The organism is Bacillus sp. FSL K6-2865 (assembly GCF_040311405.1).
Lineage (GTDB): Bacteria > Bacillota > Bacilli > Bacillales > Bacillaceae > Bacillus > Bacillus velezensis.
Window position 1 is genome coordinate 949525 of sequence record NZ_CP152036.1, and the last position, 113719, is coordinate 1063243.

General features: G+C 47.5%; 114 protein-coding genes and 3 pseudogenes (2 of these 117 running past the window's edge). 62 read left to right on the forward strand and 55 right to left on the reverse strand.

Annotation, left to right across the window (positions count from 1 at the left end):
* From glpK to NYE42_RS04755, 6 genes and pseudogenes are all read left to right on the forward strand, one after another.
* Positions 1-915 carry the 3' portion of a glycerol kinase GlpK gene (gene glpK / locus NYE42_RS04730; protein ID WP_144664039.1) on the forward strand. It extends 576 nt beyond the left edge of the window, so 915 of the gene's 1491 nt are visible here — the last part of the coding sequence; its start codon lies beyond the left edge, outside the window; the stop codon is at positions 913-915.
* Positions 916-1052: 137 nt separating this feature from the next.
* Positions 1053-2720 (forward strand): glycerol-3-phosphate dehydrogenase, encoded by a 1668-nt coding sequence (gene glpD / locus NYE42_RS04735; RefSeq protein ID WP_003155341.1) that lies wholly within the window; start codon positions 1053-1055, stop codon positions 2718-2720.
* A gap of 139 nt (positions 2721-2859) precedes the next feature.
* Positions 2860-4602: a phospho-sugar mutase gene (locus NYE42_RS04740; RefSeq protein ID WP_007409283.1), complete on the forward strand. Its 1743-nt coding sequence runs from the start codon at positions 2860-2862 to the stop codon at positions 4600-4602.
* Positions 4603-4747: 145 nt separating this feature from the next.
* Positions 4748-5884: a GAF domain-containing sensor histidine kinase gene (locus NYE42_RS04745; RefSeq protein WP_251257049.1), complete on the forward strand. Its 1137-nt coding sequence runs from the start codon at positions 4748-4750 to the stop codon at positions 5882-5884.
* Positions 5884-6527, forward strand: a pseudogene (locus tag NYE42_RS04750) (response regulator transcription factor). Before NYE42_RS04745 ends, NYE42_RS04750 begins: the two are co-directional and overlap by 1 nt.
* Positions 6527-7051 (forward strand): NADPH-dependent FMN reductase, encoded by a 525-nt coding sequence (locus NYE42_RS04755; RefSeq protein WP_144664201.1) that lies wholly within the window; start codon positions 6527-6529, stop codon positions 7049-7051. The pseudogene NYE42_RS04750 and the gene NYE42_RS04755 overlap by 1 nt, the downstream one beginning before the upstream one ends.
* Before the next feature lie 13 nt (positions 7052-7064).
* On the opposite strand, the gene NYE42_RS04760 is transcribed toward NYE42_RS04755, so the two are convergent.
* Positions 7065-7307, reverse strand: coding sequence for a YhdB family protein (locus NYE42_RS04760; RefSeq protein ID WP_003155335.1), 243 nt, complete (start codon positions 7305-7307; stop codon positions 7065-7067).
* Between the two features lie 190 nt (positions 7308-7497).
* Here NYE42_RS04760 and NYE42_RS04765 point away from each other — a divergent pair, with 190 nt between their 5' ends.
* Complete coding sequence (locus tag NYE42_RS04765; protein ID WP_342497269.1) at positions 7498-7821, forward strand: DUF3889 domain-containing protein; 324 nt, start codon at positions 7498-7500, stop codon at positions 7819-7821.
* A 44-nt stretch (positions 7822-7865) separates the two neighbouring features.
* Here the strand turns inward: NYE42_RS04765 and NYE42_RS04770 are convergent, their stop codons facing one another.
* From NYE42_RS04770 to NYE42_RS04780, 3 genes and pseudogenes are all read right to left on the reverse strand, one after another.
* Positions 7866-9320, reverse strand: a complete 1455-nt coding sequence (locus NYE42_RS04770) for a peptidoglycan endopeptidase (RefSeq protein WP_256683748.1) — start codon at positions 9318-9320, stop codon at positions 7866-7868.
* A gap of 179 nt (positions 9321-9499) precedes the next feature.
* Positions 9500-9934 (reverse strand): nitric oxide-sensing transcriptional repressor NsrR, encoded by a 435-nt coding sequence (gene nsrR / locus NYE42_RS04775; protein WP_007610306.1) that lies wholly within the window; start codon positions 9932-9934, stop codon positions 9500-9502.
* A gap of 131 nt (positions 9935-10065) precedes the next feature.
* Positions 10066-11645 (reverse strand): annotated as a pseudogene (locus NYE42_RS04780) (mechanosensitive ion channel); the annotation flags it as partial.
* Positions 11646-11749: 104 nt separating this feature from the next.
* Here NYE42_RS04780 and NYE42_RS04785 point away from each other — a divergent pair.
* Entirely contained in the window at positions 11750-13156 is a 1407-nt protein-coding gene (locus NYE42_RS04785; RefSeq protein ID WP_033574462.1) for a SpoVR family protein, read from the forward strand.
* 38 nt (positions 13157-13194) lie between these two features.
* Here NYE42_RS04785 and NYE42_RS04790 read toward each other — a convergent pair whose 3' ends face one another.
* Complete coding sequence (locus NYE42_RS04790) at positions 13195-14574, reverse strand: alkaline phosphatase (RefSeq protein ID WP_144664043.1); 1380 nt, start codon at positions 14572-14574, stop codon at positions 13195-13197.
* 459 nt (positions 14575-15033) lie between these two features.
* On the opposite strand from NYE42_RS04790, the gene NYE42_RS04795 reads away from it, so the two are divergent.
* Positions 15034-15858, forward strand: a complete 825-nt coding sequence (locus NYE42_RS04795; RefSeq protein WP_199022444.1) for a C40 family peptidase — start codon at positions 15034-15036, stop codon at positions 15856-15858.
* A gap of 64 nt (positions 15859-15922) precedes the next feature.
* On the opposite strand, the gene NYE42_RS04800 is transcribed toward NYE42_RS04795, so the two are convergent.
* Positions 15923-16801 carry a LysR family transcriptional regulator gene (locus tag NYE42_RS04800; RefSeq protein WP_025649531.1) on the reverse strand — a complete coding sequence of 293 codons (879 nt, stop codon included), beginning with the start codon at positions 16799-16801 and terminating at the stop codon, positions 15923-15925.
* A gap of 109 nt (positions 16802-16910) precedes the next feature.
* On the opposite strand from NYE42_RS04800, the gene NYE42_RS04805 reads away from it, so the two are divergent.
* The 4 genes from NYE42_RS04805 to NYE42_RS04820 all read left to right on the forward strand — a co-directional run bounded on the left by NYE42_RS04805 (position 16911) and on the right by NYE42_RS04820 (position 22168).
* Positions 16911-18014: a citrate synthase/methylcitrate synthase gene (locus NYE42_RS04805; RefSeq protein ID WP_032866195.1), complete on the forward strand. Its 1104-nt coding sequence runs from the start codon at positions 16911-16913 to the stop codon at positions 18012-18014.
* A gap of 79 nt (positions 18015-18093) precedes the next feature.
* Positions 18094-18963, forward strand: coding sequence for an SDR family oxidoreductase (locus NYE42_RS04810; protein ID WP_199022445.1), 870 nt, complete (start codon positions 18094-18096; stop codon positions 18961-18963).
* 331 nt (positions 18964-19294) lie between these two features.
* Positions 19295-20698, forward strand: coding sequence for an amino acid permease (locus NYE42_RS04815; RefSeq protein ID WP_040238370.1), 1404 nt, complete (start codon positions 19295-19297; stop codon positions 20696-20698).
* 114 nt (positions 20699-20812) lie between these two features.
* Positions 20813-22168 (forward strand): sodium-dependent transporter, encoded by a 1356-nt coding sequence (locus tag NYE42_RS04820; RefSeq protein WP_040238367.1) that lies wholly within the window; start codon positions 20813-20815, stop codon positions 22166-22168.
* Positions 22169-22204: 36 nt separating this feature from the next.
* Here NYE42_RS04820 and NYE42_RS04825 read toward each other — a convergent pair whose 3' ends face one another.
* The 3 genes from NYE42_RS04825 to sigM are packed head-to-tail and all read right to left on the reverse strand — an operon-like array spanning position 22205 to position 24040.
* Positions 22205-22495, reverse strand: coding sequence for an anti-sigma-M factor (locus tag NYE42_RS04825; RefSeq protein ID WP_003155315.1), 291 nt, complete (start codon positions 22493-22495; stop codon positions 22205-22207).
* Positions 22483-23556, reverse strand: coding sequence for an anti-sigma factor (locus NYE42_RS04830; RefSeq protein WP_040238365.1), 1074 nt, complete (start codon positions 23554-23556; stop codon positions 22483-22485). Before NYE42_RS04830 ends, NYE42_RS04825 begins: the two co-directional genes overlap by 13 nt.
* Positions 23549-24040: an RNA polymerase sigma factor SigM gene (sigM, locus tag NYE42_RS04835; protein ID WP_003155312.1), complete on the reverse strand. Its 492-nt coding sequence runs from the start codon at positions 24038-24040 to the stop codon at positions 23549-23551. Before sigM ends, NYE42_RS04830 begins: the two co-directional genes overlap by 8 nt.
* Positions 24041-24280: 240 nt before the next feature.
* Here sigM and NYE42_RS04840 point away from each other — a divergent pair, with 240 nt between their 5' ends.
* Positions 24281-24880, forward strand: coding sequence for a 1-acylglycerol-3-phosphate O-acyltransferase (locus NYE42_RS04840; protein ID WP_007409265.1), 600 nt, complete (start codon positions 24281-24283; stop codon positions 24878-24880).
* 45 nt (positions 24881-24925) lie between these two features.
* Here NYE42_RS04840 and NYE42_RS04845 read toward each other — a convergent pair whose 3' ends face one another.
* Positions 24926-26260, reverse strand: coding sequence for a hemolysin family protein (locus NYE42_RS04845; protein WP_003155308.1), 1335 nt, complete (start codon positions 26258-26260; stop codon positions 24926-24928).
* 61 nt (positions 26261-26321) lie between these two features.
* Complete coding sequence (locus NYE42_RS04850; RefSeq protein ID WP_007409263.1) at positions 26322-26747, reverse strand: MerR family transcriptional regulator; 426 nt, start codon at positions 26745-26747, stop codon at positions 26322-26324.
* Positions 26748-26926: 179 nt separating this feature from the next.
* On the opposite strand from NYE42_RS04850, the gene NYE42_RS04855 reads away from it, so the two are divergent.
* The 3 genes from NYE42_RS04855 (at position 26927) to NYE42_RS04865 (ending at position 31006) form a co-directional block, all read left to right on the forward strand.
* A complete protein-coding gene (locus NYE42_RS04855) occupies positions 26927-28111 on the forward strand; it encodes a pyridoxal phosphate-dependent aminotransferase (protein WP_043021383.1) in 1185 nt (394 codons plus the stop codon).
* A gap of 32 nt (positions 28112-28143) precedes the next feature.
* Entirely contained in the window at positions 28144-29388 is a 1245-nt protein-coding gene (locus NYE42_RS04860; RefSeq protein ID WP_352426799.1) for a beta-ketoacyl synthase N-terminal-like domain-containing protein, read from the forward strand.
* Between the two features lie 229 nt (positions 29389-29617).
* Positions 29618-31006: a hemolysin family protein gene (locus NYE42_RS04865; RefSeq protein ID WP_352426800.1), complete on the forward strand. Its 1389-nt coding sequence runs from the start codon at positions 29618-29620 to the stop codon at positions 31004-31006.
* A gap of 13 nt (positions 31007-31019) precedes the next feature.
* Here NYE42_RS04865 and crcB read toward each other — a convergent pair whose 3' ends face one another.
* Genes crcB through NYE42_RS04880 form a run of 3 tightly spaced genes read right to left on the reverse strand, consistent with a single transcriptional unit; the run spans position 31020 to position 32489 of the window.
* The gene (gene crcB / locus NYE42_RS04870) at positions 31020-31379 is read right to left on the reverse strand and encodes a fluoride efflux transporter CrcB (protein ID WP_012117180.1); all 360 of its coding nucleotides are present in this window, start codon (positions 31377-31379) and stop codon (positions 31020-31022) included.
* Positions 31376-31771: a CrcB family protein gene (locus NYE42_RS04875; protein WP_014417303.1), complete on the reverse strand. Its 396-nt coding sequence runs from the start codon at positions 31769-31771 to the stop codon at positions 31376-31378. Before NYE42_RS04875 ends, crcB begins: the two co-directional genes overlap by 4 nt.
* A gap of 1 nt (position 31772) precedes the next feature.
* Positions 31773-32489 carry a glycerophosphodiester phosphodiesterase family protein gene (locus NYE42_RS04880; protein WP_015417128.1) on the reverse strand — a complete coding sequence of 239 codons (717 nt, stop codon included), beginning with the start codon at positions 32487-32489 and terminating at the stop codon, positions 31773-31775.
* 169 nt (positions 32490-32658) lie between these two features.
* Here NYE42_RS04880 and NYE42_RS04885 point away from each other — a divergent pair, with 169 nt between their 5' ends.
* From NYE42_RS04885 to NYE42_RS04895, 3 genes are all read left to right on the forward strand, one after another.
* Complete coding sequence (locus NYE42_RS04885; RefSeq protein ID WP_352426801.1) at positions 32659-32763, forward strand: YhdX family protein; 105 nt, start codon at positions 32659-32661, stop codon at positions 32761-32763.
* Between the two features lie 162 nt (positions 32764-32925).
* Positions 32926-34041, forward strand: coding sequence for a mechanosensitive ion channel family protein (locus tag NYE42_RS04890; RefSeq protein ID WP_015239489.1), 1116 nt, complete (start codon positions 32926-32928; stop codon positions 34039-34041).
* A gap of 51 nt (positions 34042-34092) precedes the next feature.
* On the forward strand, positions 34093-34836 hold the full coding sequence (locus NYE42_RS04895) for an NAD-dependent protein deacylase (protein ID WP_012117183.1): 744 nt from the start codon (positions 34093-34095) through the stop codon (positions 34834-34836).
* Positions 34837-34869: 33 nt separating this feature from the next.
* Here NYE42_RS04895 and NYE42_RS04900 read toward each other — a convergent pair whose 3' ends face one another.
* Positions 34870-35718: a polysaccharide deacetylase family protein gene (locus tag NYE42_RS04900; protein ID WP_007409254.1), complete on the reverse strand. Its 849-nt coding sequence runs from the start codon at positions 35716-35718 to the stop codon at positions 34870-34872.
* A gap of 256 nt (positions 35719-35974) precedes the next feature.
* Between NYE42_RS04900 and dat the strand changes: the two genes are divergently transcribed.
* On the forward strand, positions 35975-36826 hold the full coding sequence (gene dat / locus NYE42_RS04905) for a D-amino-acid transaminase (RefSeq protein ID WP_199022446.1): 852 nt from the start codon (positions 35975-35977) through the stop codon (positions 36824-36826).
* A 41-nt stretch (positions 36827-36867) separates the two neighbouring features.
* Here dat and NYE42_RS04910 read toward each other — a convergent pair whose 3' ends face one another.
* Positions 36868-37452, reverse strand: a complete 585-nt coding sequence (locus NYE42_RS04910; protein ID WP_012117186.1) for a TetR/AcrR family transcriptional regulator — start codon at positions 37450-37452, stop codon at positions 36868-36870.
* A gap of 108 nt (positions 37453-37560) precedes the next feature.
* Here NYE42_RS04910 and NYE42_RS04915 point away from each other — a divergent pair, with 108 nt between their 5' ends.
* A complete protein-coding gene (locus NYE42_RS04915) occupies positions 37561-38112 on the forward strand; it encodes a hypothetical protein (protein WP_352426802.1) in 552 nt (183 codons plus the stop codon).
* A gap of 38 nt (positions 38113-38150) precedes the next feature.
* Here NYE42_RS04915 and NYE42_RS04920 read toward each other — a convergent pair whose 3' ends face one another.
* Positions 38151-38651: a universal stress protein gene (locus NYE42_RS04920; protein ID WP_003155289.1), complete on the reverse strand. Its 501-nt coding sequence runs from the start codon at positions 38649-38651 to the stop codon at positions 38151-38153.
* A gap of 421 nt (positions 38652-39072) precedes the next feature.
* Here NYE42_RS04920 and NYE42_RS04925 point away from each other — a divergent pair, with 421 nt between their 5' ends.
* The gene (locus NYE42_RS04925) at positions 39073-40830 is read left to right on the forward strand and encodes an ABC transporter transmembrane domain-containing protein (protein WP_352426803.1); all 1758 of its coding nucleotides are present in this window, start codon (positions 39073-39075) and stop codon (positions 40828-40830) included.
* Positions 40827-42848 (forward strand): ABC transporter ATP-binding protein, encoded by a 2022-nt coding sequence (locus tag NYE42_RS04930; RefSeq protein WP_012117188.1) that lies wholly within the window; start codon positions 40827-40829, stop codon positions 42846-42848. The genes NYE42_RS04925 and NYE42_RS04930 overlap by 4 nt, the downstream gene beginning before the upstream one ends.
* Positions 42849-42887: 39 nt before the next feature.
* Here the strand turns inward: NYE42_RS04930 and NYE42_RS04935 are convergent, their stop codons facing one another.
* From NYE42_RS04935 to NYE42_RS04960, 6 genes are all read right to left on the reverse strand, one after another.
* Entirely contained in the window at positions 42888-43508 is a 621-nt protein-coding gene (locus NYE42_RS04935) for an SDR family oxidoreductase (RefSeq protein WP_015417136.1), read from the reverse strand.
* A gap of 29 nt (positions 43509-43537) precedes the next feature.
* A complete protein-coding gene (locus NYE42_RS04940; protein ID WP_007610363.1) occupies positions 43538-43663 on the reverse strand; it encodes a hypothetical protein in 126 nt (41 codons plus the stop codon).
* A gap of 101 nt (positions 43664-43764) precedes the next feature.
* Positions 43765-43971 (reverse strand): alpha/beta-type small acid-soluble spore protein, encoded by a 207-nt coding sequence (locus tag NYE42_RS04945; RefSeq protein ID WP_007409244.1) that lies wholly within the window; start codon positions 43969-43971, stop codon positions 43765-43767.
* A 224-nt stretch (positions 43972-44195) separates the two neighbouring features.
* Positions 44196-44411, reverse strand: a complete 216-nt coding sequence (locus NYE42_RS04950; protein ID WP_012117190.1) for a YheE family protein — start codon at positions 44409-44411, stop codon at positions 44196-44198.
* Between the two features lie 82 nt (positions 44412-44493).
* Entirely contained in the window at positions 44494-45852 is a 1359-nt protein-coding gene (locus NYE42_RS04955; RefSeq protein WP_007409242.1) for a YheC/YheD family protein, read from the reverse strand.
* Positions 45842-46933, reverse strand: coding sequence for a YheC/YheD family protein (locus NYE42_RS04960; protein ID WP_012117192.1), 1092 nt, complete (start codon positions 46931-46933; stop codon positions 45842-45844). Before NYE42_RS04960 ends, NYE42_RS04955 begins: the two co-directional genes overlap by 11 nt.
* A gap of 237 nt (positions 46934-47170) precedes the next feature.
* On the opposite strand from NYE42_RS04960, the gene NYE42_RS04965 reads away from it, so the two are divergent.
* On the forward strand, positions 47171-48304 hold the full coding sequence (locus NYE42_RS04965) for a DUF445 family protein (protein WP_015417139.1): 1134 nt from the start codon (positions 47171-47173) through the stop codon (positions 48302-48304).
* 85 nt (positions 48305-48389) lie between these two features.
* Entirely contained in the window at positions 48390-48740 is a 351-nt protein-coding gene (locus NYE42_RS04970) for a YlbF family regulator (RefSeq protein ID WP_014720937.1), read from the forward strand.
* Positions 48741-48778: 38 nt separating this feature from the next.
* Here NYE42_RS04970 and NYE42_RS04975 read toward each other — a convergent pair whose 3' ends face one another.
* Positions 48779-49918, reverse strand: coding sequence for a DNA alkylation repair protein (locus tag NYE42_RS04975; RefSeq protein ID WP_352426804.1), 1140 nt, complete (start codon positions 49916-49918; stop codon positions 48779-48781).
* A gap of 383 nt (positions 49919-50301) precedes the next feature.
* Between NYE42_RS04975 and NYE42_RS04980 the strand changes: the two genes are divergently transcribed.
* The 3 genes from NYE42_RS04980 (at position 50302) to NYE42_RS04990 (ending at position 54175) form a co-directional block, all read left to right on the forward strand.
* A complete protein-coding gene (locus tag NYE42_RS04980) occupies positions 50302-51168 on the forward strand; it encodes a Cof-type HAD-IIB family hydrolase (protein ID WP_007409237.1) in 867 nt (288 codons plus the stop codon).
* A 112-nt stretch (positions 51169-51280) separates the two neighbouring features.
* Positions 51281-52783, forward strand: coding sequence for a coproporphyrinogen III oxidase (locus NYE42_RS04985; RefSeq protein ID WP_007409236.1), 1503 nt, complete (start codon positions 51281-51283; stop codon positions 52781-52783).
* 102 nt (positions 52784-52885) lie between these two features.
* The gene (locus tag NYE42_RS04990) at positions 52886-54175 is read left to right on the forward strand and encodes a SidA/IucD/PvdA family monooxygenase (RefSeq protein WP_352426805.1); all 1290 of its coding nucleotides are present in this window, start codon (positions 52886-52888) and stop codon (positions 54173-54175) included.
* A gap of 25 nt (positions 54176-54200) precedes the next feature.
* Here the strand turns inward: NYE42_RS04990 and NYE42_RS04995 are convergent, their stop codons facing one another.
* Genes NYE42_RS04995 through NYE42_RS05005 form a run of 3 tightly spaced genes read right to left on the reverse strand, consistent with a single transcriptional unit; the run spans position 54201 to position 56301 of the window.
* Positions 54201-55415, reverse strand: a complete 1215-nt coding sequence (locus tag NYE42_RS04995; RefSeq protein WP_003155266.1) for a cation:proton antiporter — start codon at positions 55413-55415, stop codon at positions 54201-54203.
* A gap of 7 nt (positions 55416-55422) precedes the next feature.
* The gene (locus tag NYE42_RS05000; RefSeq protein ID WP_007409234.1) at positions 55423-55920 is read right to left on the reverse strand and encodes a cation:proton antiporter regulatory subunit; all 498 of its coding nucleotides are present in this window, start codon (positions 55918-55920) and stop codon (positions 55423-55425) included.
* 27 nt (positions 55921-55947) lie between these two features.
* Positions 55948-56301: a hypothetical protein gene (locus NYE42_RS05005; RefSeq protein WP_039062823.1), complete on the reverse strand. Its 354-nt coding sequence runs from the start codon at positions 56299-56301 to the stop codon at positions 55948-55950.
* A gap of 184 nt (positions 56302-56485) precedes the next feature.
* On the opposite strand from NYE42_RS05005, the gene NYE42_RS05010 reads away from it, so the two are divergent.
* Positions 56486-57253: an enoyl-CoA hydratase gene (locus NYE42_RS05010; protein WP_007409232.1), complete on the forward strand. Its 768-nt coding sequence runs from the start codon at positions 56486-56488 to the stop codon at positions 57251-57253.
* 24 nt (positions 57254-57277) lie between these two features.
* Here the strand turns inward: NYE42_RS05010 and NYE42_RS05015 are convergent, their stop codons facing one another.
* A complete protein-coding gene (locus NYE42_RS05015; protein WP_015239502.1) occupies positions 57278-57463 on the reverse strand; it encodes a YhzD family protein in 186 nt (61 codons plus the stop codon).
* Between the two features lie 105 nt (positions 57464-57568).
* Here NYE42_RS05015 and NYE42_RS05020 point away from each other — a divergent pair, with 105 nt between their 5' ends.
* The 6 genes from NYE42_RS05020 (at position 57569) to NYE42_RS05045 (ending at position 65290) form a co-directional block, all read left to right on the forward strand.
* A complete protein-coding gene (locus NYE42_RS05020) occupies positions 57569-58465 on the forward strand; it encodes an ABC transporter ATP-binding protein (RefSeq protein WP_094032912.1) in 897 nt (298 codons plus the stop codon).
* Positions 58458-59717 (forward strand): ABC transporter permease, encoded by a 1260-nt coding sequence (locus tag NYE42_RS05025; RefSeq protein ID WP_352426806.1) that lies wholly within the window; start codon positions 58458-58460, stop codon positions 59715-59717. The genes NYE42_RS05020 and NYE42_RS05025 overlap by 8 nt, the downstream gene beginning before the upstream one ends.
* 110 nt (positions 59718-59827) lie before the next feature.
* Complete coding sequence (locus NYE42_RS05030) at positions 59828-61051, forward strand: DNA repair exonuclease (RefSeq protein ID WP_094032913.1); 1224 nt, start codon at positions 59828-59830, stop codon at positions 61049-61051.
* Positions 61048-63930, forward strand: coding sequence for an AAA family ATPase (locus NYE42_RS05035; RefSeq protein ID WP_352426807.1), 2883 nt, complete (start codon positions 61048-61050; stop codon positions 63928-63930). Before NYE42_RS05030 ends, NYE42_RS05035 begins: the two co-directional genes overlap by 4 nt.
* Before the next feature lie 73 nt (positions 63931-64003).
* A complete protein-coding gene (yhaM, locus tag NYE42_RS05040; protein ID WP_003155251.1) occupies positions 64004-64948 on the forward strand; it encodes a 3'-5' exoribonuclease YhaM in 945 nt (314 codons plus the stop codon).
* A 114-nt stretch (positions 64949-65062) separates the two neighbouring features.
* Positions 65063-65290, forward strand: coding sequence for a sporulation YhaL family protein (locus NYE42_RS05045; protein ID WP_015417149.1), 228 nt, complete (start codon positions 65063-65065; stop codon positions 65288-65290).
* Between the two features lie 38 nt (positions 65291-65328).
* Here NYE42_RS05045 and NYE42_RS05050 read toward each other — a convergent pair whose 3' ends face one another.
* A complete protein-coding gene (locus tag NYE42_RS05050) occupies positions 65329-66186 on the reverse strand; it encodes a peptidylprolyl isomerase (RefSeq protein WP_094032916.1) in 858 nt (285 codons plus the stop codon).
* A 158-nt stretch (positions 66187-66344) separates the two neighbouring features.
* Between NYE42_RS05050 and yhzE1 the strand changes: the two genes are divergently transcribed.
* Entirely contained in the window at positions 66345-66431 is an 87-nt protein-coding gene (gene yhzE1, locus NYE42_RS05055; protein WP_017417375.1) for a sporulation protein YhzE1, read from the forward strand.
* 124 nt (positions 66432-66555) lie between these two features.
* Positions 66556-66642, forward strand: coding sequence for a sporulation protein YhzE2 (gene yhzE2 / locus NYE42_RS05060; RefSeq protein WP_003155248.1), 87 nt, complete (start codon positions 66556-66558; stop codon positions 66640-66642).
* Positions 66643-66698: 56 nt separating this feature from the next.
* Here the strand turns inward: yhzE2 and NYE42_RS05065 are convergent, their stop codons facing one another.
* Complete coding sequence (locus tag NYE42_RS05065; RefSeq protein WP_003155245.1) at positions 66699-66917, reverse strand: hypothetical protein; 219 nt, start codon at positions 66915-66917, stop codon at positions 66699-66701.
* A gap of 60 nt (positions 66918-66977) precedes the next feature.
* Positions 66978-67508, reverse strand: coding sequence for a DUF3267 domain-containing protein (locus tag NYE42_RS05070; RefSeq protein ID WP_007409225.1), 531 nt, complete (start codon positions 67506-67508; stop codon positions 66978-66980).
* Between the two features lie 210 nt (positions 67509-67718).
* On the opposite strand from NYE42_RS05070, the gene NYE42_RS05075 reads away from it, so the two are divergent.
* Positions 67719-68060 (forward strand): YhaI family protein, encoded by a 342-nt coding sequence (locus tag NYE42_RS05075; protein ID WP_003155243.1) that lies wholly within the window; start codon positions 67719-67721, stop codon positions 68058-68060.
* Here NYE42_RS05075 and NYE42_RS05080 read toward each other — a convergent pair.
* Together NYE42_RS05080 and NYE42_RS05085 are read right to left on the reverse strand one after the other, a co-directional pair.
* Entirely contained in the window at positions 68057-68668 is a 612-nt protein-coding gene (locus NYE42_RS05080; RefSeq protein WP_003155240.1) for an HTH-type transcriptional regulator Hpr, read from the reverse strand. The genes NYE42_RS05075 and NYE42_RS05080 overlap by 4 nt on opposite strands.
* Before the next feature lie 180 nt (positions 68669-68848).
* A complete protein-coding gene (locus NYE42_RS05085; protein ID WP_256683753.1) occupies positions 68849-69205 on the reverse strand; it encodes a YtxH domain-containing protein in 357 nt (118 codons plus the stop codon).
* A gap of 117 nt (positions 69206-69322) precedes the next feature.
* On the opposite strand from NYE42_RS05085, the gene NYE42_RS05090 reads away from it, so the two are divergent.
* Positions 69323-69514: a hypothetical protein gene (locus NYE42_RS05090; RefSeq protein ID WP_007409223.1), complete on the forward strand. Its 192-nt coding sequence runs from the start codon at positions 69323-69325 to the stop codon at positions 69512-69514.
* A gap of 57 nt (positions 69515-69571) precedes the next feature.
* Here NYE42_RS05090 and NYE42_RS05095 read toward each other — a convergent pair whose 3' ends face one another.
* The 3 genes from NYE42_RS05095 to NYE42_RS05105 all read right to left on the reverse strand — a co-directional run bounded on the left by NYE42_RS05095 (position 69572) and on the right by NYE42_RS05105 (position 71863).
* Positions 69572-70090, reverse strand: coding sequence for a tryptophan transporter (locus tag NYE42_RS05095; RefSeq protein ID WP_007409222.1), 519 nt, complete (start codon positions 70088-70090; stop codon positions 69572-69574).
* Between the two features lie 120 nt (positions 70091-70210).
* A complete protein-coding gene (gene serC / locus NYE42_RS05100; protein ID WP_144664057.1) occupies positions 70211-71290 on the reverse strand; it encodes a 3-phosphoserine/phosphohydroxythreonine transaminase in 1080 nt (359 codons plus the stop codon).
* Between the two features lie 135 nt (positions 71291-71425).
* Positions 71426-71863, reverse strand: a complete 438-nt coding sequence (locus NYE42_RS05105) for an HIT family protein (RefSeq protein ID WP_007409220.1) — start codon at positions 71861-71863, stop codon at positions 71426-71428.
* 490 nt (positions 71864-72353) lie between these two features.
* On the opposite strand from NYE42_RS05105, the gene ecsA reads away from it, so the two are divergent.
* From ecsA to NYE42_RS05120, 3 genes are read left to right on the forward strand one after another with little or no spacing between them, the layout of a single operon-like run.
* A complete protein-coding gene (gene ecsA / locus NYE42_RS05110) occupies positions 72354-73097 on the forward strand; it encodes an ABC transporter ATP-binding protein EcsA (RefSeq protein WP_003155231.1) in 744 nt (247 codons plus the stop codon).
* Positions 73090-74316, forward strand: coding sequence for an ABC transporter permease (locus NYE42_RS05115; RefSeq protein WP_040238339.1), 1227 nt, complete (start codon positions 73090-73092; stop codon positions 74314-74316). Before ecsA ends, NYE42_RS05115 begins: the two co-directional genes overlap by 8 nt.
* Positions 74317-74358: 42 nt before the next feature.
* Positions 74359-75063: an EcsC family protein gene (locus tag NYE42_RS05120; protein WP_032871112.1), complete on the forward strand. Its 705-nt coding sequence runs from the start codon at positions 74359-74361 to the stop codon at positions 75061-75063.
* A 22-nt stretch (positions 75064-75085) separates the two neighbouring features.
* On the opposite strand, the gene NYE42_RS05125 is transcribed toward NYE42_RS05120, so the two are convergent.
* The 3 genes from NYE42_RS05125 to hmoB form a co-directional block, all read right to left on the reverse strand.
* On the reverse strand, positions 75086-76273 hold the full coding sequence (locus NYE42_RS05125; protein ID WP_144464082.1) for a M20 family metallopeptidase: 1188 nt from the start codon (positions 76271-76273) through the stop codon (positions 75086-75088).
* 69 nt (positions 76274-76342) lie between these two features.
* On the reverse strand, positions 76343-77728 hold the full coding sequence (locus NYE42_RS05130) for a hypothetical protein (protein WP_352426808.1): 1386 nt from the start codon (positions 77726-77728) through the stop codon (positions 76343-76345).
* A gap of 117 nt (positions 77729-77845) precedes the next feature.
* Positions 77846-78346 (reverse strand): heme-degrading oxygenase HmoB, encoded by a 501-nt coding sequence (gene hmoB, locus NYE42_RS05135; protein WP_032871115.1) that lies wholly within the window; start codon positions 78344-78346, stop codon positions 77846-77848.
* Positions 78347-78468: 122 nt separating this feature from the next.
* On the opposite strand from hmoB, the gene NYE42_RS05140 reads away from it, so the two are divergent.
* The 6 genes from NYE42_RS05140 to NYE42_RS05165 all read left to right on the forward strand — a co-directional run bounded on the left by NYE42_RS05140 (position 78469) and on the right by NYE42_RS05165 (position 87396).
* Positions 78469-80610 (forward strand): PBP1A family penicillin-binding protein, encoded by a 2142-nt coding sequence (locus tag NYE42_RS05140; protein WP_039062815.1) that lies wholly within the window; start codon positions 78469-78471, stop codon positions 80608-80610.
* A 123-nt stretch (positions 80611-80733) separates the two neighbouring features.
* Positions 80734-81795, forward strand: coding sequence for a uroporphyrinogen decarboxylase (gene hemE, locus NYE42_RS05145; RefSeq protein WP_042635706.1), 1062 nt, complete (start codon positions 80734-80736; stop codon positions 81793-81795).
* Positions 81796-81870: 75 nt separating this feature from the next.
* Positions 81871-82806, forward strand: coding sequence for a ferrochelatase (gene hemH, locus NYE42_RS05150; protein ID WP_007409212.1), 936 nt, complete (start codon positions 81871-81873; stop codon positions 82804-82806).
* Between the two features lie 27 nt (positions 82807-82833).
* Positions 82834-84267, forward strand: coding sequence for a protoporphyrinogen oxidase (gene hemY / locus NYE42_RS05155; RefSeq protein WP_003155220.1), 1434 nt, complete (start codon positions 82834-82836; stop codon positions 84265-84267).
* A gap of 148 nt (positions 84268-84415) precedes the next feature.
* Positions 84416-84988, forward strand: coding sequence for a TetR/AcrR family transcriptional regulator (locus NYE42_RS05160; RefSeq protein WP_003155219.1), 573 nt, complete (start codon positions 84416-84418; stop codon positions 84986-84988).
* 74 nt (positions 84989-85062) lie between these two features.
* Positions 85063-87396, forward strand: a complete 2334-nt coding sequence (locus NYE42_RS05165; protein WP_144664060.1) for a YhgE/Pip domain-containing protein — start codon at positions 85063-85065, stop codon at positions 87394-87396.
* A gap of 61 nt (positions 87397-87457) precedes the next feature.
* Here the strand turns inward: NYE42_RS05165 and fabHB are convergent, their stop codons facing one another.
* The gene (gene fabHB / locus NYE42_RS05170) at positions 87458-88435 is read right to left on the reverse strand and encodes a beta-ketoacyl-ACP synthase III FabHB (RefSeq protein ID WP_352426809.1); all 978 of its coding nucleotides are present in this window, start codon (positions 88433-88435) and stop codon (positions 87458-87460) included.
* A 137-nt stretch (positions 88436-88572) separates the two neighbouring features.
* On the reverse strand, positions 88573-88794 hold the full coding sequence (locus NYE42_RS05175) for a hypothetical protein (RefSeq protein ID WP_007409207.1): 222 nt from the start codon (positions 88792-88794) through the stop codon (positions 88573-88575).
* Between the two features lie 122 nt (positions 88795-88916).
* Here NYE42_RS05175 and NYE42_RS05180 point away from each other — a divergent pair, with 122 nt between their 5' ends.
* On the forward strand, positions 88917-89957 hold the full coding sequence (locus NYE42_RS05180; RefSeq protein WP_144464078.1) for a M42 family metallopeptidase: 1041 nt from the start codon (positions 88917-88919) through the stop codon (positions 89955-89957).
* Positions 89958-89997: 40 nt separating this feature from the next.
* Here the strand turns inward: NYE42_RS05180 and NYE42_RS05185 are convergent, their stop codons facing one another.
* Both NYE42_RS05185 and yhfH read right to left on the reverse strand, forming a co-directional pair.
* Positions 89998-91287, reverse strand: a complete 1290-nt coding sequence (locus NYE42_RS05185; protein ID WP_007610442.1) for a cation:dicarboxylase symporter family transporter — start codon at positions 91285-91287, stop codon at positions 89998-90000.
* Between the two features lie 233 nt (positions 91288-91520).
* Positions 91521-91655: a protein YhfH gene (gene yhfH, locus NYE42_RS05190; protein WP_003155209.1), complete on the reverse strand. Its 135-nt coding sequence runs from the start codon at positions 91653-91655 to the stop codon at positions 91521-91523.
* A gap of 157 nt (positions 91656-91812) precedes the next feature.
* Here yhfH and NYE42_RS05195 point away from each other — a divergent pair, with 157 nt between their 5' ends.
* From NYE42_RS05195 to NYE42_RS05210, 4 genes are all read left to right on the forward strand, one after another.
* Positions 91813-92547 (forward strand): MBL fold metallo-hydrolase, encoded by a 735-nt coding sequence (locus NYE42_RS05195; RefSeq protein ID WP_039252112.1) that lies wholly within the window; start codon positions 91813-91815, stop codon positions 92545-92547.
* A gap of 12 nt (positions 92548-92559) precedes the next feature.
* On the forward strand, positions 92560-93555 hold the full coding sequence (gene lplJ, locus NYE42_RS05200) for a lipoate--protein ligase LplJ (protein WP_007409204.1): 996 nt from the start codon (positions 92560-92562) through the stop codon (positions 93553-93555).
* Between the two features lie 80 nt (positions 93556-93635).
* Positions 93636-94280: an SDR family oxidoreductase gene (locus tag NYE42_RS05205; RefSeq protein WP_039252110.1), complete on the forward strand. Its 645-nt coding sequence runs from the start codon at positions 93636-93638 to the stop codon at positions 94278-94280.
* 132 nt (positions 94281-94412) lie between these two features.
* Positions 94413-95954 carry a fatty acid--CoA ligase family protein gene (locus NYE42_RS05210; RefSeq protein WP_039252108.1) on the forward strand — a complete coding sequence of 514 codons (1542 nt, stop codon included), beginning with the start codon at positions 94413-94415 and terminating at the stop codon, positions 95952-95954.
* A gap of 47 nt (positions 95955-96001) precedes the next feature.
* Here the strand turns inward: NYE42_RS05210 and NYE42_RS05215 are convergent, their stop codons facing one another.
* Complete coding sequence (locus tag NYE42_RS05215) at positions 96002-96397, reverse strand: hypothetical protein (RefSeq protein WP_012117225.1); 396 nt, start codon at positions 96395-96397, stop codon at positions 96002-96004.
* A 154-nt stretch (positions 96398-96551) separates the two neighbouring features.
* Here NYE42_RS05215 and NYE42_RS05220 point away from each other — a divergent pair, with 154 nt between their 5' ends.
* Positions 96552-97802 (forward strand): M48 family metallopeptidase, encoded by a 1251-nt coding sequence (locus NYE42_RS05220; protein WP_053104193.1) that lies wholly within the window; start codon positions 96552-96554, stop codon positions 97800-97802.
* A 46-nt stretch (positions 97803-97848) separates the two neighbouring features.
* Here NYE42_RS05220 and NYE42_RS05225 read toward each other — a convergent pair whose 3' ends face one another.
* Positions 97849-98997, reverse strand: a complete 1149-nt coding sequence (locus NYE42_RS05225) for a S8 family peptidase (protein WP_007409199.1) — start codon at positions 98995-98997, stop codon at positions 97849-97851.
* Positions 98998-99486: 489 nt separating this feature from the next.
* Between NYE42_RS05225 and NYE42_RS05230 the strand changes: the two genes are divergently transcribed.
* On the forward strand, positions 99487-100365 hold the full coding sequence (locus NYE42_RS05230) for an ABC transporter substrate-binding protein (RefSeq protein WP_039252099.1): 879 nt from the start codon (positions 99487-99489) through the stop codon (positions 100363-100365).
* Positions 100366-100380: 15 nt separating this feature from the next.
* Here the strand turns inward: NYE42_RS05230 and NYE42_RS05235 are convergent, their stop codons facing one another.
* The 6 genes from NYE42_RS05235 to NYE42_RS05260 form a co-directional block, all read right to left on the reverse strand.
* A complete protein-coding gene (locus NYE42_RS05235) occupies positions 100381-100956 on the reverse strand; it encodes a histidine phosphatase family protein (RefSeq protein WP_039252097.1) in 576 nt (191 codons plus the stop codon).
* Positions 100957-101006: 50 nt separating this feature from the next.
* A complete protein-coding gene (locus NYE42_RS05240; RefSeq protein WP_032871120.1) occupies positions 101007-102098 on the reverse strand; it encodes an acetyl-CoA C-acyltransferase in 1092 nt (363 codons plus the stop codon).
* On the reverse strand, positions 102086-103522 hold the full coding sequence (locus NYE42_RS05245; protein ID WP_352426810.1) for an acyl-CoA synthetase: 1437 nt from the start codon (positions 103520-103522) through the stop codon (positions 102086-102088). The genes NYE42_RS05240 and NYE42_RS05245 overlap by 13 nt, the downstream gene beginning before the upstream one ends.
* Positions 103523-103533: 11 nt before the next feature.
* Positions 103534-104091, reverse strand: a complete 558-nt coding sequence (locus NYE42_RS05250; protein WP_332274689.1) for a biotin transporter BioY — start codon at positions 104089-104091, stop codon at positions 103534-103536.
* Between the two features lie 130 nt (positions 104092-104221).
* A complete protein-coding gene (locus NYE42_RS05255) occupies positions 104222-105514 on the reverse strand; it encodes a globin-coupled sensor protein (protein ID WP_007409192.1) in 1293 nt (430 codons plus the stop codon).
* A gap of 120 nt (positions 105515-105634) precedes the next feature.
* Complete coding sequence (locus tag NYE42_RS05260) at positions 105635-107158, reverse strand: FAD-dependent oxidoreductase (protein ID WP_039252087.1); 1524 nt, start codon at positions 107156-107158, stop codon at positions 105635-105637.
* 124 nt (positions 107159-107282) lie between these two features.
* Here NYE42_RS05260 and NYE42_RS05265 point away from each other — a divergent pair, with 124 nt between their 5' ends.
* Complete coding sequence (locus NYE42_RS05265) at positions 107283-108140, forward strand: SDR family oxidoreductase (RefSeq protein WP_007610477.1); 858 nt, start codon at positions 107283-107285, stop codon at positions 108138-108140.
* 30 nt (positions 108141-108170) lie between these two features.
* Here the strand turns inward: NYE42_RS05265 and NYE42_RS05270 are convergent, their stop codons facing one another.
* Positions 108171-108404, reverse strand: a complete 234-nt coding sequence (locus NYE42_RS05270; RefSeq protein ID WP_007610478.1) for an IDEAL domain-containing protein — start codon at positions 108402-108404, stop codon at positions 108171-108173.
* Between the two features lie 315 nt (positions 108405-108719).
* Between NYE42_RS05270 and NYE42_RS05275 the strand changes: the two genes are divergently transcribed.
* From NYE42_RS05275 to NYE42_RS05290, 4 genes and pseudogenes are all read left to right on the forward strand, one after another.
* Entirely contained in the window at positions 108720-109298 is a 579-nt protein-coding gene (locus tag NYE42_RS05275; protein WP_003155179.1) for a competence protein ComK, read from the forward strand.
* Between the two features lie 145 nt (positions 109299-109443).
* Complete coding sequence (locus NYE42_RS05280) at positions 109444-109812, forward strand: iron chaperone (protein WP_012117235.1); 369 nt, start codon at positions 109444-109446, stop codon at positions 109810-109812.
* A gap of 26 nt (positions 109813-109838) precedes the next feature.
* Entirely contained in the window at positions 109839-110210 is a 372-nt protein-coding gene (locus NYE42_RS05285; protein ID WP_144664069.1) for an iron chaperone, read from the forward strand.
* 122 nt (positions 110211-110332) lie between these two features.
* Positions 110333-110842: pseudogene (locus tag NYE42_RS05290) on the forward strand (MepB family protein).
* 228 nt (positions 110843-111070) lie between these two features.
* On the opposite strand, the gene NYE42_RS05295 reads toward NYE42_RS05290, so the two are convergent.
* Positions 111071-111781 (reverse strand): YrpD family protein, encoded by a 711-nt coding sequence (locus NYE42_RS05295; RefSeq protein WP_039252080.1) that lies wholly within the window; start codon positions 111779-111781, stop codon positions 111071-111073.
* Positions 111782-111976: 195 nt separating this feature from the next.
* Between NYE42_RS05295 and NYE42_RS05300 the strand changes: the two genes are divergently transcribed.
* Entirely contained in the window at positions 111977-112246 is a 270-nt protein-coding gene (locus NYE42_RS05300; protein WP_003155168.1) for an excalibur calcium-binding domain-containing protein, read from the forward strand.
* Between the two features lie 31 nt (positions 112247-112277).
* Here the strand turns inward: NYE42_RS05300 and NYE42_RS05305 are convergent, their stop codons facing one another.
* Positions 112278-112595, reverse strand: a complete 318-nt coding sequence (locus NYE42_RS05305; protein WP_003155166.1) for a YbjQ family protein — start codon at positions 112593-112595, stop codon at positions 112278-112280.
* A 41-nt stretch (positions 112596-112636) separates the two neighbouring features.
* Positions 112637-113719 carry the 3' portion of a sodium:solute symporter gene (locus tag NYE42_RS05310; RefSeq protein WP_039252077.1) on the reverse strand. 387 nt of this gene lie beyond the right edge of the window, so the window shows 1083 of its 1470 coding nt (coding positions 388-1470); its start codon lies off the right edge, out of view; it ends in the stop codon at positions 112637-112639.

The window sequence follows — 113719 nt, forward strand, 5'->3', positions numbered from 1 at the left end:
ATACATGAATTAAAATGGGATGACGAGCTGCTTGATATTTTAGGCGTGCCGAAATCAATGCTGCCGGAAGTGAAACCGTCTTCTCATGTGTACGCGAAAACGGTTGATTATCATTTCTTCGGTAAAAACATTCCGATTGCGGGAGCGGCCGGAGACCAGCAGTCTGCGCTGTTCGGTCAGGCGTGCTTTGAAGAAGGCATGGGGAAAAACACATACGGCACAGGCTGCTTTATGCTGATGAATACCGGAGAAAAAGCCATCACTTCTGATCACGGCCTTCTGACGACAATCGCCTGGGGATTAGACGGAAAAGTCGAGTATGCACTGGAAGGAAGCATCTTTGTCGCAGGTTCTGCCATCCAATGGCTGAGAGACGGCATGCGGATGTTCCAAGATTCAAAAGAAAGCGAGACATACGCAGAGCGTGTGGATTCCGCTGACGGTGTTTATGTCGTGCCCGCTTTCGTCGGATTAGGCACACCGTACTGGGACAGTGACGTGCGCGGCTCAGTTTTCGGCCTGACACGCGGAACGACGAAGGAGCATTTTATCCGGGCTACGCTTGAATCTCTCGCTTATCAGGCGAAAGATGTGCTTGATGCCATGGAGGCTGATTCAGGCATCTCTTTAAAAACATTGCGTGTAGACGGCGGAGCGGTAAAAAATAACTTCCTCATGCAGTTCCAGAGCGACTTGCTTGATGTGCCGGTCGAACGTCCGGAAATTAATGAAACGACGGCGCTCGGTGCCGCGTATTTGGCCGGAATCGCTGTCGGCTACTGGAAGGACAGCACTGAAATCGCTGATCAATGGAACCTTGATAAGCAATTCAAACCGGAAATGGAAGATGAAAAACGCGATGAATTGTACGGCGGATGGAAAAAAGCAGTAAATGCAGCTATGGCTTTTAAATAAGATAAAAATGTGGTATACTGAAAACAAGTTAATAGGAACGGTCCTGAGATGAGGAGAGACCACAGCACCAAAGTGATAACTGCGCTTTGGCTGTTGTGGTCTCTTTTTCTATACCGTGACAACAAGGAGGAAACGTAATGATGAATCACCAATTTTCAAGTTTGGAACGGGATCATATGCTGGAAGACATGACTAAAAAAACATACGATCTGTTTATTATAGGGGGAGGTATTACGGGTGCCGGTACGGCGCTTGACGCTGCTTCAAGGGGAATGAAAGTCGCTTTGAGCGAAATGCAGGATTTCGCGGCCGGCACATCAAGCAGATCCACAAAGCTTGTCCACGGCGGTTTGCGTTATCTGAAGCAATTTGAAGTCAAAATGGTTGCAGAAGTCGGTAAGGAACGTGCAATCGTGTACGAAAACGGCCCGCACGTCACGACGCCGGAATGGATGCTGCTGCCGTTTCATAAAGGCGGCACGTTCGGTTCATTCTCTACTTCCATCGGCCTGCGTGTGTATGACTATTTAGCGGGAGTAAAAAAATCAGAGCGCAGAAGCATGCTGTCTGCTAAAGAAACGCTGCAAAAAGAGCCGCTCGTCAAAAAAGACGGCTTAAAAGGCGGAGGCTATTATGTAGAGTACCGGACGGACGATGCGAGACTGACGATTGAAGTCATGAAAGAAGCCGTTAAATTCGGTGCGGAGCCTGTCAACTATTCTAAAGTGAAAGAACTGCTTTATGAAAAAGGAAAAGTTGTCGGCGTTTTAATTGAAGATCTGCTGTCAGGCAAGGAATACAAAGTTTACGCCAAAAAAATCGTCAATGCGACAGGTCCGTGGGTCGACGAGCTGAGAGAAAAAGACCACAGCAAAAGCGGAAAACATCTTCAGCACACAAAAGGGGTCCATCTCGTATTCGACCAATCCGTATTCCCGCTTAAACAGGCGGTGTACTTTGATACGCCGGACGGCCGGATGGTGTTCGCCATTCCGCGTGAAGGAAAAACATACGTGGGTACGACCGATACGGTTTACAAACAAAAACTTGAGCACCCGCGCATGACGGTGCAGGACCGCGATTATGTCGTCAGCTCCATCAATTATATGTTCCCGGAACTGAACATTACGGCGGACGATATTGAATCAAGCTGGGCCGGCCTCAGACCGCTTATTCACGAAGAAGGGAAAGACCCGTCTGAGATCTCCCGTAAAGATGAAATCTGGACATCTCAATCAGGCCTGATTACGATCGCCGGAGGAAAACTGACGGGCTACCGTAAAATGGCTGAGCACATTGTCGACCTTGTCCGCGACCGCTTGAAAGAAGAGGGCGGCCAAGACTTCGGCGGCTGCAAGACGAAGACGATGCCGATTTCCGGCGGACATGTCGGCGGCTCTAAAAACTTCGAGTCATTTGTGGAAGCAAAGACAAAAGACGGCTTGAAAATCGGTTTATCACAGGAAACCGCTAAGCAGTTAGCCATCAGATACGGCTCTAACGTTGAAAATGTATTCAGCCGGATTGAAGGTCTGAAAGACGAAGCGGAAAAACGCCAGATTCCGGTTCACATTCTGGCGGAAGCGGCTTACAGCATCGAAGAAGAAATGGCTGCGACACCTGCCGATTTCTTCGTCCGCAGAACGGGAAGACTGTTCTTCGACATCAAATGGGTGCAAACGTATAAAACGGCCGTGATTGATTACATGAGCGACCGATTCCAATGGAATGACGAAACGAAAGAAAAACACACTGAGTGGTTAAATACGCTGCTGCACGACGCGGTTGTTCCGCTCGAACAATAATAACCGGAGGGCTGTGCCGAAAAGGCATGAGCCCTTCTTTTATCTTTTTACATAAAGCATTTGGTTAAGTTATCAAGTGACACGGGCAGCCGCTTCATATTAAAATATGGTCATAAGCTGAAATTATAGGAGGACGAACATGAGTTGGAGTAAGAGTTACGAACGCTGGAATCAGGCCGAACAATTAGATTCAGAATTGAAAAAATTATTGGCGGACGCAGAAGGAAACGAGCAGCTGCTGGAAGATTTTTTCTACAAAAATCTTGAGTTCGGAACAGGAGGCATGAGAGGAGAAATCGGGCCGGGTACGAACAGGATGAACATTTACACGGTCCGCAAAGCATCCGCCGGACTTGCGGCGTATATCGCGAAACAGGGGGAAGACGCGAAAAAAAGAGGGGTTGCGATCGCATACGACTCCCGTCATAAATCTCCTGAGTTTGCGATGGAAGCTGCAAAAACCCTTGCTTCCCAAGGCATTCAAACATACGTATTTGATGAGCTCCGCCCGACGCCTGAGCTGTCTTTTGCGGTGAGAAAGCTGAACGCTTATGCCGGTATCGTCGTGACGGCCAGCCATAACCCGCCTGAATATAACGGATATAAAGTGTATGGCGATGACGGCGCACAGCTGCCGCCGAAAGAAGCGGACATCGTCATTGCGGAAGTGAATGCCATAGAAAATGAACTAACGATTCAAGTTGAAGATGAACAGTCGCTGAAAGAAAAAGGTTTGATTAAAATAATCGGTGAAGAAATTGATAAACCATATACTGAAGAACTGACTTCCATCTCCGTACATCCCGAGCTTTCGGATGAAGTGGATGTCAGCGTCGTGTTCACTCCGCTGCACGGCACGGCAAATAAACCGGTGCGCCGCGGTCTTGAAGCACTCGGTTACAAAAACGTCACCGTCGTGAAGGAGCAAGAGCTGCCGGACCCGGATTTTTCAACCGTCAAATCGCCGAATCCGGAAGAGCACGCGGCATTCGAATATGCCATTAAACTCGGAGAAGAACAAAACGCTGATATTCTCGTCGCTACGGACCCGGATGCCGACCGTCTCGGCATTGCCGTAAAAAACAGCGAAGGCAAGTACACAGTGCTGACGGGAAACCAGACAGGCGCGCTTTTATTGCATTACCTGCTTTCCGAGAAGAAAAAACAGGGCGCCCTTCCTGAAAACGGTGTCGTCATGAAAACGATTGTCACGAGCGAATTGGGCCGCGCCGTCGCTTCATCGTTCGGATTAGATACGGTTGACACACTGACAGGCTTCAAATTTATCGGTGAAAAGATCAAAGAATATGAAAAATCAGGCCAATACACGTTCCAGTTCGGGTATGAAGAAAGCTACGGCTACTTAATCGGCGATTTCGCGCGTGACAAAGACGCGATCCAGGCTGCGCTGTTAGCCGTCGAGGTATGCGCCTTTTATAAAAAGCAGGGCATGTCGCTTTATGACGCGCTGCTGTCCATTTTTAAAGAATACGGTTATTACCGTGAAGGCTTGAAGTCATTGACGTTAAAAGGAAAACAGGGTGCAGAGCAGATTTCCGCTATCCTGACTTCCTTCCGAAACGATCCGCCGAAGCAGATGGCCGGAAAACAAATCACGCAGGCTGAAGACTATTCAACGGGAAAACGGACTGTATTTGCCGATCATCATGAAGAAGATATTGATCTGCCGAAGTCAAATGTCCTGAAATATTTCCTTGAAGACGGCTCTTGGTTCTGCCTTCGTCCATCGGGAACGGAGCCGAAAGTGAAGTTCTATTTCGCCGTGAAGGGAACTTCTTTACAAGACAGCGAACAGCGTCTTGCCGCATTATCTGAAGCCGTCATGAAAACAGTGGATGGCATAGTGGAAAAAACGAAATAAACAACAAACCGCCGGAAGCGACATCCGGCGGTTTTTTTATGCGTCTCATCCGAAAGTATGAGGAAAATTCATGCTGAAAACAAAGGAATATACAGAAAAGAATTGATATAATATGGATAATTCTGATTGGCCGGAGTGAGGGAAATTGACGAAAACGACGGTAGAAACGTTAAAAACGTTAAAAGCGATTGCGGAAACCTTAAACCAAAGCCACGATTTAAAGGAAGCGCTTGATAAAGTGCTCCGCGAACTGCTCAGCCTGACCGGGCTGCAGACAGGGTGGATTTTTCTGATTGAGCCGGACGGGTCTTATACGCTCGCCGCATCCGCTTATTTACCGCCGGCTCTCGGTCAGCGGGAAAATGCACTGATTTGCAGCGGGGAATGCTATTGTCTGACCAAATTCAGCAATGGCGGATTGACAAAGGCCGTAAACATAATGAATTGTAAACGGATTGAATTTGCGGAACAGACGACGAACTGCCGCGATACGGAGGGCATTACCCATCATGCGACCGTACCGCTTGAGGACGGCGGCCGGAAGTTCGGTTTATTAAACGTCGCCGCAAGCGAAAAGACATTTTTCAACGAAGAAGAACTGCATCTGCTTGAAGCGGTTGCATTTCAAATCGGAACGGCGATTCAGCGGATGAAATTGGCCGAATTTGAGCAGCAGAACGCCCTGTTGATGGAACGAAGCAGACTTGCGCAAGAGCTGCATGATTCCGTCAATCAGATGCTGTTTTCTGTCAGCTTAACGGCAAAAGCCGCAAAGAGCTTTACAGATGATGATCGGCTCCGGCAGATGATTACGTTTATTCAAGAGCTGTCTCAGGATGCGCTAACAGAAATGAGGGCGCTTATTTGGCAGCTGAAGCCGGAAAGTTTGACGAAAGGGCTGTATGCGTCGATCAAAAGCTATGCCGCTCTTATCGGCCTGGAAGCCGTTTGTGAAATGGAGGATGAGCTGGAGCTTACGGATGAACAGGAACACGCGCTTTGGCGGATCGCCCAGGAAGCCTTGAATAACTGTAAAAAGCATGCGGGAACGGACCGGGTTATCATTTCCGCCGTTAAAAAGCCGGATTGCGCGGAGCTTCATATTAGCGACCGTGGAGCGGGCTTCAGCGCTGATGCGCATGCTGTGCTGCCGTCGCTCGGCGTGACCGGCATGAAAGCGCGCGCCGAAGCAATCGGAGGCCGCTTTACATTGCAATCCGAGATTGGCGCCGGAACGATTGTCTCCGTTCGGCTTCCATTTCGGGACAGGAGGTCTGATTGATGAAAATTGTGATTGCTGATGATCATCACGTTGTCCGCAAAGGACTGCGCTATTTCTTCGCCACTCAGGAAGACATTGAAGTTGTCGGTGAGGCGTCCACCGGTGCTGAAGCGCTTCAGCAAGCTGAAAAGACGGAGCCGGACATCATTCTGATGGATTTATCAATGCCTGATATGGACGGCATAGAAGCGGCAAAAATTGCGGCTGAACGATTTCCGGACATCAGTATCGTCGTTTTGACGAGCTATTCTGATCAGGAGCATGTCATTCCCGCCCTTAAAGCCGGCGCAAAAGCGTATCAGCTGAAAGACGCCCAGCCCGATGATTTAGTGAAAACGCTCTGGGAAGTGTATTCCGGACGTTACCGGCTGTCGGCGGATATTGTGCCTCACGTGCTGACCCATATGGTTCAGGATGATCAGGATAAGGAAAAATATGATCAGCTGACCCCCCGTGAAAAAGATGTTCTTCAAGAAATAGCCAAAGGGAAAAGCAATAAGGAAATTACGGCGGCACTGTTTATTTCAGAAAAAACAGTGAAGACCCACGTATCCAACCTGCTGTCAAAGCTGAATCTTTCGATCGGACGCAGGCGGCATTGTATGCGGTAAAATATAATGTTTTTGGAAAGGCGGTAAAATGATGAGCATATTAGTGATCAGCGGAACACCGAGAAAAAACGGGCGGACTAGAATTGCCGCTTCTTATATAAGAGATCGGTTTCATACCGATTTTATTGATTTGAGCGAAAGTGATCTGCCGCTTTATAACGGTGAAGAAGAACAGAACGAGCTGCCTGCAGTGCAAGAGTTAAGGCGGCAGGTGAAAAAGTCGGCGGCCGTCGTCTTATTATCTCCCGAGTATCACAGCGGCATGAGCGGCGCTTTAAAAAACGCCATCGATTTTTTAAGCAGCGATCACTGGGCATACAAACCGGTGGCAATCATTGCCGCGGCGGGCGGAGGAAAAGGAGGCATGAACGCGCTGGCGAATATGCGGACGGTCATGCGGGGCGTTTATGCAAATGTCATCCCGAAACAGCTGGTCTTAGATCCGATTCACATTGACATGGAGCGCCGGACCGTATCTGAGGATATGGCGGTCAGCCTGAAAGAGATGATCGAAGAGCTGAATATGTTCACAAATACAAGAAATCCCGGCGTCTGACGCCGGGATTGTTTTATGTCAGCATGGCTAATTGATCTTCATAAGCGAGTTCTGTCGCATGATCAATATACCCGAGAAGGGAATACAGCTCTTTTTCAAGCACCGCATGATCATATTCGAAATGATACGCGTGCAGAAAGTGCTCAATACGCTTTGATAATAAATCATCTTTTGTACGAACCATCAAAATTAACAAATTGTCCCATTGAGACCGGTGTGTGTAATACAAGGCTTTATCATAATCCGCATGATCCATCTTACGCTTCTCCTTTCAATGAGAAGTTCTCCGTTAGTTTATGCCGTCGAAGACCGATGCAACAGGGGAAAAGTTGGTGGCCTTATCACAGCGGCATAGCAATATGAGGGAGACATAAAATAAAACCGCATATCCGTTTCTTCTTTGGACACGCTAAGATTGACAAAAAACGACTCAGGAGAACATAAAGATGAAATCCCTTCCATTTGTGCTTGCCCTCTTGTTTTGCGGCATTCTCATTGCCTCGATCGCTGAAAAAGGGCATACAAAACACCTTGATCCGTCAGTTGAAAAATGGGAACAGCTCGCATGGAACCAGCTTGAACGTGAATACAAGGGGGCCGAGCTTACCGATTATTCGTACATGGGCCGTACAAAAGTGAACCGGGAACAGACGAAAGATGTGTTTCGCGTAACGGTGCAAACAGCAAAAGAAACGTTTTCATCCCGTGCTGAAGTGTATTTCCATCCCGTGACAAAACACGTGATCAGCATTAATATTTTCAGACTGTAAAAAAAGCTGCACAGCCTTATTGAGGCCGTACAGCTTATCAGATATCAGAAGAAACGTTTTGCGCCGAGGTAGCGCTGTTTCCAATAGGAGTTGTTCATGCTGGAAATAACGACACCCGAATCGTTGGCATTAATAAACTGGCCGTTCCCGAGATAAATACCGACGTGGGAAGGTCCGGCTTTATAAGTTGAGAAAAAGACAAAGTCACCGACCGCCGGCTGGCTGACTGATGTCATCGTATTCCAGTAGCCTGCGGCTGAAAGTCTGGATACAGAAGTGACCTTATTGAGAACGTAATAAATGAAACCGCTGCAGTCAAAGCCTCTCGGCGTCGTCCCGCCCCATACATACGGTACGCCCAGCTGAGCTTTTGCGGCATCGATCATTACATTAATCTTCGCGCTTGTTGAACCTGTGCCGCCTGTGTTGCCGGACTGATTTGGTGTCGTGTTTGTCTGCTGCCCGGTAATCGTCAGCTTTTGTCCGATTTGAAGAACATCTGTTTTCAGATTGTTTTTCTCGCGGATCTGCTGGGCGGTCACATTGAACTTTTGGGCGATCACCCATAAAGAATCCCCGCTTTTCACGGTATATGTAGTGGTTTTCCCTGTATTTCCGGACTGGTTCGGAGTTGACGGTGAAGTCGAAGAGCCGGAAGATGACGTTTTGGTCAGCTTAAGCACTTGTCCGACCCGCAGCATGTCTGACGTCAGTTTGTTGATGCTTCTGATTTGCTGAACCGTCATATTGTATGCGTTTGCGATTTTCCAGAGTGAGTCTCCGCTTTTTACTGTATAGGAGGACGTTTGCGTCTGGTTTTTATTTTGGTCTGAATTGTCTTTTGACGGCGTGTTTCCCGAAGAAGACGTTCCTTTTGTTTTCAGGACTTGGTTTACGTAGATCGTATCCGTTTTTAAGTTGTTTAATACTTTGAGTTCCGCAATGGTCATATTGACGCTGTTTGCGATCTTCCATAGTGAATCGCCGAGTTTGACTTTATACGTCCCGGAAGATGATGACTGCTTTTTGCTGCTGTTTGAGCTGCTGCCCGGCGTGGTTTTTTTCTGATCGGTGCTTGAGGAAACTTTCCCCGTCACTTGCAGCTTCTGTCCCGCGCGGATTAAGTCGCTTGTCAGACCGTTCAATTTTTTCAGTTCCTGTACGGACATTTTAAAATCAGATGCGATCAGCCACAGCGAGTCGCCGCTTTTCACTGTATAAACGCTTTTAGTCGTGCCGCTGTTCTTTGAAGATGGATTTTTGCTGCCGGAATCTGATTTGCCGTTAGGAATGTTGAGCGTCTGCCCGATAGAAATAACGGTGGATTTTAGATGATTGGCTGATGTAATGGCATCCACGCTCGTATTGTAGTTTTGGGCAAGCTTCCATAATGAATCTCCGCTTTTAACCTTAATCGTTTGTGCTTCTGCCGGTGTTACAGCTAACGCAGACCCGACGATCGCAGATGCAGTCAAACCGACCGCTACCTTTTTTCTCATAATGAATCTCCCTTTTCCTGCGATGATTTTACTATCCCCATTCGTTGCAGCCGCAAGGTGAGGATATCAGTAATGATAATCTTTATATCGGCACTTGTCTGCAATCGTTTATCATATTAATAGAAATAGTCCTTTTTTCTTATGCCGGCATAAAAAAAAGAAGGAATGCGGACATTCCTTCAGCTTCTGAGCAGTCTCATAATCTCCTCTTTGTTTTTGACCAGATCCCTTAACGTATATTTGTCTAAAACGGCCAGGTAAGCTTGCAGGGCTTCATTCAGAAGGTTCTTTAAGTTGCAGGCGGGAGATATGATACAGAGATTTTTTTTGGAGTCAAAGCATTCTACGATGTTAAAGTCGTCTTCTGTATTTCGAACGACTTCTCCAATGTTTATGTCTTCCGGTGTCATTCCTAAACGGATTCCGCCTCCCCGGCCCCGGATCGTTTCGACATATCCGAGCTGGCCGAGGCGGTAAATGACTTTCATGAGGTGGTTTTTAGAGATGGAATAAGTATCTGCGATTTCTTTTATGTTGGAAAGTTCATCGGAATGTCTGGAAGCCAAAAAAATCAAAACGCGTAAAGAATAATCGGTATAGTTCGTTAATTTCATAGAATGACCTCGAAAAAAGAGATTTTGCTTCTGTTACAGTCTATCATATATGAATCTAAAATGAAAAAAAAGGAATTTGCCCCCTTAACTCAAAAAAAACGTGCGCTCCTTCTGAGCACACGTTTTTTTCGTTAAGACATCGGCGGCTTCCGATCGTCAGCCGATTGATGTTTTTCAATTTTGCGATCCAATTTTGCGAGATAACGGGAGGCGAAATCTTTTCCGCCAAGACCGAATGAAAGTCCGAAGGCAAGCACGAAACCGCCCAGAATCAGAATAAACGCGGCATTTACGATCGTGTCGGCGACACCGAGCTGATCCAGCGCCATAAAGATTGAAAGAGTGATAATGGTATATTTCGCAAGCGGCGCCAGGAATCTGAATTCCTTTCCGCTCAGCATGCCGGCAAGCAGTCTGCTGACGAGCTGTCCGGCCAAAAGTCCGATTCCGAGAATAAATACAGCGGCCAGAACATTAGGCAGGTAAGCGATAATACCTGTTGCGATAACGACGAGAAATTCGAGATGAACAAGCTGCAGCGCCTCTGCCGTAAACAGCAGGACGATGATAATCTGAACAATCATGCCGACCGTCTGAGAAAGCGTCAGCTTCGGGGTACCCGTCTGTTCAAAACCCATTTTACCGAGAAGAGAGTCGAAACCGGCCCGGTGCAAGAGCCCGGATACAATGCTGTTGACCCATTTTCCGATCCAGATGCCGGCGATGATCAGCACGATACCGATGATGATATTAGGGAGCATTGTGAAGACCGTGTGCAGCATGGCTGACGCCGGTTCAGAAATACCCGCCACATCAAGCCGGTCAAGCGCAGAAATGATCACCGGAATGAAAATCAGCACGTAGACAATCGTTCCGATGATTGCCGACAGGCTTGTATCCTTCAGGTATATAGAAAGCCCCATACGTGCGGCGAGCCTTTCCGTGCCGATACTCGCCAGAAAGTTTGTGACGATATCACGGACGAGACGGGCAACAAGCCAGCCGATTAAAACAATCAGCGCCGCGGCGAATAATTTCGGTATAAAGGACAAAACGCTTTGGATCATATTTGTAAACGGCCCTGATACTCCGCTGATTTGGAGAGCGGCCAAGACGCCGGGCAGGAACAAGAGCAAGACGAAGTAAAAAACGATTCGTGAAGCGGCCGTAACGGATCTGCTCATCTCCGCTTCTTCAGACACCATTGTCCATTTTCTGAGCCGGCCGTTTTCAGCGAGTTTCATGCCCGCTTTTTTGACGAGATAGCTGAAAAGCGAAGCGGCCGCCCAGCCCAACAGCAGAATCAGGCCGGCTTTTAAAATGCTCGGCACAGCCGCCGTTATCGCTGACAGCATGCTGACAAAAGGCGAAGCCACGGTTGTCAGATGCAGAATGTTAAAGAATAGAATAAAAACGATGATTAATGCGATAAAATAAATGACTTTACTGATGACTTTTTCTGAGGAATAGCGCGCCGGCTTTGTTTCGGCGAACAGTCTGTCGTCGATTTTTGTTTTTTGCAGGCCTTTGTATACAGCTTTTTCAATGATTTTGGCAATGCCCCAGCCGATAAGCAGGACGAGCAGTGCAATGACCAGATTCGGGAGTTTGCTGAGATACGTCGTAAGCATGTCTGCTGTATTCAAGTAGAATCGCTCCTTTTCTTTTTGGGGTATGGTGTGTGTTTTACCCACTTACATATAAAGCAAACGGGGCGGGTGTGCCGAAAGTTTTCAGACGGAAACCGGTCTGTTATTTCATCTTTTGAGAGGAGGGGTCATACATTATAAATAAGTCCAAGTAGGGGGGATTCGGTTGAACGCGGAGGAGACAAAAGGTTTACAGCGGGCAATTGAGGAAATAACCGACATTGCGAAGGGTTTCGGCCTTGATTTCTACCCGATGAGATATGAAATTTGTCCGGCTGAGATTATTTATACATTCGGCGCGTACGGCATGCCGACGAGATTCAGCCATTGGAGTTTCGGCAAACAATTTCACAAGATGAAACTCCATTATGATCTCGGTTTGAGCAAAATTTATGAACTTGTCATTAATTCCAACCCTTGCTACGCTTTTTTGCTGGACAGCAATTCGCTGATCCAAAATAAATTAATTGTAGCCCATGTTCTTGCCCATTGTGATTTTTTCAAACATAACTGCCGCTTTCAAAATACGAACCGGGACATGGTTGAGAGTATGGCGGCTGCGGCGGAGCGGATTAAGCATTATGAAAGAATTCACGGGATAAAAGAGGTGGAGTCCTTTTTAGATGCCATTCTGGCGGTTCAGGAGCATATCGATCCGTCGCTCGTCAGGCCGAAGCTGCTGTGGAGCGTCGATGACGAAGAGGAGGACGAAGAAGAAACCGCGCCATCGCCTTACGATGATTTATGGGGAATGGATAAGCCGAAGCAGCTGAAAAAGAAAAAAGGGAAAAAACCGTTTCCGCCCCGGCCGGAAAAAGATATTCTGCTGTTTATCGAGGAACATTCGCGGGAGCTTGAACCGTGGCAGCGTGACATTTTAACCATGATGAGAGAAGAAATGCTGTATTTCTGGCCTCAGCTGGAAACGAAAATCATGAACGAAGGCTGGGCATCCTATTGGCATCAGCGGATTATCCGCGAGCTTGACCTGACTTCAGATGAAGCTATCGAATTTGCGAAGCTGAACGCAGGCGTCGTTCAGCCGTCAAAAACGGGAATCAACCCGTATTATTTAGGGCTGAAAATTTTTGAAGACATCGAAGAGCGTTATGACAACCCGACAGATGAAATGAAAAAAACAGGGGTAAAGCCCGGTTCCGGACGCGAAAAAATGTTTGAGGTCAGGGAAATTGAATCGGATATATCATTTATCCGCAATTATTTGACGAAAGATCTCGTAATGCGTGAGGATTTGTATTTATTCCAAAAGCAGGGCAGGGACTATAAAGTGATCGACAAAGAATGGAAGGCCGTGCGCGACCAGCTCGTGAACATGCGGGTCAACGGGGGATTTCCTTATCTGACCGTCAATGACGGGGATTACCTGAAGAATAATGAGCTTTATATTAAACATTGGTATGAGGGAATTGAGCTTGATCTGAAATATTTGGAGAAAGTGCTGCCGTATCTGTACCAGCTGTGGGGCAGGAGCGTGCACATCGAATCTGTTCTTGAAGACAGAGAAGTGATGTTTTCGTATGACGGCAAAGGAGTGCACCGGAGATATCTGTAAAAGAAGAAAGGATGCGGGGAAACCCCCGCATCCTTTTTTTATTTTCCGTGTTTCAGGATGTGAAAGATCTTTTTGGCCTGGTCCGTGTTGTTTAAAAGCCCCGTAAATGACTCTCTTCCCGGACCGTATGCGTAAACGGGAACTTCTTCGCCCGTATGATCGCCGGTTGTCCAGCCGCTGTTGGTTTTCGCATTAAAGAGCTTAATGATCGCTTTGTAGACGCTCTTGTCAGCATCCTGTTTTGCGGCCGTTTCGATCTGTTTGATTTCAGCTTTTGACCATTTCAGGTCTGTATAACGCGCAAGCACGGAAGATACGGATTTGCCCGCTTTGATTTGGTCAGCCATAAATGCCGGGGTTTTTTTGGCGGCAAGAATCGGTTCAACATGCCAGTTTTTATCGTCATTCGCGCCGATCGTCAATCCGCCGGTGGTATGGTCAGCCGTGGCAACGACAAGCGTATGTTTGTCCTTTTTGGCAAATGCGATCGCTGCTTTATACGCTTTTTCAAAATCCTTCATTTCACTCATTGCACCGACTATATCATTGTCATGTCCCGCCCAGTCAATTTGGCTGCCTTCGACCATTAAGAAAAACCCTTTTTTATTCTTGTTCAGCCTGTCGATCGCCGCCGTTGTCATGTCTTCTAATGAAGGGACGGCGTTTGAGCGGTCGATTGCTTTGTCGAGTCCGCCATCGGCAAACAGGCCGAGAATCTTCTTGTTACGATCCTTTTTGAGCTCCTGTTTTGATGTCACGTAGCTGTATCCCGCTTTTTTGAAATCCTTTGTTACATTGCGGTCTTTACGGATAAAGTTTGACTTGCCGCCTCCAAGGAGCACATCGACTTTTTGTTTTCCGTTGATGCGGTCATCAAAGTAGCTGCTTGCGATATCATCCATGTTCTTTCGGGATTTGTTATGGGCTCCGAATGCCGCAGGGGTGGCGTGGGCAATCTCCGAAGTTGCGACAAGTCCGGTGGATTTCCCTCTTTGTTTCGCTTCTTCGAGGACGGATTTTACCCGCTTTCCTTTTTTATCGACTCCGATCGCCGCGTTATACGTTTTCACGCCCGTGGCCATTGCCGTGCCAGCCGCCGCGGAATCGGTAATATTGGAATCAGGATCGTCAGGATAAGTCATCATCATACCGGCGAGATTGGGGTCGAATGCCGTCAGTTTCATACCATCCGAAGGCTTTCCTTTGTTAATGACCGAACGATAGGCGTTTATATAGGGAGCGCCCATTCCGTCGCCGACCATGAAGATGACGTTTCTGATTTCGTTTTTGTCAGGCTGTTTTTTTGCCGCAGCCTGTTCGGAGTGCTGAAGCCCCGCGCCCGCAATCAGACCGGCTGTCAGCACGGATACGGCTGCCGCCGGCAGAAGTTTTGATCGAACCTGTTTAAATAGACTCATTCTCACTCGTCCTCCTTTAATCGTGTCTGCATGTCTAATGGTAGGGGATGTTTGTAAAGAGTGCCTGTTCCTCCTGTAAATTTCAGGTGAAACATTGTTAGAAATGTAAATTCCGGTGTGAAGTTATGTTTTCAAGAAAGAGTGAAAACCATTCACTTTTTTGAAAAAGCCGAGGATTTTTTTAACAAGGGGTTATTTGGAAAATAAACTGCTTTGTTTTTCCAAAATACGAGGATCACAGGAAAAAAACATGACAAATTGACTTGTTTTTCGTCACGTTTGAAATCAAATTGAAATATTTAATACCCTTAAAAACTTTTTTCTAAAACGAATTAGTAAGAAATTTGTCACGGGAAGTCAAGTCTATTTCTAGTGGAAATTGAACCTTATAATAGGAAACAGATAAAAACTTTAAAAAAGAGACACATAAAATAGATAGAATCAGTCAGGGAGGAAAATATGAAAAAGCAACTTGTTACAGCAACAACGGCAGTGGTTTTGGGGACGACTTTGTTTGCGGGCGCGGCATCTGCGCAAACGATTAAGGTAAAAAAAGGCGATACATTATGGGGACTTTCAAATCGGTACGGAACGTCAATTAATTCCATTAAATCTGAGAATAAATTAAAATCGGATATCATTTACATCGGCCAGACGCTTTCGATCAACGGTAAATCATCCTCAGGTTCAAATTCCGGCAGCAAGTCATCATCGTCTACATATAAAGTCGTAAAAGGCGACAGCCTTTGGAAAATTGCGAATAAATATAAAATGACGGTAAACCAATTAAAAAGTTTAAACGGTTTAAAAACGGACCTGATCCGCATCGGACAAGTTCTTAAAGTAAAGGGATCAACTTCCGGTTCAACGTCTTCAGGATCTTCGTCATCAAAGCAGCCTTCATCCAGCCATAATGCTGCACAGACGAGCCTGAATGTAAACAAGCTGATTTCTGATGCGCAATCTTTAATCGGCACGCCGTATGTATGGGGCGGAACAACGACTTCCGGCTTTGACTGCAGCGGATTTATCTGGTACCTATTAAACAAACAGACGAGTGTCGGCAGAACAAGCACTGCGGGATACTGGAGCTCAATGAAGAGCGTGTCCAGTCCGTCAAGAGGAGACTTCGTCTTCTTTACAACATATCAGGCCGGCCCTTCACACATGGGTGTGTACATCGGAAACAACAAGTTCATCCATGCCGGTTCTGACGGCGTCGCAACAAGTGATCTGAATAACAGCTACTGGAAACCTCGCTACCTTGGCGCGAAAAGATTCTAGCAGCGATAGAAACCCGTTCATCAGAACGGGTTTTTTATTTAGACGGGACAGAGCTCCATTTGTTTCACCTAAAATGAAAATGTGATAAAAAATCTAAAAAGGTTTTCTTTTTTTCATTTTCATAGAGGGCGATGGCGTACGCGCCCGCGCTCGGCATCTGGGCGAATTCGCACGGAATTTCAATCATGCTGCCTGCGGCGAGTTCGGCCCGTACCGCTGACAGCGGCAGAAATGAGACACCCAGCCCCTCTTTAATAAATCTTTTCGTAATATGCGTCTGTGTCACCTTCATCGTCCTGACGAAAGGAAACTGTATTCTGACCTGGCGGAGCAAATCATCCCAATAGTCAGGATGGTTATGGGTCAAAAGCAGATATTGTCCGAACAGGTCTTTTACTTCATCCGCCTTCCCTGTTCCGGGTTTTCGGCCGGGCGGCGCGACGAGGACAACGGGGTCATTGTACAGGGGGCGGCAAGTGAGGGAAGATGATTGCACCTTTAAGCAGCTCAGTCCGATATCGGCTGAGCCGTTTCTGATTTGAGAGGCGATTTCTTCCGATTCGAAAATGGTGACCGTCATTTCGGTTTCTTTATTGTCCTCTGTATAACGCTTCATGACAGACGGGAGAACGGTGTCGGCGATAAGCGGCGAAACAGCGAGTGTCAGCGTGTGCGAGTAGCCCTGGCGCACTCTGTGCAGCTCCGCCATGCTGTTTTCATAGTCTTCCAAAAGCCTCATGGCAAACGGCACGTATGCTTTTCCTTCTTCCGTCAATTGTATTTTCCGGCCGCTTCGCTGAAACAGCTTGCAGCTGATTTCTTTCTCTAATAATTTTATATGAACGGTGACGGTCGGCTGAGATAAAAAAAGCGTTTCCGCCGTTTTTCTGAAATTCTCATATTTTGCCGCGGTGACGAAGGTGTGAAGCCATTTAAAATCCATAGATGCACTCCTCTGATTAAAAGTTTTAATTAATTCCCTTAAAAATATTCATTATTTTTTAAATATTATATTTACTATAATAACAGAAAGAGGATAAGGGGGAATGAAATTGATTTATCGTGGATTGAAAGGGATTACTTGTGCAGAAACGGCGATCAGCCACATTGACGGAGAAAAGGGGCATTTAATATATCGCGGCTATGACGCGAAGGATATCGCGCTGCAATCCAGTTTTGAAGAAGCAGCGTATCTCATTTTGAACGGGGCGCTTCCTGATGAGCGGCAATTGCTTGCGTTTCAGGAAGAACTTGCAGCCGAGCGCGGGCTTCCGAAACATTTGATCGACTTACTGGAAACGCTTCCGGATGAAATGGACGACATGGCGGTGCTGAGAACGGCTGTTTCAGGTTTGGGCACAGATTCATTTACATATCCGCCCAAGCCGGAAGAAGCGATTAAACTGATTGCCGTCACACCGACGATTATTGCGTACAGATACCGCCGTAAACAAGGGCAGGAAGCGTTGTCACCTGAGGCGCGATACGGACACGTTGAAAACTATTTGTATATGCTGACAGGCAGGCAGCCGTCCGCAGCCCAAAAGAAAGCGCTTGAAACGTATATGATTCTGGCGATGGAGCACGGGATGAATGCATCGACTTTTTCAGCGAGAGTCACCGTTTCGACTGAATCGGACTTAGTGTCTGCCGTCACTGCCGCACTGGGTACGATGAAAGGGCCGCTGCACGGAGGCGCGCCTTCAGGCGTCACGAAAATGCTTGAAGACATCGGGACAAAAGAAAATGCAGAAGCGTATTTGGCAGCGAAGCTTATGAGGGGAGAACGCCTGATGGGCTTCGGGCACAGGGTGTACAAAACAAAAGACCCGCGGGCGGAAGCGCTGCGCATAAAAGCTGAAGAAGTGGCGGGAAATGATCCGTCGCTTGACTTGGCGCTTTATGTAGAGAAGGAAGCCATCCGCTTGTTAGAGCAATATAAGCCCGGACGGAAGCTGTATACGAATGTGGAGTTTTACGCAGCGGCTGTGATGCAGGCCATTGATGTCGACAATGATTTATTTACGCCGACCTTTTCAGCAAGCAGAATGGCAGGCTGGTGCGCACACGTGCTTGAACAGTCCGCTGACAACATGATTTACAGACCGTCTGCGAAATACACCGGCGCTTTTCCCGAAACGGCTCAGCAGCTTTAATTACCGGCATATTTGTCCGTTTAACTCCCCGCACTGCGTGGTATCGTCTCAGTAATACCAATTGCAGGAGTGTGAGAATATGAATCCGATGGACAGACAGACGGAAGGACAAAAGCCGCAGGTGCAAAACCGCCAGCCCGGCATTGAGTCAGACATGGAGCCGAAACCGCTCTTGGAGGACCCGGATGTAAAAGGGTCGGGCAGATTAAAAGGAAAAGTCGCCGTCATCACGGGCGGAGACAGCGGCATCGGCGCAGCGGCTGCGATCGCTTACGCGAAGGAAGGAGCGGATCTTGCCATCCTGTACCTAGACGAACATGCCGATGCTGAGAGAACGAAAAAGCGTGCGGAAGAATACCAGGCCGAATGCCTGTTAATCCCGGGCGACGTCGGTGATGAGGCGCATTGTCAGAAGGCGGTCCGGCAAGTCTTAGATCGCTACGGAAAAATAGATATTCTCGTTAATAATGCGGCTGAGCAGCATCCGCAAAACGGGATTCTTGATATTACATCTGAACAGCTGGAGAAGACATTCCGTACAAACATGTTTTCCATGTTTCATATGACAAAAGCCGTGCTGCCCCACCTGCAAAGAGGGAGCGCCATCATTAATACAACGTCTATTACCGCTTATCAGGGAGACACATCATTGATCGACTATTCGTGCACGAAAGGCGGCATCGTTTCCTTTACGCGTTCAATGGCGATGTCATTGGCCGATCAGGGGATCAGAGTAAATGCGGTGGCCCCTGGCCCGATCTGGACCGCCCTGATTCCGGCAACGTTTACTGAAGAAAAGGTGGAAAAGCATGGTCTGGACACTCCGATGGGAAGACCGGGACAGCCTGCGGAACACGCCGGAGCTTACGTGCTTCTGGCTTCAGATGAATCTTCCTATATGACGGGGCAAACCATTCACGTAAATGGCGGCAGATTTATTTCAACATAATACGCAAGTCTTATCCCGCGCTTTTAAAAAGGGCGGGATTTTTATTTGAACGTACATATGAATACGATTTTGAAAAATGGAAGTCGCCAGCTGAATCACTAATGTTAATATTTCACAGTGGAGAATCCGCTGAGTTCTGTTTTATGAAAACTAAAAATAATATATAGAATTTTCAAAAAGTTATTTTCATTTTTATATTTTTCGCTATAATATGATGTAGGAGAAAGGAATGATGTGCTGAAACATTTCATGCGAAAAATAAGAATTTAGTCATTATTGCTATTGTTATCTGAATATTCTAACATATATTGGTTTACAAGGAGTGAAGCAGATGAAGGGGAGCGTATTCAGAAAGAAAAGCATTCAGGACCTGCTTGCCGCAACGAGCGGGGAAAAGTCGCTGAAAAGAGAGTTAGGGGCCTTTGATTTGACCCTTCTGGGGATAGGGGCCATCATCGGAACGGGGATTTTTGTATTAACCGGAACAGGCGCTGTCACGGCGGGGCCGGGGCTGACCGTTTCATTTGTCATCGCCGCTCTTGCGTGTTTATTTGCGGCTCTGTCATATGCTGAATTTGCTTCAAGCGTCCCGGTTTCAGGTTCCGTCTACACGTTTACTTATGCGACACTGGGTGAACTTCTAGCGTTTATCATCGGTTGGGATTTAATCTTGGAATATATGCTCGCCGTCAGCGCGGTTTCGGTCGGCTGGTCCGGCTATTTTCAATCATTCTTGGCGGGCTTCGGCATTCATCTTCCGACCGCATTAACGGCCGCGCCAGGATCCATTAAAGGCACGGTCACATTCTTTAATCTCCCCGCATTTGTTATCGTGCTTGCGATTACATTCCTCCTCTACTTAGGCATTAGGGAATCGAAGCGGGTCAATAATATTATGGTCATTTTGAAGGTTCTGGTTGTTCTATTGTTTATCGCCGTTGCGGCCGTATATGTCAAACCTCACAACTGGCAGCCGTTTATACCGATGGGTTTCGGCGGTGTTTTCAGTGCCGCGGCGCTCGTTTTCTTCTCTTTTATCGGTTTTGACGCCGTCTCTTCCGCCGCTGAAGAAACGAAAAATCCGGCGAAGGATCTGCCGAAAGGAATTATCTTTTCATTAATCGTCTGCACCGTGCTGTATGTGACCGTATCGGCGATTATGACGGGCGTCGTTCCGTTTGCCCGCTTTGAAGGCGTTGACCATCCCGTGTCTCTCGTTCTGCAGATGGCCGGACAGAATTGGGTGGCCGGGATTATTGATATCGGCGCAGTGTTGGGGATGACAACGGTGATGCTCGTCATGCTGTACGGGCAGACGAGGGTGATGTTTGCCATGTCCCGTGACGGTTTGGTGCCGGGGGCGCTTTCAAAAGTTCATCCGAAGCATAAAACGCCGCACGTGGTGACATGGGTGTTCGGCATCCTGTCAGCATTACTCGGCTCGCTCGTCCCGCTTGATGAACTGGCGAAGCTGGTGAACATAGGCACGCTTGCCGCGTTTGTCCTGATTTCCGTGGCGGTTATCGTATTGAGAAAGAAACAGCCTGATCTGCCGAGGGCTTTTAAATGTCCGGGGGTTCCCTTTATTCCGATATTGTCCATTCTGTTCTGCGTGTTTTTGATTATTAACCTCGGCGCCACGACCATATTCCGTTTCTTTATCTGGCTGATCATCGGTCTGGTGATTTATTTCTTATATTCGAGAAAGCATTCGAAATTAAACGGGGATTTGTAAGGAGCGGCACCCGCCGCTCCCTTTTATTTTTCGGAATAATGAAACATATTGAAATGGGCTTAAGTTATCGCAGTGAATAAGGGATAATATAGGGCGGAAGGGAAGTGGAAAGTCGTGTCTGACCAAAAAAGGGTTCAATGGGCCTCAAAAATAGGATTTATTATGGCCGCTGCCGGTTCGGCGATCGGCCTGGGAGCCATTTGGAAGTTCCCTTACGTAGCGGGTACGAACGGAGGAGGCGCTTTTTTTCTTGTATTCGTCCTCTTTACCGTGCTTTTAGGCTATCCGCTTTTGCTCGGTGAATTTATTTTCGGAAGACGGAGCCAGACAAATGCGATTGATGCCTACAAACAAGCCGCGCCGAAGTCGGTATGGCACCTCACGGGTTATGTGGGTGTGGCGGCCTGTTTTTTAGTTTTGTCTTTTTACAGTGTTGTCGGCGGGTGGATTTTGCTTTATGTGTTAAAAGCCGTTACGGGTTCTTTATCCGGGCTCACTCAGGAGCAGTACGGAACGGTGTTCGGGACGGTCATTGAAAATCCGATCCAGACTCTCGTTGCGCAGCTTGTATTTATGATCATGACGGTGGCGGTCGTCGCAAAAGGCGTGCAGAAAGGGATTGAACGTGTCAGTGCAGTGCTGATGCCGATTTTATTCGTGCTGTTTCTATTGCTTGTGCTGCGATCAGTCACGCTCGATCATGCCGTTGAGGGGATTAGATTTTTATTGGTTCCGCACTTTGAAGATTTGACGCCGGAATCCATCCTATATGCTTTAGGACAGGCGTTTTTCACATTAACGCTCGGCGTTTCGGTCATGGTGACATACAGTTCGTATCTGCCGAAAACCCAAAACCTTCCGGGATCGGCGGGTTCCATTGTTATGATGAATGTGCTCGTCACGCTGTTTGCGGGACTGGCCATTTTTCCGGCGGTTTTTTCGTTCGGCTTTAAACCGGATGAAGGGCCTACACTGCTGTTTACCGTACTGCCGGCTGTGTTTGACCGGCTGCCGTTCGGCTCGCTGTTTTTTATCAGCTTTTTGGCGGTCTTTTTCTTCGCCGCGCTGACTTCGGCCTTTTCGATGGTGGAAATTATCGTGGCGACTGTCGGGAAAGGTGATGAAACGAAAAGAAAGAAGCTGTCGTGGACAAGCGGTCTGCTCATTTTCTTAGTCGGAATTCCGTCCTGTTTATCATACGGTGTTCTCGGTGATGTTCATTTGTTCGGAAAAACGTTTTTTGATCTTGCGGATTTCACCGTCAGCAATGTGCTGATTCCGCTCGGCGCTTTATTAATATCAATCTTCGTCCCGCTGAAAATACCGAAGCAGGAGCTGTTTGCCGAGATGAAAAGCGGTTCCGCCATCGGCTATCGTTTCTTTCAGGTGTGGTATTTCCTTCTGAAATATCTCGTGCCGCTGGCTATCATCGTCGTATTGCTGCATTTAATCGGCGTTCTTTCATTTTAAAAAAACAGGCCCCCGTAAAAGGGCCTGTTTTTACGTTTAAAAACCGAATTGCAGATTCGTATCAACCGCAACGATCGTATATACACAGACAATGACGAACAGATTGAGAATGACACCGAGCAGTCCCGGGCCCGTCCGTCCTTTTTTAATAAACAGCTCAATGATGCCGAACGGCACGGCGGCCATCGCAAACGGCAGCATCTGATAAGAATAGAAAGTCACATTGCTGATGATTGCCACGTTCAAAAGCAGCAGCGACAAAATCGCGGTACCGACTGATATCCAGCCGAAAACATTATGCTCTTTAAAAATTCTTACCAATTCCATAATTCCACCTCACCGATGTTTGCTGCTTTTACTGTTTTGTTTTTCAGCAGACGTTCGATTTCTTTTGTCGGCCCCGTCACGACAGAGCCGTATACGTTCATTCCGTGATGTTCAACATAGTCGATTCGGCTGCCAAGATTCATGTCTTTTCGTTTCGATATTGCATGCGCCCATTTTTTATGGCTGGACATAAATTCAAGGGCATTGATAAATTGTTCACGGTCTGTCTGTCCTTGCGTTTCGAAAGAGGACACCATCTTGGAATCTTTCCCGGGAAATCCTAACGGCTCGGCATAAGGACTGTCTTTCAGATTTTTCTCCGTTTCGACCGCGTTCCATAAAAACTTCACATCGTATTTTTTAAAAGTCGAATATACTTGAGAAGAAGGGTAGGCCCTGTCATAAGAAAGATAGACCTCCGCCACGCTTCCTTCAGGCAATTTTTTTAATGTCTGTCCGGCTTTTTCAATCGTGCGTCCCTTTAAGCCGGAAGGATGGGCGAAATAATGCTTTGCCTGTGCCGCGTCTAGATCATAGTAGTTAACGGCAGGCGATTTGACCGTATCTAAAAACATTTCAATCCGTTCTCCGCCGACGGATTTCGTTTTTGTGCCGATCTGCTTTTGCAGCGGAAATTCCGTATTCATTCCAAACAGCTTCACCTGGCTTTTCAGTCCGGAGGTATCGACGAGGACGTTCGGCATTGTGGTCGCCACCGTCACTGCCGCGGTCTCCATTAATTGATTGCCGGTGCTTTCTTTTCCTCCCAGACCGTAATAGAGGTAGCTTCCTAATGTGCAAAGCGGCAAAATCATCAAAGTGGAGATGACGGCGAGAACTGAAATCCGCAAATACGATTTGCGTTTTCCGTATGATAAAATGGCCTTCTGTTTTTCCGGGCTGATGCCGACGTCCCATTCCCGGTCGTCCTGCATTTCGCTTTCAATCAACTCCTGATAGACTTCCAGCTTTTCCAGCTCTTCTTCAAAGGCGGCCATTTCCCGGTCGCTCATTTCTCCATTTTTGTATTGGTAAAAACGCTTTTTAAATTCTTCATTCATCATTAACACCTCTATTATAAAGTGCTTTCAGCCGCTGTCTGGCACGAAATAAAACACTTTTAAAATTAGCCTCTGAAATATTCATAATATGGGATGCTTCTTTGTAATTCAGTTCTTTTAAATAATACAGTGTTAAGGCCTCCCGATAATTGTCGGGAAGTTCGGACATATACCCTGTCAGCACTTCCTTGATTTCAATCTGATGAGCCGGGCTTTGAACAGCCGTCTGAAAAAGGCTCCCAATTAAGTCATCGGAAATGGTCACTTCCTTTTTATGTTTTCTGACATAATCTATAAACGCATTTCTCGCCACTTGAAAAAGCCATGGCTTTACTTTGCTGTGGTCGTAGGAGTGAATGTGTATGTATGCCCTCATAAAGGTTTCCTGCAGCAAATCTTCAGCGAGATGCTTGTCTTTTGTCATGGAGAGCAGGAACCGGTAAACATCATTCATATACATTTGGTAAATTTCATCGATCGTCACTGCCTTTTCTCCCCTCTATGTTATACACGCATAAGAAAGGTTTAAAGTTGCACGTTCCATGCAAACGGCTTAAATTCATTTTCACCTCATCAAACACCATTTCTCTATAGTACCCAAAATCCGTCATAAAAGATAGAGATCGGCGGAGGAAAAATATAATTATTAGTACCAGGTAATAAAAAATATTGTTATAATAGAGAGAGAGAACACTTTTGATCATTACAACAAAGGAAGTGCGTTATGTATAAGTTTTGTGCAAATGCCATCAAATGCATTCTATCCCTGCGCGGAGGAGTGAAAGTGTACAATAAAGAGAATCTTCCGTCTGATAAAGGATTCGTTATCGCGTGCACGCATGCGGGCTGGGTGGACGTCCTCACGCTCGGTGTCGGGATATTGCCCCATCAGATTCATTATATGGCGAAAAAAGAGCTGTTTCAGAAAAAGTGGATCGGACGTTTTTTGAAGAAGATTCACGCATTCCCGGTTGACCGTGAAAATCCGGGCCCGAGCAGCATTAAAACGCCGATTAAGCTTCTGAAGGAAGGAAAGATTGTCGGGATTTTTCCGAGCGGTACGAGAACATCAGAAGACGTCCCGCTGAAAAGAGGGGCCGTGACCATCGCCCAAATGGGAAAAGCGCCGCTCGTTCCGGCCGCATATAAAGGGCCGTCTACGGGAAAAGCGCTGTTTAAAAAGGGAAAAATGCGGCTTATCATCGGCGAGCCGATTTTTTTGGAGGACTTTTCCGATCTTGCGCCGAAGGAGAGGCTTGCGGCCATGACAGAAGAGCTGAATGCCAGAATTAAAGAGCTTGAGAAAAAACTTGAACAACTGTAAATGAAAAAAAGCTTGCCGTCTGTATCAGACGCGCAAGCTTTTTTGTTATGCTTCTTTTTGTTCGGCGGTTTCCAGCAGTTCATCAAACGCCAGTTTTTTCACTTCAATATATGCGACGTGGTGGCCGTCAATTTCATTAATGATAAATTCACAGCCTTCTTCGATAATCGAGTCGTATTGTTCGACGTCGTATTTCTGGGTAAGGAACCAGCCGCCGATGGTGTCGACCTCGTCATTTTCCAAATGGATGCCGAGGAGTTCGTTCACTTGATCAATCAGGACCTTGCCGTCAAGCATGTAATGGCCGTCGCCGAGTTTACGGATTTCGTTGATTTCATCGATATCAAATTCATCACGGATTTCCCCGACGATTTCTTCAATAATGTCTTCAACGGTGACAAGCCCCGCGGTTCCGCCGTATTCATCCGACAGAATCGCCATATGAACCCGTTCCTTCTGCATTTTTACAAGCAGATCGTGAATCGGTGCCGACTCAATCACATGGATGATCGGATTGACAAAATCGGTAATCGGCGAGTCGACTGATACTTCGCCGCTGATGCAGGCGGTCAGCACTTCTTTAATGTTAATAACGCCGATAATATTATCTTTGTCACCCTCTTCGACAGGGTACCGGGTATATTTTTCAATCTGAATGATGTCCATCATTTCAGAAATTTTGATATCATGCGGCAGACTGACGATTTCCGTACGCGGAATCATGATTTCTTTTGCAAGTCTGTCGTCAAATTCAAAGATTTTGTTCACGTATTTAAATTCAGACTGGTTGATTTCACCGCTTTTATAGCTTTCCGATAAAATGATGCGCAGCTCTTCTTCAGAGTGGGCAAGCTCATTTTCAGATACCGTCTCCAGACCGAACGTCTTCGTTAAAAGACGGGCGGAGTTGTTCAGAAGCCAGATAAACGGGAACATGATGCGGTAAAACCAAATGAGCGGTTTCGAAAACAGCATTGAAACGGCTTCCGCTTTCTGGATGGCGACTGTTTTCGGCGCCAACTCTCCCACGACCACGTGTAAGAATGTAATGATCGCATAGGCGAGAATAAATGAAATAATATGCGATAATGAGCTTGGTACGTTTATCTTTGTGAAAAGCGGATGAAGCAAGCGTTCAATCGTTGATTCGCCTAAGACACCAAGACCGATGGAAGTCAATGTTATGCCGAGCTGGCACGCCGATAAATACTCATCTAAATGCGTGGTCACTTTTTTGACACCGATTGCGGCTTTATTTCCTTCTGCTATAAGCTGGTCAACCCGTGAGCCTCTGATTCTGATTATCGCAAACTCAGATGCTACGAAAAATGCCGTCAGCGCGATTAAAACCGCGACTAAAATCAAATTCACAATGTCCAATTAGAACCTTCACTTCTTTTGGGAAGATGAAGGTAACACCTCCTGTTAGTAAGATAATGGTTTAACTTAACAGCAGCATAAATGATTGAAGCACTGCAAGCTTTTCAGGAGCCAGCCTTTTTTTCAGCTGGGCGCGCTCCTCTGGTTCAAGCTTTTCAAACCGATTCAAGATCACGGAGATGTTTTGATTCATGTGATCAATTTCCGATGCCAGATTTCCAATATCGTCAGGCAGGGCTGAAGAGGGAAACTGGTTCTCCAGTCGATCTTTTATATCAGACAGGGCCAATCGCTGCTTTTTACAAGCGACTATAAACTTTAACCGATTAAGTGCAAGTGTATCGTAGTAACGATAGTTCGAACAAGACCTGTCAGGCTTTAAAAGCCCGAGGTTTGTGTAGTAATCCACCGTGCGTTTCGTTACACCGGCAAGCTCTGCTAATTCACTGATGCGATAAGTCTCAGCCCCATCTAAATCCCTCCCCAACCATCACGTTATAGTTATGAGAATAGTTTAATATATGAAGGGGAGTTTGCACAAGTTTATTGTTTTCCGTCTTTCTCCTGAAACGGCGCGGCGGGCTGTCTGAAAAAGCGTTGACTGCGCCATGTAAATCTTTCATAATCATTGTAAATAGAAACGGAAGAAAAAGACAGAAGGGACAGATGACAGTGGCCGGTTTATCACGGGAAGTGACACAGAATCTGGAGAAAGGTTCATGGATACGCAAACTATTTGATGAAGGCGCTCGGCTGAAAAAAGAGTTCGGCGCCGATAAGGTGTTTGACTTTTCAATAGGAAATCCGGTTGCGGAGCCGCCTGAAACATTTAAAAAGGCGCTTTGCGAAGCGGCTGAAACAGGGCGGCACGGATACATACAAAACCAGGGGCTTCCGGAGGCGAGAGAAAAGGTTGCGCGCTTTTTGTCAGAGCGGTTTCAGACAGAAATTTCCGCCAGGCATACAGTCATGACGGTCGGAGCCGGCGGGGCGCTGAATGTCGCGCTGAAAAGCATTTTAAACCCCGAGGAAGAAGTCATCCTTCTTGCGCCTTATTTTGCGGAATATAAAGCGTATGTTGAAAATTACCGCGGCAGACCCGTCATCTGCCCGCTGACTGACTCATTTGAGATTGATATTGAAGCGGTTAAAGGTGCGATCACCCCCCGTACGAAAGGACTGATCGTTAATACGCCGCATAATCCGACGGGGACTGTGCTCAGCCAGAAAAACCTTAACGAATTGGGCGCCTTATTAAAAGAAGCCGAAGAGCGGAACGGCCAAAGCATATTTATTTTATTTGATGAACCGTACAGCCAGCTGATCTACGGAGAAGAGCAGGCGAATCCGTTTCAGGCGTATCACCGCGTGATTTTAGTCAGTTCGTTCAGTAAAGATCTCGGCATTGCGGGGGAAAGGCTCGGGTATATCGCGGCAGACGCCCAAATGCCTGAGGGCGATCTTCTGACGGATGCGTTCGTTTTCTGCAACCGGACGCTCGGCTTTGTGAACGCTCCGGTCATGATGCAGCGTGCCGTGGCGAAAATGGATGATCTTTCGATTGACGCTGAACCTTACAGAAAGCGGAGAGACCTTATGGTGGACATCCTCACAGAAGCCGGTTTCGAATTTGAAATGCCGAAAGGAGGCTTTTTCGTCTTTCCGAAATCACCGATTGAAGACGAGGTGGCATTCTGCATGCATGCCGCACAGAAATACAAACTATTGATCGTACCCGGCAGCGGATTTGGAAAAAGCGGCTATTTCCGATTATCTTTCAGCGTGCCTTCAGAACAGATCAGACAGTCGCGCGATATTTTCAAAGCACTGTATCAAGATTTTTCTTCATAGCTTCCAATACATAAAGATGGGAGAACGGACAAATGTCGAGGAGTAATAATGGCACGTCAGACATCAGCATTACAGGAATCGGAGTCTTAACCGCGGTCGGACAAGGCAAGGAGGCGTTTCTCGATGCGCTTATGGAGGGGCGGCACGCCTTTGATGTGATGAAACGGCCCGGCCGGCAGAAAGGCAGTTCGTTTATCGGCGCGGAGCTTAGCGAATTAACGCCGCCGGACGCGCTGTCGAAGCGCTTGTACCGAAGGGCCGCATTATCGGGAAAGACGGCGCTTATCGCTTTATATGAAGCGTGGCATGACGCTCAATTAGACGGCGCTGATCACAGCCGCACCGGTCTGATTATCGGCGGCTCGAATATGACGCAGCGCGAATTGCTGCAGGCCTTTGAGAAAAACGGTGAAACGCCGCAATTTGTAAATCCGACATACGGGCTTTCTTTTATGGATAGTGATTTGTCGGGGCTTTGTACGGAGCAATTCGGGATAAAAGGGCCGGCCTTTACGGTCGGCGGCGCGTCGGCAAGCGGCCAGGCGGCGGTTATTCAGGCTGCTCAAGGAATCAAAGGCGGCCTGTTTGACCGGTGCATCGTGATCGGGGCGCTGGCCGATCTGTCGTACATGGAGTGTCATGCTCTCCGTTCTTTGGGAGCGATGGGCACTGATACATACGCTGAACGGCCTGAAGCCGCCTGCCGCCCGTTTGACCGGCATACGGACGGGTTTATATTCGGAGAGGCGTGCGGGGCGATTGTGCTGGAACGCGCTGAATCTGCCGAACAGAGGGGCGCGCGTTCGTGGGCCGGCTTAAAGGGCTGGGGGATGGCTTCCGATGCGAACCGCAACCCGAATCCTTCAGCAGAGGGCGAAATGACGGTGATCCGCCAGGCGCTGGAGCGGGCCGGTCTTTCAGCAAAAGAGATCGATTACATCAACCCGCACGGCACCGGTTCGCCGATCGGTGATAAGACTGAATGCCGGGCGCTTTCTGAAAGCGGCCTGTCGCACGCGCGGATTAATGCGACAAAATCGATTACCGGACACGGTCTGAGTGCGGCCGGAACGGTGGAAATCATTGCTGCTCTCTTGCAAATGCGGGAAAACAAGCTTCATCCGATCCGAAACTTAACGGAGCCGATTGACGATTCATTTCAGTGGGTGACCGACGGGCCGAGCGCCCATACCGTACACCATGCGTTAAGCTTAAGCATGGGATTCGGGGGGATTAATACGGCGCTTTGTTTAGAAAATCATTTCCGAGGCAGATAACGGCAGCCTTCTTTTTGAAGGCTGTTTTTTATATCATAAAAATCTGAAAATGATGAAAGAATGGAGTTGTGATACAATAAACTATACAAATGACAATCATGCTTTGACTTAGGAGGTGGCAGGATGGGGCCCTCTGTGTAGTCAATCACCCATTTCGTTCCTCTCGCTTAAGAAAAAACGATGAAATCAGGAGGTGACGTCCTTATCCTTTAATTCGGGATAAGGTGAAATGGACGATATTGACAGTTTGATTTTAATCGGTGTGCTCATTGCGTTAACGGCATTTTTCGTGGCGAGTGAATTTGCGATCGTCAGAGTGAGAAGATCCAGAATCGATCAGCTCATTTCAGAAGGGAACAGACGGGCGGTGCTCGCAAAGCGTATCATTACGGATCTTGATGAGTATTTATCCGCCTCGCAGCTTGGCATTACACTCACATCCATCGGGCTCGGCGTACTGGGAGAGCCTGCATTTGAGCGGATGCTTCATCCTGTGTTTCAGGGCATGGGGCTGCCGGATTCTGCTGAGCATGTGATTGCTTTTGCTGCGGCGTACGGGCTGATTACGTTTCTGCATGTCGTCGTCGGTGAGCTTGCGCCTAAAACGGTTGCGATTCAAAAAGCTGAAAAGCTGACGTTATGGATTGCCGGACCGCTTCGGTTATTTTACGTGTTCATGTTCCCGTTTATTTGGGTGCTGAACGGCTCCGCGAGAATTCTGACCGGTTTGGCCGGATTAAAGCCGGCATCTGAGCATGAAGGCTCCCACTCTGAAGAAGAGCTGCGGATCCTGCTGTCAGAAAGTTTAAAAAACGGAGAAATCAATCCGTCTGAATATACATTTGTGAATAAAATTTTTGATTTTGATAATCGGATCGCCAAGGAAATCATGATCCCGAGAAAAGAAATCGCGGCTGTTTCCACTGATATGGACGTGCCGGAAATGCTTGATATGATGCTGAAAGACAAATATACGCGCTGGCCCGTAACGGACGGGGACAAAGACAATGTCATCGGCATGATCAATACGAAGCATCTCTTTTCAGATCTGCTGTTTATGACAGAAGATGAAAAAGCGGAAGTATCCATCACGTCTTACATCCGCCCGGTGATTGAAGTCATCGAGACGATCCCGATACACGACCTGCTGATAAAAATGCAGAGAGAACGGATTCATTTGGCGATATTGTCTGATGAATACGGCGGAACGTCCGGTCTTGTGACGACCGAAGACATACTTGAAGAAATCGTCGGCGATATCAGAGACGAATTTGATGAGGACGAACAGCCGCAGATTCAAAAGCTGTCCGAACGCCATTATGTGCTGGACGGAAAGGTTCGGATCGATCAGGTGAATCATCTTCTCGGCGCAGGGATTGAAGAGGAAGTCGACACGATCGGCGGTCTTGTGCTGAAACGGAATATTGACATCTGTGCGGGTGAGTCGATACAAATCGGGGGATACACTGCCCTCATAGTAGAAATGGACGGCCGGTTTATTAAACAGCTTGAACTCAAAGAAGAACAGGGCCGCCCGGGCGGTCAGGGAACAATAAACCGCCAGCTTCCCGTGCCTGAAACGGTCATGCTTCATAACGCAACCTTGAGCGAAAAATAAGCTCAAGGTTTTTTTAAATGGATATCATAACAAAGCCGCACCAGAACGCCAAAAGGCTTCCGGCTGCTGAAACAGCGATGTAGAGCAGGCTTTCCTTAATGCGGTTGTTCATCATCAGCTGCACGGCTTCAATACTGAACGTGGAAAAGGTCGTAAACGCACCGAAAAAGCCCGTCGCGATGATGATGCCGGCAGAAGGATTATCCAGACCCAGGCCGGTGAACATGCCGAGGCCGAAGGAGCCGAGCAGGTTGACCGCAGCCATTCCAAGCGGCATCGGAAAACCTTTTGTTCTTTCTGAAATTGTTTTACCCAAAAGAGAACGTAATACCGCTCCGATACCCGCTGCGATAAGCATCAGGACAATCGTCATGGTGTATCATGCCCCCTTCCCGCTGCGTGAAGGGCAATACGCCGTCCCCAGAAAATGCCGGCGTATGCAAGGGCAATGCCAGAGATTAATGTCGCGGCAGCATAACAAAAAGCCGCTGCGGGAGACGATTGCAGCAGAAAAATGGTTTCTTTTGCGAAGGTTGACATCGTCGTGAAACCTCCGCAAAAACCGGTTCCTAAAAAGGCGGTCAAAAGAGGGCGTTTAGCCCGAATGATGAAATAACCCGTAATAAGACCGAGTAAAAGGCTTCCCGCCGCGTTTTCGAGGAAAGTGGCCGCCGGGAAAGAACCGCTGTGAATGTGCGCGCTCATTTCAAAGCGGAGCAATGCGCCAAGCGCGCCTCCGATAAAAATTGCGATGTATTGTTTCATATCAGCCATCCTTAGAAATAAAATCCGGAAAATCAGTTACAATGCCGTCAACTGCCATCATTTGCAGTTTTTCGGCCGTCTTTTGATTTCTGACCGTCCAGGCAAATACTTTCAGGCCGTGTCTGTGAGCGGTGGAAATCAAGAACCGATTCAGGCGGGTATATTTAATATTGACATAATTTACGGCTGATTTGTAGGCGGCCAGCTGGCTTTTGGAAAACATCCCGAAGCTGGGTCTTGCAATTATTGCAGTCGGAACGGACGGATACATGTCGTGAAAGGTCTGAATTGACTTGAGGCTGAATGATTGAACGATAGGGCGGATGGAAAAGGAAAACCTGCTTAACAGCTGGCCGACTGCTTTTTCAAGACCGACTTGAGAAACGTGCCCTTTCAGTTCAATTAAAAAACCGATTTCAGAATGATAACGCTTCAAGACCTCTTCGAGCAGGGGAATCCGCTCCCCTTTAAACTCAGCCCCATACCAGCTGCCGGCATCCAGAGACTGCAGCTTCTTCAGCGTAAAATCTTTTACAAAACCGGAGCCGTCCGTCGTCCGGTCGACTTTGTCATCATGGATGACGACAATCTGGCCGTCTTTTGTGAGCTGGACGTCAAGCTCAATGAAATCAGCGTTCATTTCGGCAGCGATATCAAATGCCGCAAATGTATTTTCGGGCGCGTAACCGGATGCGCCGCGATGAGCGATGGTATACAAGCTTGTCAGCTCCCCTCATGGGCATTTCTGTTATTATATCAGATTCGTATATGCACAGCGATTCAAACTGGTGAATGTGCGAAACAGTATTTTTTTGGAATAAAGATAGTGCTTTTTTCGGTTTACAATCCGCAGTGATGATTTATAATGGCAAAAAGGAGGCGAGATCATGGAAAAAGGGAGATTGAAAGTGGAAGAAAGAATTAAGGCCGAAACCGATGCTGAAATCCAAAAAGCGACTCTCCTGAAACAGACACAATCAAAGAAGAAATAGTGCCTGACCCTGTTGTATCTGGCTGAAAGATGAACGAATGTGTGAAAACCCCGGCTGTGCTCTGAGGCCGGGGTTTTTCAGGCTGCCTAAAGACATTAAAAGAAGCTGATGTCCGAATGTTTTAGTATAATAGATTTTCGACAAGACAAAGGAGCATATGCCATGATGACACAATTTCAGAGCTTTTTTACGCTTGACCATATTTCGCAGATCAGTATCAGCATCGGAATTTTAGCGGCTTTTCTCGTTTTGAGAAAACTGTTTGTCAAATACTTTTTTCAGCTCATTTACAAATTGGCAAACAAGCCGAAAACCGACATATTCAAACAGATTGCCGTAGCGTTTGACAAGCCGGCCAGATGGTTTTTCGTGGCGCTGGGTCTGTTTTTGGCGATTGAGTATTCGCCGTTTTTAGACGGGCAGATGGACATTGTCAAAAAATTGTACCGCTCTCTGATCGTTGCGCTGATCGCCTGGGGGCTTTGCAATCTGACATCGGCGTCTTCGTTTTTATTTCATAAAGTCAATCAGCGCTTTGAGCTTGATATGGATGACATTTTGGCGCCGTTTTTATCCAAGGTGCTGCGCTTTGTCATTCTCGCGCTCAGCGTCAGTGTGATCGCGCAGGAATTCAATTATGATGTAAACGGGTTCGTGGCCGGACTCGGACTTGGCGGATTGGCCTTCGCGCTCGCGGCTAAAGATACGATCAGCAATTTTTTCGGCGGCATTATCATCATTACGGAAAAGCCGTTTACGATCGGCGACTGGGTCGAGACGTCATCTGTGACGGGAGGCGTTGAAGATATCACTTTCCGAAGCACAAGGTTCCGCACGGCGCAGGGGGCGCTTGTTACCGTGCCCAATTCAACGCTGTCCATGGAAGCCATCACAAACTGGACGAGGATGACGAAGCGCCAGGTCACGTTTTCCGTTCGTGTTTCTTATGCGACGCCGATTGATCGTTTAGAGCGGTGCATCACAAGGCTCAGAGAAATGCTTCGTGAACATGAAGGCGTGCATGATGATACGATTATGGTTAACTTTGACGTGTTTGCGGACAGCTATTACAATCTGTTTTTCAACTTTTACACAAAGACCATCGTCTGGGCGGAAAGCTTGGACGTGCGGCAGGATATCAACCGCCGGATTATTGATATTTTTGCTGAGGAAGGCGTGGAATTCGCCTATCCGGGCCAGAATGTATTCGTAAAACAGAAAAGCCACGATGATCCGGTTCATGTGAAGGATCATTCCGGAGAAAAAGAACGGGCATAACAGGCGCCGTTCTTTTTTCATGATATGATAAAAAGAAAAGGCGGTGGAAGAGTGGAAGCGTTTATGACATTGATCAATCAGGCGGAACGTATCGTGGTGCTGACGGGAGCGGGAATGAGCACGGAATCCGGCATTCCCGATTTTCGTTCGGCGGGCGGTATATGGACCGAAGACACCTCCAGAATGGAAGCGATGAGCAGGGAATACTTTGAACGCCGTCCGCGTGAATTCTGGCCTAAATTCAAACAGCTCTTTCAGATGAAAATGAGCGGAAGCTATGAGCCGAATGCCGGCCATACGTATTTGGCGGATCTTGAAAAGCGGGGAAAGCAGGTAGACATTTTCACGCAGAATATTGACGGGCTGCATAAGAAAGCGGGAAGCAGCAGTGTCTATGAGCTTCACGGTTCAATTCAGACCGCCGCATGCCCCCGCTGCGGAGCGCGCTACGGGCTTTCTCATCTGCTGAAGGACGAAGTGCCGGAATGTACGGCGGAAATCGGTGATCATGCGGTATGCGGCACCGTATTAAAAACGGATGTCGTGCTGTTCGGCGATCTCGTTCAGCATTTTGAAACCCTTTATGAAAAGCTAGATAAAGCTGATCTTCTTCTTGTGATCGGCACTTCGCTTGAAGTGGCGCCGGCAAGGTTTGTCCCTGAGGATGCGGGACGGATTCCCGGTTTGAAGCAGGTGATCATTAACCTTGAGCCGACATATTGCGACCATTTATTTGATCTTGTCATCCATGAGAAGATCGGTGAATTTGCAAAACGGATCAGCGCCGCGACATAAAAAAAGCCGGATCATATACAGATCCGGCTTTTCTTATTCATGGACGGGAATCATTTGATCCGTCAGAACATCAAAGGAGTAGCCCTGGGCTTTCAGTTTTTGGATCAGGCTCGGCAAAGCGTGCACCGTCGCAGGCAGATCGTGCATTAAAATGACATGCGGCCTGCTCGTATGAACGCTTTCCAAATATGCGAGCTGATTCAATACTTCCGGCACGTACCGTGCGTTTTTGTACTTCCAGTCTTCACTGTCTATCGTCCAGTCCCAGTACACGAATCCGCCTTTTTCGAGATTCTTAATCTGGGCATCCGTCAATGACGGTTTACTGCCGTAAGGCGTGCGGACAAGATCCGTTTTTACTCCGGTGATTGCCTCGAGTGTATCGCGTCCCTGCTGCATTTCGTTCAGCGGTGATGTCGGTGTTTGATAAAACAGGTGATTATCGTGCGTCACGCCGTGCAGGCCGAGCGCGATTCCTTCCTGCTTCGCTCTTTGCACGGAATGCTTATAGGCTTTCATCCGCGGTTCAAGCATAAAAAAAGTGGCCTTTGCGCCATTTGCCTTCAATACATTCAACAGCTGTTCAGTATATGGAGACGGCCCGTCGTCGAAGGTTAAATATACCGTTTTTTTCCCTGGGTCACGCTCTCTCTGCAAATGTTTCATTAAGACGTCGGGAGAATCATTTTTCAGCCGCAGGCTTTCTGCTTCATCCCGAAGCTGCCCGTTTGCGGTCACGGTGACCTGTTTGTTTTTTGCGGCGGAAGCGGAATATCCCATTATGACGATTACCAGAAGCAGTCCGCACAAAACTGCTAAACTCGTAAGTTTAAAAGCCAATGAAAACAGAGAAGGGGAAGCACCTTCTTTTGTGTTGCGCATAACAATCTCTCCAGTAGCATAAGTTTCTGCATAATGCCGATAACAGCGGAGGCTTGCGAAGTGCCATAAGTTAACAGCATATGTATGTCGAATCAAGTATACAGGAACAAAACTGGAAAAGACATAGAAAAGATGTCGAATAATAAGATTTTAAGAAAAAAATAAACTCCGCAGCCGGCTCGTTCAGTATGATAGAATAGTTGACAATAACAGCTGAGAATGCACATCACGGCAGATAACGATGAGGAGGGTTTACATGAAGACATTAGTAAACGGCCAGTTGATTGATCGTGAAGAAGCGGCAGTTGATATTGAGGACCGCGGATATCAATTCGGTGACGGTGTGTATGAGGTCATCAGAGTGTATAACGGTGCCTTATTCGGTCTGCGTGAGCATATCGTCCGTCTTTTCAGAAGCGCCGCAGAAATCGGCATCACCCTGCCGTTCTCCGCAGAGGACATAGAATGGGATCTGCAAAAGCTCGTACAGGAAAACAAACTCATTGACGGCGGGGTCTATATACAGACGACGAGAGGGAAGGCGCCGCGGAAGCACCAGTATGACGAAGGATTGGAACCGCAGACGACGGCATACACCTTTTCAGTGAAAAAACCGGAAAATGAACAAAAAGCCGGAGCGCAGGCCATAACGGCGGAAGACAAACGCTGGCTGAGGTGTGACATTAAGAGTCTGAATTTACTGTATAATGTGATGATTAAACAAAAAGCCTATGAAGCAGGCGCTTATGAAGCGGTGCTGATAAGGGACGGAGCGGTCACGGAAGGAACCTCTTCCAATGTATACGCCGTCATAAACGGCACTGTCCGGACGCATCCTGCAAATGAGCTGATTTTAAACGGCATTACGCGGATGAAACTGTTAGAGCTGATGAAAGAAAACGGGATTGAGGTGCGGGAGAAGGCTCTTACCGAAGACGAACTCAGGGATGCGGATGAAATTTTCATCTCGTCAACGACGGCTGAATTAATCCCGATCGTAACCCTTGACGGAAAACCGGTCGGAAGCGGAACGCCGGGACCTGTAGCCAAAACGATTCAGGAGGCTTTTCAGTCGCACATTCAGCAGGAGCTCGGGGTTCAGTCATAAGCTGAAAAAAGGCCGGAACACATCCGGCCTTTTTACTTCAGTCAGATAAAAAGAGATTCGATATGCTGAACGAGCACACGGGAGATCTTCTCTTTTGAAAGACGCTCAGGTTCAAGCATGGCATGCAGCGCCAATCCGTCGGCGATGGCGTACATTTTCTCCGCTTCAATCTCTTTATCAAGATTCGGTTTCAGAAGCTTATTTTCATCCAGCCAGTCAATCAGACCGCGGATATATGCTAAGATCCCGTCCTGCTGGGGTTGAAACTCTTCTCCCTTATGTCTGGCATAAGCTGTGAAAGCGAACCATACCTCCATTTCAGCCATCGTTTCTTCATCTGTCGGGATGATTTCAAGCATCAGACGCACCGCTTTTTCTTTCGGCGGCAGATCTTTCATGGCAACTTCGTTAATTCTGGCGGCCGCTTTTTCTTTTACGAGTGTCATCGCATACCCTAAAAGCTCATCCTGGGTGGTGAAATAGTGCCTCAGCGCGCCTAAAGAAAGACCCGCTTCCTGGGCGATGTTTCTCACTGTCGCTCCTTCCATTCCCCGCTCCAAAATCGTCCGCCAAGTGGCTTCGGCTATTTGTTTTCTTCTTTTTTCATGATCGATTATTTTAGGCATGGTTCCAGTGTAACAGGAAATATTTTTTCTTGCAATTTTGTAATACAGTTGTATTAAATAAAAAGCAGTGATACAATGCATTTTAGAAAACGATAAGGGGGAACCGGATTGAACGCGATTGCTTGGTTGATTGTCATTTGTGAGGCTGCTTTTTGGGCGGCTGTCATCTTCGGATTGGCGGCGCGCTATATATTCAGGCGGCAAAAGCTCGGAATGTTTTTTTTCGCTCTCATTCCTTTATTGGATGCCGTACTGTTTCTGGCGGCCGCAGCTGATTTATACAGAGGGGCGGCGGCGACTATGGCGCATGCGGTGGCGGCCATTTATATCGGAGTGTCTGTCGCCTTCGGGAAAAGCATGATTCAATGGGCGGATGAGCGGTTCCGCTATTATGTGGTCAAGGAAGGGGCAAGACCGGTCAAGCAGTACGGGCTGGATTATGCCAAACATTATGCAAAAGGGTGGGGGAGACATGTATTAGCGTTTGCCATCGGCGGCGTTCTTTTAGCCGGAACGGTATTTCTCATTCAGGACGCTTCCCGCACCGAAGCGCTCAGCAAGCTGTTAAAGGGCTGGTCTGTCGTATTGTGCATCGATTTTTTGATCATGGCGAGTTTTTTTGTGATGCCGAAAAAAAGAAGAAACAGCCGGGAGCTGTAAAAAAAGCAGCTTTTGATTAAGCTGCTTTACAGAAAGAATTATTTTACGATCAGCACGGGAATATCGGATTTCGATGACAGTTTTTCACTGACGCTTCCGAATAAAAGTTTTTTCAGCCTGTTCTGGTCCCGGCTCCCCATGACGATCAAATCCGCCGATATACGGTCGGCATGCTCGATAATGGCATCAGCGGGATCACCTTCTAAAATGTCGATATCCCCGTCAATCTGGCTGTCGTTCATCAGCATTCTCGCTTCCGCAACGATTTCTTCCGTACGGTCTTCATAAATCATCGGATCAGGGGAGATTCTTTCCGCCTGGAGCGGATCAGGAACGCTTGCAATCCCGCCGCCGATATACGTTGCCCCGGCTCCCGGCCTCGGGGGATCAACAATCGTCTGGGTATCTTTTGCATTGTGGGAATGTACGACCGTTAAATCCGCGTGAAACGTTTTTGAAAGGTCTATGGCTTTTTGGAGCGCTTTTTTACTATCATCACTTCCGTCAAAAGCTGCTATCAACCGGTCCGCGTGAAACATCGGCCTCATCCTTTCAGTAAAAAAGGTTTGTTTTACAATACCCGAATGGCAGAAATGTAAAACCTGCATTGACAAAAAAAGGATTTGTTTATATGATGAAGGAACAATATAGGGAAAAAGGAGGTATGGATCATGTCAAAACTAAAGCTTGTCAACTCATCTTCAGCTGAATACCGGCGTGACTCCCATACAGCTTCCGTTTTCTGAACATTTGCTTAAAAACGAGGCAGTCGCGCATAAACGGCGGGTCTGTACCTTATTTATAATAATAAGAGGCATGGAGCTGAGGCTTCATGTCTTTTTTTATACAAAAAAATGAAAGAAAGACAGGTGTGATGCATGTGGCGGTATTAGCGAAAACAATGAAAAACAATCCGGAAAAGCTTGAGGGCGGCTGATTGATGAAAGGGGATGACGGTATTTGTTTACTGTATTAAAAAAGCTCGCGTGGTTTTTTAAAGCCTATTGGCTGCGCTATACGACAGCGATTGTTCTGTTATTGATTGTGAATGTCATTGAAATGTTTCCGCCTAAACTTCTCGGTAACGCGATAGACGATATGAAGGCGGGCGTGTTTACAAAAAGCGGGATGCTGTTTTACATATGTGTTTTTCTCGCATTAACGGCAGCCGTCTATTTACTGTCTTATTTTTGGATGTATCAGCTTTTCGGCGGGGCGAATGTCATGGAGAAGATTCTCCGTTCAAAGCTGATGGGAAGGCTTCTTCAAATGTCACCGCCGTTTTACGAGAAATACAGAACGGGCGATTTAATGGCGCGGGGGACAAATGACTTGCAGGCCGTCAGTATGACGACGGGCTTCGGGGTCTTAACGCTCGTTGATTCAACGATGTATATGCTGACGATATTTTTGACAATGGGGCTTCTCATCAGCTGGAAGCTGACATTTGCCGCGATTATTCCGCTGCCGATAATGGCGGCTGCGGTCAGCCTGTACGGAAAAAAGATCCATGAGCGGTTTACGGAAGCGCAGGATGCTTTCGGATCATTAAATGACAAGGTGCTGGAGTCGGTATCCGGCGTCCGGGTCATCCGGGCATTCGTGCAGGAAAAAAATGATGTCAGCCGGTTCGGTGATATGACGGCGGATGTATATGAGAAAAATATGAAAGTGGCGTTTATCGATTCACTTTTTGAACCGACTGTGAAACTTCTCGTCGGCCTCAGCTATCTTATCGGTCTCGGCTACGGCGCTTATCTCGTTTTTCAAAACCGGCTGACGCTGGGAGAGCTGGTATCGTTTAACGTGTACCTCGGAATGATGATCTGGCCGATGTTTGCGATCGGAGAATTAATCAATATCATGCAGCGCGGAAATGCCTCCTTGGATCGTGTCAATGAGACGCTTTCCTATGAGCCAGACGTGACAGGACCCAAGCACCCCGCCGGCATCAAGGAGCCCGGGCGTCTTGTTTTTGAACAAGTGACTTTCACGTATCCGAGCGGAGCGGGACCGGCGGTTTCTGATGTATCTTTTTCCGTAGAAAAAGGGCAGACGCTCGGCATCGTCGGGAAGACGGGAAGCGGAAAGACGACGATCATTAAGCAGCTGTTGCGTGAATATCCGCCCGGTGCGGGAGCAATCACGTTTACAGGCGTTCCGATTCAGGAGATTCCGCTTGAGGAGCTCCGCGGGTGGATCGGCTATGTGCCGCAGGATCATTTTTTATTTTCAAAGACTGTAAAAGAGAATCTGCTTTACGGCCGGCAGGATGCAAACGAAGAGGAAATCGGCAGCGCGCTGAAAGATGCGCATTTTGAAAACGATATCGGCATGCTTTCCGACGGGCTTGAGACGCTTGTCGGCGAGAAGGGCGTAGCGCTCTCTGGCGGACAAAAGCAGCGCATCTCAATTGCGAGAGCGCTTTTGACCGATCCTGACATTCTCATATTAGATGATTCGCTTTCTGCCGTAGACGCGAAAACGGAAGCCGCCATCATTGACAGCATCCGTAAAAAACGGCGGCATAAAACAACGATTATCACCACCCATCGGCTCTCGGCAGTTGAACACGCAGATCTCATTCTCGTCATGGATGAAGGCCGGGTGTCTGAAAGAGGCACGCACCGGGAGCTGTTGGCGCAGAACGGCTGGTATCGAAAACAATATGAGAGGCAGCGGCTGTCCTCTCTTGAAGAAGGGGGGACGGGCGCATGAAGACCGGGAGAAGATTATGGAATTACGCGCTTCAATATAAGAAGCTGCTGATATGGGCGGTCGTCCTGCTCATTATTGCGGTCGGCACTGAGCTGACCGGCCCGTTTATCGGAAAAAAAATGATTGACGACCACATTCTCGGCATTGAAAAAACATGGGTTAAAGCCTCTGCGGACGATCCGGGCGCCGTCAGGTTCCGGGGGCATGATTATGTCAGGGAGGACCGGCTCAAACCGGGGGCGGACAAAACCGGAGAGGCGCACATTTATCAAGTCGGTGCGGGCTACTATTTTGTTGACCGTCCCGTCAGTTTTGACGGAAACCGTTCGGTGTCTGACGGCCGGCTGACAATATCAAACGGTAAAGAAAGCAGGTCATATCCCGCCATTACGTTATCAAGACAGGAGATTTTTCAATTTTACCGTCCCGAAATAAAAGGATTGCTGACGCTGACCGCCATTTACGCGGGACTGCTCATGTTTTCCGTATGTTTTCATTACGGCCAGCATTATCTGCTGCAGATGGGAGCGAACCGGATCATACAGCGCATGAGGCAGGATGTATTTTCACACATTCAGAAAATGCCGATCCGCTACTTTGATAATCTGCCTGCCGGAAAAGTCGTGGCCCGCATTACGAATGACACAGAAGCGGTCAGGGATTTATATGTAACGGTGCTGTCGACATTTATCACAAGCGGCGTTTATATGCTCGGCATTTTTACGGCGCTGTTTATGCTTGACGTCAGGCTGGCCGCCGTTTGCCTGCTGATTATTCCGATTTTAATGATCTGGTCGGTTGTGTACCGCAAATACGCATCCGTCTTCAACCAAAAAATCCGTTCCATTAACAGTAACATCAATGCGAAAATGAACGAATCCATTCAAGGAATGCCGATTATTCAGGCGTTCCGCCGCGAGAAGGAAACGATGAAGGAATTTGAAGAATTGAATGAAGCTCATTTTCGCTACAAAAACAAAATGCTGTCCTTAAATTCCCTCATGTCCCACAGTCTTGTCAATGTGTTGCGCAATCTGGCGTTTGTCGGGCTGATATGGTATTTCGGAGGCGCGAGTCTGAGTGCGGCCGGAATTGTTTCGATCGGCGTTTTATACGCGTTTGTTGATTATTTAAACCGTTTGTTCCAGCCGGTTACGGGGATTGTCAACCAATTTTCGAAGCTTGAATTGGCCCGTGTCTCTGCCGCCAGGGTATTCGAGCTTTTACAGGAGGAGGAAACGGAAGAAGAAGGCGCTCCCGCAGACAGAAAGGCGGAAGGGACAGTGGAATTCCGCGATGTTTCTTTTGGATATCGAAAGGGGGAAGAGGTGCTGAAACACATCAGCTTTACAGCTGAAAAAGGGGAGACGGTCGCCCTCGTCGGCCATACGGGGTCCGGCAAAAGCTCCATCCTGAATCTTCTGTTCCGTTTTTATGATGCCCAAAAAGGAGATATCCTGCTGGACGATAAAAGCATATACGGCATGTCAAGGCAGGAGCTGAGGTCGCATATGGGCATTGTGCTGCAAGACCCGTATCTTTTCTCGGGCACGATCGGCTCCAATGTGACACTCGATGATCAGCGTATTTCTTTGGAGCAGGCGGAAGAAGCGCTTCGCCAAGTCGGCGCCGCAAGTCTTCTGCAATCCCTGCCGAAGGGTATCAGAGAGCCCGTCACCGAAAAAGGCGGCACACTGTCCTCAGGCCAGCGTCAGCTGATTTCTTTTGCAAGAGCGCTTGTGTTCGATCCGGCCATATTAATTTTGGATGAGGCGACGGCGCACATTGACACCGAAACAGAAGCAGTCATTCAAAAAGCGCTGCAAGTCGTTCAAGAAGGGCGCACGACATTTATTATCGCCCATCGGCTTTCCACGATCAGACACGCAGACCAGATTCTCGTGCTGGAAAAGGGCCGCATTATTGAAAAGGGAAGCCATGACGAATTAATGGCGCAAAAGGGGCAGTACCATCAAATGTATGAATTGCAGAAAGGAACGGCGAAGTCCGCGGTGTAATCGGAAAGGGTGAATCTAAAGATTCGCCCTTTTTTTCATTCAGTAAGCCAGTCCCACCCGTTTTCTGACAAACTGCGGGCTGATCAGCTCACGGTACAGAAAGTGCGCCGTGTCTCCGACGGTGATTTCAGCGCCGTCTTCAGGAAGGCGATCCTGTTCGAACCGGTAAACTCCGGCAGCGTCTCCGTCAGGAAGGTAGGTGGGACAGATGATCGTCCAGTCAAGATCCTCTGCCAGCAGCATTTCGTATACGCGGGCGTGTTCCTTTGCGGCTCTTGTTGATTTTCGTTTTGATTCTGCCGATTCAAACCGGTATTGATCAGGCATAAGCCGTGATTGAAGGATACCCGCGGTGCCGATCGTAATCAGACGCTGAACATGATGCCGTTTCATGCTGTCTATTATATGGGTCATAGCGGCTGAAAGGGTATCGTCACCGTCCGTGCCGAGACAGCTCACGACTGTGTCCGCTTTGGAAATCAATCGGCTTACATCTTCCCGCCGCCTCGCATTCCCTGTTATGATTTGTTTTTCAGGAATGGGAAGGACTGTTCCGGCTGATCTGACAAGAGCGAATATCTCCATGTGTCCATGTTTCTGCGCTTCTTTTATAAAAGCCTGTCCGACTCTTCCTGTTGCTCCGAGTAAAGCGATGTTCATGTAAAAAAACCTCCTCGCCGCTCATTATATCATTCAAAGCAGCGGGGAAAAGAATACCTGTGAATAAACGGGAAATGGTGGGCAACATATTCATTGACCAAAGAGACACTTACGAACTGAAACAGCTCCCAATTGACTGAGGCAATGAATGACATGTTTTCCCTCCTTTTTTCCTAGGGTATGTGGAATAGGAAAAAAGGGTGACGGCATAAAAGAAGACGCGGTATCCCGCGCCTTCTGTAAGCCATTTATTGAGTTATTGTACGCCTTGGCCGCCCATGTTCTGCTGTGCGAAAGATACTAAACGTTTCGTGATTTCTCCTCCGACAGAACCGTTTGCACGAGAAGTTGTTTCTCCGCCAAGGTTTACGCCGAACTCAGAAGCAATTTCGTATTTCATTTGGTCGATTGCTTGAGCAGCGCCGGGTACTACTAGGTTGTTTGAAGAGTTGTTGTTTGCCATTTGTATGATCTCCTTTATAAAGTAGTATGGTTGGGTTTGCTGGAATTGCACCAGCCGATGGTTTTCGGAATGAAAACCATTGCCAGCTCGGCTTCACCCAATGCTGTTTGCCGCTTTGTACTACGTATTATGGTGAATCAAACGGCATCTCATTCGGAAAACGGTGTGGTAAATAGCGGAAGGAAAAAGAAAAGCCCAGCCTGGTGCGGCTGAGCTTTTAGCTTTCAGTCATATATGTGATAAAGCATTAATTCATGCAGCTCTTTTACGAGAGCCGGCTCTTCTTTTCCCGGATGTGTGTGTCCCCATTCAATGTCTCCGGACTTATGGTAAATCCCTTCGTAATGCGTACCCTGCCAGTAAAATGAAATCCGCCATCCGGGCAGTTTCTCTTTTTTGAATAACGGTTTCCAGCTGAAGTGCGAAATCATGACGTTCACGCTCCTTATGGGAAATGTTGATCTTGTTCATTGTAGCTCATCGTTCAATGCCTGTCCCGGGTAAACCTAAAAAAAGACAGCCTCACCGCCAAAGTTTTTCCGGGGCGGTGATGGACCGTTCTGATAAATACGACGCGTATTCAAAATTTCTCCGTTTTGTCAGGTAATCGACCGATCTCAGCTTCGGATGGGAAAAAATGCTGCGCCCGGGGCGGGAATTGGCTTCAAACATCCAAACTTTCCCTGAATGATCGACGCCGAGGTCAAAACCGATTTCGCCGATAAAACCTTCAATGTGCTCATTTAACACGCGGCTGACCGCCAAGGCGGCTTTTGAAAGTTTCCGCATCATGCCGACTCTCTCTCGCGGATCGCCGTATAATTCAGCTAACGTCCTGACTTCTCCGCCGGTTGCCAGATGCGTCGTGATGCTGTTTTCACCGGAAATTTTTGCCGCAATGGCCGTCACTGTCCATTTCCCCTCGGCGTTTTTATTCGTGTGCACCCTGAAATCGACGGGGCGCCCATCCAGCCGGATCAGATCAATGCCTTGCTGAATTAAAAATGCGGACGGGTCATTGTTTTCTTTAAATGATGTCATGAAGGATGCCGCATCTGAATACTCTGCCGTCACCACCGTTTTTTCCTCATTCGTGTGTTTGACAGATAAGCCGGCATCTGTTTTTTCCACCTTATAAATCCCCGTGCCGAGTGCGCCGTCTGCAGGTTTGATATAGACGGTGCCAAACGTGCTGCATAACGTTTCTAACGCTTCCGCATTCGGGTGCAGGACAGATTTTGGCAGAAGTGAAGCGGTGAGACTGTTTTTTTCCAGAAGCTTATGAATGTCCCATTTATTAAAGAATTGCGGATTAAACCACGGAATCTGATAGTCATTCATCAGCCTTTGTTTTGTCTGCTGTAAAAGCGGAACTTCTTCCGTTTTTCGGCTCGGGAGCCTGTCATATACGACATTCGGAAGCGGGACGGCCGTCCGTTTCCAGCTGTTTTCTTTATAAATCAGCGCTTGGACGGTGCCTTCTTCCCAGTTGATCTGATGAGCCCCGAAAACGAAACAATATCCGTTCGCCTGTTCATGAAGAGAGAGCATCTTGGAAAAGAAGGCTGTACGGTCTCTTAACGGGCGGGACGGCGATGATGTGAACCCGGCTGTGAAAACGCCGATCAGCGGTCCGATGTGCACCGTCTGGCCGTGTATGAGAAAGTCAGCCCGGCTTTTATGCGGTATCAACAGCTCCTCAAACAAATCTTCAGAAAGGAGCGCGCTTTTTTCAAGTGATTGAGAAAAGGCTACACGGCATTTGACAACCTTGGTCCCGAAGGCAGCGGATAAAAGCCCTTCCCGTTTCATGGAGGAGGGGAGAAACAGCGTATTTTTGCTTTTTTTATCGATGCCGACAATCATCCCTTTATGATTCACGCGGTAATACTCCTTTCCGGCTTTCCTGTGACTGAAGTTCGCGGAAGCGTCTCAGCGGACTCGTATACAAATCCTCTTTCGCCTCCGGAGCCACGCTTAAAATAGCTTTCCGTCCCGGCTTTGAGTTGACATCCAAAAGCCAGATGCGTCCGTCTTTGGCATAACAAATATCGAGCCCCAGCTCAAACAGCGGCCCGAACCGTTCATCAAGGAAATAAGGGACGGATTGGGTGATCGAAAAGACATCATCCAATAAAACGGCCTGCTGCTTTCTCGGAATTTCCTCAAACCATGTGTCAAACTTAATCGGTTCAGATCCTCCTGGCAAATGAGATAAAAGACCGTTCTGATAACCCCTTCTGACCGCTTTTCCGACCGTTTCCCAAACGCCTGACTCAGTTTTGCGCATGAAAATGCGGATGTCGCACGGATGCCGCTCTTTATCCTGGATATTTAAGTAGGATTGAAGCAAATAGCGGTGCTGCAGCACTTTTTTGCACCAAGACTTAAAAGACACGTGATTGGAAAATGATTTTGTTTGTTTGTTTTTTCCGATATAGTAAGTGGCCGTAATTGATTTTTTGCCTGTTTCAAGCAGGATGATGCCTCTGCCTCCCGCGCCGAAAGCGGGCTTAAGTATACATGCTTTTTCCTTGGCTAAGTATGATTGCACCTGTTCATAGCGGCTGACTTCGGCCGTTTCAGGAATATAGGGACTGATCAGATGATGCTTTTGGAGCGCATCCGTGACCGTCCATTTATCAGGAAGCCCCCGGCCGATAAATTCCGTTTTCCGATATTTTTTCAGCCATTCGACGATCGGTTTGGCTTTTTGCGCTTCAGCGGATTTTCCGTAAAAACAGCGGTCGTAAATATATTCGGGAATATCGATTTCCGTTTCGTTCCACTTTCCGCTTTGCGGGTGATAGACGAGCGCTTTCACGCGCAAAGAATCCGGAAATATATCAAACGGTGTAAAGCGGGCTAAGCGCACATTATATTGAGGCGCTCTTTCAGCCAATTCCCCGGCGTAATCTTCTTCGTGCCGGCGGGATACAGACATAAAACCGAGTGTTGTCATATTATTACTCCCCCTTTATTCAAAAAGCCGCTGATGGAACGGCCCTTCCATCCAATAAATATGCTAAGCGCATCATAAAAGATGATCTACTGTAAAGAGTACGAAACAGCATCTTGCCTTATTCCTCACAAACAACAATTCAGGTTCTTCATTTGCCCGCATGCCCGCCAGCCTCTATAATACGAATAGATATATCATCAAGAAAATAGAACATAAGATGGAGGCAGAAGAAAAGGAATGGGCATAGCAGGAACGTTTCTATTTATGATTGTGATCGGAGCCGCGATCGGCGCGGTGACGAATCATCTTGCCATTCAGATGTTATTTCGTCCGTACCGGCCGTATTACCTGTTCGGAAAACGGGTTCCGTTTACGCCGGGGCTGATCCCGAAAAGGCGGGATGAATTGGCAAAACAAATGGGGCTCATGGTGACGAACCACCTTTTAACCCCGGAAGGAATAAAAAAGCGGCTTTTATCAGATACCGTTAAAAACCAGGCGCTTCTTTTCGCCGAACAATTCACACAAAAAATGGCCGCTTCCGAGATGACGGTGCACGAAGCTTTGGCCGCCGCGGGCATCCGGAATCCGCAGGAAAAGACGGATGCCTGGATTGACCGTTTTACCGATGAAAAGCTTTCGGACCTGTACCGGAAATATGAGCACCGCGCCATAAAAGACTGGCTTCCTGATGAGCTTCAGGAAAAGCTGGATGAAAAAGTCCCGATGGCCGCAGATTATATTCTAAAGCGGAGCATTGATTATTTTGAGAGCGAAGAAGGGAAAGACAGGCTCGGAAATATGATTGACGACTTTTTGAATTCCCGGGGGATGCTCGGCAGCATGGTGCAGATGTTCCTCGGCAATTCAAGCTTGGCAGACCGTGTGCTGCCTGAGCTGTTAAAGTTTTTGCGCAATGAGGAAACGAAAAAGCTTCTGGCTGATCTGCTTTCTCAAGAATGGGGCAAGCTCAAATCTTATACACTTTATGAGGCCGATGAAAAGTGGAATGCGAAAGATCTGCTGTTCAGCATGAAAAAGCGGGCTTTGGCCGCACTTCAAACCGCGCCCTTTTTCGAATGCCGGCTCGGTGACATCATCTCCCGTTATGAAGGGGAGATTACGGGAACGTACGCGCCGAAGCTGCTTGATGCGGCGCTCGGCAGTATTGCCGCTCATTTGGAGGATGTGCTGAAACGGCTGCGTCTTGAGGAAGTGGTCAAAGAGCAGGTTGATCAGTTTCCCGTTGAACGGCTGGAGGAAATGGTGCTGTCGATTTCCAAGAGAGAATTTAAGATGATAACGTATTTAGGCGGTCTGCTCGGCGGGATAATCGGAGCAATTCAGGCTTTGTTTGTCATTCTTTTCTAAGGAAAACATACGCCGATGATGAAAGTCGCTCCGCAGTCTGTTATAGTGGAGTGGTATGTCCGAAAGGAAGAAAGGAGCGGTTACTATGGCAGTTCATTTTTATGATGCAGCATATGATCTTGAAAAAGCTTTGCGAAACAGTGATGAATACAGCCGTCTGAGAGGGCTTTATGATCAAGTAAACGCAGATGAATCCGCAAAACGCATGTTTGATAACTTCCGCAATGTACAGCTGCAGCTGCAGCAGAAACAGATGTCAGGTGAAGAAATCACTCAGGAAGAAGTAGAGCAGGCACAAAAAACGGTTGCTCTCGTACAGCAGCATGAATTGATTTCTCAGCTGATGGAAGCGGAACAGCGCATGAGCATGCTGATCGGCGAGTTAAACAAAATCATTATGAAACCTCTTGAAGAGCTTTACGGCAGCCCGGAATAAGCTCCACACCCCTCCATCTATGAAATGGAGGGGTTTTTTTATTCAACAGAAAAATCAAGCGAACCTTTTACCGTACCGTTAATGATGACAGACAGAGTGTGAATTCCCCGATAATGCTTGCGGGTGGTTAAATCTTTAAGGGAATGATGTTTGCTGAAGGTTTTTACGTCTCCGTTATCCATGGCGGACTCCGACATCTTAAACACCTTGCGGCTGCGGTGCCCCCTTTTCTTTACAAAATCAATCGCGTATTCAACCCTGACTTTTTGCCGGGCGGATGAGCGGATCTGAAAAGAAAAATGTATGCTTGTTCCGATGGCGGCCGTTTCCGAATTCAGTGTAAAACGTTCCAATGAAATCCGGGAGGCGTCTTCAAACCCGAAAACCGCAAGCGCCTGTTTGTCTCCTCTTTTTAACAGTGTCCTGCAGGCGTGCTTCAAAATCCAGTCCGTGTGCGGACAGCTGCCGAACCGCTCGGCTGCGATCTCTGCCAGAAGATCCGGATGTGTTTTGGAGATGTCATTCAGGTTATTCGCCACGCTTTTTCTGACATATAACGAGTCATCCTTCATCAAGCGGTCCAGAACAGGGAGAATCGGAGAAGGATCTTCAAGAAGAGCCGGAATGGAGATTCCCCATGGCAGGCGCGGTCTTGAGCCTTCGCTGGCAAGCCTTCTGACATGTTCGTCCGGATGCTCCGTCCAGGAACGGAACTCTTTGAACATCCGCACCCGGTCAAGCCTGATAAACGGGCGGACCGCAAATTCGGAAGTGGAAAAACGAGTGAAATACTGAAGCGCCTTCATTGATTCGTCCCAGTGATCCGTTCCGTACTGTTGGACATAATCGGGAAAAATAATCCCGGCGAGCCCTGAGAAGCGGGGAGCTGTCTCATATAAGACGTCAAGCGCCCGTATGTAATCCTTCGGCAGTGTTTCATATAAAGAGTCTGTGATCCGGCGCATCCGCTGTTTTAACGTCAGTCCGGGCCAATCTTCCTGAAACATCAGCGCCCGGCACTTGTCCCGCTCAAAAGCCGGATATGCCGATTTGATTCTGTTCAGAAGTGCTTCTGCAAATTCTTCGTTATAAATATCTTTTAATAGAGACATGACAGTCACCGCTTTTTTTCTTTTATTATATGAGAATGTATGTTCCCTTGCAACTTTATCATACATTCAGCATAGATATTTCCTCTGATTTTTTTAGTTAAAAAAACCCTTGTTTTTTAACAATATAATTGAGATAATAACTCTGAAAGCGCCTACACTTACAGATGATCTAAGGATACGGTCGCCTATACTGCCTGGTATGTTAAGGGGTAGCAACAGAGAGTAAGTGAAACGAGCGCATCAACGGTCAAATAAGGGGTTCCTGATATATTTCGTAAATAGAAATACACATTGGGGAGAAGGCAGCAAATCGATCGTATCCCAACAAAACGACAGTTCAAAGTCTGCTTGAGGCAGGCTTTTTTGCTGCGGAGAAAAGGTTGTTCTAAACAAAGAGACAGGGTCATATCCTAATGACAAGTACAGTCATCAAGGAGGGGGACTTCTCTGTGTCAAAACAAATGCTGGCGTTAAATATAGACGGAGCGCTTCTTCGCTCCAACGGCAAACTTCATCAGACGACAAAGGATGCCATCGAATACGTCAAGAAAAAAGGAATTTACGTCACACTGGTCACAAACCGCCATTTTCGCTCCGCTCAAAAAGTGGCGAAAATATTAAAGCTGAATGCGAAATTGATTACCCACAGCGGCGCATACATTTCTGAAAAAATAGATGAGCCGTTTTTTGAGAAGAAAATATCAGAAGATCACACGTTTAATATCGTTCAAGTGCTGGAAAGCTATCCATGTAATATCCGGCTTCTTCACGAAAAATATTCGATCGGAAACAAGAAGAAAGTGAACTCCAATCTGGTCGGGAAAACGATGATTCATCCGTCCGACCCGATTTTTTATCCGGTGCAGTTTGTCGAATCATTAAGTGACCTGCTCCTTGATGAGCCGGTTTCAGCGCCCGTCATTGAAGTGCATGCCGAAGATGGCCTGCAGGCTGATATAACGGATACGATAATGAAAGCATTCCCGGCCGTCGATGTGATCCGCGTCAACGGAGAAAAACTGAACATCGTGCCTAAAGGGGTTTCAAAAGAAAGCGGACTTTCGATGGTCGCCGCTGATCTCGGGCTTTCAATGGAAGAGGTTGTGGCTATCGGCCATCAGGAAGATGATCTGCCGATGATCGAGCTGGCCGGTCTCGGCGTCGCGATGGGGAATGCCTCAAATGAATTAAAAAGAAAAGCGGATTGGGTGACAAGGTCAAATGATGAACAGGGAGTCGCCTATATGATTAAGGAATATTTCCGCATGCAGCACCGCAAAGGCTTTCTCGATAAGTTCCATATGAAACGGCCGTAATCAAGAGCCGCAGACGCGAAACGCCGGTCTGCGGCTTTTTCGCGGATTGATTTTAGCCTGTTCTTTCTGTACACTAAAGAAAGTTTTGAATCTGAAAAATAAGGTGATCACATTGCAAATAAAAATAGACGGCATCACGGATGACAGGCTGCATCGTCCGCTGCAAAACATCGCGAATTTATTTTTTGAAGAGTGTGTTCTTGCATACGGCGAAACGGAGGAACCCTCTGATCTCGTCATCTCACTTGCCATTTCTCAAGATGCAGACAGCGTGTCGGTATCCGGAGAAATCAAAGGAACCGGCGAAAAGGAACATCATACGAAACCGCTTCTTGCCGGATGGAGCGAAAAAGAAGTATTTAAACAGGTGAAAAATACGCTGTCATATGTCTACTTAAATCTTCTTCAATCGCATACGGGCATGACACAAAAATGGGGAATCTTAACCGGCATCAGGCCTACTAAACTTCTTCATAAAAAGCTGCAGAGCGGCCTGACAAAAGAAGAGGCGCATGCCGATCTGAAAAAAGATTATCTGATCCATGATGAAAAAATCAATCTGATGCAGGAGATTGTCGACCGTCAGCTCGCTGCGGTTCCCGATCTGTACCGGGTCAAAGATGAAGTCAGCATATATATCGGCATCCCGTTCTGCCCGACAAAATGCGCCTACTGCACGTTTCCGGCTTATGCCATTCAAGGACAGGCGGGAAGAGTCGGCTCCTTTTTATGGGGGCTTCACTATGAAATGCAGAAAATCGGAGAATGGCTGAAGCGGCATGATATCAAAGTGACGACCATTTATTTCGGCGGCGGCACGCCGACAAGCATTACCGCTGAGGAAATGGATCTTTTATATGAAGAAATGGTCCGCTCTTTCCCGGATGTCGCGAATATCAGGGAGATTACCGTTGAAGCGGGCCGACCCGACACGATTACGGAGGAAAAGCTGGCCGTTTTAAATAAGTATAAGATTGACAGAATCAGCATCAACCCGCAATCTTATGAAAACGAAACGCTTAAGGCCATCGGCAGACATCATACAGTTGAAGAAACCATCGAAAAATACCATCTTTCCCGCAAACACGGCATGAACAACATCAACATGGACCTGATCATCGGCCTGCCGGGAGAAGGGACGGCTGAGTTCAGGCACAGTCTTGAGGAAACGGAAAAGCTGATGCCTGAATCTTTGACCGTTCATACGCTTTCTTTTAAACGGGCGTCAGAAATGACGAGAAACAAGCATAAGTATAAAGTTGCCGACAGACAGGAAGTGTCCCGCATGATGGATGACGCCGTCCGCTGGACAAAAGAGCACGGCTATACGCCGTACTACTTGTACCGGCAGAAAAACATTCTCGGAAACCTTGAAAATGTCGGATACTCCTTCCCTGGTCAGGAAAGCATCTACAACATTATGATTATGGAAGAAGTGCAGACGATTATCGGTATCGGCTGCGGCGCGGCAAGCAAATTCATTCATCCGGAAACCGGAAAAATCACGCACTTCGCCAATCCGAAAGATCCGAAATCATATAATGACCGATTCGAGCATTATACAGAAGAGAAAATCAAATACTTAGATGAGATGTTCGTCAAATCTGCATTATAATATCAAAAACGGCACGGAATCAGCGTGCCGTTTTTTTTATGTTTAACCGTCTGTAAAAACGGGAAAAGACTATCAGACTGTTATTCGCAAGAGGTGCATAATATGTATGATGTCATAGGAGCGGGAATCGGGCCGTTTAATTTAGGGATTGCCGCATTGTTAGAGGATATACCCGGAACAGACGCTCTTTTTTTCGATAAAAAGAAAGAATTTGCGTGGCATCCGGGCCTGTTAATTAAAGGAACGGATTTACAGGTGGCGTTTCTGGCGGACCTGGTCACGCTCGCCGATCCGAAAAGCCGCTACACGTTTTTAAACTTTCTCCATGAACATGACCGGCTGTACCGGTTTTATACGTTTAATGAATTTGATATTCCGAGACGGGAATTTAACGACTATTTGAGCTGGACGGCTTCAGAAATCAAATCATGCCGTTTCGGCTCAGAGGTAATCGGCGTGAAAAATGCCGGCGGACATTATGACGTCAGCGTCAAGAACATTGAGGACGGAAGCATCAGTGTCTATCAAACGAAGCATTTCGTCATGGGGACGGGGTCTGAACCGCTTATTCCCGCAGAGATTGCTGCCGAAGCGCGTCAGGACACGATGGTCAGCACGGAATATTTGTTTCGGAAAGACGAGCTCGCCGGCGCCGAATCAATTACAGTGGTCGGCTCCGGACAGAGCGCCGCGGAGATCTTTTCTGACTTATTGCACGATGAAAAATACCGCCGCAGCCGGCTGCAATGGGTGACACGCTCCGCCGGATTCCGAGAATTAGAAACCGCCAAGCTCGGGCAGGAAATGTTTACACCTGATTATGTGGAATATTTTAACCGCCTGCCTTTTAAAGAACGGCTGAACACACTTCCTGAGCTGGACGGACTGCGCCACGGCATTGATTCTGACACACTTGCCGCCATTTACGATGCCCTGTATCACAGATCGATCAGCGGAGGTTCGCCTGACGTGTATATTCAGCCGATGGCGGAGCTTGAAAAAATTGAAAAGCAAAACGGGCGCTGCGTACTGAGCTTTCATCAATGGCAGATGGATGAAACCTTTACGGCCGATTCAGAAAAAGTGATATTGGCGACCGGTTTTAAACCTCATATTCCGGAATGGTTTACGGCAATTGCCCCTGATATCGAATGGGAGGATGAGAAACGGTTTAAAGTGACGGCAGATTCCCGTCTTGTCTTTAAGGACGACAGGCGGCATCATTTTTTCACATTAACGAATCTTGATCATGCTCACGGAACGGGCGCTACGAATTTGAAGCTGTCTGTTTACAGAAACCAAAAAATCATCAATACCATTCTGGGAAAAGAGCATTTCTCCATTAATAAAAAAACGGCTTTTCAGCAATTTCTTCCCGCTCAAAAAAACTGACCCCTTATGAAGAGGTCAGTTTTTTTTATGATTTCTGCGGCTTCTTTTCAGGCGTCTTCCATTTGAACACGCTGTTCAACAGGAGATATATCCGCTTCGATTCTTTCGTGAGCAAAGGGCCGAAGATGGCCAGTATCAAAACATATAAGGCGGCGAAAGGTTTAAGTGAAGCGGACAGGCCGCCGGCGATGCCGAGATTTGCGACGATAATGGAGAATTCGCCGCGTGACACAATGGTCAGCCCGATATTAGACGATGCTTTATGAGAAAGCCCCGCCCGGCGCCCGGCGATCATGCCGGCGATAAAGTTTCCGGCAATCGTCAGCAGAACGGCGCCAAGGGCAAGCCATACCGCATCTCCGAGTGAAAACGGATCAATGCTGAGACCGAAGCTGAAGAAAAACATGGCCCCGAAAAAGTCACGGAACGGCACGACAAGATGCTCAATCCTGTCAGAATGGGCCGTCTCCGAAAACACGAGTCCGAGCAAGAGCGCGCCGATCGCTTCAGCGACATGAATCGTTTCGGAAAAGCCGGCAATGAAAAAGAGCGCGGCGAAAATGACGATGACAAATACCTCGTTTGAACGGATATCAAGCAGCTTGTTCAGCAGAGGCGGCAATTTTCGGGCGGCAATGAAAAACAGCAGCATATATCCGAAAGCGATCACGATTGACATCAGCGCGCCTCCGACAGACGTCGCGTCTCCCAGAACAAGCCCGGAAACGACCGATAAGTAAACCGCCAGAAAGATATCCTCAAACATAATGATGCCGAGAATCAGCTCCGTTTCCGGATTGGCCGTGCGCTTTAAGTCAACAAGCACCTTTGCGACAATGGCGCTTGATGATATCGTGATGACGCCTGCCAATACAAGCACTTCCAAAAAGGAAAAGCCCGTGATAAAGCCGTATATCAGCCCTAAACTGAAATTAATCAGAATATAAATCGTTCCGCCGGCGGCGATTGAACGTCCGGATTTGACTAATTTTCCGACCGAGAATTCAAGCCCGAGGTAAAAGAGGAGGAACAGGACGCCCATCCGTCCGAAAAATTCAATCACTTCCCGGCTTTCGATAAACGTCAGGTCAATGATGCCCGCTTGGGGTGCGTGCGGCCCGACAAGCATTCCTAAAATGATCAGGAAGGGGATGATCGAGAATTTAATTTTATTGGCTATGACACTCGCAATGGCTACAAGAACTAACGCCGTACCGACTTCAAATACGAGATGGTCCATAAACAGATCACACTCCGTCTCTGGAGAGGAAGTCTTGGATCAGCTTTTTCAGATGCTTTCTTTCACCTGAGAGGACGAGTGTATCGTTTGCTTCAAGGAGCGAATCAGCGCCCGGGTTTAAAAGCTTTTTCCGGTTATGCTTAATGATGGCGATGACCGTCACGTCATAGTTCTGCCGCACATCCAGTTCGCCGAGCGTCCGCCCTGCCGCTTTTGCCCCTTTTTCAACTTTAAACCATTCGATAATCAGATCGTTGAACGCCATTTCAATCGATTCAAGCGCCTGCGGTTTATACACCATACCGCCGATAATCGCGGCAATCTGTCTTGCTTCCGCATCATCAAGTGAAATGCTTGCCAGAAGCTCATCAGGGTCGCGGTCATCAAATCTGTAAATTTCCCGCCTGCCGTCATCATGAATGATGATCGTCATTTTTTCATGATTTCTCGTTTCGATTTCGAATTTTTTCCCGATACCGGGCAGATCGTTTTCTTTAATATTCATAAAAAATCCCTCCGGAATATACTGTTTTTACATCGTAAATACAGATTGGCAATGAGAAATTTTCTGATGCCGGAGGTAATTTGACTGGTATTGTATCGGAATGGCGCATGTCCTTTCCATTGTGGAATCAATGAATTGATCAAGAGGTTTGACAGATAACAGGGAGATCATCCGGGATAACGCACCGTATCCTTTTGACAGGCCTTGCGGAGCGGTTTTGGTGTGAACCGGCGTCTTTGCCGAATCCGTTTCCTGCGGGTAAACCGAAATTTGTACATGGCTGTCTGTTTCTGTCACCAATTGGGAAGGAAGAGCGACATCCGAAGGGGGGAACAGCACCATAAAAAAGCTCAGTAACAAGCTGAGTATCACATATTTCATTATCGGCGTTTTTCCCCCCTTTTGTTTTGTATATCAATTTCACTATATAAAAATGTATGTTCAGTTTCAAATGATATGCATTTTTCGGTATCTGTTGACCTTGAAAAATAAAGGAATTTCGCTTCGGCGGAAGGAATATATCATTTGAACAAAATATGTAAGCGGATTCAAGGAGGATGTAAACATGCAGTATATTCGCTATGAAGAAAAGGGAAAGATTGCGGAGATTGTGCTGAACCGGCCTGACAGTTACAACGCGCTGAATGAACAAATGCTCCGGGAATTGGAAAACGCATGCGTGATGGCAGCCGACAGTGAGGCGCTTATCGTGCTTTTACGGGGGGAAGGCCGGGGATTTTCCGCGGGCGGTGATATTCAGATGATGACGTCGGATCATGATTCAGGAGAATATGAACGGCTCATGAAAATGATCGAATCCATTACGCTGACGCTCTATGATATGAAAAAAATTGTGATAGCCGCCATCCACGGAGCTGCGGCGGGGCTCGGGCTGAGTTTCGCGCTGTGCGCCGATGTGGTGCTCGCCGAAGAAAACGCCCGACTCGCGATGAATTTCATCGGCATCGGATTGGTTCCCGACGGAGGAGGCCATTATTTATTAATGAGACGCGTCGGTGAGATCGAAGCGAAAAAACTGATTTGGAGCGGTGAAAAATTGCCTGCTGAAAAAGCGGTGCGGCTCAAGCTTGCCGACGGGCTGTTCAGCGGCGGCCCTGCGGAGGGGGCACAACCGTATATCGACCGATTGCTGCATGCGCCGCTGTCAGCGATGATTGAAACGAAGGCTATTTATCAGAGCCTCCATATCAGCCGGTTAAAAGATGTTTTGTCTCTTGAACGAAAGGCCCAGGAAAATATGAGAAAAACGGATGATCATAAAGAGGGCATCCGCGCCTTTTTAGAAAAACGGACGCCGCAATTTAACCGGTAACATACAGAAGCCGGAAAGCTTCTGTTATCTGTGGAATAAAATCAGCTTTCCGGCTTCATTTACCAAGCGATGAGTACTGTTCTCAAGCTTTTTTTCCTTCAATAAAGCCTCTCCGGCGGCCTTCGCCTCCGCCTCATTATCCGCTTCGATCCGTTCATTCAGCAGCGTTTCTCCCGACGCATGGAAGGCGGTCAATACATATTGTCCCATCATGTCACCCCCTTTATAGAATGATATTCTGATAAAGAATTTAAAATCCTCCATTAATTTTTACCCATTATTAGTATATAATGGGTCAAGGGAGGAGTTGGATTCGTGCTTACAATTGAAAACGTAACGAAAACATTCGGCAGCTTTACCGCTGTTGACAATTTGAACCTGCAAATACCTGAAAGGGAAATGTTCGGGCTGCTCGGCGCAAACGGCGCGGGAAAAACGACGACCTTTCGGATGATTTTAGGTCTTTTAAGCCTGACTGACGGGCATATCACCTGGAAAGGGCAGCCGGTCAATTATTCCATCAGTGAAAAAATCGGCTATCTCCCGGAAGAGCGGGGGCTGTATCCGAAAGTGAAGGTGAGTGACCAGCTTGTCTATTTGGCGAGATTAAAAGGAATGGGCAAAAAAGAGGCGGAAAAAGAGCTCATGACATGGCTCGAGCGGTTCGGCATTACAGATTACAAGAATAAGAAAGTCGAAGAGCTGTCGAAAGGAAACCAGCAGAAAATCCAGTTCATTTCGGCCGTCCTGCATAAGCCTGAACTGCTGATTCTCGATGAACCTTTCAGCGGTCTTGATCCGGTGAATGTCGAGCTGCTGAAAGAAGCGGTCATTTCTTTGAAAAACAGCGGCGTTTCCATCGTTTTTTCAAGCCACCGAATGGAGCATGTGGAAGAACTTTGCGAGAATTTGTGCATTCTCCAGAAGGGAAAACCCGTCGTTCAAGGCAATCTGAAAGACATTAAGCGGTCTTTCGGCAAAAAAAATGTCACCGTTCATTCAGATGATGACCTCAGCTTTTTAAAAACGCATGAAGGCGTCGTGAAATGGAAGGAAACAAATGACGGGATCAGACTGCAGGTCGCGAATGAACCGGTTTCTCAGGATATTTTCCAGGCGCTGCAAGGGAAAGGTTTTATACGGAAGTTCGAATTGGAAGAGCCGTCACTGCATGATATTTTTATAGAAAAGGTGGGGGCCGTATATGAATAAATTTTGGATTATGCTGTTTCATACATATAAAAACAAAATCGCGACAAAGTCATTCATTATTTCGACGGCCATTACCGTTTTATTAGTATTAGCGGTGACCAACCTGCAATCGATTATATCCGTGTTTCAATCGGATGACGGCAAGCAGCAAATTGCGGTGATTGATGAAACGGGCGGGCTGTACCCGGCGTTTGCAAAACAGCTTAAAGCGGCGGATACAGACAATGATCTGCAGGCAATGGAGACGAAGGAGTCCGAAAAAGATGCCGTAAAGCGTGTCAAAGACGGTGAATGGGACGGACTGTTTATCATCAGACAAGATCAAAAAGGAACGATAACAGGAGCATACAAGGCGCTGACCATTTCCGATGAATCAGCATATAAACTGCTCAAGCAGGCTTTAACCCAGACAAAAACCGCTGTTGAAACCGCCAAGCTCGGCATTTCGGCAGAAAAAGTCAGCAGCCTCTACACTCCGCCGGAAGTCAGCAAAGACGCGCTGGAAAAAGGGGCGAAATCTGAGGAAGAGCTCGGTCAGGTAATGGGGCTTGTATACATCATGCTGTTTGTCATCTACTTCTCAGTTATCATGTACGCAAGCATGATTGCGATGGAAGTGGCGACGGAAAAATCGTCCCGCGTCATGGAAATTTTAATTTCAAGCATGCCGCCGATTCAGCAGATGTTTGCCAAACTGTTCGGTATCGCGCTCGTGGGGATCACACAGTTTGCGGTGCTGATTGCGGCTGGTTATCTCTCACTGAAGCTGAACCCTCAAAATGATGCGTCGTCGCCGATCAGTGCATTTCTCAATTTTACGGATGTTCCCGTCTCGACGATAGTCTATGCTGTCATTTTCTATTTGCTCGGCTATTTTCTTTACGCGACGCTTGCCGCGTTTCTCGGCAGTGTTGTCAGCCGGATAGAGGACGTACAGCAGACGATTCAGCCGATGGTTTTTTTAGTCGTGGCAGGTTTTATGATCGCCATGTTCGGCATCGGCAATCCTGACGCCGGTTTTATTACCGTTACATCTTACATTCCGTTTTTCACGCCGATGATTATGTTTTTACGCGTCGGGATGCTCGATATCCCGTTTTGGCAGGCTGCGGCCGGAATCGCCCTGGCACTGGTCACTATCGTGATCTTTGCAGCGGTCGGCGCGAAAATTTACAAAGGCGGCGTTTTGATTTACGGAAACGCCAGCGGATTCAAAGCGATCAAACAAGCGCTGCGCATCTCCAAAAAATAAGTGAAACAGCCCGGAACAGCCGGGCTGTTTTTTTATTTTACAGAACGTGCATTCGTATAAAAACGGTGCTAAAATAAGGGTAATTCAATTTGCAGAAAGGGGAGGGCGAGATGGCTGATCTGACGTTTATTCATGCCGCTGACCTGCATCTGGACAGCCCGTTTTACGGCATTTCGAATCTGCCTGAACCGGTATATGCGCGTATTAAAGAAAGCACATTTCACAGCGTCCGCCGACTGACGGACGGGGCACTCCGGGAGCAGGCAGATTTCGTGCTGCTTTCGGGGGATCTGTTTGACGAAGCCAACAGAAGTTTAAAAGCCCAGCTGTTTTTGAGAAAACAGTTTACGAGATTACAGGAAGCGGATATCCAAGTGTTCGTCATATTCGGCAACCATGATCATTTGGGCGGTAAGTGGACGCCGATTGAATGGCCTGAAAATGTACATACATTCACCTCGGATACACCGGAGGAAAAATCTTTCTTTAAAAACGGAGAGCTTGCGGCAAGCATATACGGATGCAGCTATCAGGAAAGAAGCGTAACGGTCAATCAGGCGGCCCGTTACCGGAAAATGACCGGCGCGCCTTATCATATCGGCATGCTCCACGGCATGTTATCAGGAGCGGAAGGGCATGACCCGTACAGCCCGTTTACGAAAGAAGACCTTGAAAAAAGCGGCATGGATTACTGGGCGCTCGGACACATTCATAAACGGCAGGTTCTGTCCGCCCAGCATCCCGCCGCCATTTACCCGGGGAATATTCAAGCCCGGCATTTAAAAGAAACCGGGCCTAAGGGATATTATCTCGTCCGGGCGGCAAACGGTGAGATGTCTTGGGAATTCAAAGAAGCGCATGATGTGTTATGGGAGGAAATTGATCTTGATATCTCCGGAGCTGAACATATGACTTCACTTCTGAAAGCCGCATCGGATACATTCTCCGGCTTGCGCGCGGCGGGCCGCCCGGCATGTGTCAGGCTGGTGCTTCGCGGCGCGGCGCCCCGCTTTTGGACGGAGGCGCCCGCAGGCATCGCGGAGGAGCTTCTTTCCGCTTTACAGGAGGAAGAGGCCGAAGAGGAATGTTTCGTCTGGCCGCTTGCGCTTGAGGATCGGACGGATGAAACAGACACCGTGCCGCCCGATCCGTTTTTTAAAGGGCTCCTTCAGGACATAGAACAATGCGCGGACATGAGCGGTGTGTTTGAAGCCCTTGAGCGTCATCCCGTATACCGGCGTCAGATGGCTTCATTTACAGATGAAGAGATACTGGATATTAAGCGGCAGGCTCAAGCCGTTTTAAGACGCCAGATGAAGGAGCTTCAGCGATGAAAATAACGGCGATGCATATTTACCAATACGGAAAATTTTCAGACCGAAGTTTTCAGCTGTCAGATTCTCCCGTGCAAGTGATCTACGGGTTAAATGAAGCGGGCAAAACGACATTGATGTCCTTTATCAAAAGCGTACTGTTCGGTTTTCCGAAATCAAAAAAATACGAACCGAAAAACGGCGGGGTTTACGGCGGCACTGTGGAATTGAAGCATGGCGATCACGGCGCTGTCAAAATCGAACGGACAAAAGGCGCTGCCGAAAAAGTCAGAGTGTATACGGCTTCAGGCGAAATCAAGGACGGAGAATGGCTCAAACAGCTTCTTTCCGATACAGATCGGGCGCTGTACGAAGCGATCTATTCGTTCGATGTATTCGGACTGCAGGAGATTCAAGCTTTTAACCGGGACAAAATCGGCGAGTTTCTCCTGTATTCGAGCTTATTCGGGTCGGAAGCGGCGGCAAAGCTTGACGGGCGGCTGGCAAAAGAACTTGACAGGATGTATAAGCCGAACGGGCGGAACCCCCGCTTAAATCAGGAGTTGGATACATTAAAGCGGCTCAGCGCCCAGCTGAAACAGGCGGAAGCTGCGGAAGCGGGCTATCACAGCCTTCTGGAAGAGAAAAAAAGCGCCGGCGGCCGTTTGCAGGATGCCGAAGCACGATTGAAAGACATAACTGAAGAAATCAAAACAGTAAAATCGGCGATAGAAGCAAAGCCGCTCGCAGACAAAAAAACAGCCTTGGAAAGCGAACTTTCTTCTTATCCGGAAGCATTGAAGCAATTCCCGAAGGATGGAATGCATCAGCTTGAAAAATACGAATCGCATCTCCATCCGAAAGCGGCCCGTCTTGAGGGGCTTCGGGCAAAAGCGGCTGAACTCAGGCGGCAGGCTGATCTGCTCGCTCCAAATGAGGACTTGCTGCAAAAAGAGCGGCAGCTGCAGGAGCTTTCCGGCGAGCAGCATATGTATGAATCGCGCGGCGAACAGCTTGCAGCCATCCAATCACAGATCCGGCAGACATCTGCCCGCGTTTTGTCAGAATTGCAGCAGCTCGGAAGACATGAGGAAGACGGCATTCTTTCACTGAACACCGATTATGAATATGAATGGCGGCTGCAGGAAGCCGTGCAGAGCGCCGGACAGGCAAGAGAAAGAAAGACACAGCTTGATGCGATTTTCGAACAAGCGCGGCTGGAGCTGGAAGAAGCCGAACGAAAACATGCCTTGACGGCGGAAAACATTTTGGACCCCGCTGTCAGGAAAGAAAAAGAAGCCGCTTTACAATCATATAAGCAAACGGCTGATACAGAAGGAAACGAATGGCAGGCACATGTTCAGCAGCTGGAAAAACAGCGCGCCAAACAAAAAAAGCTCTTTCTCGGTGCGGGCATTCTGTTCATTGCGATTTTCGCTATGTTAAAGGAATGGCTGCCCGCCGCCCTTTTTACCGGTGCTCTGCTGCTGTATATGCTGTCCGGCATGCAAAAACCGCTGCCGTCAGAAAGAGGAGGGCCCGGACACAAGAAAAAGAAGCCGGCGATCTCTAAAGAAGCGGCTGATCTTCTGCAGGAAGAGCTTTGGCGTGACGGCCGGCACCGGCAGCAGCTGATTGCGGATCAAGCCGTGCTTGAACAGAAAGAAGCGGCATATGAAAGAGTCATCCGCCAATATGAAGAATGGGAGGCGGAAATGGCGCCGTCTGAAAAACAGGCGGAACTTTTTATGAAGGAACTGGGGTTTTCAGGAAGTCCTTCCCATCTTCTTGACGCATATCATGTAATGAAAGATGTCAAAAAAGAAATCCTTAACAAGCATGAGCTGACCATTGAAGCGGGCCGGCTGCAAAAGCTGCAAAGAGCATTTGAGGACCGGGTCAAAAAGCTGAGTCCTTCAGACGGAAGGGAGCTGTCCGTAAGAGAAAGACTGCACGTTTTGCTGGCGCAGGCGGAACGGGCCCGTGAGGAAGCAAAACGAAAGCAGGCGCTCGAAACGGATCTGCTGCATGCACAAGAGCAAATGCGTGAATTAAACGAAGAAGTTCATTACTACGAACAGCAGGTCAAACAGCTTTTCATGGCGGCAGGCGCAAAAAACCGCGAACACTTTTGTGAACTCGCCAGGCTGAATGAAAGCCGCCGGGAAACAGAGCGGCAGCTGCGCGAAATCAAAACGCACTTGTCCGGCATAGGCGGAAAACAGCTGGAGCCGTACATGAGCCGCACAGTGTCCGAACTTGAACATACAGTCGTTCAGAAGGAAACAGAGAAAAAAACGCTTGAGGAAAAAAGCGCCCAGCTCCGTGAGCAAACCGCTTTATTAACGGTGAAGCAAGAGCAGCTGGAGTCCTCGGGGCTTGTATCCGATTTAAAACAGCAGACAGAAATGCAGAAGGAGCGCGTGAAAAAAACCGCTAAAGAGTGGGCCGCATTACAGACGGTCAGACACATTATCAGGGAAAAAATGGAGCGGCATAAAAAAGTGACGCTTCCCCGTCTGTTAGAAACCGCCGGTGCATTATACGGACCGCTTACGGACGGACGCTATCACAAATTGTATTTTTCCGAGGCTGATGATTCCATTATGGTCATGCGGAAAGACGGAACGGTGTTTTCTGCAGGCGAACTCTCACAGGCGGCATGCGAGCAGCTTTATGCGGCGATTCGTTTTGCCCTTGCGTCAGAGAGGGAATCTGCGGTATCACTGCCGTTTTTACTTGATGACAGTTTTGTCCATTTTGACAGGCAGCGGCTGCAGCGGCTGTTTGATGTGCTGAATCAGCTTTCAGAAGGCGGGCGGCAGATACTTTATTTTACCTGCCATGAGCATGTCAGCCGGTCTTTTCACAGCGGACAAGTCATGCGGCTCCTGTCATAAAAGAGTTTATTTTCAAAAAAGAGGTATGTGCTATACTGGTATTATGTAAGATATGGAGGGAGCTTTTAATAGAATGGCAAAAGGTATTATGCTGCACGAGGTCGGCGAGCAGGTCGATCAATACTTTCTGATTAAATCTTCGACTAAGGGAATCGCAAGCAACGGAAAACCATTCCTGACGTTAATGCTGCAGGACCAATCGGGAGATATCGAAGCGAAGCTGTGGGATGCCAAGCCGACTGATGAAGTAACGTACGCGGCGCAGACGATCGTGAAGGTGATTGGAGATGTCCATCACTATCGCGGACGAAACCAGCTTAAGCTGAGAAACATCCGGCCGGCCGGCGAGAACGAAAATGTCAGCATTGATGATTTTCTGGAAACGGCGCCGATTCCGAAAAACGAAATGATGGAAACCGTCACTCAATACATTTTTGAAATGAAAAATCCAAACATCCAGCGGATCACGAGACATCTGGTCAAAAAATATGCGGCTGAGTTTATGGATTATCCGGCGGCGGCTAAAAACCACCATGAGTTCGTTTCAGGGCTTGCGTATCATGTAGTGTCCATGCTGAACCTGGCAAAAGCGATAGCCGATCTGTATCCGTCTCTTGACCGGGATTTACTGTATGCCGGAGTCATTCTGCATGATCTCGGCAAAGTAAAAGAGCTTTCAGGCCCCGTCTCCACAACGTACACCGTGGAAGGGAATCTGCTCGGACACATTTCGATCATGGTGACAGAGCTTTCAAAAGCAGCCGAAGAGCTTCAGATTGACGCTGAAGAAGTGCTGATTCTGAAGCATTTGATTTTAAGCCATCACGGAAAAGCGGAATGGGGAAGCCCGAAACCGCCGATGGTGAAGGAAGCGGAAATTCTTCACTACATTGACAATCTGGATGCAAAAATGATCATGATGGACAGAGCGCTGGAACGGGTGAAGCCGGGCGAATACACAGAGCGTGTATTTGCGCTTGAAAACCGTTCTTTCTACAAACCGACTTTCCATCAATAAGATAAAAAGGCCGATTCTCTATGATCGGTCTTTTTTACGTTCAGCTCTCATAACTTGTCTTTATCAAGCATAGCTTAGAATAAAGACTCTGGGTGAAAAAGGGAGGAAACCGACGTGCTATTTTTTCCTTGGTGGGTATACCTTTGCATTATCGGAATTATTTTCAGCGCCTATAAGCTTTTCACAACAGCTAAAGAAGAGGAAAAGCTTGACCAGTCGTTTATTGAAAAAGAAGGAAGGGTGTATATTGAACGGATGGAACAGGAACGCGAGCGCCGTATGGCGGCGCCCCCAAGTGAAAACGCGGATGCGGAAGAAAACTCCAATCATTCCATCGCATAAAAAAACTGTGCGGCTCACCGAGAGCCCGCACAGTTTTTTTATTTAGATTGAGAAGATGATGATGTTGAAGTGTTAAACGTGTCTTTTAAGTCTTTGTCTTCCACTTTTACGTCAGCTTTTTTCATGACTTTTTGAATTGCCGCTTGTACAGCTGAGTTGTCGTTTAATTTCTGTTTAAGAACTTCTTCTTTCAGTTCTTTTTTCATGTCATCATATTTGCCGCGTTCTTCTGTCTTTTTGATGATATGATAACCGAATTTGGTTTTGACCGGATCGCTGACTTGTCCGACTTTCAGGCCAAATGCAGCTTTGCTGAATGTTTCATCCATTGACTTTTTATCGAACCAGCCAAGGTCGCCGCCGCTGTCTTTTGATGTGTCAGTTGAGTATTCTTTCGCAAGCGTTTCAAACTTCTCGCCTTTTTTCAGCTTTTTCTCCACTTCGTCAGCTGTCTTTTTGTCAGCGACAAGGATGTGGCTCGCGCGGATTTTACCTTTTAAGCCGTCGTAATATTCTTTCGTATCGGAGTCAGATACTTTAATGTTGTCTTTCGCCGCTTTTTGTGCAAGCAGTTCGTACTTTACCTGATCTTTCAGGTAATCTTCGCCGTACTGCTGTTTAAGGGCGCTGTACTGATCACCGAGCTGCGTTTTGTACTCTTTCAGCTTGGTATCGATTTCTTTATCCGATACTTTGTATTTTTTTGCTAATACTTTTTCTTGTACGAGCTGTGTCAGCACACTTGCGCCCGCGGTTTTTTTCATGTTCGTGTAGAGCTCGCCTTTTGTTACATTTCCGGCATCCGTCTTGGCAATCACGTCGTTGTCGCCGCTGCTGCAAGCGCTGAGAGCCAGGACGCTCGTTGCCGTAATAGCTGCTATCGCGATTTTCTTCATTCCATTAAACACTCCTAATCATCCAAATTAAATTGCATATGCGTATCATAACATATTGTGGCTTTCTGTAAAAAGATTTTAAATAAAGGGCATTCGTCTAGTCAAACTTTTTCCTGATACATACAAATATATTGATCATGAAAAGGAGGTAATGAACCATGGGCGGAGGATATTCAAACGGTTTCGCACTGCTCGTAGTACTGTTCATATTGCTTATCATCGTAGGTGCAGCTTACATTTGTTAAGCGAAACGGATCGCTTTTTCCAAAAGCGGTCCGTTTTCTTACCCGGGCGCCTAATCGTTTCAGAAGTAAATTGCATATGATGTAATTGGAAAAATAAAACGTTTTGTAGGAGGTGCTTTTGGAGATGGGTGAAGTATTTGCAGGCGGTTTTGCATTATTGGTTGTTCTGTTCATCTTATTGATCATCATCGGCGCTTCTTGGCTTTATTAAGAAAAAAATATGGCTGTCGGGGGTCAGACCTCCGTCAGCCATATTTTTTTGCCTGTTTACACAGTAAAGGAGATCTCGACGAATGAAGAGATCAGTAAAATTAAAATAGATACATTAATAAAACGGAATACCTTATCCTGCCGGTCTTCAGGAATCTCTCTGACAAGGCATAATGTATTTGTGAGCCTGTTTATGAAATAAAGAATAAACAGGGCAGCCACGATAAAATAGAATAAAATGATGGGAGATTCCCCCTCTCTCTGAACTGCTCCCATATTACATTACCAAATATTTATTAAAAAAGATAGAATGTAACCTGAAAAATCAGCGGGACATCAAGACTCCGGCACTTTTTTTACTAAAATATCAAAACCGTCGGATTCCTGGTCAATCAGACATGATTTGGGCGCTTTGACCAGATGGAGCGCAAACAGAAGATCAGGCAGGCAGTACCCCGCATGGATGCTCGAAATCATATAAAAGTAATGAGCGTGTCTCGGAAATGCCAGTCCGGCATAAAACAATAACGGCGTAATGAATAAAAACGGGCTGATCGTTGAAATCAGCATCGTCGTTTTCGGTATGCCTTTCCATGTCGGCATCCGCAAGAAGTACATTTTCATTTCCTTTTTTCTTTTTTTACAGATCATCGGCAGGACATGTATGACTTTATGTACAAATAAAGTAACAACGAGCAGCACACAAAAAGCAAACACGTGCCCGTCACTTAAACTGATATTCGGACGCAGCAGCCCGAATGCCAAGAAGTTGCATATAAAAAACAGGATCATAAAACCTACAGCAGTCAATAATAAACGAACCGCACCATAATCTTTGATCAGATTAATGGTTTTCCAGCAATTCATCAGAGTCATCCTTCCGTACAAAGATGGAATACAATCTCAAAATAATTTACTCTCTTCAGGAGAAAAAATCAATCCTTTTTTAAAGAAAAAAATAAACCTGGAAAGAGAAGAACAGAAGAGCTCGGTGAAACATGGAAATGTACGGTTTAACCTTTCTTCTCCATTCATTATCAGCTAAAATAAGATTAAAGATAGAAAGAAGTGAAACGGATGGATTCAATGGATCAGCGTATCGGGCGTTTAGAATATTACATACAATTGCTGGTGAAAACGGTGGATATGGATAAGTACCCTTTTTATGCGATGATGATTGAAAAAGGGCTGACCGAAGAAGAAGGAGAAGAGGTCGGGCGGATCTGCCGCGAATTGGAGGACGAGCTGGAGTCGCAAAAAGCGCAAGGCTTTGTGACGTTTGACAAGCTCCTTGCGCTTTTTGCGGGACAGCTGAACGAAAAATTAGATGTTCATGAAACGATTTTTGCTCTGTATGAGCAGGGGCTTTATACAGCGCTGATGGAAGAATTTATTGAGATTATGAAGCACTTTGATTAACTGTTGATCGGTTCCAGCTCTTCAGCCGTTTCATGGACAGCCGATTCGTCCGTTTTTTTCTTCAGCCTTCCGTCTTCACTATCAAAATCATTGTTTATGTTTGTCAATGATTTCTCGAATATCTCCATAAAATCTTCGCCGTAAATGTGGCGGATGACACAGGTTAATTCTTCAACCTCAGGAAACTTCCCGAATAAGTGGTAGATCGGCTGTGAGCCTTTAAACACAGCGTTTCTCGACGGATCAAACTCCTCAAGCAGGCTTTCGAATACATTTTCCCCTTCTTCTGTTAACTGAATGTACGTGTTCCGTTTATCATTCAGCCGCTTGGAAAATTTCAGATATCCCCGTTCTTCAAGCTTTTTTGAAAAGTTAAATGCAGTTGATACGTGCATAACGCCGAATTTGGCGATTTCTGAAATAGAAGCTCCTTTAAGCTGATAGGCAATCCATAATATATGATGCTCATTAATATTAAGGTCGTACGGCTTCAGCCAATTCTGCCAGTCTTTCTCGATAGATTTCCAGAGCGCTTTGGACAGCTGCGCCATTTTTTGGGTATAGATTAAAGCTTCTTTTAGATCGTAAGGCGGTTCAACACGATTCAATACAGATCACCTGCTTCACATTTTCTTTTCCTCTATTATGCCAATAAAATAAAGATTAATAAAGATGAAAATTTAAGAATTTTATAATAAATTCTTGATCCGTTGCTGGGAAAGGCTTTAAACCGCAAAAAAAAGTGCGGAACGCAATATGTCCGCACTTTTTTTTGGTTGTATAGGATATTAGTTTTGTAAGGTTTTCTCCAGCTGTCTGATTTTCTCTTCGATATCAGCGATTTCCTTTTGGAGATCCTGTTGGTGCGGCTTGATTTCCTCCTGCCACCTTTTAATGTTGGTCTGAAGCTCTCCGCCTACGTCTTTAATGACTTCTGCGCTTTCTTTCGCCGTTTGGACAAGCTGGTCCTTAAGCGCCATTCCGTCTTTTTTTAACCGTTTGATTGTGTCCTCAATTGAATTGCAATTCGCTTTGATTTTGCCCCGCAGCTCTTTTCCGGATGAAGGAGCCGAGAGTAACACCGCTGCGCCTCCGATCAATCCGCCTACGAAAAGGCCTGTTAAAAGGGAACGTCCGTCAGCCATTTGAAATCACCCCGTTTTTTTTCTCATAACTTTTATCATTTTTGTTCAGAAGAATAAACTTCTATACATAGCTTGCTTTATTTTAGCATATTTTTTAAGGGAAAAGGAGGGAGAAGGTTGTCTGTCTTTATGATTGTTTTATCTTGTATGGCTCTTGTCTTTGCGGCGGGCGCCGTTTATTACCTGAAACTGCTCGGCCAGGCCGCTTCTTATCCGCCGAAGCGGGTCGTCCGCCAAAAGGCCATCGTCTGCTCAGCAGGAACCGCCCTCGCATTGTTCCTTATTTTTTTCACAAAACTTCTCGTATAAAACATGCTGAAACACATTAAAAAACCTCTTCCGGCCGGAAGAGGTTTCGGTATGCGGTTATTTCACCGTTTCAATCATATTGGACCGTTTTAAGATCGTCTGCACAATCGGATGCATAATGATAATGGCGATCGTATTCAGCGCAGCCGCCGGAAGGACGACCGCGAGCACCAATGCGGTGAATCCGCCCGGCAGGCCGACAATCAGAAGGGCCAGCGCCAAAAAGAGCAAACCGGAGATGAAGGTGCCGGCTATCGTAATGACGGCGGCGGGCGCTGTTTTCACGCTCTTTTTCACCAAAAGCGCCAGCGCGAGAAACAGAAACGCCGTTACCGGTTTTTCAATGATATTCGGAAGCTGTCCGCCCGGAAAAGATGTCGTAAGTGCGGAAATGATTCCTGTTACAATCCCGATCATCAGCACGTTCTGCACACGGGGGAATAACAGAATACCCATAAACATCATCACAAGCATCATATCGGGTTTCATTCCGAATAATACCGGCGGCATAATGGAATGAAGCACCGCTCCGATTGCCGCAAACAGGGCCATAATGACTAATTCTTTTGTTTTCATACTAAGCTCTCCTCTGCTAAGCTTTTTCGCCATCCAATAATATGCTCGTCATTTATTGCGATGGCCGGAAAAATTGATATGCAAACAGTATATCAAAGGAACCGTTATGTTAGAAGAAATTTATTCGTTTTCCTGCTGGAACTTTCTCATAAACTGAGCCAGTTTTTCACAATCAGCCAGGCTGACGGCGTTGTAGATAGACGCCCTGCAGCCTCCGACTGAGCGGTGGCCTCCGAGTCCGGTCATTTTAGCCGCTTTCGCTTCTTCAACGAATTTTTTCGTGAGACTGCTGTCGCGGAGGGTGAACGTGACGTTCATGTGAGAACGGCTGTCTTTTGCGGCATGCCCCGCGTAAAACCCGCCGCTTGTGTCGATTGTGCCGTACAGGACGTCGGCCTTTTCCTGATTGCGCCGTTCAGCCGCTTCGACACCGCCGTTTTCAGCCAGCCATTCAAGGACGAGGCTCAGCATATAAATCGCAAATGTAGGCGGCGTATTATACAGTGAATCGGCTTTTGTGTGAGTGGAGTATTTCAACATTTTAGGGACGTTGGCGTTTTCGTTTTCAAGCCATGATTTTTTCATGATGACGACCGTGACGCCGGACGGCCCGAGGTTTTTCTGGGCTCCGCCATAGATGACATCAAACGTTTTGACATCAATTTTTCTGCTCAGGATGTCGCTTGACATGTCGGCTACGAGCGGGATCGGTGAATTCGGGAACTCTTTCCACTGCGTTCCGAAAATCGTGTTGTTTGACGTAATATGCAGGTAGGCGCCGTCTTTGATTCCTGAGAGGTCCGCTTCCGGTATGTGGTTGTGGTTTGAATCTGCGCTTGTTGCCGTGACGGATGTGTTTCCGAACAGTTTCGCCTCGGCGAGTGCTTTTTCAGACCATGCGCCCGTTACGATGAAGTGCGCCGTTTTTTCCGGCGTTAAAAAGTTCATCGGCAGCATGGAGAATTGAAGGCTTGCGCCGCCTTGAAGAAATAAAATATCATAATCGTCGGGAATATCCATCAGTTCTTTCAGAAGGCTTTTTGCTTTTTGGTGCACCGCATCATATTCCGTGCTCCGGTGGGACAGCTCCATGACGGACATGCCGGTATCATTGAAGTTGACAAATTCTTTTTGTGCTTTTTGCAGCACATCCAGTGGAAGGGCTGCGGGTCCTGCATTGAAATTCGTTGTACGTTCCATGTTTACGATCTCTCCCTGTTTTCCGCTTTAGTGTAAGAAATAATACAATTATCCTATCACAATTTTTTGATTTTTTTGATATAAAAAAATATAATTTATGTTTTTTGTGTTTCCGGACGCAAAAAAACCTCATCTTTAAGATGAGGCAAGCCGTTTTCTGACGGTTGAAGCGATCTCCTGAAGATCGTCAGGCGTATAGTCTTCGGCGTGGGTCTTCCAGACAGCCCCGAAACCGTCGCCTTTTCCGTAACGCGGAATGATATGCATGTGAAAATGGAACACCGATTGGCCCGCTTTTTCACCGTTGTTATTGAGAATATTCAGCCCGATCGGCTCGAATTCATCGCGGATGGCGCGTGCGATTTTCGGCACCGCTTCAAAATATTCTTTAGAAAGCTCAGGCGTAAACTCGTACACGTTTTCGATATGTGTTTTCGGAATCACGAGCGTATGGCCTTTTGTGACCTGGCTGATATCAAGAAACGCCACGACGTGTTCATTTTCGTATACTTTTGAAGACGGAATGTCACCGGCAATGATTTTGCAGAAAATACAATCGTCCGCTTTGTGCATAGATGGGTTTCCTCCCTGAAAAGAAATATATGTATATTCTCATCGTACCACAAAAACGGCCAAAACAAAAAACAGGATGAACGGCTGCGCGTTCACCCTGATGCAGAAGTACGAGCTTTATCACAGAAAATTGAATATGCCTTTTGTAAGCACCTCATTTGTTTTTAAAATGAAGACTTATGGGTCTGCTTAATCATTCCTGGGACAAACACCTCATTTGATTATTTCATCATGAATGAAGAACATCATCAAAGCAGTGTGTGAAGAAATTGTAAGCACAGGACATGTTGATTTTCATCCAACTGTTCTAAGACGTCTTTTATAAACACCTCATTTTCAGTTGATTAAAGCTGTTTCCTTCTACATACATTATGATGTCCGCCAAAACGATAACTATGCACACTTTTCACGTGAGAAAAAAAGGGAATCGTTTCAAATCAGACTTTATTTTTGGTACTATGAAGAAAAACGAATCAGAAGGGGAGAAATTATGTCTCTGCTATCGGTAAAAGACTTAACCGGCGGTTATACGAGAAACCCGGTCTTAAAAAATGTTTCATTCACCCTTGAGCCGAACCAGATTGTCGGACTCATCGGATTAAACGGCGCGGGCAAAAGCACGACGATCCGGCATATTATCGGATTAATGGACCCGCATAAAGGCTCGATCGAGCTGAACGGCAAGACGTTTTCGGAGGATAAGGAAAGCTACCGCTCGCAATTTACGTACATCCCCGAAACGCCGGTGCTGTATGAAGAACTGACGCTCAAAGAGCATCTGGAGCTGACGGCCATGGCGTACGGCCTTTCCAAAGAAACGCTTGAAAAAAGGCTTCCTCCGCTTCTGAAAGAATTCAGAATGGAAAAAAGGCTGAAATGGTTTCCCGCTCACTTTTCCAAAGGGATGAAGCAGAAAGTCATGATCATGTGCGCGTTTCTCGCGGAGCCTTCGCTTTATATCATTGACGAGCCGTTTCTCGGCCTTGACCCGCTTGCGATCAATGCATTGCTGGAGCGGATGGACGCCGCGAAAAAAGCCGGATCAAGCGTGCTGATGTCAACGCATATCCTGGCTACGGCAGAGCGCTACTGTGACGCTTTCATTATTTTACATAACGGCGAAGTGCGGGCAAGCGGCACACTGGAAGAACTGAGAGAGCAGTTCGGCATGAAAGACGCAGCTCTTGATGACTTGTATATTGAACTGACGAAGGAAGACGCCGGCCATGAATAATATGTCTACGATTTGGCAGTCCCGGCTTGAAGAGCATATAAAGGAAACCAGAATGTATATGAAATATATGCTCAATGATCATCTCGTCATTGTGCTGATCTTTTTTATTGCCGGCGCGGCAAGCTGGTACAGCAAGTGGGTCAAAGACATTCCTGTTCATTTTCCGTCATTTTGGGTGATGGCGGTGCTCTTTTCATTTGTGCTGACCGGTTCATACGTCCGGACGCTGTTAAAGGAAGCGGACCTCGTGTTTCTGCTGCCGCTTGAACCGAAAATGGGGACATACTTTAAGCATGCATTTAAGTACAGCTATCTGTCACAGCTGTTTCCGCTTATTGCTCTGTCGCTTGTATGCATGCCTCTGTTTTTCGCTGTAAGTCCGGGGGCGTCGCTTGCGTCGTATGCCGCCGTATTTATTCAGATGCTGGCGGTAAAAGCGTGGAATCAGGCCATGGAGTGGCGGATGACGTTTATGAATGACAGAAGCATGAAAATGATGGATGCGGTCATACGCTTTATCTGCAATATGCTGCTTTTATACTTCGTCTTACAGTCGTTTTATGTGTACGCTGCCGCCGTCTACATTGTGATGGCCGGCCTTTATGTGTATTTCACATCGGCCGCAAAACATAAATCATTAAAATGGGAAGCCCATATTGAATATGAATTAAGAAGGAAGCAGCGGTTTTACAGAATCGCCAATCTGTTTACCGATGTGCCTCACCTGAAAAAACAGGCAAAACGGCGGGCGTATCTCGACTTTTTGCTCAGAATGATTCCGTTCGAACAGCGGAAAACGTTCTCCTATATGTATGCGCGGGCCTTTCTGCGTTCAAATGATTATCTCGGCATTCAGGTCAGGCTCACGATTATTTTTATCCTGATTATTATGCTCGTTTCCGCCAATCCGTGGATAACGGCGGCTTTAACCGTATTTACCGTCTTTATTACGGGAATACAGCTTCTCCCGCTGTTCGGGCATTTTCATCATCTTTCTCTGCAGGAGCTTTACCCGGTCAATCAGAAAGCGAAGCTGCAAAGTTTCTTTTCGCTGATGAAATCGGCATTAACCGTGCAGGCGCTGCTGTTCTGTGCAGCGTCAGCCTATGCCGCGGGAGTCAGCGGGGCGCTGTATGCGGCTGTTGCTTCAGCCGTTCTGATTTTTGTGATCATGCCTTCGTATATGGGCGGAAGATTGAAAAAGTACGGCAAGCTGTAATCAATCGGGTTTTTGAAACCTCAATGAAAGAAGGAGACACAGATGACCGACGATCAGCAGCTGATACAGGAAGCACTGCAATGGAAAGCGCGTTTTTTACGCAAAGATTCTATGCTTGAACGTTTTTCTAAAGGAATGCAGGCGAAAATAAATGAGCGGATTCCTGATAAAATTCATGCCGTCATCACAGAAAGCATTAAAAAAATGACCGAAGCAACAATGGCGGGTTCAAATCTGGTGAAAGGCAAGCGGGATACAAACGGTATGACGCTTGCTGAAAAAGATGCCCTCGCCAGACAAACCATCGCATCGTACCAAAAGGTCGCGGCAGCCGAAGGTATCGGTACGGGGGCCGGCGGAATTTTTTTAGGGATGGCTGATTTTCCTTTGCTGTTATCCATTAAAATGAAATGTCTGTTCGATCTTGCCTCTATTTACGGCTATGATGTGAAAGACAGGGATGAACGATTGTTTTTGCTGTTTATTTTTCAGCTGGCTTTCTCAAGCGGTGAACAGCGGAAACGCATATACTCAATGATTGAACAGTGGGATTCGAAAAAGCATGATGTCGATTGGAGAGTTTTTCAGCAGGAATACCGCGATTATCTGGACGTGGTGAAATTGTTTCAGCTTTTGCCGGTCGTCGGAGCCGCCGTGGGCGGAGCGGCCAATTATAAACTGCTGTCACAGCTCGGTGAGACGGCAAGGCACGTTTTTCATTTAAGAATCACAGCAGCCGGTACGTAATGTGCCGGCTGTTTTTTATGCCCTATCGGGGGTAGCTTACCGCGGCGCCGATAAGCACCTTGGCGGCCGTCAGCATCGCTTTCTCATTAAAATCAAATTTCGGGTGGTGATGAGGATAAATGGTTTCCGCATTTTCTAAAGCGGCCCCCGTAAAGAAAAAAGCGCCTTTTGTATGCTGCAAATAATAAGAAAAATCTTCTCCGGCCATCTGCGGCTCTCCTTCAACGACCTTCGTGACGCCCTCTGTTTCCGCTGCGGCTGCCGCCGCGTGCGCTGCTTCCTCGGGATGATTAACGACGGCGGGATAACCGCGCTTGAAACGATATTCATAGGAAGCGGAGTGCATGGAACAGATTCCTTTTACGACGGCTTCTATTTCTGCTTCGAGCAGGCTGCGCACACTTTCGTCAAACGAGCGGACGGTGCCTGATATGACTGCCTGATCGGCAATCGCATTAAACGGATTTTCAGCGGTGAACGAGCCGGCTGAGATGACGGCCGGCTGCACCGGATTTACCCGCCGGCTGACGATATGCTGAAGAGCCGTGACGATTTGTGAGCCGATTAAAACGGCGTCCTTCGTATCGTGAGGAATCGCGCCGTGGCCGCCTTTCCCGATGACTTTAATCGTAAAGCCGTCAGCGGCGGCCATCACTGCGCCCGGGCGGCATAAGACCGTCCCGACGGGTTCAGTCGCCCAAAGGTGAGTGCCGAAAATGGCATCGACATGCTCGAGGCAACCATCCTCAATCATTGCTTTTGCTCCGCCGGGAGATAATTCCTCGGCGTGCTGGTGAATCATCACAAATGACCCTTTCAGTTTTTCTCGGTTGCGGTACAGCACTTTTCCGACCGCGAGCAGAGCCGCCGTATGGCCGTCATGCCCGCAGGCGTGCATGACGCCGGGAATTTGTGAAGCATAGGGCACATCTTTTTCATCCTGTATCGGCAAAGCGTCAAAATCAGCTCTGAGTGCCACGACCGGTCCCGGTTCACCGCCTTCAATATAGGCTGTGACACCGTTTCCCCCGACATTCGTCCGGATGGGAACGCCGAGCTTTTCATAAAATGAGGCGATGAACGCCGGTGTTTTTTTCTCCTTAAAGGATGGCTCGGGATTCATGTGAAGGTGACGCCTGATTTCAACCATTTCCTCATACAGCCCGTCAAGCTGAGCGTTTAAGCTTTTTTGAAGTGTCGTTAACGTCAAAAGCGATGCCCCCCTCGTCTGCTTTTCCCATGATTGTATAGAAAATGTCAGAAGATTTCAATCCTTTTGCTACGGGAGAATGATGATGGCGGCGATCGTTGTGACGACTAGCCCGGCCGCAACCGGGATAAAGTTTTTCCTGGCAAGCTCAAACGGATCAACTTTACAAATAGCCGCAGCGGGGATCAGTGCCCAAGGGACCAATGTTCCGCCCCCGACCCAGATCGCTGAAATCTGGCCCAGCGCCGTTAAAACGGCCGGGTCCGTATGAAGCGCGGCGGAAAACAGCTTTGCCATCGAGCCTGCAAGAGATATACCGGAAAACCCTGACCCGTCGAGCCCGGTAATCGCACCGACTGCGGCCAGGGCGATGCCGGCGAATTCTCCGGACATCGGAAAAGAATGGGACAGGGCCAATCCGAGGTCATTGACGATCCCCGCAGATCCTTTCGGAAGCGGGGTGTTCAAAATACTTTTAAACCCCGCGTCACCGAGATAAAAGAAGGCCGCGATCGGAATGACGGGGCCGAATACTTTAAAGCCGAATTGAAAACCGCCGATAAAATACTCGGTGATCTTTTCTAAATGCCGCTCTTTATATACAATGAAATGAATGATCAGGAGAATGCCGATCGCGGTTCCTCCGACGAGTGCCGTCGCATCGTTTCCTTGCAGGCGGTATACGATCATGCAGATAATATCGGCGAGAAAAACAAGCGGAATGAAAACCGCCAGGATCACCCTGAGTTTTTTCGGCAGATACATACTTGTGTCCAAAGAACCGGAGCTGTCCAAGGAGAGGGGGGCCTTCGTTTTTTTTCGATCCCGCATGATGAGGAAGAAAGCGGTGATTGTCGTCGTAAACCCCATAATCAAAACGAGCGGAATACTTGCCTGCATGACATCGCTCACGGGAATGCCCGCGGCATCGGCCGTTAATTTCGGGGCCGCCTGAATGACATAATCCCCCGATAAAGCGAATCCGTGGCCGAACAGGTTCATCGCCATAGCCGCGGCGATCGGAGAAAGGCCCGCTCGGATCGCTGCGGGAAGCAGCACAGCGCCGATCAGCGCCACCCCTGGTGACGGCCAGAAAAAAAGAGAGATGGCAAACATCAGGCAGCCGATAACCCAATACGCGACAGCCGGCCCTTTCATCACCTTTGCAAACGGAGAAATCATCGCTTCATTAATACCGGTTTCGGTCAAGAGGCCGCTCATCGCCACGATAAAACAAATGATAAAAATCGTCGGCAGCAATTCTCCGGCTGCATACGTGAAGCTGTGAAACAGACTGCTGACCGAAGCGGAGAATGAATGCGTCGTCCATAGCGCAATCACAAAAATGCCGGCGAGTGAAATAAAGGTTGTATCTTTCCTGAGGAGCATAAAAACGATAATGGCAGCGATAAAAGCAACATAAAGCAGATGTACCGAGTAGACGCCGATCCCCAATTGAACCACTCCGTTTATAAATAGGATTGCTACAGATTATTCATAGGCGGGCGGAAGGTGCAAAGAAGGATGCGTAAAATCGGGACATCAAAAAAGCCGGAGAATCTCCGGCGGTTTTCAGTCTATTGCGTAATAAGCGGTTACATAAGACGGGCGGGAGAAAATAGACGTTGTGTCGATGCCGGCAGATGTTCCGCGTTTTTTATGAGCTTCCTGATAAGAGTTTGACTGCTGCCAGCCCTGAAAGGCTTTTTCCTCTTCCCACAGGGTCAAAATGACATACGTATCGCCTTCAAGCGGTCTTAATACGCGGATGGCTTCAAAACCGGGTTCATTTTCCACTTTGCCGGCGCGGTTTTTAAACCGGTTTTCAAACAGCGGACGGCCTTCCTGGGTAACGGCGATGTTGTTGAGGACGGCGTAGCCCGGATTTTTGATTTCCCCGACGCTGTCGATGCTTTCATAGGAATGGGGCGCCTGAAAAACGGTTTCTCCATTTGTTTCATGAATTAAAACCGCATTATCCTCCCCTTGCATCAGCACCATATTCTCACTCGGGTGTTTCTTTGCAATCGTCTTTAAAAAATCGGCTGTCCCGTATGTAATATAAACCTTCATATCAGCCACCTCCTGCTTGCTAGTATATCAAAAGAGTGGTATAAGTTTCTATTGGCGACTCATTCTGACATAATTCGAAACAATATTTCCCATACTACAAGTTAAGAAAGGCGAGGTGACTTATGCTGAAAAAGAAAAAAAGATTCTTTATTCCGGCTGTAATTGCGGCGGCAACCGCTTTTCTCGCGTTAATCGGATACATTATCATTATATTTCTCGGCCATTATGTCATCGATGAAAAGAAATTAATACTGCACGCATCTTCAAAAATCGTCGATCAAAACGGTGATGAAATCGCGAGCCTCTATACGGAAAATCGCGAGCCGGTATCCATTCAGCAGGTTCCGGAAGATGTGAGAGATGCCTTTATCGCCGTTGAAGATAAACGGTTTTACGAACATCACGGCATTGATGTGAAGTCTGTCGGCCGGGCGGTGTTCCGGGATGTTTTAGCAGGCGGCAAGGTGGAGGGCGGAAGCACGATCACCCAGCAGCTGGCGAAAAACATTTTTCTGACTCATGATAAAACATTTTTGCGCAAGACGAAGGAAGTCATTATCGCCATCAATCTTGAGCGTGATTACAGCAAGGACAAGCTGCTTGAAATGTACCTGAACCAGCTTTATTTCGGCCATGGCGTTTACGGCATTCAAGCCGCGTCCCACTACTACTTTAATAAAGAAGTAAAAGATTTAACCGTTGCGGAAGGAGCCGTTCTGGCAGCGATTCCGAAGGCGCCATCTCTTTATTCGCCGATTCAGCATCCGGATAAAAATAAAGAACGCCGCGATACGATTCTTGCAATGATGAACGACCAAGGCTATATCAGCGCCAAGGAAGCCGTCAGAGCCCAGGGCCGGACATTGGGGCTTAATGTCAAGAAAACATCAGAAACGCCTTGGTTTGACAGTTATATTGATCTTGTCATCAAGGAGGCGGAAGACCGTTATTCGATGTCAGGTGAACAGCTGCTTCAAGGCGGTTATACGATCCGGACGTCACTTGATTCCAAGCTGCAGAAAACGGCATACACCCTCATGAAGGAAAGCGGCTATTTTCCGGGGACGGATCAGGCGGCAGAGGGAAGCGCCGTCTTTATTGATAATAAAACCGGAGGCGTGCGCGCGGCAGTCGGCGGACGCGACTACGTGACAAAAGGATACAACAGGGTTACGGCGAAGCGGCAGCCGGGCTCAACGTTTAAGCCGATTGCCGTATACGGGCCCGCCATGCAGGAAGACAAGTTCAAACCGTATTCGCTTCTCCAAGACAAACTGACGTCCTACGACGGGTATGAACCGAAAAATTATGACGGACAGTACAAGGGGGAAGTGACGATGCAGGATGCGATCACTTACAGCATAAATGCGCCCGCTGTCTGGACATTGAAGCAGATCGGCGTAGATACGGGAAAATCGTATCTTGAGAAAAACGGCATGAACATTTCTGACAACGGACTCGCGATTGCGCTTGGCGGTCTGTCAGAAGGCGTCACCCCGCTTCAGCTTGCCGGAGCTTATCATACCTTTGCGGCAAACGGAATGTATACGAAGCCATTTTTTATAGAGAACATCACGGACGAAGACGGAGAAACGTTATCCGGGCCTAAAAACGGCAAAACGCGCGTCTTCAGCGGACAGACGGCATGGAATATGACGAGAATGCTTCAGCAGGTCGTGAAAGAAGGAACCGCTTCACAAGGCAGCTATCAAGGTGACCTGGCGGGGAAAACCGGCACGACCACATTTCCCGGCGTCCCCGGCGCGACAAAGGACGCCTGGTTTGCGGGATACACTCCCGGACTGACGGGAGCCGTCTGGATGGGCTATGACAAAACGGATAAAACCCATTACCTGAAAGGCGGAAGCCAATACCCGGTCAGACTCTTTAAAGATATCGTCACAAAAGCGGGGGAAAACGGCCGGACATTCAAAAAGCCTGAAAATGTGAAGGAACTGGGCAGCCCGATTGAGCTGGAGGCGGTAAAGTCCCTGTCGGCCCGTTATACATTTAAGGCGATGGGACTGATTACGGTTCAATTAAAATGGGATATTCAAAAGGATGATCGGGTTGTTTACCGAATATATGAGAAGAAAGACGGAAAAGACAAACTTCTGGATTCGGTGAAAGGAAAAGGCAGCTTTGACATACCGTACGCCAATCTGTTTTCAGGGGCTTCATACAAAGTCGTTCCATATAATTCACAGACGGATCAAGAAGGAGAGGGAACGGAATACGTTCAGCCGAAGCTTTTTTCTTCTTAATCATGAATTCGGCGATTTTTTGAACATTGAGCCTCAATTCTATACGCTTTTGAAAAAACAAGGTATAGTGTAATGGGCGAAGAACACGAACGTATGGTTGCAGGAGGAAAGGTGGAAATTCAGATGAGTAAACGAGAAGCGTTTAATGATACGTTTTTAAAAGCGGCACGGGGAGAAAAAACAAATCACGTCCCTGTCTGGTACATGAGACAGGCGGGGAGGTCTCAGCCGGAATACCGCAAGCTGAAGGAAAAGTACGGCTTAGTCGAAATTACGCATCAGCCCGAGCTGTGCGCGTATGTGACGAGGCTTCCGGTCGAGCAGTACGGAGTGGACGCTGCCATTTTATATAAAGACATTATGACGCCGCTTCCTTATATCGGAGTGGATGTTGAAATAAAAAACGGAATCGGCCCGGTGATCGATCAGCCGGTGCGCTCTGCTGCGGATATTGAAAAGCTCGGCGAACTGAATCCCGAACAGGATGTTCCTTACGTGCTGGAAACGATCCGATTACTCGTAAACGAACAGCTGAATGTTCCGCTCATCGGTTTTTCGGGAGCGCCTTTTACGCTGGCCAGTTATATGATTGAAGGCGGGCCTTCTAAAAATTACAACAAAACAAAAGCGTTTATGCACAGTATGCCGCAAGCGTGGCAAATGCTGATGGACAAGCTCGCGGACATGATTATCGTTTATGCGAAAGCGCAGATTAACGCCGGCGCAAAAGCCATTCAGATTTTTGATTCATGGGTCGGCGCGCTGAACCGCGAAGATTACCGGCAGTTTATAAAACCGGTGATGGACAGAATATTCCGGGAGCTTTCAGCAGAACAAGTTCCGCTGATCATGTTCGGCGTAGGCGCAAGCCATCTGGCCGGGGATTGGCATGACCTTCCTCTTGATGTCGTCGGTCTTGATTGGAGACTCGGCATAGATGACGCCAGAAAACAAGGCATTACAAAAACGGTTCAGGGCAATCTTGATCCGTCGCTTCTTCTTGCGCCTTGGGAAGTCATCGAGAAAAAAGCGAAAGCGATACTTGATCAAGGCATGAAAACGGACGGGTTTATTTTCAATTTAGGGCACGGTGTATTCCCTGATGTCAATCCGGCAACGCTGAAAAAGCTGACGGCGTTTGTACATGAATACTCCGCGGCCAAAAAAACGGAACGATCTTCCTGAGCAGATCGTTGGTTATAAGAAGATTTTCCTGTCAAAATCAAGGTGGACAGACCATCAAAAGAGGTGTTTAACAAAATGAGCAGCAAAAAGAAAATGGGACTTCTTGTCATGGCTTACGGAACGCCTTACAAAGAAGAGGACATAGAACGTTATTATACGCATATCAGACGCGGAAGAAAGCCGGAGCCTCATATGCTTCAAGATTTAAAAGACAGATATGAAGCGATCGGAGGCATTTCGCCGCTTGCAAAAATTACGCAGGAGCAGGCGGAGAAGCTCGCACAGCGTTTAAATGAAATCCAGGATGACGTAACATTCAAAGTGTACATCGGATTAAAACATATTGAACCGTTTATTGAAGACGCGGTGGCGGACATGCATAAAGACGGCATTACAGAAGCTGTCAGCCTTGTGCTCGCCCCTCATTTTTCAACATTCAGCGTCCAGTCATACAACAAACGCGCGAAAGAAGAAGCGGAGAAGCTCGGCGGCTTGACCATCAAGTCTGTTGAAAGCTGGTATGATGAACCGAAATTCGTTGATTATTGGGTCAGCCAGGTGAAGAAAACGTATGAATCAATGCCGAAAGAAGAACGGGATGACGCGATGCTGATCGTCTCAGCGCACAGCCTTCCTGAAAAAATAAAAGAATACGGCGATCCGTATCCTGACCAGCTGGAGGAATCCGCAAAACTGATTGCCGAAGGCGCCGGAATTACCGATTACGCAGTCGGCTGGCAAAGCGAAGGGAATACCCCTGATCCGTGGCTCGGGCCGGATGTGCAGGATCTCACGCGCGATCTGTACCAAAAGCATCCTTATAAAGCATTTGTATACGTGCCCGCAGGCTTCGTTGCCGATCATTTAGAGGTGCTTTACGATAATGATTATGAATGCAAAGCTGTGACCGAAGAAGTCGGCGCAAGCTACTATCGTCCGGCCATGCCGAACGCACAGCCTGAATTTATCGACGCGCTTGCAGCGGTCGTGCTGAAAGAGCTGGACAAGTAGAATTAAACGGTAAAGAAGGCGATAAAAATGAGTGGCGATAAAAAACATCTGGTCATCATCGGCGGCGGCATAACGGGATTAGCCGCCGCCTTCTACATGGAAAAAGAAATCAAAGAAAAACAGCTGCCGCTTGAGGTCACTCTGATTGAAGCGGGCCCGAGAGCGGGCGGCAAAATTCAGACGGCGCATAAAGACGGCTACATCATTGAGCGGGGGCCGGATTCTTTTTTGGAAAGGAAAAAAAGCGCGCCGCAGCTCGTCAAAGATTTGGGGCTTGAGCATCTGCTCGTAAACAATGCGACCGGCCAGTCTTACGTGCTCGTCAACGAGACGCTCCATCCGATGCCGAAGGGCGCGGTGATGGGCATTCCGACCAAAATCGCTCCGTTCATCTCCACCGGTTTATTTTCTGTTCCCGGAAAGGCGCGGGCGGCGCTTGACTTTGTCCTGCCTGCGAGCAAACCGAAGGAAGATCAGTCTCTGGGTGAATTTTTCCGCAGACGCGTCGGTGACGAAGTCGTTGAGAATTTAATAGAACCGCTATTATCAGGGATTTATGCCGGAGATATTGATAAGCTGAGCCTCATGTCCACGTTTCCGCAATTCTATCAGACTGAGCAGAAGCACAGAAGCCTGATTCTCGGTATGAAAAAATCACGTCCGCAGCCTTCGGGACAGCAGCTGACGGCCAAAAAGCAGGGCCAGTTTTTAACGCTGACGACAGGGCTTCAAACGTTGGTGGAGGAGCTGGAAAAGCAGCTTACGCTGACAAAGGTGATGAAAGGAACGAAAGTCACCCATATCGGCCGCGAGGAGAAAGGATATTCCGTGACGCTTGATAACGGCAAAGTGCTCTATGCGGAAGGATGCATAGTAACAGCCCCGCATAAAGCCGCGGCGAAAATGCTTTCTGATCTGCCGGCGGTTTCATGTCTTAAAGACATGCATTCTACGTCCGTTGCCAACGTCGCCTTAGGTTTTCCTGAGGGAGCCGTCAAGATGGAGCATGAAGGTACGGGATTCGTTATCTCAAGAAACAGCGACTTCTCCATCACGGCCTGCACATGGACGAATAAAAAATGGCCGCACGCGGCGCCGGAGGGCAAAACGCTTCTCAGGGCGTACGTCGGAAAGGCCGGAGATGAATCCATCGTAGATCTTTCAGATAACGAGATCATTAAAATCGTAATGGAAGATTTGAAAAAAGTAATGAAAATAAATGGCGAACCGGAAATGACCTGTGTGACCCGCTGGAACGAAAGCATGCCGCAATACCATGTCGGCCATAAGGAGCGCATCAAAGAGTTCAGAGATGCGCTGAAAGCTTCCTATCCGGGCGTATACGCGACGGGCGCGTCTTTCGAAGGGGTGGGCATCCCCGACTGTATCGACCAGGGAAAAGCCGCCGTATACGATTCACTGGCTTATTTATTTGAAACGTACCAGCCTCCGTTATCGTAAAACGGAGGTTTTTTTGCATGTTCCCGTTCTGTAAAGGGAACACCAATAAAGAGAGAAAACATTTGAATCTTCTTTGTGACTGTGATAAGTTATCTTATGTACAAAATGACTAAAACGTTCAAACGGTCAATTTAACGAGGTGGGAAACATGTCCGTCGATCGGAAAAAGCTCATTCTGGAAGCGGCAACGAAGTCTTTTACACAATTCGGCTACAAAGCAACGACAATGGATCTGGTGGCAAAGCTTGCAAATGTGGGGAAGGGAACCATCTACACGTTTTTCAAAAACAAAGAAGAACTGTTTGATGATATTTTCACCACTATTTTAAGAGAAATGAAGGAACACGCAGACGAAGCGATGAAACCGGAGCTTTCATTTCACGAAAATGTCCACCGGGCGCTTGTCGCGATTTTGGAATTCAGAAAAACACACCAGCTGACTATTAAAATTTTTCAGGAGAACGCCGAGATTGGTACAATAGCCGTTCAGGATGTCATTGCGAAAATGGAGCGGGCCATTCTGTCATACATTAAAGAAAAGATAGAAACAGCCATTGAAAACGGAAGCATTAAACCGTGTGATCCGGAACTGACCGCTTTTGTGATGCTCAAGCTCTACATCGCGCTGATATTTGACTGGGAAAAAAACCATCCGCCTCTTGAAAAAGAGACGATCGCCGAATTGCTGGAAATGTATGTTGGTCAAGGATTATCTAAATAATAGATGATCCTTCACTTTTTAGGTGCCGTGACCGTTTTGTCAAATGAGTCAGTTTGCGGAAGGAGGCAACAGGGTTGAATACAATAAAAAGCCAGTGGAAAGACATTGTAACGAACAAGAAACTGTTAATCCCCATCATTGCCATATTATTCGTTCCGCTGATTTACAGCGGAGTGTTTTTGAAGGCGTACTGGGACCCGTACGGCACGGTGGATCAGCTGCCGGTTGTCGTTGTCAACCAGGATAAAGGGGCGGACTACGAAGGGAAACATCTTCAGATCGGTGACGATCTTGTGAAAGAGTTAAAGAAAAATGATAATTTTGATTGGCATTTTTCAAGCGATCTTGATCAATCGTTAAAGGACTTATTAAATGCTAAATATTATTTATTGGTCGAGATTCCTGAAGATTTTTCTAAAAACGCCAGCACGGTAATGGATAAAAATCCGAAGAAGCTGGATCTGAAATATCATACGAATGCCGGATCAAACTATGTCGGCGCGACAATCGGGGAAAAGGCGATCGACAAACTGAAAGCCTCCGTGTCGAAAGAAGTGACAGAGCAATACGCAAAAGTCATTTTTGATAACTTTAAAGATATTGCCAAAGGGCTCGGCAAAGCCAGCAGCGGAGCCAAGAAAATAGACGACGGCACGAAAAACGCGAAAGACGGCAGCGCCAAGCTGAAGGAAAATTTAGCGAAGCTTACTGAAAGCACCGCCACCATCGGCGATAAAACACAGCAGCTTGCAGACGGCGCGGCGAAAGTGACAAGCGGAATTCAAACGCTTGACAGCTCTATCGCAAAACTTCAAAGCGCAAGCGCCGAAATTCAAGATAAATCAGGACAGATTGCTTCAGGAGGAGGCCAAGTGGCCAGCGGGCTGAAAACAAGCCTTGACGCACAAAAGCAGCTCCAGCAAAAGCTTCCGGATTTAACGAATGGATTAAGCGCGTTAAACAGCAAGGCGCAGGAAGTGTCGCAAAAAGCGGCGGCATTTGAAGATGCGATCAATTCAGTCAACCTGTCAGACATTGAAAACGCGGTTGGGCAGCTCGAACAGACTGAAAAGGACCTGCAGCAGTTTAAGAAGAAGCTTTCTGATCTGAAAAACAGCCTGGATGCCCGGGATGATGCGGTCAAAAAGGTGATTAAGGACAGTGATTTCTTAACGGATGAGCAAAAAGCGAAACTTGTTCAGCTTCTGAATGAGAAGCTTCCGAAGGCTGACCTTCCGAATTTAGACAATATCGTCAGCCAGCTTCCGTCCGGCGGAGATATTCAGCTTCCGGATATGTCAGTCATAAAAAGCGCGCTCAAAGATGTAAAAGCGAAGGCTGATCAGCTGAAAGCACTGCCTCAGTCCACATCGAAACTGTATAACGGCGCAGCGGCGGTACAAGACGCGATTAACCAGCTGACAGCGGGAACTGATAAATTGTACAGCGGAGCGCAGACCGTTTTTGAAAGCCAAAACAAACTGACGGCCGGCATCGGCGAATACAACAGCAAGTTCGGACAGCTCAAATCAGGATCAGAAGCGTTAGTGTCAGGGAGCGGCCAAGTGTCAGGCGGCTTAACGAAACTGCTGGACGCGCAAAACAAAATCCATGACGGCTCGTCCAAAATTGAGCAGGGTCAAGCGTCTCTCGGCACCGGTTTAGGCAAACTTTTAGACGGCACCGGACAATTGTCCAGCCAGCTGAAAGATGCGGCTGATCAAACCGGGGACATTAAGACAGATGACAAAACGTACAGCATGTTTGCCGATCCGGTAAAAACGGACGATAACGCGATTCATTCCGTGCCTAACTATGGTACCGGACTGACGCCTTATATTCTCTCTATGGGCTTGTATGTCGGCGGATTGATGCTGACGGTCGTATTCCCTCTGAGTGAAGCTTCAGGGCGTCCGAGAAACGGTTTTGAATGGTTCCTCAGCAAATTCAGTGTTATTCTGCTTGTCGGACTGATTCAATCCGTTATTGTCGCCACGGTTCTTTTGAAAGGAATCGGGCTTGATGTGGAAAGCACGTGGAGATTCTATCTCTTTACGATGATTACCAGCATCGCGTTCCTGTCCATGATTCAATTATTGGCGACAACGATGGGGAATCCGGGACGCTTTATCGCTGTCATCATTCTGGTGCTCCAGCTCGGGGCAAGCGGAGGAACCTTCCCGCTTGAACTCCTGCCGGGATTCTATCAAGTGATTCACGGGGCACTGCCGATGACTTACAGCATCAACGGGTTCCGTGCCGTCATTTCAAATGGCGACTACGGCTACATGTGGCAGCAGGCATCCATTCTGTTGGGCATCGCCGTTGTCATGATCGCGCTGACCATCGTGTATTTTACGGTGCAAAGCAAAAAAGAACACAAAACGGAAGAAGAAATAACAGCATAAGAAAAAGAGGCTCTGAGCAGATGCTCAGAGCCTCTTTTTTTAGATTTCGATCGTCGTACTATTAAAATCCCCATCTTACCAACAGTCCGGTATACGTCAATCCTCCGCCGAACCCGAATAATACCAGCGTCTGGCCTTCCGACAGTTTTTTTGCTTTCACAGCTTCATCCAATGCGAGAATAATAGAAACCGATGAAGTGTTGCCGTAATATTCAACGCTTGTCAACGTCCGTTCAAGCGGGAAGGGCAGTTTTTCGCAGATGGATTCGATCATCCGCATGTTGGCGCTGTGAGGAACGAACCAATCCAGATCGTCTTTTGAAAAGCCGGCTTTTTCTAAAAGGGCATTGCATTCCTCAGGCACGGTTCTGGCCGCCCATTTATATACTTCGCGCCCGTTTTGCACCATGTTTCCTCCGCCTTTAAGCGGCTCGCCGTTTAATTCTGTGCTCAGTCCCGTGCGATACAGCACGTCCGCGCTTCCTCCCGCTGTTCCTTGCACGGCTGCCAAAAAGCCCGGCGCTGATTCATCGCGTTCCACCAATAGGGCGCCTGCAGCGTCTCCGAAAAGAACGCAGGTCGTCCGGTCAGTATAATCCGTTACCTTTGATAATGTTTCACCGGCAATGACAATCACTTTTTGATGGGAACCGGCGGTAATTAATGCGTCTGCGAGCTGAAGGCCGTAAGTGAGTCCGGCGCATGTGGCGTTAATATCAAGCGCCCCCGTGTGCGGCCAGCCGAAGTAAGCCTGCACGCGTGCCGCGGTGCTTGGAAACGCATAGTCCGCCGTCGTTGTGGCGACAAGGATCATATCGACATCATCAAGAGTTCCGCTGTATCGTTCTGCAAGGTTTTGCACCGCTTCCACACACAAATCCGATGTGAATTCATGTTCGCCGGCAATGCGTCTTTCCTTCATACCGGTGCGCTGGACGATCCATTCATCAGATGTATCGACGATGCGCTCCAAATCCGCGTTTGTTAATCGGCGTGCCGGAGCATATGTACCGATTGCTGTAATTTTAGATTTTGACATGAAAAAATCACTCCTTTATATCAGATTATAACACCTGATATTATTACTTGGTACTAATTTTAATAAAAAAACCCAAGCAGCATCCGCTGTTTGGGGAGCATGAGATATCTATTTGTAAAACGGGCTTGTGTGAACGATTACCAATGACGGCAGCAGCGGCGGCATGAATGATGATGCTTCTTTTTATCTTTCTTCTTTTTTTCTTTCTTCTTTTTACAAGGGTCTTCTTTTTTCTTTTTACAGTGATCTTTTTCTTTTTTACAGCCCCAGAAGGCTGCACCAGACCAATCATCCTCAAACCAATCCTCAAACCAATCATTATGAAACCTTTTCCGCTTGTGCGGTTTACGGCTGATCATACATTTCCCTCCTATGCTCATGCTCCCTTCATTCTATGAAAAAAGAGAAGGAAAAGATTGGACGGGTTGTGGATCAAAAGAGTATATTTTAAGAAGAATAAAATTGATAGGAGGAATGACCTGTGGCAAATATGAAACATACGATGGAACTGATTAAAGAATTGGTGTCGATTCCGAGTCCGACGGGCAATACATACGAGGTTATCGCCTATACAGAAAGTCTTTTAAAAGAATGGGGCGTCTCCTCTTACAGAAACCGCAAAGGCGGTCTTTTTGTCACAATCCCCGGCCGTGATGACAAGAAACACAGATTGCTGACGGCGCATGTTGATACGCTCGGCGCGATGGTAAAGGAGATAAAGGCGGACGGCCGGCTGAAGATTGACTTGATCGGCGGCTTCCGATATCACTCGATTGAAGGGGAATATTGCGAGATCCAAACTTCTTCCGGCAAAACCTATACAGGCACCATCTTAATGCATCAGACTTCAGTGCACGTCTACAAGGACGCCGGCAAGGCAGAGCGGAATCAGGAGAATATGGAAGTCCGCCTTGATGAGCCTGTCCGGACGAAGGAAGAGACGTCCGATCTCGGTATCAGGGTCGGCGATTTCATCTCATTTGACCCGCGCGTGCAGGTTACGCCGAGCGGCTTTATTAAGTCCCGTCATCTTGATGACAAAGCGAGCGTGGCTCTGCTCTTGAATTTAATCCGCCGCATCACGGAAGAGAAAATCGAACTTCCGTATACGACGCATTTTCTGATTTCTAATAATGAAGAAATCGGCTACGGAGGCAATTCCAACATTCCTCCTGAGACCGTCGAATACTTGGCTGTTGATATGGGGGCGATCGGCGACGGCCAGTCTACGGATGAATATACCGTCTCCATTTGCGTGAAGGATGCGAGCGGCCCGTACCATTATCAGCTCAGGAAACATCTGGCCGGCCTTGCGGAGCGCTATGGCATTGATTATCAGCTTGATATTTATCCGTATTACGGTTCTGATGCCTCCGCAGCCATCCGTTCGGGCCATGACATCGTCCACGGGCTGATCGGCCCGGGAATTGATGCTTCACACGCTTTTGAACGCACACATGAATTATCGCTTCTTAATACGGCGAAGCTTTTGCACCGGTACGTTTTATCGCCGATGGCATAAAAAACCCTGCACGGAAATCATTCCGTGCAGGGTTTTCATTTTAACCTGAGATGGTTGTGTTTTGTTCTGTTTTGGCGAGGCTCATGACCTTCGCGCCTTTAACGGGATCATACTGGCCTTCCCATTTTGACATCACAACGGATGCCAGCGCGTTTCCGGTCAGATTGACGACCGTACGGGCCATGTCCATAATCCGGTCAACACCGGCGATGAATGCAAGGCCTTCTGCAGGAACGCCGATTGTGCCGAGTGTCGCAAGCAGGACGACGAAAGAAGTCCCGGGCACGGCAGCCATTCCTTTGGAAGTGACCATCAAGACAAGCACAAGGGTAATCTGCTGCCAAATGGTCAAGTCAATGTGGTATACCTGAGCGAGGAATAAAGCGGCGATTGATTGGTACAGCACAGATCCGTCTAAGTTAAAGGTATATCCGATCGGCACAACAAAGGAAACAATACCTTTCGGACAGCCGATTTTCTCCATCTTCTCCATGATGCGGGGGAGTACGGTTTCGGAGCTTGACGTACTGAACGCCAATAAAATTTCATCCTTCATATAGGCGAGGAATTTGAAAATGTTTAAACCGGCAAGCTTTCCGACGATTCCGAATACAACAATGAGAAAGAAAGCCAAAGCTACATATACTAAACCGACCAGTTTACCGAGTGAAAGCAGGGAACTGAGCCCAAATTTGGAAACGGTAACACCGATCAACGCAAAAACACCAAACGGCGCAACTTTCATGACGAGGTTCACAACATGGAACATCGCATGAGAAACACCTTCAAAGAAGGCCAATACGGGCTTTCCTTTTTCGCCGATTGCCGAGATGCCGAGTGCAAACAGCACCGTAAAGCAGATGATGGCAAGCAGATCTCCTTCGGCTAATGATTGGAAGAAGTTTGTCGGTACGATATGCAGGAATGTGTCCGCAACGGATTTGCCGCTTTGTTCTTTTTCTGTTTCAACATATTGACTGATATCTGTCTTTTGAGCTTCATGTATATTAACGCCTGCTCCCGGCTGAAACAGATTCGCTAAAGCCAGCCCGAGAATAATGGCAAAAGTGGTAATGATCTCAAAATACAAAATCGTTCTGAAGCCTAATTTTCCGACTTGTTTTCCGCTTCCCGCGCCGGCAACGCCGATGATTAAGCTGGAGACGACAATTGGAATCACTATCATTTTGATTAAGCGTAAAAACAAATCGCCGATAGGCTGTAAATATGTTGGAATGGCGGGATTGCCGTACCAGATGACACCGACTACAACCCCTAGTATGAGTCCGACGAAAATTTGCGTCGCTAGTCCAAAGCGTAATTTTTTCATAGATTACCTCCCGAAGAAAAAAGTGCAATAAGTATCTAAAAAGATAGCTATTAGAACAAATTATAATAGAAAAGAAAACAATCCGTCTATAGAAAAATATAGATTGAATATACTGAATCTTTTAAAACGTACAGATAATTGCTAATAATGGTGAATAACGCCCTATTCAGAAAGTATGATGACGGCCGAAAAAACGGGCGCCGCACAACTTAGAATTGTGCGGCGCCCTATTGTCACATATCCTTAATTTTCAAGCAGTCATTGCACAGATTAATGTGACACTCATACTGCTCAACAATCTCATTTCCGCATTCTTCGCATTTCTTACCGGGTAAATTTCTGAAAAAATCCGACATCTTTTCCAACATACCCATCCCTCTTTCATTGTTTTGTCTCTACATTGTATTATAACAGTTTAAGAAAATCAACGGCTGTTTTGGCACAATGTTTAAAACATGCAATTTGTACGAAAAATAGGTATATTGGAGGAAAGGATCTTTTTATCATAAACATTCGGAGGATTATATGAAAGTTACAGTTATTGGATGCTGCGGCGGGTTTCCGGCCGCAAACGAAGCAACTTCAGGCTATCTGTTTCAGTCCGGCGGCTATTCTCTGCTCGTCGATTGCGGAAGCGCCGTATTATCAAAGCTGTTTGCCTATGTTCCGGCAGAAGAGCTTGATGCCGTCATTTTGTCCCATTATCACGATGATCATATCGCTGATATCGGGCCGCTTCAATTTGCCAAACAGGTCGGCTCCTTTCTCGGAAAAGGGACGCATGCACTGCCGATTTACGGGCATGATGCTGATATAGAACAGTTTGAGCGCCTTACATATAAAACGCATACAAAAGGAGTGGCCTATCAGCCGGACCGCCCGCTTTCTCTAGGTCCGTTCACCATTACCTTTCTGAAAACGGTGCATCCGGTCACTTGTTATGCGATGCGGATTACTGACGGTTCAGCTTCTGTTGTGTATACGGCTGATTCAAGCTACCAGGACGCGTTTATCCCGTTTGCGGAAAATGCCGATCTGCTGATCTGCGAGTGCAATTTTTACGCGGACCAGGACGGCACGTCAGCCGGCCATATGAACAGTTTGGAAGCCGGACGGATCGCGAAGGAGGCCGGAGCGGGGGAGCTGATTCTCACGCATCTGCCTCATTTCGGCGAGCACCGGAAGCTGAAAGAAGAAGCGGAATCCGTGTTCGGGGGCGAAGTGACAATCGCCGCTTCCGGATTAAAGTGGGAGAAATAAAGGAGGAGCACCATGTTATTTATCGACAACCAAAACATAACCGACCCGAGGATCAACCTCGCGATCGAGGAATATTGCGTGAAGCATCTCGACCCTGAACAGACATACCTGCTGTTTTATGTCAATCAGCCGTCGATTATCATTGGGAAGAACCAAAACACAATAGAAGAAATCAATACGAAATACGTAGAAGATAACGGAATCATCGTCGTCCGCAGGCTGTCAGGAGGCGGCGCGGTTTACCATGACCTCGGGAATCTGAATTTCAGTTTTATCACTAAGGATGACGGCGACAGCTTTCACAATTTTAAAAAATTCACCGAACCCGTTATTCAGGCGCTGCGCCAGCTCGGTGTGGAAGCTGAATTAAGCGGCCGAAATGACATCGTCGCGGACGGCAGAAAAATTTCCGGCAACGCTCAATTTTCGACGAAAGGGCGTATTTTCAGCCACGGAACATTAATGCTGGATTCCGCCATTGATCATGTTGTGTCAGCCTTGAAAGTGAAAAAAGACAAAATCGAATCAAAAGGCATTAAGTCGATCAGAAGCCGTGTCGCCAACATCAGCGAGTTTCTTGATGACAAAATGACGGCGGATGAATTCAAAAAGCACCTGCTTCACCATATTTTTAATACAAATGATCTTTCCGAAGTGCCGGAATATAAACTGACCGATGAAGACTGGAAAGCGATCCGGAAGATTTCCGAAGAGCGCTATCAAAACTGGGACTGGAATTTCGGAAGGTCGCCCGCATTTAATCTTCAGCATTCGAAACGTTATCCGGTCGGATCGATTGATCTGCGTCTTGAAGTGAAAAAAGGAATCATTCAGGACTGCAAAATTTTCGGTGATTTCTTCGGTGCGAAAGATGTGAGTGAAGTCGAACAGGCGCTGACCGGAAAACAGTATGACCGAACCGCTATCAAGGAGGCGCTGGCCGGAATCGATCTGAAACAGTATTTCGGCAAAATAGAGCTGGAAGATTTCCTCGAGCTGATTTATTAGAACATTTGCCGAACGCATGATTTGAATCAGCGCCCGTTTTTGTGAAATGATAGAACCATAATGAATGGGGAGGGATCATGATGAAGGTATTTCTCATCGGAGCAAACGGACAGATCGGACAGCGGCTGACCGGGCTGTTTCAAAAAGATTGCACGCATACGCTGCGGGCGATGGTCCGGAAACAAGAGCAGAAAGAAGCGCTTCAAGCCGCGGGAACAGAAGCCGTTCTTGCAGATTTGGAAGGAAGCCCGGAAGACATCGCGAAAGCCGCTGAAGGCTGTGACGCGATTGTGTTTACCGCCGGATCAGGAGGAAGCACCGGATACGATAAGACGCTTTTGATTGATCTTGACGGAGCCGCGAAAGCGATAGAAGCGGCAAAGATAGCAGGCATCAAGCGGTTCATTATGGTAAGCGCCCTTCAGGCTCATAACCGCGGCAATTGGAATGAAGCGCTGAAGCCGTATTACGCCGCAAAGCATTATGCGGATAAAATTCTTGAAGCGAGCGGTCTGACGTATACGATTATCCGGCCGGGCGGGTTATTAAATGATCCCGGCACGGGAAATATCAAAGCCGCGGCCGATTTGGAAAGAGGCTCCATTTCAAGAGACGATGTCGCCAAGACCGTTATCGCATCCCTTGATGAACCGAATACGTATGAAAAAGCATTCGATCTGACGGCGGGCGGCACGCCGGTCAGTGAAGCGCTGAAACAATTATAGTTTCCGGTTTTACGGCACTCGGGGCTTTTTGCCCTTGAGTGTTTTTCTATATTTTTCTATAATAAAAGTGAACGTTTATTCCGGATAAATGAATGACTATTCATTCATTACAATTTTTAAAGGGGTGGGAAAATGAATCTGGTTTCCAAATTGGAAGAAACCGCATCGCAGAAACCGGAAAAACCAGCTTGTCTGTTTCAAGATCAGTACATGACGTATGAGGAGCTGGCAGGTAAAATCAAAGCATTTGCAAACGGCTTGGAGGACAGGGGACTGAAAAAAGGGGATCATCTCGCGCTGCTGCTCGGAAATACGCCTGATTTTGTTATTGCGTTTTTCGGCGCGTTAAAAGCGGGAATTGTCGTCATACCTGTTAATCCGGCATATACACCTTCAGAAATCGCATACATGCTGAAAAACGGCGATGTCAAAGCGATCGCCGGCATCGACCTTTTAATTCCCGTATTTGAAAGCCTGCACGGCTCGCTGCCGCTGCTGGAGCATATCATTATCAGCCAGACAGCAGAGAACGCTCCATCGACAGAAGACCCTCAATTGCGCTTAAAAATGACAACGTTTACAAAAATGCTTCGCCCGGCGGAGCGCAGCAGAACTTATCCGACATTGTCCAAAGATGATACTGCCGTCATTTTATACACCTCAGGGACGACCGGAAAACCGAAAGGCGCCATGCTCACCCATCAGAATCTTTTCTCCAATGCAAATGATGTCGCCGGATACTTAGGAATGAATGAGAAAGACAAAATTGTGGCGGCATTGCCGATGTTTCACGTTTTTTGTTTAACCGTTTGTATGAATGCGCCTCTGATGAGCGGAGCGTGTGTCTTAATCGAGCCGCAATTCAGCCCGGCTTCTGTGTTTAAACTGATTAAAAGCCGTCAGGCAACCATTTTTGCCGGCGTTCCGACGATGTATAACTATCTGTATCAATACGAGCACGGCAAGGCGGAGGATTTTGCGTCCGTCAGACTGTGCATTTCAGGCGGGGCCTCCATGCCGGTCGCTCTGTTGCAGACGTTTGAACAAACCTTTGACGTCACCATTCTGGAGGGGTACGGACTTTCTGAAGCGTCTCCGGTTACTTGTTTTAATCCGTTTGACCGGGGGAGAAAGCCCGGCTCAATCGGGACGAATATTTTACATGTCGAAAATAAAGTCGTCGATACGCTCGGACGCGAATTGCCCGACCATCAAGTGGGAGAATTGATCGTGAAAGGGCCGAATGTGATGAAAGGCTATTACAAGATGCCCGAGGAGACGGAGCACGCGCTGAAAGACGGCTGGCTGTACACGGGTGATTTGGCGAAGCGCGACGAAGACGGTTATTTTTATATCGTCGACAGAAAAAAAGATATGATTCTCGTCGGCGGATACAACGTCTATCCGCGCGAAGTAGAAGAAGTGCTCTACAGCCATGAGGGCATTAAAGAAGCCGTGGTCATCGGCGTTCCTGACGCCAAAACGGGGGAAGCGGTGCATGCTTATATAGTGCCTGGGGACGGTGAGCTGACAGAGCAGGCGGTTTTTGATTACTGTCAAACACATTTGGCAAAATATAAACGGCCGGCGGAAGTGGTTTTTCTTGATGAGATTCCGAAGAACGCGACCGGGAAGCTGCTGAGGCGGGCGGTCCGGGACATGCTTCCGAAATGACGGACGAAAAGCGAAGCCGGGGGCTTCGCTTTTACATGCTGATCCGGTCAGCTCTGCGATTCTTCCTTAATGATGCTTTGCACAAGCTTCGTATCATGCCGGGTCAGTTTGTAATACGTGTTTTTATACTTGTACAGCATATAATTGCCGCCTTCGAGCCACATGCTGAATGAATCAAAACGGTCTTCATGGTATTTGACCGTTCCGTCGTAATCGGGAGATACGCTTTTGGTCAGTTTGACTTGTTTTCCTTGGTTCAAGATATCGAGCATATCTTTTACATTCTGCCTGTCTTTAATTTTGATTTCTTTTTTTCCGTGCTCAGACAGAATAATCAGATCTGCGTTGCTTGATGGAAACACATCGCCGGTCCGGCTGTATACATAGAAGAAAGCAATAACCAAAAGGGCGATTACTACAATAAACGCGATTATTTTTTTCATATTCATCACTCCGTTTTTTAGTCTTTCCCGCTTCCTGTTGTTCCATTCTTTTCTGTTGTGAAAAGATTAACATCCGTTTCGGAGGCTTGGTTCTATTTATTTGCATTTATGCTTACAATAGGAGTAAGTCATAAGGCTAAGGAGGGAGACTTCCATGCGCAAATGGATAGCGGCAGCGGGACTTGCCTATGTGCTGTACGGCCTTTTTTTCTATTGGTATTTCTTTATGACAGGCGACTCCGCCGTCCCGGAGGCCGTAAAGGGAACGAAAGCCGATCCGTCCTCGTTTATGGACCCGGGCCGCCTGGAAGCCGCTGAAAACTTTTCAAATGTAAAGGATTTTTTATTTTTCATCGGTGCGCCGTTAGATTGGTTTTTATTTTTTCTGCTGCTCATTACGGGGCTTGCCAAGAAAATAAAGCATTGGCTGGAAGCAGCGGTGCGCTTTCGGGTGCTGCAAATCGTAAGCTTCGTATTTGTGATTTCACTCATCGTTACGGCGGCTTCGCTTCCGCTTGAATGGATCGGATATCGGGTTTCGCTTGCGTATCATATTTCGACGCAGACAGCAGCAAGCTGGATAAGAGACCATGTCATTGATTTCTGGATCAGTTTTCCGCTGTTTGCCGTGTGTGTTCTTGTGTTTTACTGGCTGATCACAAAGCATACAAAAAAATGGTGGTTTTACGCTTGGTGTCTTACTGTGCCGTTTACCCTGTTTTTGTTTTTCCTGCAGCCGGTCGTGATTGATCCTTTATACAATGATTTCTATCCGCTGAAAGACAAGGAGCTGGAAAGCAAAATCTTGTCGCTTGCCGACAAGGCCGATATTCCGGCCAGCCATGTTTATGAAGTAAATATGTCGGAGAAAACGAATGCGCTGAATGCGTATGTGACGGGAATCGGTTCGAATAAGCGAATCGTTTTGTGGGATACGACGCTTAACAAACTGAAGGATCGGGAAATTTTGTTCATTATGGGGCATGAGATGGGGCACTATGTGATGAAGCACGTGTACATCGGACTGGCCGGGTATCTCCTGCTGTCATTAGCCGGGTTCTATATCATTGACAAGCTTTATAAGCGGCTGTCCAAATTCTTCGGCCGAATGCTTCATATAAAGGGGCCTGAAGATCTGGCCGCCCTCCCGCTGTTATTGCTGCTCATATCCGTTCTCAGTTTTGCTTCTGATCCGATTACGAATGCCGTCTCCCGGTATCAGGAAAACGCCGCCGACCGCTACGGCATTGAGCTGACCGGAAACCGGGAAGCGGCGATTGAGACGTTTCAGGACTTGGCCGATACGGGACTGAGCCGGGTCAACCCGCCGTTTCTCGTCAAAATTTTCAGAGGGAGCCACCCGTCGATCATGGAGCGGATTGAACATGCGGAGGAAGAAAAATAATAAAAAAAACCGGCGGGGCCATGGCCGACGCCGGTTTTTTTATGTTTTACTGAGCTGCCGCCTGTACGTTGATCAGCCCTTTTCCGTAGTAGAAAGCATCACCAAGTTTTGTAGTGGTGTTTTCTAAACTGCTGCGGACTTGAGTGTTTGTCCAGTTCGGGTGCTTAGAAAGAATCAAAGCAGCCGCTCCGGCAACGTGCGGAGATGCCATTGACGTACCATTGTACGCGCCGTATTTGTTTCCAGGAAGCGTGCTTTGGATAGAGACGCCTGGTGCCATGACATCAAGCTCAGAACCTACGCTTGAGAAAGATGCTCTTTGGTTGCTGCTGTTAACAGCGCCTACCGCAATGACAGAAGGGTATTTACCAGGGTAGCCCACTGTGCTTGAGCCGCCGGAAGTGCCTTCGTTACCGGCTGCCGCTACGACTACGACGCCGGAAGCAACGGCTTTGTCAACTGCCGCTTTTAACGCTGCAGAACCAGAAGGTCCGCCGAGGCTCATGTTAATAACGTCCATATTGTTTGCGATCGCCCACTCAATTCCGTTAATGATCCAGCTGTACTGGCCGGAACCGTCAGCGCCGAGAACTTTTACAGCGTAAAGAGATGCGCTTGGCGCAACGCCTAATACACCGACTGAGTTATTAAGAGCCGCAACTGTACCGGCAACGTGAGTTCCGTGAGAGTTGTAGTCTTGGAAAGGATTTGTTTCAGAAGGAACCATGCTGGCTCCGCCTGCTACTTTTAAATCAGGATGAGAAGAATCGATACCGCTGTCGATAACCGCTACTTTCACATTTGATCCGGTGAAGCCTTGAGAGTGCAGAGCAGGGGCTTTAATTTGTGATACGCCGTAAGGCACGGACTGCGCGTACGCTTTTGCAACGTGATCTTCTTCAACGTAAGCAACGCTTGGGTCTTTTTTCAGCTCTTTTACAGCTTTTTCATTTAATGTAGCTGAAGCTGCGTCTACATATTTGAATTGCTTTTGCACTTTCCCGCCTTTTTCAGAAATGACATCTTTTTTCTTAGCGGCGCTCATCGTGCTCATTGTCTGTTTAAATCCGACAATGTATTTCTTTTCCCCGTTTGATTTCCCTGCCGCCTGGGCAGGAGACGTGCTGCCGAACGCCATCGTAAAGATTAACGCTAAAGCAAACAGCAAACTGATCCATACCTTTTTGCCTCTCACTCTTTATCCTCTCCTTTTTTTCATTTGCAGAACAACCAATAGACAGATTATTCTGTGGATTAATTGTATAGCATGGAATAATATTTTAGTAGACCCAATTTTTTTCAATTTGTTTTATTTCTATTTAGGTATATCATCTCTCTTTCGTTTAATAGGAACCCGAAATATTTAAATTTTAATGGAAAAAACCGATGGAAGGACATGAGTATTTGTACACAGCCGCAATCGCTCTCTTGTTTGCTGGGTCGAACGGTTTGATTCCATTTTTGGAAGCTGCGGCAAAAACAGGATAAATGTCACCTTTTGTTGAATGCAGAAGTCTGATGGAAACGAAAGCGGAATGAAATAAAGCGGGCGGCATGAATCAGTCTTCGGCTTTCTTGACGGAGAAAAGCTGTGAAACCATTTTATAAAAATAATGATAATGAATATCATTGATACTTATATTGTCAATGATATAATTGCGGAAAAACGAAAGAGGGGGAACAGATGAAACCAATTTTCAGTATGCTGATGATCTTATCCGTTCTCTTCATAACGGCATGCTCAGAACAGGAACATGAAACCGCCGTCAGGCACGATCTGGGGACGGCGCATGTGGCTGCGCACCCGCAGCGCGTTGCCGTGTTGAATCCGGGCTTTAATGATATTCTCCATGATCTCGGCATAAAGCCTGTGGCTGCGGCGGATAATCGGACAGAGCGAAACGACGGCAGTCCGTCCGTCGGGCCCCCGTCACATCCCGATTTGAAAAAGATCACTTCGTTAAAGCCCGATCTCATCATTGCAGACTCAAGCCTTCACAGGGGGATATACCGAAAACTGACAAAGATCGCTCCGACAATCGCTTTAAAAAATGAAGCTGCGGATTATCAGGATGCGGTTGACGCTGCCCTTACTATTGAAAAGGCGGTCGGTAAAGATGGCATCATAGAGAAACAATTGTCGGCTCAGGAAGAAAAGCTGAATGACATCAAAAGAAAGCTGGATGCAGAAGGCGGCACGATTTTATTAATTGACGCTGCAAATGACAGCATTTCCGTAAAGGATGATCAGTTTTTTACGTCCCGGCTTTTGACGCTCGCAGGGTTTACCTATGCGGTCCAGACGGATTCCGGCGGGAAATCAGACTCTATCAAGATGACGCCCGGGCAGCTTTTGCATATCGATCCTGATTACATCGTACTGTTGGACGGTGAGAAAGAACTCGAAAAAAATCACCTCTGGAAACAGCTGACAGCCGTAAAAAACGGACACGTTTACCGCGCGGACAGGGCGGTATGGACGGAGCGCCGGAGCATTGACGGGGCGGACGCCATATTACATGATCTTCAGAAAAAAATGCTCGCCAAAAAGGCCCAAAACTGAATTCGGGCCTTTTTGTTATGATTCTGATAGGTGGCTGCTTACATTGTAATCTTTGACGCGCCATTTATTTTCAATTCGTTCGATATTGCTTAGGCACGCATTGACAAGCTTTGCGTTTTGGATGTCGGTATCACCGTCAGAAATGGCCGACAAGAGGGCGTGAATGGCTGCGCCGTGAGCGACGATCAGTACTTTTTGATCAGGAAACCGCTCCTGAACTTTCACTAAACCGGCAAGCATTCTGTCTGTCAGCTCTTCTGCTGTCTCCATGTTCGGGTAGTTTTTATCCGGGTAGCGCTTCGACCGTTCCGGTAAAGACATTCCTTCCGCATCACCGTAGCTCCGTTCTCTGAAATCTTCCATGACCACAATGGGAAGATTCAAAAACCCGTTAATAATGTCAGCTGTTTTTCTGGCCCGTTTCATCGGGCTTGAGACGATGACATCCCATTCGGACCCCTTTAAGTACTCTCCTGTTTCTTTCGCCTGACGCTCTCCCGTCGCATTTAACGGAATATCCGATTTGCCTTGAAGCTTCTTTTGGGCATTCCAATCAGTCTCTCCATGTCTTACTAAACAAACGGCAGTCATAAAGTCTCCACTCCGATCATTTTTTATCGATATCATCTATTATACTGCCGTTACGTTAACACTTCAAAGAGAAGCGCCAGTCCGACTCCGCCTCCGCTGCCGATCGCTGCTGCTGCGTAGCGGGCATCCGGGCGTCTTTTTGCTTCATAAAAAAGCCGGGTGACAAGCGCCGCTCCGGAAGCCCCGTACGGATGCCCGACGGCCAGAGCGCCGCCCCTGACATTTATTTTAGAATACGGCACTCGAAGCTGCTGTGAAAAAACGCATATTTTGACGGCAAACGCCTCGTTGATTTCGTATATATCAATATCATCCGGTGACAGGTCCCGTTCCTTCAAAAGTTTTTTGACGGCATAAACCGGAGCTGCTGACGGATAATGCGGATGGACGCCGCTTACCGCGCTTCCGATAAAACGCAATCCCGGCTTTAAACCGAGAGACCGCGCTTTTTGTTCTTCCATCACACAAACTGCCGCCGCCCCGTCAGAAATTCCGCAGCTGTTGGCGGCGGTGACAGAGCCTCCGGACTGAAAGACGGGCTTGGCACGGGAGATGAGAGGCTCCATGTTCCGCTTTTTCAGCATGTTTTCGTCAGCGGCGAATCCGTGACAGGGAAGAATTTCCGGGCGGTACAAGCCGTCTTCGTGCGCTTTGACGCTCCGTTCATAGCTGAGAAGGGCATATTCGTCCTGCATCTTTCTCGTTACGCCGTAAGCCTGTGCCGTATACTCTGCTGCTATGCCCATATCAGGATCGCCGATGTGTTCAGGAGAAAAGCGCGCCCGGGATGAGAAAGGGGAACGGCTGCTGCTCTCCGCTCCTCCCGCGATGTATGTGCTCCCCGCACCGGCTTTAACAAAGTGGCACGCGACCCTCACGGCGTCCAGTCCGGAGCCGCACTGCCTGTCGATGGTCGTACCGGACACGCTCAAAGGAAGTCCGGCGGCCAAGGCTGACAGCCGGGCGAGATTCCCGCCGCGGCCCGTCGCGTTTCCGATCAGGACTTCATCAATGTCTTCGGGCATGTTCCGGCTCAAATGGCGGATCAGCGGAGCTGCCAAATCTTCTGGGAGACAGTCTTTTAACAGGCCGTTTTCCCGGGCGAAAATTGTCCGTTTCGCATCCGTAATTACAGCTTCCATTCCATCATGTCCTTTGCCTGCTTTTGTACGGCGGCACGGGCGATCTTTCCGCCGGCTGTTTCCGGTATTTCTGAAAACAGCCATTTCTTCGGGATTTTATATGCCGCCAGCTGCTCGCGGCACTGTTTCTTCAGTTCCTTTACATTTGCATCTCCGTCGATCACCGCAACGGCGATGCTGCCCCAATAATCATCAGGAATGCCGATGACGGCCGCTTTTCTGACGCCCGGACAGCGGTTGAGCACACGTTCTATCTCTTCAGGGAATACATTCAGGCCGCCTGATACGATCATCCCGTTTTCACGTCCTTTGATATAAAGATAGCCTTCACGATCAATATATCCCATGTCATCAACCGTCATCCAGCCGGAATCATCAGGTTTTGCGCCGTTGATGTATCCGGAAAATTTCATCGGGCTGTTCACAAAAATCTTCCCCGTTTCGCCCGGCATGCAGCGTTCTCCGTCGGGCCGGCGGATTTCGATTGTAACATTTTCAAACGGGCGGCCCGCCGCGTCAGGCTTTCGGGCGCTGTCTTCAGGCGATAAGAACGCCACGAAACTCAGCTCGGACGTTCCGTAAAAATCGTACAACCGCAAATGGGGATAGCGCTCTGACAGCGCTTGTTTTGACGAAGCGGGCCAGTCTGCACCGGAAGAAATCACCTTGAGCGGTGTATCCGGAAACGCCTCTAGTGAGAGCAGGGCGTCCGTCATTGTCGGAACGGTATATAGAACGTCAGCTTGTCTGAGCCGGTCTTTCATTCCGGCCGGATTGAATTTTCTTTGAAGGATGACGGTTCCGCCGATAAACAAAGTGCTGACGGCGCCGTATAAAAAGTGTGACGAGCGAAGCGTGCCCGGTACCAGCACTTTGTCATCAGGGGAAATGCCGAATTCACGTTTCGTACAAGAAAAGCTCTCCAGCCACGAACGGTGAGAGCGGGTGAAGGCTTTCGGCTTACCGGTCGATCCCGAGGTGAATCCGGTATAAAAGGGCAGGCCGGCGTTTTTGATAAAAGCGCCTTCCGTTTTTTCCGCCTCGATCAAAGGCCTGCATTCATCCCACAGGATGACAGGCGTTTTGACGCCGTCCAGTCTGCCGCTCAGCCGGCGGTCACAGATGACGAGGCCGGTTTTGCTGATGTGCAGCTGGTCCGCGAGTTCCGCCGCTGCCGAGCGGGGATCTAACGGAACCGCCGTGCAGCCGGCATGCGCCGCGCCTGCGAAAAGTTGTAAAAAAGGGATGCCGTTCGGCAGTAATATTGCAATGTTTTCCGGCTTACTTGAAAGGCTGCCAAGCCAGTTTGCGGTTTGGTTAACCAGCCTGTTCCAAGTTTGATAGGTGATCTGTTCTGTTTCTGTCTGAATTGCGATCTGTTCCGGCGCTTGTCCGGCTGTATCTGAATATGATGATGTAATCATGATGACTAAAATCAGCTTCCTTTCGTCGGCAAAAGCCGGCTTGCTTGAAGAGTTTTTCTGATTCTTACGGCTGCGAATGAGGCTGCGGCCGCTTTAAGCAGATCTCCGGGCACATAGATGAGGCTGAGCTTTACGGCAGTTAAGATATCAATGTGCATCATAAAAGCCTGAAAGGGAATGCCGATGACATACAAAAACAGCACGCCGAACAAGAACTGTCTGATAAACAAATGGGGGACAGCAGCTGAGCGAAGGCCTTGGATGCTGAGGCTCAGCAGTAATGCCGCCAGCGGATATGCGATAAGATATCCGGCGCTCGGCCCGAAAAAAACCCCGAACCCGCCTCTGCCGCCTGAAAGGAGAGGCGCTCCGCATGCCACAATCAGCAAAAAAAGCAATTGGCTTAAAAACGCCGCTTTCGGTTTTAGGATGCTTCCCGATAAGAGTACACCGATCGTCTGGAGCGTAATCGGAACCGGCGTAAAGGATAAGAAAAGCGGCGGGAGCAGCCCCAAAAGTCCCATAATGGCGGTAAACACGGCAATATGCATCATTTCTGTCAATTTCATTATGTATTCCTCCAGCTTATCAAAATATGTTTATACAATAAAGCGAGTCTTTATGTATGTCAACTCTATTATATTTTAAGTTAACATTAAAAAGACCGGCCCTTTATGAAAAAGGCCGGTCGGTTTGTCTTTATTCTTCTGTAAGGATAACAAGTGAATCAACGGATGATGCAACGTGGGAAACGGCGCGGCTGACTTCTTGAAGGCCGCCGAGAAAGGCCTGCAAATCAACGTCGATTTTGCCTGTCTGGTCTTTGCTCGTTTTCATGCTTTGGACGATGTCATCAAACAGACGGTTGATCTGCGCCATTTTTTCTTTCGTTTCACTTACAAGTCCGTTTACATCTTTAATATGTTTGGACACGATGTTGATTTGTGTATTAGTATTGTTCACAAGCTCTGATACGGTGGAAACGGTTTTTTTCGTATCCTCTGAAAGCTTTCTTACCTCCGTCGCGACAACGGCGAACCCTTTGCCGTGCTCCCCGGCTCTCGCGGATTCTATTGAAGCGTTGAGTGACAGGAGATTCGTTTGCTCGGCGATCCCCGTCACGATGCCGAAGATTTTTTCGATCTGCTGGGCGATGTCATTCAGCTTGTCCATTTCTTCTTCAATCTGCAGAAGGCTGGCGTCGATTTTATTCATCTGCTGCTGCTGGCTTTCAAGCTCTTTTTTCCCGCCGATTGATTTTTCTTCGACATGTACGGAAGTGACGGTGCCGGCTTTTGACGCCTCGGAAATGCCCTCGGATTTATCGACCAGCTCCTGCACGGCTCTGCTCGTTTCTGAAAACAAATCAGCGAGTGATCCGGATGTTTCCTGGATTTTTTGATGAAGACGGGCTTTCTTTTCCTCTTGTTCGTCACGCTGGCAGTTATATTCGCTCTGGAATGCTTCAAGGACGAGCTGCTGTTCAAGATTCAATATTTTCGTCGTCGCTTTGATCGCTTTTAAAAGCTCATGCAAATCCGGAATGGTTGCTTCATATATGTTCATCATCGACAGAAGCAGATCCTGAAACGCTCCCATATACCATTTCGGTTCAAGGCCGATCCGCAAATGGATGGAAGCGATGCGCTGTCTTTTTTCAATGAATTCATCATCAATCGTGCCGGCAAACATCTCATGGATATGACGCCGTAATGTTTTTTTCAGGCGCTCGACCGTGCTGTGGTCGTTAATGATCGTCATTAATGATTTTTCGTGATCCAGGTTTCGGTAAAAGGAATCGACGATTGTTGAGATATGTTCTTTAATTAACGGCTGCAGCTCTTCAAGCACATGAAGTTCTTCGTTTCCCAGCCTGACCATTTTCAGCTGTTTTTGGACATCTGCATATTGATTTGAAAGCGCGATGCGTTTTTTTCCATCGGCTTCCGAAAAATAAGCTGTTTCTTTTTTGCGGTCTTTTTTAAATAACAATATAAGTTCCCCCAGATATTCTCTTTTTCTTTTTATCGGTATGGAAGGAACTTGAATGAAGGAATCTGATAAAAATATTTTAATGCAAAAAAATAAAACCATTCGTACAGAATGGTTTAGTTAATCTTGGCTGAGGCGCTTCAGCGGCTTGATGGCGGGACCTTCGACAACCCCGCCGTCGGGTGTGAACCGGGACCCGTGACAAGGACAGTCCCACGTCCGTTCGCCGTCATTCCATTCGACCTCACAGCCCAAATGGGTGCATGTCGTATCGACAAGGTGCAGACAGCCTTTTTCATCTTTATAGGCGCCGGCCCGTTTGCCGTTTACCGTTACGATTTTTCCCTCCCCGGGCCGAAGAGTCTCAGGTGAAGCGTCCGGCCTCTCAAGTTTGCCCGAGATAAGGTGTTTGGCCACGTCGGCATTATAGGAAATCAGTTTTTTCAGTCCCGGATCTGCGTGGAAGCGTGACGGAATAAACAGGCCGGAAAACGGGTTCTTTTTGTTTTGAATATGATCAGCCAAAAGCTTCGCCGCGAGCGCTGAGCTTGTCATGCCCCATTTTTTAAAGCCTGTCGCCGCCAAAATATGTTCTTCATCGCCCGAGATGGGACCGATGAACGGAATTTTGTCAATGGTGACAAGGTCTTGTGCAGACCAATGATATGGGATGCTTTCAACTCCGATTGTGTCTTCCGCAAATTGTTTCAGCGCTTCGTAATGCTCGGACATTTCTTTTCCCTGGCCTGTTTTGTGGCTTTCGCCGCCGACAAGAACCAGTTTTTCACCGTTCAAATCGGTGTATCGCAGTGATCTGGACGGCTTGTCTATGCTGAGATACATCCCGTCCGGATACGCTTGTTTCGGTTTTACCGCCAGTACGTAGGATCTGCTGGCATACATTCTGGCGGCGTAAAGCCCGCCTCCGTCATAAAAAGGAAAGTGGGAAGAGCAGACAATATAGCTGCACTTGATGCCGTGTCTGTTTTTCGTGACCACTTCCGGCTGCGGTTCTTTTTTTATGTCGATCGCAGCCGTCTGTTCAAAAATCCGCGCCCCGTTTTTAACGATCTCTTTAACGAGCGCCGCACCATATAAAAGCGGATGGAATTGCGCCTGATTCTTCATGGCGAGACCGAGCCTGCAATCAACGGGGACGGGAAGTTCTTTCACAAGCTCGTGTTCAATACCGAGCTTGGTATAAGCTTCCTGCTCACTGCGGATTTTTTTGACGCCTGATTCTGTATTGGTGTAAAGATATGCGTCTTGTTCAATCAGTCTGCAGTCAATCGAAAGGTCCTTGATGATCTGCTTCATGTCTTCCATGGCGCGGAGATGGGCTTCGAAATACAGCCTTGCGCTGGTCAGGCCGATCTGCTGAATAAGATCGGCATAGATGAAATCATGCTGGGCGGTGATTTTTGCGGTCGTGCCCGCGGTCGTCCCGTTTAAAATCCGGTCTGCTTCAATGACAGCGACACGGAAACCTCTTTTCGTCAGTTCGTATGCCGTTGTCAGGCCCGTAATTCCTCCGCCGATAACCGCAACGTCACATTCCGTATCTTCAGTGAGGGCGGGAAAGGAAGGAATGTCAGCTGTTGCTTTCCAATAGGAAGCCGGTTCCTCGTTTGAAAAAGTAGTCAATTCAGATTTACCTCCTCTGTTGTATATTCTTAATTTTTCCAATAAGACTCTGTTCATACATGAAATTCGTATAAGATGCTCAAATTACTCATAATATAGTAATTAATGTAAAGGAGTGATCAAAATGGCTAACCAGAAGAAGAAAACCTTGCCGCCGCAGCATCAAAATCGGCAGCCGGGCTTTGAATATGTAATGGACCCGCGCCCCGTTTTTGACAAACCGAAAGCGGCGAAAAAACTTGAAGGGAAAACGGCGATCATCACGGGCGGAGACAGCGGAATCGGCCGCGCCGTATCCGTTTTATTCGCGAAGGAAGGCGCTAATGTGGTCATCGTTTACTTTGATGAGCATCAGGATGCCGAAGAGACGAAGCAATATGTAGAAAAAGAGGGGGCGAAGTGTCTGCTGATCGCAGGGGATGTCGGCGACGAAGCCTTTTGCAACGATGTCATCCGCCAGGCGGGCCAAGCCTTTCCTTCCATTGACATCCTGGTCAACAACGCAGGTGAGCAGCACGTGCAGCCGGGGATTGAGAAAATCACGAGCCACCAGCTCATCAGAACGTTTCAGACGAATATTTTTTCAATGTTTTACTTAACGAAAGCCGCGCTCCCTCACCTGAAAAAAGGAAGTTCAATCATTAATACGGCCTCCATTACCGCCTATAAAGGCCACAAAACATTGATTGACTATTCAGCGACAAAAGGGGCGATCGTCACGTTTACAAGATCTCTTTCCCAATCTCTTGTCACTCAGGGCATCAGGGTAAACGCAGTGGCTCCGGGGCCGATCTGGACGCCGCTGATCCCGGCGAGCTTCTCGGCGAAGGAAGTGGAAGTCTTCGGCTCAGACGTGCCGATGCAGCGCCCGGGAGAGCCTGTTGAAGTGGCGCCGAGCTATTTGTACTTAGCAAGCGATGATTCTTCCTATGTCACGGGACAGACGATTCATGTGAACGGCGGCACCATCGTAAACGGATAATGTAAAAAAAGCCAATCCATATGGATTGGCTTATTCACTCTGTTTGAGTGCGGCATATTCTTTTGAAAGCGTGAGGAACGCTTCTTTATTTTTATCATCAAGCGCCTTATTAATCTGCATGGTCAGCATGGCGATCCGGCGTTTATACAAGGATTCATCAAGCACCATTTGAATGTAAATATCGGCCATTGTCACATCGAATTCGTTTGCTTTTTGCGTGTTGCGGGACTTCATGAGCTCAGTGTACGACTTTTTCTCTTTCATAAAGAATCCCCCCAATGCCTTTTTTATAGTATATGGATAACGGCCGGAAAAATCAATTAATTTTTATAATCTTTAGACAACTAATACTTGGAATTATATCGACATATCCTGCAAATTGACGAAAAAACGAAAATTAGCATTGTATAAATGAGGTGAAATGAAAAAGAAAAATAATATTTAAATAGTAATTTAAGACTAAATTACATCTTTAAAAGGTGATTTTTAGCTATATTCAAAAAAAACCTGTCGTTTTCCAATGACAGATGATAGATTATTAGTATAAATTTTCAAGAAAAGGATTGGAGGCTGCACATTATGTGCCAGAAAACACACGCACCCTTAGAAAGCTATGAAGTAAATCGTTCAACCATCGCTGTTTTGCCTGAGGAAATAGACGGTAAAATGGGGTCTAAGGTCATTGAAAAAGACTGCATTCTGTATGTCAGTATGAAGCCGATTCACATCATCGACAGAAGCTGCCGCTACTTTGGCTCCAGCTATGCCGGGAGAAAAGCGGGAACATATGAAGCGATTAAAATTTCTCACAAGCCGCCGATTATGGTGGACCCTTCAAATCACATCTTTTTATTCCCTACACTTTCTTCTGCAAGGCCTCAATGCGGCTGGATATCTCATGTGCACGTTAAAGATTTTCAACCGACGGCATTTGATGACACAGCGGTCACGTTCTCAAACGGCAAAACGATGGAGCTGGAAGTATCCTATCATTCTTTTGAAAATCAGGTTTACAGAACCGCCTATCTCAGAACCACTTTTCAGGACAGGATGGGCAGTCATATCCCGAAGCGGCAGGAATTCATGCTGTATCCGAAAGAAGAGCGGACAAGAATGATCTACGACTTTATTTTGCGGGAGCTGGGGGAGAGATATTAGAGAAAGCTGTGATGTGAAGGGACGGGTCCTCTCCTTTTGGGGAGGGCTTTTTTCGATTTACATGCCCGGGCAGAGTTGTATCGTGTCCGTCTGTTGGCTATGATGATGTAAAGAGTAATGATATTTCATTTTAGGAGAGATGGGCATGGATGTGTTTGCAAAATATGTATCAGGAATCGATAACCCGGATCACCGTCTCAAAGCAGAGGAAATTTTGTCGTGGACGGCTGGCCAATTTCCGAATTTAGAAGCGCAGATCAAGTGGAACAAACCGACATTTACCGATCACGGCACCTATATCATTATGTTTGCCGCGGCAAAAAATCATTTGAGCATTTTACCTGAAAAAGAGACGATGGAGCATTTTGCCGATGACATCGCTCAAGCCGGGTACAGCGCTTCTTCGCGCCTGTTCAGAATTCGATGGACTGATCCGGTGCACTATGATCTGCTTAAGAAGATCATCGAATTTAACATCAAGGAAAAAGCTGAAAATCCGGGGTTTTGGCGCTAGCGGACGTGATGTTGAAGGAGGAAGACATGGACATTTTCAAAGACTATTTATCAAGTATCGACAGCCCTGATCATCGTCTGCGAATGGAGGAAATCCTGTCGTGGACGGCTGACCAATTTCCGAACTTAGAAGCGCAGATCAAGTGGAACACGCCGATGTTTACCAATCACGGCACCTTTATTATCGGCTTTGCGGCAGCGAAGCATCATGTAAGTGTTTCCCCCGAAGAAGCTGGAATTGCGCATTTTGCCGAGGACATTGCCTGTGCCGGCTACAGCGCTACTTCCCGTTTGTTCAGAATTCAATGGACTGAACCGGTGCATTATGAGCTGCTTGAACGCATGATTCAATTCAATATTCAGGATAAGGCGGACTGCTCAGCATTTTGGCGGAAATAATGAAAGGAATGTTAAAAAAACAACCCTGAGGAGGGCTGTTTTTTTATTGGAAACACATGATCAGCCCATTTTAATCAAGAAGCAATGGATGACGTACTATAAAAAATAAGGAGTACGAAGCAGTGAATGAATTTTATAAGGCGTTAACACATGTAAATAAAATTTTTTATGAACCAAATCACTTAACGATACATGATATTCAAGAAGAAGCTCAAAACTCAGAGTATGGGGCCGGTATGTTTCAGCTGCATTCAAAATCAGTTCGATTCAGAGTCGCAAAAATAACGCCTGACAAGATAGGACAGTTTGTTGCTTTTTGGGAAAAAGATGGAGATGGTAAAAATCAAGCCTTTTCATATAAAAAAGCTGCTGATTTATTGGTTATCAATACTTTTGCCAGTAATAATCATTTTGGATAATTCATTTTTCCAAAAGAAGTTCTTGTAAAGCAAAATATCCTTAAAACAGCCGCTACAAAAGGAAAAATGGCAATTAGAGTTTACCCTAAATGGGAAAATCCCACTAGCAAACAAGCTATTGAAACACAAAAATGGCAGTTGGCATATTTTGTTGAGGCGAACGATGCAGATCGTTTTCCAGCACAAGACCTGTTAAAGCTATATTCTAACTAAAATTGGACAGCCCTGAGCCGGCTGACAGTATGTGAAGTTAACCGGTGCGTGAGTTGGAGAATAACGGGGAACCTCAACAAATGAGGTTCCTCTAATTGTTATATAGAAATCGACATTTTGAATGTAACAGAGTTTGTTTATTAAACGTCATCCGAAAAATAAGGGATTTGCGTATCCGGCAGACCCTCACGAAACGCACGATGTCAGAAATCTTGCGTTCAAAATTCTTTATTTGACCACAGACATGCTGACGCTGCTGCCTGACACTGTCAATTTGGCAAAATCCTGTGTATCAATCACAGGTGTGACTGCTTTATTGTCAATCGTGATGTTCGTAAAGGCTGTTGAGAAGTTTGATTTGATGTAAGGGCGCTGATCCTCTGATGTGACCGCGACGGTGGCGAGCGCTTTCCATTTTGAGACAGAGCCTACATTTGTTTGGGAGAGTTCTGAGATGATGCGGCCGGTGTATCCGTCATTATTTGTGCCCCAATATGTGGCGCGGGTATTGCCGTTCAGATTTTTGTAAATGGTCAGCTGTACGGTGCTGCCGGGCCGGAAGCCTTTCGTATAGGTGAATTGGCTTTCTCCTTCCAGATACCGGACCTGGCCTTGTCCCTTTGAACCGACTTTCATGATCGGTTTCCATACATGATAGGTGTCACTGTACTGAAGTCCGATATCAGCCTCTGTGCCTCCGGTAAACCCTGAGTAAATATAGGCTGTCCCATTTGACACCTGAATCGAGCTTGGAAGCTGAATTTTCGTGACGAGAACTGAGCCCGTGCTGTTCAGGTAGGCCCTTCCGCCGATTCCTTTGCTGAGCTGGGACGCCGCTTCCGCCGTATTGGGACTGATCACCCCCGGAATATCCGCCGTACATGCGCCGAATAGAACGGCTGAAGTGAGAACACCCGCAAGAAGCCCTTTTTTCATCATCATTTCTCCTCCTATCATCATAGTCAGATAGCGCTATCAATTCATATTATAAAAGGTTTTGGGAAAAATTCCATAAAAGATATACGGGCGGACGTAAATTAAACCTATTTTCCTATTTATCTTGTAAATGGAGATTATTTGAACTGTGATATGTTCAGCAATACAGCATGATTCAGGAAAGGGGATAGGATAGAAATGAAAAAGACGGCAGCTGTGCTTTTGTCTTTCGGTCTGGTGTTCGGTTGTTCATATGGAGCGGGGCAGACGGCAGAAGCGAAAACAAAGGTAAAAACGTATCAAAACTGCAAGGCGCTGAACAAGGTGTATAAGGGCGGCGTGGCCAAATCGTCGAAAGTGAAAAACAAGGGCGGCAGAACAAAGTACAAGCCGTATGTATCAAAAGCGCTTTACAATGCAAATAAAAGACTTGACCGAGATAAAGACTATATCGCATGTGAGAAATAAAAAAACAAGCCTCTTTAAAGAGGCTTGTTTTTTAAATGGATTCGGCGGTGACGGCGGTTCCGTATCCGATTAATTCGGATGTGTTCTGTCCTGCGGTCAGTTCGAACCGCAGGCCGACGATGGCGTTCGCTCCGAGCTGCTCCGCCTCTCTGATCAGCCGCTCTTTCACCGCTTTTTTGGAGTCTTCCAGCATTTCGGTATAGCTTTTTAATTCGCCGCCGACGACAGATTTTAAGCCTGCAAGCAAGTCTTTTCCGATGTGACGGGACTGGACGATACTGCTTGTCACCAAGCCTTTCACTTCTGTAATCTGTTTTCCGGCGACGGTTTCGGTCGTTGTCATGATCATGCGTTTTTCCCCTTTCGTGTATCTTACCGCTATCTTACCATTTAAGCCGCCTTTTCGGCTGCGCTGATTTGTTTTTTTCTGACTGCGGCGCTGACTGCAAACATGACGACAATGTTCAGAACCAGTGCGATGATGCCTGTATTCATATCTTTAACGATCTGCGGAAGAAACGGAAAGAGGGTTCCGATGGTTGATTCGGTCAGCGTAATGAAGGCCACCGTTCCGACCCCGGCCGTTATGCCGGCAAAAGCGCCGTGGCTTGTGATGAAACGCCGCTTCGGCAGGCTGAATAAGAGGGCGGGGAAAAGCTGGGTGACAAGGCTGTAGCCCATTAAAAGCAAGGTGACGATGGTATTTCCGCCTTTCAGCGTAAAATATACGGATATCAGCGCGATGACGGGTACGGCGTATTTTGCGAGCCGTGAGACTTTGTCGTCAGTCGTGCCGGGCAGAATGGCTTTGTACACATTTTTGGCGAACAGCGTGCTTGAGGCCATTAATATCATTGAACCGGGTACAAGCGCCGTCAGAATGCCCGCCGATCCGATCAGTCCGACAAACCAGGGATCAAAGGTTTTCACAGACAGCTTTAATAAGGCGAGATCCGTGTCCGCCCCTTTTAAACCGGGCACCTGCAGAATCGCCGCAAATCCGGTAAAGATGACAAACAGCAGGACGAGCTGATAAAGAGGCATGATGATCGCGTTTTTCCGAAACACCCGCGGATGCTCCGCCGAATAGGAAGCGGCAAATGTATGGGGCCACATATAAAAGCCGAGGGCGGTCAGCAAAACCGTTGAGCTGAACCAGGAAACGCTCTGTCCGGTTTCCGGCAGCGTGAGAAAACCGGGTTTTGCGGCGTCAATTTGTTTGAACATCTCCGTAAACCCGCCATAGTAATGAATGGGCAGATAAATGCCTAAATACAGGACGATGCCTAAAATCATGATATCTTTAACGACTGATATCCACGCTGAACCGTGGATTCCTGATATCATCACATAAATCGTGATGGAGACAGCGCCGATCCAGACAGCGGCGGAGGGCGGAATCTGTCCGTATGACGTTGCTGAAACAATTAATCCGAGCCCTTTCAGCTGCAGGACGAGATAGGGGATGAGGGA

Excerpts from the sequence above, each read along its gene's own strand:
- glpD (WP_003155341.1), top strand. The coding sequence starts at position 1,053 with ATGATGAATCACCAATTTTCAAGTTTGGAACGGGATCATATGCTGGAA.
- NYE42_RS04740 (WP_007409283.1), top strand. The coding sequence starts at position 2,860 with ATGAGTTGGAGTAAGAGTTACGAACGCTGGAATCAGGCCGAACAATTA.
- NYE42_RS04755 (WP_144664201.1), top strand. The coding sequence starts at position 6,527 with ATGAGCATATTAGTGATCAGCGGAACACCGAGAAAAAACGGGCGGACT.
- NYE42_RS04760 (WP_003155335.1), bottom strand. The coding sequence starts at position 7,307 with ATGGATCATGCGGATTATGATAAAGCCTTGTATTACACACACCGGTCT.
- NYE42_RS04765 (WP_342497269.1), top strand. The coding sequence starts at position 7,498 with ATGAAATCCCTTCCATTTGTGCTTGCCCTCTTGTTTTGCGGCATTCTC.
- NYE42_RS04770 (WP_256683748.1), bottom strand. The coding sequence starts at position 9,320 with ATGAGAAAAAAGGTAGCGGTCGGTTTGACTGCATCTGCGATCGTCGGG.
- nsrR (WP_007610306.1), bottom strand. The coding sequence starts at position 9,934 with ATGAAATTAACGAACTATACCGATTATTCTTTACGCGTTTTGATTTTT.
- NYE42_RS04790 (WP_144664043.1), bottom strand. The coding sequence starts at position 14,574 with ATGAGTCTATTTAAACAGGTTCGATCAAAACTTCTGCCGGCGGCAGCC.
- NYE42_RS04795 (WP_199022444.1), top strand. The coding sequence starts at position 15,034 with ATGAAAAAGCAACTTGTTACAGCAACAACGGCAGTGGTTTTGGGGACG.
- NYE42_RS04800 (WP_025649531.1), bottom strand. The coding sequence starts at position 16,801 with ATGGATTTTAAATGGCTTCACACCTTCGTCACCGCGGCAAAATATGAG.
- NYE42_RS04810 (WP_199022445.1), top strand. The coding sequence starts at position 18,094 with ATGAATCCGATGGACAGACAGACGGAAGGACAAAAGCCGCAGGTGCAA.
- NYE42_RS04815 (WP_040238370.1), top strand. The coding sequence starts at position 19,295 with ATGAAGGGGAGCGTATTCAGAAAGAAAAGCATTCAGGACCTGCTTGCC.
- NYE42_RS04825 (WP_003155315.1), bottom strand. The coding sequence starts at position 22,495 with ATGGAATTGGTAAGAATTTTTAAAGAGCATAATGTTTTCGGCTGGATA.
- NYE42_RS04830 (WP_040238365.1), bottom strand. The coding sequence starts at position 23,556 with ATGAATGAAGAATTTAAAAAGCGTTTTTACCAATACAAAAATGGAGAA.
- NYE42_RS04840 (WP_007409265.1), top strand. The coding sequence starts at position 24,281 with ATGTATAAGTTTTGTGCAAATGCCATCAAATGCATTCTATCCCTGCGC.
- NYE42_RS04855 (WP_043021383.1), top strand. The coding sequence starts at position 26,927 with ATGACAGTGGCCGGTTTATCACGGGAAGTGACACAGAATCTGGAGAAA.
- NYE42_RS04860 (WP_352426799.1), top strand. The coding sequence starts at position 28,144 with ATGTCGAGGAGTAATAATGGCACGTCAGACATCAGCATTACAGGAATC.
- NYE42_RS04865 (WP_352426800.1), top strand. The coding sequence starts at position 29,618 with ATGGACGATATTGACAGTTTGATTTTAATCGGTGTGCTCATTGCGTTA.
- crcB (WP_012117180.1), bottom strand. The coding sequence starts at position 31,379 with ATGACGATTGTCCTGATGCTTATCGCAGCGGGTATCGGAGCGGTATTA.
- NYE42_RS04875 (WP_014417303.1), bottom strand. The coding sequence starts at position 31,771 with ATGAAACAATACATCGCAATTTTTATCGGAGGCGCGCTTGGCGCATTG.
- NYE42_RS04885 (WP_352426801.1), top strand. The coding sequence starts at position 32,659 with ATGGAAAAAGGGAGATTGAAAGTGGAAGAAAGAATTAAGGCCGAAACC.
- NYE42_RS04890 (WP_015239489.1), top strand. The coding sequence starts at position 32,926 with ATGATGACACAATTTCAGAGCTTTTTTACGCTTGACCATATTTCGCAG.
- NYE42_RS04900 (WP_007409254.1), bottom strand. The coding sequence starts at position 35,718 with ATGCGCAACACAAAAGAAGGTGCTTCCCCTTCTCTGTTTTCATTGGCT.
- dat (WP_199022446.1), top strand. The coding sequence starts at position 35,975 with ATGAAGACATTAGTAAACGGCCAGTTGATTGATCGTGAAGAAGCGGCA.
- NYE42_RS04910 (WP_012117186.1), bottom strand. The coding sequence starts at position 37,452 with ATGCCTAAAATAATCGATCATGAAAAAAGAAGAAAACAAATAGCCGAA.
- NYE42_RS04920 (WP_003155289.1), bottom strand. The coding sequence starts at position 38,651 with ATGTTTCACGCGGACCGGTTGATAGCAGCTTTTGACGGAAGTGATGAT.
- NYE42_RS04930 (WP_012117188.1), top strand. The coding sequence starts at position 40,827 with ATGAAGACCGGGAGAAGATTATGGAATTACGCGCTTCAATATAAGAAG.
- NYE42_RS04935 (WP_015417136.1), bottom strand. The coding sequence starts at position 43,508 with ATGAACATCGCTTTACTCGGAGCAACAGGAAGAGTCGGACAGGCTTTT.
- NYE42_RS04940 (WP_007610363.1), bottom strand. The coding sequence starts at position 43,663 with ATGTCATTCATTGCCTCAGTCAATTGGGAGCTGTTTCAGTTCGTAAGT.
- NYE42_RS04945 (WP_007409244.1), bottom strand. The coding sequence starts at position 43,971 with ATGGCAAACAACAACTCTTCAAACAACCTAGTAGTACCCGGCGCTGCT.
- NYE42_RS04960 (WP_012117192.1), bottom strand. The coding sequence starts at position 46,933 with ATGACAACACTCGGTTTTATGTCTGTATCCCGCCGGCACGAAGAAGAT.
- NYE42_RS04965 (WP_015417139.1), top strand. The coding sequence starts at position 47,171 with ATGGGCATAGCAGGAACGTTTCTATTTATGATTGTGATCGGAGCCGCG.
- NYE42_RS04970 (WP_014720937.1), top strand. The coding sequence starts at position 48,390 with ATGGCAGTTCATTTTTATGATGCAGCATATGATCTTGAAAAAGCTTTG.
- NYE42_RS04975 (WP_352426804.1), bottom strand. The coding sequence starts at position 49,918 with ATGTATGATAAAGTTGCAAGGGAACATACATTCTCATATAATAAAAGA.
- NYE42_RS04990 (WP_352426805.1), top strand. The coding sequence starts at position 52,886 with ATGTATGATGTCATAGGAGCGGGAATCGGGCCGTTTAATTTAGGGATT.
- NYE42_RS04995 (WP_003155266.1), bottom strand. The coding sequence starts at position 55,415 with ATGGACCATCTCGTATTTGAAGTCGGTACGGCGTTAGTTCTTGTAGCC.
- NYE42_RS05000 (WP_007409234.1), bottom strand. The coding sequence starts at position 55,920 with ATGAATATTAAAGAAAACGATCTGCCCGGTATCGGGAAAAAATTCGAA.
- NYE42_RS05005 (WP_039062823.1), bottom strand. The coding sequence starts at position 56,301 with ATGAAATATGTGATACTCAGCTTGTTACTGAGCTTTTTTATGGTGCTG.
- NYE42_RS05010 (WP_007409232.1), top strand. The coding sequence starts at position 56,486 with ATGCAGTATATTCGCTATGAAGAAAAGGGAAAGATTGCGGAGATTGTG.
- NYE42_RS05015 (WP_015239502.1), bottom strand. The coding sequence starts at position 57,463 with ATGGGACAATATGTATTGACCGCCTTCCATGCGTCGGGAGAAACGCTG.
- NYE42_RS05025 (WP_352426806.1), top strand. The coding sequence starts at position 58,458 with ATGAATAAATTTTGGATTATGCTGTTTCATACATATAAAAACAAAATC.
- NYE42_RS05030 (WP_094032913.1), top strand. The coding sequence starts at position 59,828 with ATGGCTGATCTGACGTTTATTCATGCCGCTGACCTGCATCTGGACAGC.
- NYE42_RS05035 (WP_352426807.1), top strand. The coding sequence starts at position 61,048 with ATGAAAATAACGGCGATGCATATTTACCAATACGGAAAATTTTCAGAC.
- yhaM (WP_003155251.1), top strand. The coding sequence starts at position 64,004 with ATGGCAAAAGGTATTATGCTGCACGAGGTCGGCGAGCAGGTCGATCAA.
- NYE42_RS05050 (WP_094032916.1), bottom strand. The coding sequence starts at position 66,186 with ATGAAGAAAATCGCGATAGCAGCTATTACGGCAACGAGCGTCCTGGCT.
- yhzE1 (WP_017417375.1), top strand. The coding sequence starts at position 66,345 with ATGGGCGGAGGATATTCAAACGGTTTCGCACTGCTCGTAGTACTGTTC.
- yhzE2 (WP_003155248.1), top strand. The coding sequence starts at position 66,556 with ATGGGTGAAGTATTTGCAGGCGGTTTTGCATTATTGGTTGTTCTGTTC.
- NYE42_RS05065 (WP_003155245.1), bottom strand. The coding sequence starts at position 66,917 with ATGGGAGCAGTTCAGAGAGAGGGGGAATCTCCCATCATTTTATTCTAT.
- NYE42_RS05070 (WP_007409225.1), bottom strand. The coding sequence starts at position 67,508 with ATGAATTGCTGGAAAACCATTAATCTGATCAAAGATTATGGTGCGGTT.
- NYE42_RS05075 (WP_003155243.1), top strand. The coding sequence starts at position 67,719 with ATGGATTCAATGGATCAGCGTATCGGGCGTTTAGAATATTACATACAA.
- NYE42_RS05085 (WP_256683753.1), bottom strand. The coding sequence starts at position 69,205 with ATGGCTGACGGACGTTCCCTTTTAACAGGCCTTTTCGTAGGCGGATTG.
- NYE42_RS05095 (WP_007409222.1), bottom strand. The coding sequence starts at position 70,090 with ATGAAAACAAAAGAATTAGTCATTATGGCCCTGTTTGCGGCAATCGGA.
- serC (WP_144664057.1), bottom strand. The coding sequence starts at position 71,290 with ATGGAACGTACAACGAATTTCAATGCAGGACCCGCAGCCCTTCCACTG.
- NYE42_RS05105 (WP_007409220.1), bottom strand. The coding sequence starts at position 71,863 with ATGCACAAAGCGGACGATTGTATTTTCTGCAAAATCATTGCCGGTGAC.
- ecsA (WP_003155231.1), top strand. The coding sequence starts at position 72,354 with ATGTCTCTGCTATCGGTAAAAGACTTAACCGGCGGTTATACGAGAAAC.
- NYE42_RS05115 (WP_040238339.1), top strand. The coding sequence starts at position 73,090 with ATGAATAATATGTCTACGATTTGGCAGTCCCGGCTTGAAGAGCATATA.
- NYE42_RS05120 (WP_032871112.1), top strand. The coding sequence starts at position 74,359 with ATGACCGACGATCAGCAGCTGATACAGGAAGCACTGCAATGGAAAGCG.
- hmoB (WP_032871115.1), bottom strand. The coding sequence starts at position 78,346 with ATGAAGGTTTATATTACATACGGGACAGCCGATTTTTTAAAGACGATT.
- NYE42_RS05140 (WP_039062815.1), top strand. The coding sequence starts at position 78,469 with ATGCTGAAAAAGAAAAAAAGATTCTTTATTCCGGCTGTAATTGCGGCG.
- hemE (WP_042635706.1), top strand. The coding sequence starts at position 80,734 with ATGAGTAAACGAGAAGCGTTTAATGATACGTTTTTAAAAGCGGCACGG.
- hemH (WP_007409212.1), top strand. The coding sequence starts at position 81,871 with ATGAGCAGCAAAAAGAAAATGGGACTTCTTGTCATGGCTTACGGAACG.
- hemY (WP_003155220.1), top strand. The coding sequence starts at position 82,834 with ATGAGTGGCGATAAAAAACATCTGGTCATCATCGGCGGCGGCATAACG.
- NYE42_RS05160 (WP_003155219.1), top strand. The coding sequence starts at position 84,416 with ATGTCCGTCGATCGGAAAAAGCTCATTCTGGAAGCGGCAACGAAGTCT.
- fabHB (WP_352426809.1), bottom strand. The coding sequence starts at position 88,435 with ATGTCAAAATCTAAAATTACAGCAATCGGTACATATGCTCCGGCACGC.
- NYE42_RS05175 (WP_007409207.1), bottom strand. The coding sequence starts at position 88,794 with ATGATCAGCCGTAAACCGCACAAGCGGAAAAGGTTTCATAATGATTGG.
- NYE42_RS05185 (WP_007610442.1), bottom strand. The coding sequence starts at position 91,287 with ATGAAAAAATTACGCTTTGGACTAGCGACGCAAATTTTCGTCGGACTC.
- yhfH (WP_003155209.1), bottom strand. The coding sequence starts at position 91,655 with ATGTTGGAAAAGATGTCGGATTTTTTCAGAAATTTACCCGGTAAGAAA.
- NYE42_RS05195 (WP_039252112.1), top strand. The coding sequence starts at position 91,813 with ATGAAAGTTACAGTTATTGGATGCTGCGGCGGGTTTCCGGCCGCAAAC.
- lplJ (WP_007409204.1), top strand. The coding sequence starts at position 92,560 with ATGTTATTTATCGACAACCAAAACATAACCGACCCGAGGATCAACCTC.
- NYE42_RS05205 (WP_039252110.1), top strand. The coding sequence starts at position 93,636 with ATGAAGGTATTTCTCATCGGAGCAAACGGACAGATCGGACAGCGGCTG.
- NYE42_RS05210 (WP_039252108.1), top strand. The coding sequence starts at position 94,413 with ATGAATCTGGTTTCCAAATTGGAAGAAACCGCATCGCAGAAACCGGAA.
- NYE42_RS05215 (WP_012117225.1), bottom strand. The coding sequence starts at position 96,397 with ATGAAAAAAATAATCGCGTTTATTGTAGTAATCGCCCTTTTGGTTATT.
- NYE42_RS05220 (WP_053104193.1), top strand. The coding sequence starts at position 96,552 with ATGCGCAAATGGATAGCGGCAGCGGGACTTGCCTATGTGCTGTACGGC.
- NYE42_RS05230 (WP_039252099.1), top strand. The coding sequence starts at position 99,487 with ATGAAACCAATTTTCAGTATGCTGATGATCTTATCCGTTCTCTTCATA.
- NYE42_RS05235 (WP_039252097.1), bottom strand. The coding sequence starts at position 100,956 with ATGACTGCCGTTTGTTTAGTAAGACATGGAGAGACTGATTGGAATGCC.
- NYE42_RS05240 (WP_032871120.1), bottom strand. The coding sequence starts at position 102,098 with ATGGAAGCTGTAATTACGGATGCGAAACGGACAATTTTCGCCCGGGAA.
- NYE42_RS05245 (WP_352426810.1), bottom strand. The coding sequence starts at position 103,522 with ATGATTACATCATCATATTCAGATACAGCCGGACAAGCGCCGGAACAG.
- NYE42_RS05250 (WP_332274689.1), bottom strand. The coding sequence starts at position 104,091 with ATGAAATTGACAGAAATGATGCATATTGCCGTGTTTACCGCCATTATG.
- NYE42_RS05265 (WP_007610477.1), top strand. The coding sequence starts at position 107,283 with ATGGCTAACCAGAAGAAGAAAACCTTGCCGCCGCAGCATCAAAATCGG.
- NYE42_RS05270 (WP_007610478.1), bottom strand. The coding sequence starts at position 108,404 with ATGAAAGAGAAAAAGTCGTACACTGAGCTCATGAAGTCCCGCAACACG.
- NYE42_RS05275 (WP_003155179.1), top strand. The coding sequence starts at position 108,720 with ATGTGCCAGAAAACACACGCACCCTTAGAAAGCTATGAAGTAAATCGT.
- NYE42_RS05280 (WP_012117235.1), top strand. The coding sequence starts at position 109,444 with ATGGATGTGTTTGCAAAATATGTATCAGGAATCGATAACCCGGATCAC.
- NYE42_RS05285 (WP_144664069.1), top strand. The coding sequence starts at position 109,839 with ATGGACATTTTCAAAGACTATTTATCAAGTATCGACAGCCCTGATCAT.
- NYE42_RS05295 (WP_039252080.1), bottom strand. The coding sequence starts at position 111,781 with ATGATGAAAAAAGGGCTTCTTGCGGGTGTTCTCACTTCAGCCGTTCTA.
- NYE42_RS05300 (WP_003155168.1), top strand. The coding sequence starts at position 111,977 with ATGAAAAAGACGGCAGCTGTGCTTTTGTCTTTCGGTCTGGTGTTCGGT.
- NYE42_RS05305 (WP_003155166.1), bottom strand. The coding sequence starts at position 112,595 with ATGATCATGACAACGACCGAAACCGTCGCCGGAAAACAGATTACAGAA.